At 72.5% G+C, this 88002-nt stretch carries 72 protein-coding genes, 3 rRNA genes and 1 pseudogene; 8 read left to right on the top strand and 68 right to left on the bottom strand.

The window, feature by feature from the left end; all coding sequences use genetic code 11:
* Positions 1 to 133: 133 nt before the first annotated feature.
* The 8 genes from rrf to argH all read right to left on the bottom strand — a co-directional run bounded on the left by rrf (position 134) and on the right by argH (position 10976).
* Positions 134 to 250, bottom strand: a 5S ribosomal RNA gene (gene rrf, locus ACSJJR_RS07320).
* Between the two features lie 215 nt (positions 251 to 465).
* A 23S ribosomal RNA gene (locus tag ACSJJR_RS07315) occupies positions 466 to 3631 on the bottom strand.
* Between the two features lie 368 nt (positions 3632 to 3999).
* Positions 4000 to 5537, bottom strand: a 16S ribosomal RNA gene (locus tag ACSJJR_RS07310).
* The 16S, 23S and 5S rRNA genes sit together here, the layout of an rRNA operon.
* Before the next feature lie 492 nt (positions 5538 to 6029).
* Entirely contained in the window at positions 6030 to 7295 is a 1266-nt protein-coding gene (gene tyrS / locus ACSJJR_RS07305) for a tyrosine--tRNA ligase (protein WP_435942912.1), read from the bottom strand.
* 27 nt (positions 7296 to 7322) lie between these two features.
* Entirely contained in the window at positions 7323 to 8066 is a 744-nt protein-coding gene (locus ACSJJR_RS07300) for an endonuclease III domain-containing protein (protein WP_435942911.1), read from the bottom strand.
* Positions 8063 to 8686: a class I SAM-dependent methyltransferase gene (locus ACSJJR_RS07295; protein ID WP_435942910.1), complete on the bottom strand. Its 624-nt coding sequence runs from the start codon at positions 8684 to 8686 to the stop codon at positions 8063 to 8065. Before ACSJJR_RS07295 ends, ACSJJR_RS07300 begins: the two co-directional genes overlap by 4 nt.
* A 24-nt stretch (positions 8687 to 8710) precedes the next feature.
* Positions 8711 to 9382, bottom strand: a complete 672-nt coding sequence (locus ACSJJR_RS07290; RefSeq protein WP_435942909.1) for a DNA-3-methyladenine glycosylase — start codon at positions 9380 to 9382, stop codon at positions 8711 to 8713.
* A 13-nt stretch (positions 9383 to 9395) separates the two neighbouring features.
* Positions 9396 to 10976: an argininosuccinate lyase gene (argH, locus tag ACSJJR_RS07285; RefSeq protein ID WP_435942908.1), complete on the bottom strand. Its 1581-nt coding sequence runs from the start codon at positions 10974 to 10976 to the stop codon at positions 9396 to 9398.
* Between the two features lie 224 nt (positions 10977 to 11200).
* On the opposite strand from argH, the gene ACSJJR_RS07280 reads away from it, so the two are divergent.
* Positions 11201 to 12091 (top strand): formate/nitrite transporter family protein, encoded by an 891-nt coding sequence (locus tag ACSJJR_RS07280; protein ID WP_435942907.1) that lies wholly within the window; start codon positions 11201 to 11203, stop codon positions 12089 to 12091.
* Between the two features lie 159 nt (positions 12092 to 12250).
* Here ACSJJR_RS07280 and ACSJJR_RS07275 read toward each other — a convergent pair whose 3' ends face one another.
* From ACSJJR_RS07275 to hisD, 27 genes and pseudogenes are all read right to left on the bottom strand, one after another.
* On the bottom strand, positions 12251 to 13474 hold the full coding sequence (locus ACSJJR_RS07275; RefSeq protein WP_435942906.1) for an argininosuccinate synthase: 1224 nt from the start codon (positions 13472 to 13474) through the stop codon (positions 12251 to 12253).
* 70 nt (positions 13475 to 13544) lie between these two features.
* The gene (locus ACSJJR_RS07270) at positions 13545 to 14099 is read right to left on the bottom strand and encodes an arginine repressor (RefSeq protein WP_435942905.1); all 555 of its coding nucleotides are present in this window, start codon (positions 14097 to 14099) and stop codon (positions 13545 to 13547) included.
* A complete protein-coding gene (locus ACSJJR_RS07265) occupies positions 14096 to 15355 on the bottom strand; it encodes an acetylornithine transaminase (protein ID WP_435942904.1) in 1260 nt (419 codons plus the stop codon). Before ACSJJR_RS07265 ends, ACSJJR_RS07270 begins: the two co-directional genes overlap by 4 nt.
* On the bottom strand, positions 15352 to 16275 hold the full coding sequence (gene argB, locus ACSJJR_RS07260; protein WP_435942903.1) for an acetylglutamate kinase: 924 nt from the start codon (positions 16273 to 16275) through the stop codon (positions 15352 to 15354). Before argB ends, ACSJJR_RS07265 begins: the two co-directional genes overlap by 4 nt.
* Before the next feature lie 56 nt (positions 16276 to 16331).
* The gene (argJ, locus tag ACSJJR_RS07255) at positions 16332 to 17516 is read right to left on the bottom strand and encodes a bifunctional glutamate N-acetyltransferase/amino-acid acetyltransferase ArgJ (protein WP_435942902.1); all 1185 of its coding nucleotides are present in this window, start codon (positions 17514 to 17516) and stop codon (positions 16332 to 16334) included.
* A complete protein-coding gene (gene argC, locus ACSJJR_RS07250) occupies positions 17513 to 18622 on the bottom strand; it encodes an N-acetyl-gamma-glutamyl-phosphate reductase (protein WP_435942901.1) in 1110 nt (369 codons plus the stop codon). The genes argJ and argC overlap by 4 nt, the downstream gene beginning before the upstream one ends.
* Positions 18623 to 18800: 178 nt before the next feature.
* Positions 18801 to 19298, bottom strand: a complete 498-nt coding sequence (locus tag ACSJJR_RS07245; protein WP_435942900.1) for a flavodoxin domain-containing protein — start codon at positions 19296 to 19298, stop codon at positions 18801 to 18803.
* Between the two features lie 112 nt (positions 19299 to 19410).
* Entirely contained in the window at positions 19411 to 22062 is a 2652-nt protein-coding gene (gene pheT / locus ACSJJR_RS07240) for a phenylalanine--tRNA ligase subunit beta (RefSeq protein WP_435942899.1), read from the bottom strand.
* A gap of 1 nt (position 22063) precedes the next feature.
* On the bottom strand, positions 22064 to 23149 hold the full coding sequence (gene pheS / locus ACSJJR_RS07235; protein ID WP_435942898.1) for a phenylalanine--tRNA ligase subunit alpha: 1086 nt from the start codon (positions 23147 to 23149) through the stop codon (positions 22064 to 22066).
* A 138-nt stretch (positions 23150 to 23287) separates the two neighbouring features.
* Complete coding sequence (locus tag ACSJJR_RS07230; RefSeq protein ID WP_435942897.1) at positions 23288 to 24367, bottom strand: inositol-3-phosphate synthase; 1080 nt, start codon at positions 24365 to 24367, stop codon at positions 23288 to 23290.
* 113 nt (positions 24368 to 24480) lie between these two features.
* Positions 24481 to 25338 carry an amino acid ABC transporter permease gene (locus tag ACSJJR_RS07225; RefSeq protein WP_435942896.1) on the bottom strand — a complete coding sequence of 286 codons (858 nt, stop codon included), beginning with the start codon at positions 25336 to 25338 and terminating at the stop codon, positions 24481 to 24483.
* Positions 25335 to 25991: an amino acid ABC transporter permease gene (locus ACSJJR_RS07220; protein ID WP_435942895.1), complete on the bottom strand. Its 657-nt coding sequence runs from the start codon at positions 25989 to 25991 to the stop codon at positions 25335 to 25337. Before ACSJJR_RS07220 ends, ACSJJR_RS07225 begins: the two co-directional genes overlap by 4 nt.
* 8 nt (positions 25992 to 25999) lie before the next feature.
* On the bottom strand, positions 26000 to 26962 hold the full coding sequence (locus ACSJJR_RS07215) for a glutamate ABC transporter substrate-binding protein (RefSeq protein ID WP_435942894.1): 963 nt from the start codon (positions 26960 to 26962) through the stop codon (positions 26000 to 26002).
* Between the two features lie 148 nt (positions 26963 to 27110).
* Positions 27111 to 27881, bottom strand: a complete 771-nt coding sequence (locus ACSJJR_RS07210) for an amino acid ABC transporter ATP-binding protein (protein WP_435942893.1) — start codon at positions 27879 to 27881, stop codon at positions 27111 to 27113.
* 179 nt (positions 27882 to 28060) lie between these two features.
* Complete coding sequence (locus tag ACSJJR_RS07205) at positions 28061 to 28948, bottom strand: TrmH family RNA methyltransferase (RefSeq protein ID WP_435942892.1); 888 nt, start codon at positions 28946 to 28948, stop codon at positions 28061 to 28063.
* A 137-nt stretch (positions 28949 to 29085) separates the two neighbouring features.
* Positions 29086 to 29466, bottom strand: a complete 381-nt coding sequence (gene rplT / locus ACSJJR_RS07200) for a 50S ribosomal protein L20 (protein ID WP_435942891.1) — start codon at positions 29464 to 29466, stop codon at positions 29086 to 29088.
* A 30-nt stretch (positions 29467 to 29496) separates the two neighbouring features.
* On the bottom strand, positions 29497 to 29691 hold the full coding sequence (rpmI, locus tag ACSJJR_RS07195; protein WP_249367596.1) for a 50S ribosomal protein L35: 195 nt from the start codon (positions 29689 to 29691) through the stop codon (positions 29497 to 29499).
* A gap of 89 nt (positions 29692 to 29780) precedes the next feature.
* Complete coding sequence (infC, locus tag ACSJJR_RS07190) at positions 29781 to 30386, bottom strand: translation initiation factor IF-3 (protein WP_435942920.1); 606 nt, start codon at positions 30384 to 30386, stop codon at positions 29781 to 29783.
* A 427-nt stretch (positions 30387 to 30813) separates the two neighbouring features.
* Positions 30814 to 31587, bottom strand: coding sequence for an SseB family protein (locus ACSJJR_RS07185; protein WP_435942919.1), 774 nt, complete (start codon positions 31585 to 31587; stop codon positions 30814 to 30816).
* Between the two features lie 53 nt (positions 31588 to 31640).
* Positions 31641 to 32384 carry a bifunctional 1-(5-phosphoribosyl)-5-((5-phosphoribosylamino)methylideneamino)imidazole-4-carboxamide isomerase/phosphoribosylanthranilate isomerase PriA gene (gene priA, locus ACSJJR_RS07180; protein WP_435942890.1) on the bottom strand — a complete coding sequence of 248 codons (744 nt, stop codon included), beginning with the start codon at positions 32382 to 32384 and terminating at the stop codon, positions 31641 to 31643.
* A gap of 29 nt (positions 32385 to 32413) precedes the next feature.
* Positions 32414 to 33091: an imidazole glycerol phosphate synthase subunit HisH gene (gene hisH / locus ACSJJR_RS07175; RefSeq protein WP_435942889.1), complete on the bottom strand. Its 678-nt coding sequence runs from the start codon at positions 33089 to 33091 to the stop codon at positions 32414 to 32416.
* Positions 33092 to 33173: 82 nt separating this feature from the next.
* Positions 33174 to 34067, bottom strand: coding sequence for a hypothetical protein (locus ACSJJR_RS07170; RefSeq protein WP_435942888.1), 894 nt, complete (start codon positions 34065 to 34067; stop codon positions 33174 to 33176).
* Positions 34064 to 34663: an imidazoleglycerol-phosphate dehydratase HisB gene (hisB, locus tag ACSJJR_RS07165; protein ID WP_435942887.1), complete on the bottom strand. Its 600-nt coding sequence runs from the start codon at positions 34661 to 34663 to the stop codon at positions 34064 to 34066. Before hisB ends, ACSJJR_RS07170 begins: the two co-directional genes overlap by 4 nt.
* Before the next feature lie 34 nt (positions 34664 to 34697).
* Positions 34698 to 35819, bottom strand: coding sequence for a histidinol-phosphate transaminase (locus ACSJJR_RS07160; RefSeq protein ID WP_435942886.1), 1122 nt, complete (start codon positions 35817 to 35819; stop codon positions 34698 to 34700).
* Positions 35820 to 35984: 165 nt separating this feature from the next.
* A complete protein-coding gene (locus ACSJJR_RS07155) occupies positions 35985 to 37730 on the bottom strand; it encodes a cation:proton antiporter (RefSeq protein WP_435942885.1) in 1746 nt (581 codons plus the stop codon).
* A gap of 125 nt (positions 37731 to 37855) precedes the next feature.
* Positions 37856 to 39072, bottom strand: a pseudogene (locus tag ACSJJR_RS07150) (cobalamin-independent methionine synthase II family protein).
* Between the two features lie 276 nt (positions 39073 to 39348).
* Positions 39349 to 40704 carry a histidinol dehydrogenase gene (gene hisD / locus ACSJJR_RS07145; RefSeq protein WP_435942918.1) on the bottom strand — a complete coding sequence of 452 codons (1356 nt, stop codon included), beginning with the start codon at positions 40702 to 40704 and terminating at the stop codon, positions 39349 to 39351.
* An 857-nt stretch (positions 40705 to 41561) separates the two neighbouring features.
* Here hisD and ACSJJR_RS07140 point away from each other — a divergent pair.
* Positions 41562 to 43148 (top strand): xylulokinase, encoded by a 1587-nt coding sequence (locus ACSJJR_RS07140; RefSeq protein WP_435942884.1) that lies wholly within the window; start codon positions 41562 to 41564, stop codon positions 43146 to 43148.
* Here ACSJJR_RS07140 and ACSJJR_RS07135 read toward each other — a convergent pair.
* A complete protein-coding gene (locus tag ACSJJR_RS07135; RefSeq protein ID WP_435942883.1) occupies positions 43088 to 43543 on the bottom strand; it encodes a hypothetical protein in 456 nt (151 codons plus the stop codon). The two genes, ACSJJR_RS07140 and ACSJJR_RS07135, sit on opposite strands and share 61 nt — an antisense overlap.
* Before the next feature lie 61 nt (positions 43544 to 43604).
* On the opposite strand from ACSJJR_RS07135, the gene ACSJJR_RS07130 reads away from it, so the two are divergent.
* Positions 43605 to 43850 carry an RNA-binding S4 domain-containing protein gene (locus tag ACSJJR_RS07130; RefSeq protein WP_435942882.1) on the top strand — a complete coding sequence of 82 codons (246 nt, stop codon included), beginning with the start codon at positions 43605 to 43607 and terminating at the stop codon, positions 43848 to 43850.
* Between the two features lie 68 nt (positions 43851 to 43918).
* Here the strand turns inward: ACSJJR_RS07130 and dnaE are convergent, their stop codons facing one another.
* The 22 genes from dnaE to dinB form a co-directional block, all read right to left on the bottom strand.
* Complete coding sequence (dnaE, locus tag ACSJJR_RS07125) at positions 43919 to 47503, bottom strand: DNA polymerase III subunit alpha (RefSeq protein WP_435942881.1); 3585 nt, start codon at positions 47501 to 47503, stop codon at positions 43919 to 43921.
* Between the two features lie 99 nt (positions 47504 to 47602).
* Positions 47603 to 48535, bottom strand: a complete 933-nt coding sequence (locus tag ACSJJR_RS07120) for an RluA family pseudouridine synthase (RefSeq protein WP_435942880.1) — start codon at positions 48533 to 48535, stop codon at positions 47603 to 47605.
* Positions 48532 to 49101, bottom strand: coding sequence for a signal peptidase II (gene lspA / locus ACSJJR_RS07115; protein ID WP_435942879.1), 570 nt, complete (start codon positions 49099 to 49101; stop codon positions 48532 to 48534). The genes ACSJJR_RS07120 and lspA overlap by 4 nt, the downstream gene beginning before the upstream one ends.
* Before the next feature lie 119 nt (positions 49102 to 49220).
* Positions 49221 to 49802: a DivIVA domain-containing protein gene (locus ACSJJR_RS07110; protein ID WP_435942917.1), complete on the bottom strand. Its 582-nt coding sequence runs from the start codon at positions 49800 to 49802 to the stop codon at positions 49221 to 49223.
* A gap of 221 nt (positions 49803 to 50023) precedes the next feature.
* The gene (locus tag ACSJJR_RS07105) at positions 50024 to 50329 is read right to left on the bottom strand and encodes a YggT family protein (RefSeq protein ID WP_435942878.1); all 306 of its coding nucleotides are present in this window, start codon (positions 50327 to 50329) and stop codon (positions 50024 to 50026) included.
* A gap of 5 nt (positions 50330 to 50334) precedes the next feature.
* Positions 50335 to 50796, bottom strand: a complete 462-nt coding sequence (locus ACSJJR_RS07100) for a cell division protein SepF (protein ID WP_435942877.1) — start codon at positions 50794 to 50796, stop codon at positions 50335 to 50337.
* A gap of 124 nt (positions 50797 to 50920) precedes the next feature.
* On the bottom strand, positions 50921 to 51715 hold the full coding sequence (locus tag ACSJJR_RS07095) for a polyphenol oxidase family protein (protein ID WP_435942876.1): 795 nt from the start codon (positions 51713 to 51715) through the stop codon (positions 50921 to 50923).
* A 13-nt stretch (positions 51716 to 51728) separates the two neighbouring features.
* Positions 51729 to 52961, bottom strand: a complete 1233-nt coding sequence (gene ftsZ, locus ACSJJR_RS07090) for a cell division protein FtsZ (protein WP_435942875.1) — start codon at positions 52959 to 52961, stop codon at positions 51729 to 51731.
* A 193-nt stretch (positions 52962 to 53154) separates the two neighbouring features.
* Positions 53155 to 54165, bottom strand: a complete 1011-nt coding sequence (locus tag ACSJJR_RS07085) for a cell division protein FtsQ/DivIB (RefSeq protein WP_435942874.1) — start codon at positions 54163 to 54165, stop codon at positions 53155 to 53157.
* Entirely contained in the window at positions 54162 to 55640 is a 1479-nt protein-coding gene (gene murC / locus ACSJJR_RS07080) for a UDP-N-acetylmuramate--L-alanine ligase (RefSeq protein WP_435942873.1), read from the bottom strand. The genes ACSJJR_RS07085 and murC overlap by 4 nt, the downstream gene beginning before the upstream one ends.
* A gap of 12 nt (positions 55641 to 55652) precedes the next feature.
* On the bottom strand, positions 55653 to 56882 hold the full coding sequence (locus ACSJJR_RS07075; protein ID WP_435942872.1) for a UDP-N-acetylglucosamine--N-acetylmuramyl-(pentapeptide) pyrophosphoryl-undecaprenol N-acetylglucosamine transferase: 1230 nt from the start codon (positions 56880 to 56882) through the stop codon (positions 55653 to 55655).
* Entirely contained in the window at positions 56872 to 58074 is a 1203-nt protein-coding gene (locus ACSJJR_RS07070; protein WP_435942916.1) for a peptidoglycan glycosyltransferase FtsW, read from the bottom strand. Before ACSJJR_RS07070 ends, ACSJJR_RS07075 begins: the two co-directional genes overlap by 11 nt.
* 134 nt (positions 58075 to 58208) lie before the next feature.
* On the bottom strand, positions 58209 to 59717 hold the full coding sequence (murD, locus tag ACSJJR_RS07065; RefSeq protein ID WP_435942871.1) for a UDP-N-acetylmuramoyl-L-alanine--D-glutamate ligase: 1509 nt from the start codon (positions 59715 to 59717) through the stop codon (positions 58209 to 58211).
* A gap of 112 nt (positions 59718 to 59829) precedes the next feature.
* Positions 59830 to 60918, bottom strand: a complete 1089-nt coding sequence (gene mraY, locus ACSJJR_RS07060) for a phospho-N-acetylmuramoyl-pentapeptide-transferase (protein ID WP_435942870.1) — start codon at positions 60916 to 60918, stop codon at positions 59830 to 59832.
* On the bottom strand, positions 60915 to 62435 hold the full coding sequence (locus ACSJJR_RS07055) for a UDP-N-acetylmuramoyl-tripeptide--D-alanyl-D-alanine ligase (protein ID WP_435942869.1): 1521 nt from the start codon (positions 62433 to 62435) through the stop codon (positions 60915 to 60917). Before ACSJJR_RS07055 ends, mraY begins: the two co-directional genes overlap by 4 nt.
* Positions 62432 to 64042 carry a UDP-N-acetylmuramoyl-L-alanyl-D-glutamate--2,6-diaminopimelate ligase gene (locus ACSJJR_RS07050; RefSeq protein WP_435942868.1) on the bottom strand — a complete coding sequence of 537 codons (1611 nt, stop codon included), beginning with the start codon at positions 64040 to 64042 and terminating at the stop codon, positions 62432 to 62434. Before ACSJJR_RS07050 ends, ACSJJR_RS07055 begins: the two co-directional genes overlap by 4 nt.
* Before the next feature lie 75 nt (positions 64043 to 64117).
* Positions 64118 to 65932: a peptidoglycan D,D-transpeptidase FtsI family protein gene (locus ACSJJR_RS07045; protein WP_435942867.1), complete on the bottom strand. Its 1815-nt coding sequence runs from the start codon at positions 65930 to 65932 to the stop codon at positions 64118 to 64120.
* 6 nt (positions 65933 to 65938) lie between these two features.
* Positions 65939 to 66346 (bottom strand): hypothetical protein, encoded by a 408-nt coding sequence (locus tag ACSJJR_RS07040; RefSeq protein ID WP_435942866.1) that lies wholly within the window; start codon positions 66344 to 66346, stop codon positions 65939 to 65941.
* A complete protein-coding gene (gene rsmH / locus ACSJJR_RS07035) occupies positions 66343 to 67494 on the bottom strand; it encodes a 16S rRNA (cytosine(1402)-N(4))-methyltransferase RsmH (RefSeq protein WP_435942865.1) in 1152 nt (383 codons plus the stop codon). Before rsmH ends, ACSJJR_RS07040 begins: the two co-directional genes overlap by 4 nt.
* Before the next feature lie 204 nt (positions 67495 to 67698).
* Positions 67699 to 68130, bottom strand: a complete 432-nt coding sequence (gene mraZ / locus ACSJJR_RS07030; RefSeq protein ID WP_435942864.1) for a division/cell wall cluster transcriptional repressor MraZ — start codon at positions 68128 to 68130, stop codon at positions 67699 to 67701.
* 473 nt (positions 68131 to 68603) lie between these two features.
* Positions 68604 to 68969: a DUF3040 domain-containing protein gene (locus tag ACSJJR_RS07025; protein WP_435942863.1), complete on the bottom strand. Its 366-nt coding sequence runs from the start codon at positions 68967 to 68969 to the stop codon at positions 68604 to 68606.
* A gap of 190 nt (positions 68970 to 69159) precedes the next feature.
* Positions 69160 to 70389, bottom strand: coding sequence for a DNA polymerase IV (gene dinB / locus ACSJJR_RS07020; RefSeq protein ID WP_435942862.1), 1230 nt, complete (start codon positions 70387 to 70389; stop codon positions 69160 to 69162).
* A gap of 110 nt (positions 70390 to 70499) precedes the next feature.
* Here dinB and ACSJJR_RS07015 point away from each other — a divergent pair, with 110 nt between their 5' ends.
* Complete coding sequence (locus ACSJJR_RS07015; protein ID WP_435942861.1) at positions 70500 to 71243, top strand: spermidine synthase; 744 nt, start codon at positions 70500 to 70502, stop codon at positions 71241 to 71243.
* A 61-nt stretch (positions 71244 to 71304) separates the two neighbouring features.
* On the opposite strand, the gene ACSJJR_RS07010 is transcribed toward ACSJJR_RS07015, so the two are convergent.
* Entirely contained in the window at positions 71305 to 72219 is a 915-nt protein-coding gene (locus tag ACSJJR_RS07010) for a proteasome assembly chaperone family protein (protein ID WP_435942860.1), read from the bottom strand.
* Positions 72220 to 72496: 277 nt separating this feature from the next.
* Between ACSJJR_RS07010 and ACSJJR_RS07005 the strand changes: the two genes are divergently transcribed.
* Entirely contained in the window at positions 72497 to 74995 is a 2499-nt protein-coding gene (locus ACSJJR_RS07005; RefSeq protein ID WP_435942859.1) for a HelD family protein, read from the top strand.
* 113 nt (positions 74996 to 75108) lie between these two features.
* A complete protein-coding gene (locus ACSJJR_RS07000; protein WP_435942858.1) occupies positions 75109 to 76953 on the top strand; it encodes an AMP-binding protein in 1845 nt (614 codons plus the stop codon).
* 37 nt (positions 76954 to 76990) lie between these two features.
* Here ACSJJR_RS07000 and dapA read toward each other — a convergent pair whose 3' ends face one another.
* A complete protein-coding gene (gene dapA / locus ACSJJR_RS06995) occupies positions 76991 to 77887 on the bottom strand; it encodes a 4-hydroxy-tetrahydrodipicolinate synthase (protein ID WP_435942857.1) in 897 nt (298 codons plus the stop codon).
* 89 nt (positions 77888 to 77976) lie between these two features.
* Here dapA and ACSJJR_RS06990 point away from each other — a divergent pair, with 89 nt between their 5' ends.
* Positions 77977 to 78600 carry an N-acetyltransferase family protein gene (locus ACSJJR_RS06990; protein ID WP_435942856.1) on the top strand — a complete coding sequence of 208 codons (624 nt, stop codon included), beginning with the start codon at positions 77977 to 77979 and terminating at the stop codon, positions 78598 to 78600.
* 47 nt (positions 78601 to 78647) lie between these two features.
* Here ACSJJR_RS06990 and dapB read toward each other — a convergent pair whose 3' ends face one another.
* The 8 genes from dapB to rbfA form a co-directional block, all read right to left on the bottom strand.
* Positions 78648 to 79400 (bottom strand): 4-hydroxy-tetrahydrodipicolinate reductase, encoded by a 753-nt coding sequence (gene dapB / locus ACSJJR_RS06985; protein ID WP_435942855.1) that lies wholly within the window; start codon positions 79398 to 79400, stop codon positions 78648 to 78650.
* Positions 79401 to 79440: 40 nt separating this feature from the next.
* Positions 79441 to 80817: a M16 family metallopeptidase gene (locus ACSJJR_RS06980; protein ID WP_435942854.1), complete on the bottom strand. Its 1377-nt coding sequence runs from the start codon at positions 80815 to 80817 to the stop codon at positions 79441 to 79443.
* A 147-nt stretch (positions 80818 to 80964) separates the two neighbouring features.
* Complete coding sequence (locus ACSJJR_RS06975) at positions 80965 to 83334, bottom strand: polyribonucleotide nucleotidyltransferase (protein WP_435942853.1); 2370 nt, start codon at positions 83332 to 83334, stop codon at positions 80965 to 80967.
* Between the two features lie 188 nt (positions 83335 to 83522).
* On the bottom strand, positions 83523 to 83792 hold the full coding sequence (gene rpsO / locus ACSJJR_RS06970; RefSeq protein ID WP_435942852.1) for a 30S ribosomal protein S15: 270 nt from the start codon (positions 83790 to 83792) through the stop codon (positions 83523 to 83525).
* A 174-nt stretch (positions 83793 to 83966) separates the two neighbouring features.
* The gene (locus ACSJJR_RS06965; RefSeq protein WP_435942851.1) at positions 83967 to 85010 is read right to left on the bottom strand and encodes a bifunctional riboflavin kinase/FAD synthetase; all 1044 of its coding nucleotides are present in this window, start codon (positions 85008 to 85010) and stop codon (positions 83967 to 83969) included.
* 5 nt (positions 85011 to 85015) lie between these two features.
* Complete coding sequence (locus tag ACSJJR_RS06960; RefSeq protein WP_435942850.1) at positions 85016 to 85285, bottom strand: hypothetical protein; 270 nt, start codon at positions 85283 to 85285, stop codon at positions 85016 to 85018.
* Entirely contained in the window at positions 85282 to 86364 is a 1083-nt protein-coding gene (gene truB / locus ACSJJR_RS06955) for a tRNA pseudouridine(55) synthase TruB (RefSeq protein ID WP_435942849.1), read from the bottom strand. The genes ACSJJR_RS06960 and truB overlap by 4 nt, the downstream gene beginning before the upstream one ends.
* 35 nt (positions 86365 to 86399) lie before the next feature.
* Complete coding sequence (gene rbfA, locus ACSJJR_RS06950; protein WP_435942848.1) at positions 86400 to 86882, bottom strand: 30S ribosome-binding factor RbfA; 483 nt, start codon at positions 86880 to 86882, stop codon at positions 86400 to 86402.
* Positions 86883 to 87012: 130 nt separating this feature from the next.
* Between rbfA and rarD the strand changes: the two genes are divergently transcribed.
* Positions 87013 to 87945, top strand: a complete 933-nt coding sequence (gene rarD / locus ACSJJR_RS06945) for an EamA family transporter RarD (protein WP_435942847.1) — start codon at positions 87013 to 87015, stop codon at positions 87943 to 87945.
* Positions 87946 to 88002: the final 57 nt, after the last annotated feature.

Genomic DNA, 88002 nt, shown 5'->3' with positions numbered 1-88002 from the left:
GCGGCCGTGCTGGCTGGTGGCCTGTGGTGTGTGTGGTGGTTGGGTGTCGTGGGTGTGGTGCGGCCGCCCTGCCTTCCGTTGCCCCCGGGGGTTGTGGTGGGGGTTGTGGTGGCAGGGCGGCCGTGTGGTTGGTGCTCGGCGGTGTCCTACTCTCCCACACCCTGGCGGGTGCAGTACCATCGGCGCTGGGGGTCTTAGCTTCCGGGTTCGGTATGGGGCCGGGCGTGGCTCCCCCGCTGTGACCACCGAGACGTCTTGATTGGGCTTGTCCCCTCACCCTCCCGGCGCCCGTTGTGTGGGGTGGGGTTGGGTGGGGTGTGCTGTTGTGTGGCTGTCCGGCCCCCCACTTTTGTGCCTTGTCGTGTGGCTGGGTGTGGGGGGTGGGGTGTGGGTTGGTCCTGATGACCGTACAGTGGACGCGAGCGTGAGGGTTGTGTGTGCCACGCTGCTGGGCGTGGGCGTGTGTGTTGTTTGTGTCGGCCAATTAGTACCGGTCGGCTTGCAGGCCCTTGCGGGTCTTCCACGTCCGGCCTATCAACCCAGTGGTCTGCTGGGGGCCTTCCACCACCCGGGGGTGGTGCGGATACCTTATCTTGAGGCTGGTTTCCCGCTTAGATGCTTTCAGCGGTTACCCTTGCCGAACGTAGCCAACCAGCCGTGCCCCGGGCGGGACAACTGGCACACCAGAGGTTCGTCCGTCCCGGTCCTCTCGTACTAGGGACAGGTCCTCTCAAGTATCCTGCGCGCGCAGAGGATAGGGACCGAACTGTCTCACGACGTTCTGAACCCAGCTCGCGTACCGCTTTAATGGGCGAACAGCCCAACCCTTGGGACCTGCTCCAGCCCCAGGATGCGACGAGCCGACATCGAGGTGCCAAACCATGCCGTCGATATGGACTCTTGGGCAGGATCAGCCTGTTATCCCCGGGGTACCTTTTATCCGTTGAGCGACGACCCACCCACTCGGGATCGCCGGATCACTAGTTCCTACTTTCGTACCTGCTCGACCTGTCGGTCTCGCAGTCAAGCCCCCTTGTGCACTTGCACTCGACACCTGGTTGCCGACCAGGCTGAGGGGACCTTTGAGCGCCTCCGTTACATTTTAGGAGGCAACCGCCCCAGTTAAACTACCCACCAGGCACTGTCCCTGGCCCGGGTCACGGGCCGAGGTTCAGGCGCACGCCATAGCCAGAGTGGTATTTCAACGACGACTCCACGACCACTGGCGTGGCCGTCTCACAGTCTCCCACCTATCCTGCACAAGCCATGGCGGGCGCCAATACCAAGCTGTAGTAAAGGTCCCGGGGTCTTTCCGTCCTTCTGCGCGTAACGAGCATCTTTACTCGTAGTGCAATTTCGCCGAGCTCATGGTGGAGACAGCGGGGAAGTCGTTACGCCATTCGTGCAGGTCGGAACTTACCCGACAAGGAATTTCGCTACCTTAGGATGGTTATAGTTACCACCGCCGTTTACTGGGGCTTGAATTCGCCGCTTCACCCCACGGGTGGGGCTGACGGCTCCTCTTAACCTTCCAGCACCGGGCAGGCGTCAGTCCGTATACATCGCCTTGCGGCTTCGCACGGACCTGTGTTTTTGGTAAACAGTCGCTTCCCCCTGGTCTCTGCGGCCCTTCCCCCTAGCCCGCACGGGGCCTCAAGGTCCGGGCCCCCCTTCTCCCGAAGTTACGGGGGCATTTTGCCGAGTTCCTTCACCATGATTATCTCGTGCGCCTAGGCATACTCTGCCCGACCACCTGTGTCGGTTTAGGGTACGGGCGGCTGGCACCATCGCGTCGAGGCTTTTCTCGGCACCCCAGGATCACCCTGCTTCCCGGCGCGATGCGCCGGTCACCGTCACGTCTCACCCTCGCCCCCGAAAATAGGGGGCAGCCACCCGGATTTGCCTGGGCGGCGGGCTGCTCGTTTGGACGGGCCAAGCCATTAGGCCCGCGGAGGCTACCACTGTGCGTCACCCCTGTTAACACGCTTGCCTACCTGCACGGGGGGTCCCCAGACCCGCGCCCACCACCACACGCCACCGACCGAGGCCGGCAGCGGCGGCGAGTGTGGGCGCCGGCGTGGGTTAGCACCCGCGCGTCAGCATGGGCGGTGCTTCGCCGGTACGGGAATATCAACCCGTCGTCCATCGACTACGCCTGTCGGCCTCGCCTTAGGTCCCGACTCACCCAGGGCGGACTAGCCTGGCCCTGGAACCCTTGGTCATTCGGCGCTAGGGCTTCTCACCCTAGTATCGCTACTCATGCCTGCATTCTCACTCCCGCACCGTCCACCCCTGGGTCACCCCGGGGCTTCAGCCGGTGCAGGACGCTCCCCTACCACCCGCCACCCCTGACCAGGCGCCAAACACGCCGGTGGGGAACACGTGACGGGTCCGCGGCTTCGGCGGTGTGCTTGAGCCCCGCTACATTGTCGGCGCACGATCACTTGACCAGTGAGCTATTACGCACTCTTTCAAGGGTGGCTGCTTCTAAGCCAACCTCCTGGTTGTCTGCGCGACCGCACATCCTTTCCCACTTAGCACACGCTTAGGGGCCTTAGCCGGCGATCTGGGCTGTTTCCCTCTCGACCACGGAGCTTATCCCCCGCGGTCTCACTGCCCCGCTACGACCCGACGGCATTCGGAGTTTGGCTGACGTCAGTAACCCTGTGGGGCCCATCAGCCACCCAGTAGCTCTACCTCCGCCGGGCAACACGGGACGCTGCACCTAAATGCATTTCGGGGAGAACCAGCTATCACGGAGTTTGATTGGCCTTTCACCCCTACCCACAGCTCATCCCCTCAGTTTTCAACCTAAGTGGGTTCGGTCCTCCACACGCTCTTACACGTGCTTCAACCTGGCCATGGGTAGATCACCCCGCTTCGGGTCTAGACCGTGCCACTCACAGGCGCCCTTTCGGACTCGCTCTCGCTACGGCTCCCCCACACGGGTTAACCTCGCGACACGGCGCTAACTCGCAGGCTCATTCTTCAATAGGCACGCCATCACCCACAGGGGCTCTGACGGCTTGTGAGCGCCCGGTTTCAGGTACTGTTTCACTCCCCTCCCGGGGTACTTTTCACCATTCCCTCACGGTACTCGTCCGCTATCGGTCACCAGGAAGTATTCAGGCAGCCAAGTGGTCTTGGCAGATTCACACAGGATTCCACGGGCCCCGTGCTACTCGGGAGCGCGCCCACACAGCCGGCACGGTTTCACCTACGGGGCTCTCACCCACTACGGCCCCCCTTCCCAGAGGGTTCGGCTACCGCACCAGTTTCTCACTGCGCCCAGCACCGGCAGGCACTGGAAAAGCACGTCCCACAACCCCGCGGCGGCAACCCCTGCCGGGTGCCACACCACCACGGTTTAACCATCCTCCGCTTTCGCTCGCCACTACTCACGGAATATCTTCTCCTACGGGTACTGAGATGTTTCACTTCCCCGCGTAACCCCCCACGCCCTATGAATTCAGGCGAGGGTGACCGGGCACAACCCCGGCCGGGTCCCCCCATTCGGACACCCTCGGATCACAGCCCGTCAGCCGGCTCCCCGAGGCTTATCGCAGGCCACCACGTCCTTCATCGGCCCCTGATGCCAAGGCATCCACCGAACGCTCATAAAAACAAACAAGACACGCACGGACCCGCACAACACGGGCCCGCACGGCACAAAGATCAAAGATGCTCGCGTCCACTATACAGTTCACAACCAACCCACCCACGACCCGGAGCCAGCCACCAGCAGGCGACCAGACCAGGCCGGGGCCACCAGGGCGCACTGCCCCAGACCCCGACAGCGTGCCACCCCCACACCACCAGCCCCCCACACAAGGAAGGCCCACGCGGCGCGGGGCGGCCGCCCCCACCACCCCACGAAGGAGGCAGCCAGGACGACCGGTCTTCTTACGCCTATAGCGTCCCAGCCCCAGGCGGCGCGCCCGGCGGACCCCCAACAGGCCCACCCCGACAACGCGCCCACCAGGACACGAGGCTCCTTAGAAAGGAGGTGATCCAGCCGCACCTTCCGGTACGGCTACCTTGTTACGACTTCGTCCCAATCACCAGCCCCACCTTCGACCGCTCCCCGTAGGGCCACGGGCTTCGGGTGTTGCCGACTTTCATGACGTGACGGGCGGTGTGTACAAGGCCCGAGAACGTATTCACCGCAGCGTTGCTGATCTGCGATTACTAGCGACTCCAACTTCACGGTGTCGAGTTGCAGACACCGATCCGAACTGAGACCGGCTTTAAGGGATTCGCCCCGCCTCACGGCATCGCAACCCTCTGTACCGGCCATTGTAGCATGCGTGAAGCCCAAGACATAAGGGGCATGATGATTTGACGTCATCCCCACCTTCCTCCGAGTTGACCCCGGCAGTCTCCCGCGAGTCCCCACCACGACGTGCTGGCAACACGGGACAAGGGTTGCGCTCGTTGCGGGACTTAACCCAACATCTCACGACACGAGCTGACGACAACCATGCACCACCTGTGAGGGCGCCCAAAAAGGGAGGGCACGTCTCCGCGCCCGCCGCCCACATGTCAAGCCTTGGTAAGGTTCTTCGCGTTGCATCGAATTAATCCGCATGCTCCGCCGCTTGTGCGGGCCCCCGTCAATTCCTTTGAGTTTTAGCCTTGCGGCCGTACTCCCCAGGCGGGGCACTTAATGCGTTAGCTACGGCGCGGGGACCCCGGAAAGAGCCCCCACACCTAGTGCCCAACGTTTACGGCGTGGACTACCAGGGTATCTAATCCTGTTCGCTCCCCACGCTTTCGCTCCTCAGCGTCAGTAACGGCCCAGAGACCCGCCTTCGCCACCGGTGTTCCTCCTGATATCTGCGCATTCCACCGCTACACCAGGAATTCCAGTCTCCCCTACCGCACTCAAGCCGGCCCGTACCCACCGCAAGCCCCCGGTTAAGCCGAGGGATTTCACGACAGACGCGACCAGCCGCCTACGAGCCCTTTACGCCCAATAATTCCGGACAACGCTCGCGCCCTACGTATTACCGCGGCTGCTGGCACGTAGTTAGCCGGCGCTTCTTATCCAGCTACCGTCACCACCCCCAAGAAGAAGGCGGCTGCTTCACTGGCGAAAGAGGTTTACAACCCGAAGGCCGTCATCCCTCACGCGGCGTCGCTGCATCAGGCTTGCGCCCATTGTGCAATATTCCCCACTGCTGCCTCCCGTAGGAGTCTGGGCCGTGTCTCAGTCCCAGTGTGGCCGTCCACCCTCTCAGGCCGGCTACCCGTCAAAGCCTTGGTAGGCCATCACCCCACCAACAAGCTGATAGGCCGCGAGCCCATCCCCCACCAGAAAAAACCTTTCCCAGCCCACCCATGCAGGCAGACCAGAGTACCCCGTATTAGCCCCACTTTCATGAGGTTATCCAGGAGAAGGGGGCAGGTTACTCACGTGTTACTCACCCGTTCGCCACTCACCACCCACAACAAAAGCCGCAGGCAGTCCGTTCGACTTGCATGTGTTAAGCACGCCGCCAGCGTTCGTCCTGAGCCAGGATCAAACTCTCCAAACAATGACAACCACCCAGCAGCACAAACACCACCAGGCAACAACCATAAACAGAGAAAAATCTCACCAGGCCCAACCCGCACCCACCCACACAACACCCCAAAACAAGGCACCACACAGGCAGGCACAAGCAAAACCAAAAACAAAACAAGCGCACCCACCAACCCCCAGAACAAACCAGGACCCAGCAGGCACACCCACTATGGCATAAAAAACATGACACACTATCGAGTTCTCAAACAACACACCCACCGGAGAAACAGATCGCTATCACGATCGAAGTCCGCCCCGGAAGCGCCAGATGAACTTTAGTGAGCCGATTTCCTCCGGTCAAATCAGGATCGCGTGATCCCAGTCTCTCCGAGGTGGCTCTCTTCAGTTCTGACCCGCGGCTCCACCGGATTGCTCCGGGGCACTCAGGCCGGGGGACAGCCTATGCGCCCACGGTGAGCGGGGTCAAGCCGGATCATGGTGACCCCGCCCACCGTGTCAGGCCTCAGCGCACCGCCCGCGCGGCGGCGAGGGTGCGACGCCCCCTGCGCACGAGGACCACGCCCCCGGCGAGCAGCTGGTCCGCCGTGATGACGGCGTCCTCGTCCTCCACCTTGACGTTGTTGAGGTAGGCCCCGCCTCCGGCCACGGTCTTGCGCGCGGCGCTGCGTCCCTTGTCCAGTCCCGAGGCCACGAGCAGGTCGATGATGGTGGACTGTCCCACCACCAGCTCCGCCGTCGGAAGGTCAGCTGTGGCAGCCAGGATGGTGGCCTCGTCCAGCTCGGACAGGTCCCCACGTCCCCACAGCGCCTGGGTCGCGGCCTGGGCGGCCTGGACCGCCTGCGCGCCGTGGACCCAGGTCGTCACCTCGCGGGCGAGGACCTTCTGGGCCTCGCGGGCCTTCGGGTTCTCCCTCGTCACCGCCTCGAGGTGCTCGATCTCCTCCCGGTCGAGGAAGGTGAAGACCTTGAGGAAGCGCACGACGTCGGCGTCGTCCACCTGGAGCCAGAACTGGTAGAAGGCGTAGGGCGAGAGCATCTCGGGGTTGAGCCAGATGGCACCACCCTCCGACTTGCCGAACTTCGTGCCATCGGCCTTGGTGATGAGCGGGTTGGTCATCACGTGCACGCTGGCGCCCTCGACCTTGCGGATGAGGTCCATCCCTCCGACGATGTTGCCCCACTGGTCGTTGCCGCCCAGCTCGAGGGTGCAGCCGTAGCGCCGGTAGAGCTCGAGGTAGTCGTTGGCCTGAAGGATCTGGTAGCTGAACTCGGTGAAGGAGATGCCCTCCTCCGAGGCCAGGCGGCGCGCGACGACGTCCTTGGAGAGCATCGTGCCCAGGCGGAAGTGCTTGCCGAGGTCGCGCAGCAGGTCGATGGCGCTGATCTGGGCGGTCCAGTCGAGGTTGTTGACGATGCGGGCGGGGTTGTCCCCCTCGAAGTCCAGCAGGTGCTCGAGCTGGGCCTGCAGCGACCTCGCCCAGCCGGCGACGACGTCCTTGGTGTTGAGGGAGCGCTCCCCTTTGGCGCGCGGGTCGCCGATGAGGCCCGTCGCCCCGCCCACCAGCGCCAGCGGGTGGTGCCCGGCCAGCTGCAGGTGGCGCATGACCTTGACCGCGACCAGGTGCCCGTGGTGCAGGGAGGCGGCGGTCGGGTCGAAGCCGATATAGAAGGTGAGCGGCCCGTCGTCGAGAGCCTTGCGCAGCTCGTCGATGTCGGAGTGCTGGGCGATGAGGCCCCGCCACTGCAACTCGTCCAGGATATCGGTCACGATCGGCTCGCTTCCCGTGGTTGACGCTCAGAGTCCCGCTGAGCCGGGTCCGGCACCCTGTGCTCCGGCGCCGCAAGTCTGCCACGTCCGGGCAGCGCCGTCGGGCACCGATGGTGCGGGCCCCACCCCGATGCGCGGGCCGTAGACCTCCCACCCGCCGACGGCGCGGGCGCGCTTGCCGGCCTCGAGGATGAGCCCGTGGATGTCGACGAGCTCGCCGTGGCTCAACGCCTCGGCGTCGATGCGTGCCTGAAGGGCCCGCCGGGTGCTCTCGTAGTCACGGCCGACGGCGTAACCAGCCTGCGCCAGCAGCCTGCGCCCGTAGGTGTCGAAGATGAAACGGCGCCGGGAGAAGACCATGAGGGCGAGGACGTCGGCGGTCTCCGGGCCGATCCCGGGCAGGGCGAGCAGCGCCCCGCGCAGAGCCTCGTCATCGAGCCCGGTCGCGCTGCGGCCCGCCTCCGACAGGGACCAGGCGGCGTAGGCGCGCAGCGTCCGGGACTTGGCGCGCATGAAACCCGCCGGGCGGATGAGGTCGCTCAGCTCGGCGTCGGCCAGCGCCAGCAACCGCTCGGCGTCGAAGCCGGTGACCTCACGCAGCGTCTGAAGGGCGCGCTCGACACTCGTCCACGCGGTGTTCTGCACGAGGACGGCGCCGCACACGTACTCGAAAGGCGTCTGCGCGCTCCACACCGGTGCCGGCCCCAGCGCTGCGCGCAGGACGCCCAGCAGCTCACGCACCGGCACGGGCGGACGACGGGCCGCCGTCATGCCGCCCCCGCCGGCCGGTCCCACACGAGCGGGTACCGGTAGCAGAACCGGCGCCGCGCCCGGCAGCCGGGCAGCACGCGTGCGGCCGCGGCGCGGATCTGCCGCAGCGACTGCTGCGGCGCAGCGGTGCGCACCCCGATATCGCGCGTCTCGCGGTGCAGGCAGGAGGCGGCGCGCACAGGAACCACGCTCAGCCCACTGAGCAGCCAGTCCGTCGCGCCGCGGTTGGTGGCCAGGCCGATGACGAGGAGCCTGCCGCCGGGGGCGGCCAGGGCGGCCAGGGCGGCCAGGCGATCCAGCCCCCGCTCCAGCGGCAGGTGGTGCAGCACCGCCACGCACGTGACGGTGTCGAAGACCCCGAGTGGCGCGCAACCGGCATCCAGCACGTCTGCCTGTCGCACCGTTGCGGTGTCGAGCCCGGCCAGGCGGGCACGGGCCCGGGCAAGCGCGACGACGTCCGTGTCAATCCCGGTGACCTCCTCGCACACCCGCGCCAGGCGCGCCACCAGCAGGCCGTCACCACAGCCCACGTCCAGTGCCCGCCTTCCACGACGGGCGGCGTCGGCGACGAGCTCGCCGTGGAAGGCCGTGTTGTGGTTCCAGTAGGTCTCAGCGCTCACCGGGCTCCCCCTGCCCACCCGGGCTCACCGGTTGTCCTTCCGGCCTCGGGGCGCGGCCGCCCTGTAGGGCGAGACGGTGGGATCACCGTCGATCCAGAAGCGCCACGGGAAGCGCTCGCCATCGCCACCGGGCCCGGAGACCCCCGTGCGGGGGCCGCAGCGGATCCTCGTCGGCTCGGGGCCGCACCCCGGGGACGGCGGTGCCACGGCCAGGCGCGCGCCCGCCCCACCCAGCCGGGCCCCGTCGTCGGCCCGTGTCAGCCCGAGCGCCTGGCACAGGCGGGCCGGGCCCTGGGCGAGCTGGCGGTCCGTGCGGGCGGTGGGCCGACGGCGACGCGCCAGCTCGAGGCCCTCGACGACCTCGCCGGCACGCAGCAGCACCGCCCGGCTCAGGCCCTCGGGCCCGCACACGAGGTTGACGCAGTGGTGCATCCCGTAGGTGAGGTAGACGTAGATGGTCCCGGCCGACGCGAACATGGAGGCGTTGCGGGCCGTGCGACCACGGAAGGCGTGGGAGCCCGGGTCCTCCTCTCCCCGGTAGGCCTCGACCTCCGTCAGCCTCACGGTGACGGCGCCCTCGGGTCCCGTGGCCGTCAGGCGGGCGCCCAGCAGGCGCGGCCCGACCTCGACCGGGTCACCGCTGAGCAGCGCCAGGACCTCCGGCGGGGCAGGGGCACGCGAGGGGCGCTGCGCCACGGTGGCGGCCCGTTCAGGCCTCGCCGCCAGGCGCCGCGCCCTCGGCGCCCCACTCGCCGGAGCCCAACGGCCCTGACGGCCCGTCCAGGAGGGAGCCCTCCCAGGCGAAGACCCGCAGCTGCGCCGAGCGCTCGATGGCCCGGGCCAGCTGCTCGACCACCCGCACCGGGGCGGTGCCGCCGTGGCCGCGGCGCGCCGCCACCGAGCCCTCGGCGGACAGCACCGCACGCACGCCGGGCGTCAGACGCGCGTCGATGCGGGAGAAGTCCGCGTCGCTCAGCTCCCACAGCTCGATGCCCCGGGCCTCGCACTCGCGCACGCAGGCGCCGGAGATCTCGTGGGCCTGACGGAAGGGCACGCCCTTGGTGACGAGCCACTCGGCCACGTCCGTGGCCAGGGAGAAGCCCTGAGGAGCGAGCTCGGCCATGCGCTCGTGGTGCAGGGTCATGGTCTCGACCATGCCGGCGACTGCGGGCAGGAGGATGTCCAGGGTGTCCACCGCGTCGAAGACGGGCTCCTTGTCCTCCTGCAGGTCCCGGTCATAGGCCAGCGGCAGGGCCTTGAGGGTGGCGAGCAGTCCCGTGAGGTCGCCGATGAGACGTCCCGCCTTGCCGCGGGCGAGCTCGGCAACATCCGGGTTCTTCTTCTGGGGCATGATGGAGGAGCCTGTGGAGTAGGAGTCGTCGAGGGTGACGAAGCCGAACTCCTTGGTGTTCCAGATGATGATCTCCTCGCTCAGGCGCGAGACGTCCACCGCGGTCATCGCCAGGACGAAGGACAGCTCGGCCACGACGTCGCGGGAGGCGGTGCCGTCGATGGAGTTGTCCACCGCGGCGTCGAAGCCGAGGTCGGCGGCGACGGCGTCGGGATCCAGCCCGAGCGTGTTGCCCGCCAGTGCCCCTGAGCCGTAGGGGGACACGGCGGCGCGGGCGTCCCAGTCCTCCAGGCGCTCGACGTCGCGCATCAGGGGCCAGGCGTGGGCGAGCAGCTGGTGGGCGACGAGGACGGGCTGGGCGTGCTGCATGTGGGTGCGCCCGGGCATGATCGCCTCGTCGGCACGCGCGGCCTGGTTGATGAGGGCGTCCACGACGTCGAGCACGAGTCCGGCGACGTGGCGCGCCTGGTCGCGCAGGTACATGCGGATGAGCGTGGCGATCTGGTCGTTGCGCGAGCGCCCGGCGCGCAGGCGTCCGCCCAGGTCCTCGCCCGCCCGCTCGATGAGTCCGCGCTCAAGCGCCGTGTGCACGTCCTCGTCGGCAGGGGTGGGGGCGAAGGCGCCGGAGATGACGTCCTCCTCCAGGCGGTCCAGGGCTGCGGTCATGGCGGTGAGCTGGGCGTCGTCAAGCAGGCCGACGGCGGCCAGTGCGCGGGCGTGTGCGCGTGATCCGGCGATGTCGTAGCGCGCCAGGCGCCAGTCGAAGTGCGTGGACACGCTCAGGGCCGCCAGGGCGTCGGCCGGGCCGCCGGTGAATCGGCCGCCCCACAGGCTGACGCCCGCGGGCTGCGGGGCCTGCTGCGATGGGCGGGAGGCGGTCTGGGCAACGAGGGCGCGAGGCTGGTCGCAGGACTGGCTCATGACCTCATCATGGCCCATGCGCCCGGCCGACCGCCTCAACGGTCCGCACCCCGCCGCGGGTCCGAGCCCCGCCGTGACCTGTCAGATCCGTGGCAGGAGGAGCGCTCCCGCCCTGGGCAGGGCCAGAGCACCACGCCAACCGGGCACGCCGACCGACGGGTGAGGCAGACGGGAGTGAGGCAGACGGAGGTGAGACAGACAGGGCCTGCTATGTGACCCGGCTCTCATGTCATGATAGGTCGGTGCCCGCGCAACAAGATGCCCTCTTCCCAGGCAAGCAGTTCATCTCCACCGTGCTCGAGGCGCTGGAGACCAAGACCCGGATGACCGGGACCATCGCTCACCGCTACCTCATGCGTGCGGCCATGGCCGGCATGATCGTGGCGGTCTTCTACGTCGTCAACTACGCCATCGTCGGTGTCCTCGACGGCATCCGCGTCGGGGACACCTCACTGGCGGGGGTCGGCAGGCTGTTCGGGGCCCTGGCCTTCGGCCCCGCCCTCGTCTTCATCTACTACACGAAGTCCGAGCTGCTCACGAGCAACATGATGGTGGTGGTCATCGGCTACTACTACAAGCGCATCTCGGCGTGGAGGGCGCTGCGGGTGCTCACCATGTGCCTGGCCGGCAACTTCCTGGGCGGGCTCGTCTTCGCCGGCATGTACCGCTTGTCCACCCTCGTGGACGGCCCCACCGGTGAGCATGCCCTGCACTCGGTGGCGACCAAGCTCGGCTACCTGTCATCGGCCTCGGGCACCGCCGACCTCTTCGTGCGGGCGGTCCTGTGCAACTTCATGATCAACCTGGCCATGCTCCTCATCTACAACGGCTTCATCCGCGAGGACTGGTCCAAGATCTTCTCGATGATCGTCGCCGTCTTCGTCTTCGCCTTCCTCGGATTCGAGCACTCGGTGGCCAACACGGTGCTGTTCACCGTCGTCGGCCTGACGCACGGGATCGAGGTCCTGCCGGCCCTGGGCAACGTCGGGGTGGCGCTGCTGGGCAACTTCGTGGGCGGTGGCCTGCTCATCGGCGGCTACTACGCCTACGCCAACGACGACTCACGCTGGCTGCGCCGCCACCCCGGTGAGGCGAGCGAGGGCGGCGCCCAGGTGCCCCATCCGGTCCAGTGAGCCGCGACCGACGGCCGGCCTAGAGCCCCTGGTCACCACCGCCCACAGTGCACGGCGAGCCGGTTGCCTGCGCTGGAGCCTTGGGGGTCCAGCGCAGGCAACCGGCTCGTCACGCCCGTCCCGCCCACCGGGGTGTGCAGGCCGGGATGGGCCGCGGTCTCAGTAGCCGGTGCCCAGGCCCAGGCGCACGTCGCGGGCGGCCGCAAGCTTGGACTGCATGCCGTAGATCTCGATGAAACCGCGCGAGGAGGACTGGTCGAAGGTGTCTCCCGTCTCGTAGGTCGCGAGGTTGAAGTCGTACAGCCCGGTCTGCGTCCGGCGGCCGTTGACGACGGCGCGCCCGCCGTGCAGGACCATGCGGATGTCACCGGTCACGTGGCGCTGGGTGTCCTCGATGAAGGCGTCCATCGACCTCTTGAGCGGCGAGTACCACTGGGCCTCGTAGACCAGCTCGGCCCAGGTCTGCTCCATCTGGCGCTTGTACCGGCGCTGCATGCGCTCGAGCGTGACGGACTCCAGGGCCTGGTGCGCCTCGATGAGCGCCACGGCACCGGGCGCCTCGTAGATCTCACGGGACTTGATGCCGACCAGACGGTCCTCGACCATGTCGATCCGGCCCACACCCTGGGCCCCGGCGCGGCGGTTGAGCTCCTGGACGGCCTGGAGAGGCGTGACCGGCGTGCCGTCGATGGCGGTGGGCACGCCCTGCTCGAAGTGGATGACGACCTCGTCCGGCAGCGGCGGGTAGGTCGGGTCGTCCGTGTAGGTGTAGACGTCCTTCGTCGGGGCGTTCCACAGGTCCTCGAGGAAACCGGTCTCAATGGCGCGGCCCCAGACGTTCTGGTCGATGGAGAAGGGGTTGTGCTTGGTCGTCTCGATGGGCAGGCCGTGCCTCTCGGCGTAGTCGATGGCGACGTCACGGGTGAGGGCGAGGTCGCGCACCGGGGAGAGGCAGTCCATGTCCGGGGCCATGGAGGTGATGGCGACCTCGAAGCGGACCTGGTCGTTGCCCTTGCCCGTGCAGCCGTGGGCGACGGTCGAGGCGCCGAACTCACGGGCCGCCCGTACCAGGTGCTTGGCGATGACGGGGCGTGAGAGGGCGGACACGAGCGGGTAGCGGCCCTCGTAGAGCGCGTTGGCCTTGAGCGCGGGCATGCAGTACTCGTTGGCGAACTCGTCGCGGGCGTCGGCCACGTAGGCCTCGACGGCGCCGCAGTCCAGGGCACGCTGGCGGATGACCTCGAGGTCCTCACCGCCCTGGCCGACGTCCACAGCCACCGTGATGACCTCACGGCCGGTCTGCTCGCCGATCCAGCCGATCGCGACGGAGGTGTCCAGGCCTCCGGAGTAGGCCAGGACGACGCGGTCCTTGTGAGCGCTCATGTCTCTCTTCCTTCGTGGTGGGTCAGGACGGGCGGGGGCCCGCCTGGGGGTGGGGTGCGGGCGGGGCGGATCAGGGACGCTCCGCGTGGCGCTGGGCGGGGTCCGCCAGGCTCAGCAGGCGCGCGGCCAGGTCGGCGGCGGTCTGCTGGGACCGGGTGATGACCAGGACGGTGTCGTCGCCGGCGATGCAGCCGAGCACGCCGGGGACCATCGCGTCATCGACCGCGCTGGCCAGCAGCTGGGCACCGCCCGCGGGGGTGCGCAGCACGAGCTGGGGGCCGGCCCACTCGGCGGTGACGAGCAGGTCCGCGCACCAGCGGGCGAGCCGGGCGGAGGTGTGGGCTGCCGCGTCGTCGCCACTGCTGAGCACGGCGCCGTGGACCTGGCCGGGTGCGCCGGCCTCGGGGATCGCGTAGACCTGGGTGCCGCCGGCGGAGCGGACCTTGGTGGCGCGCAGCTCGACGAGGTCGCGTGAGAGCGTCGCCTGGGTGGTGCTCACCCCGCGCTCGACGAGCGCGGCACGCAGCTCGGCCTGGGAGCGGATGCGCTCCTTGCCGAGGATCTGGACGATGAGCGCGTGGCGCGCGGCCTTCGTCTGGGGCGCGGAGGGGGTGGTCTCGCTCATGCCTGCTCCTGACGGCTCGCGCGGGAGGCGAGGACCTCGCCCAGCACCCGGGTGAAGGAGTCGGCGTCGGCGTCGCTCAGGACCAGCGGCGGAGCCAGGCGCAACGTGTCAGGGCACGGCGCGTTGACGATGAAGCCTCGGTCCATGAGCTCGGCCTGGACCTCTGCGGCGGGTCCGGCACCCTCCTCGAGGACGACGCCGAGCAGCAGGCCGGCACCGCGCACGCCCCTGACCCCGGGCAGGGCCGCGATCTGCCCCGACCAGCGCCGTCCCAGGGCGGCGGCGCGCTCGGGCAGGTGCTCGTCACGCAGGGTGCGGATGACGGCGAGCGCGGCGGCGGCGCACACGGGGTTGCCGCCGAAGGTCGTGCCGTGCTGGCCGGGCCCGAGCAGCTGCGCCGCCGGCCCGGTGGCGACGACGGCGCCGATGGGCAGTCCTCCGCCCAGCCCCTTAGCGAGGGTGACGACGTCGGGGGTGGTGCCGGGGGCGAGCAGGTGGTGGGCCATCCAGGTGCCGCAGCGCCCCATGCCCGTCTGGACCTCGTCGACGATGAGCAGGGCGCCGGCCTCACGGGTGAGCCGGCGGGCCGCGGTGAGCAGGCCCTCGGGCAGGGGGCGGACCCCCGCCTCGCCCTGGATGGGCTCGACGATGAGCGCGCAGACGTCCTCGCCCATGGCGGCCTGCAACGCGCCGAGGTCGGCGGGCACGAACTCGACCCCGCCGGGCAGCGGCTCGAAGGGCTCACGGTAGGCGGCCTTGTGGGTGAGCGCGAGCGCGCCCATGGTGCGCCCGTGGAAGGCGTTCTCGAGGGCGAGCACGCGTGGCCGTGCTCCGCCGCCGTGGCGGCGGGCGATCTTGAGGGCCGCCTCGTTGGCCTCGGCGCCCGAGCTGGCGAGGAAGACCCTGCTGTCGCTGGCATCCAGGCCCGGGTGGACGAGCCGGATGAGGGCCTCGGCGAGCTCGACCTGGGCCGTGGTGGTGAAGAAGTTGGAGACGTGGCCCAGGGTGGACAGCTGCTGGGTGACGGCGCTGACGACGGCGGGGTGGGCGTGGCCCAGGCAGTTGACGGCGATGCCGGCCAGCAGGTCGGTGTACTGACGGCCCTCGGCGTCCCAGACATGGGCACCACGGCCGCGCACGAGGACCCGCTGGGGGGTGCCGAAGGTGTTCATGACGGCGGCGGCGTAGCGCTCGGTCCAGGAGGGCCCCGTGCCGGGCGCCGGGGCGGGGGGCACGGGCTGGGGTGTGGTGCTCACAGGTCGTGCCCCTTCGTGTGGAGGGCGCTCGTGGAGCGCTCGGGGTAGACGACGGTGCCCACGCCGTCGTCGGTGACGATCTCCAGCAGCATGGAGTGCGGCTGGCGGCCGTCAACGACGTGGGCCTGCCCCACTCCCCCGCGCACGGCCCTGAGGCAGGCCTCCATCTTGGGGACCATGCCGGACTCGAGATCGGGCAGCAGTGCCTCCAGGGCGTCGGCGCCGATCCTCGACACGAGGGAGGACCTGTCCGGCCAGCTGGAGTACAGGCCCTCGACGTCGGTGAGCATGATGAGCTTCTGCGCCCTCAGGGCGATGGCGAGGGCGGCGGCAGCCGTGTCCGCGTTGACGTTGAGGACGCTCGTCGTGTCCGACACGACGGGTGCGACCGAGGAGATGACGGGGATGCGTCCCTGGTCGAGCAGGTCGATGACGGCACGGGGGTTGACCTCGACGACGTCCCCGACGAGCCCGACGTCCACGCTCTCACCGTCCACGGTGGCCAGGCGCTGGCGGGCGCGCAGCAGGCCGCCGTCCTCCCCGGAGATGCCGACGGCGGCCGAGCCCTCGGCGTTGAGCAGGGAGACGAGCTCGCGCTGGACGGAGCCGGTGAGCACCATGCGCACGACGTCCATGACCTCGGGTGTGGTCACGCGCAGGCCTGCACGGAACTCCGACTCAATGCCCAGGCGGTGGAGCATGGAGTTGATCTGGGGCCCGCCTCCGTGGACGACGACGGGGCGCAGCCCCACCTGGTGCAGGAAGAGGACGTCCGCGGCGAAGGCGCGTTTGAGCCCGTCGTCGATCATGGCGTTGCCGCCGTACTTGATGACGATGGTGGCCCCGGTGTAGGCGCGCAGCCAGGGCATGGCCTCCAGCAGGACGGCCGCCTTCTGGGTGGGGGTGATCGTGGTGCTCATGGCTGTTCCCGTGGCAGTGGTCTGGGTGGTGTGGCGGGCGTGGCGGTGCGCGCTGCTCAGGTGTGGTAGTCGGCGTTGATGGTGACGTACCCGTGGGTGAGGTCATTGGTCCACACGGTCGCCTCGGCGTCCCCCTCGGCCAGGGTGATGTCGATGCGGGTCTCACGCGGGGTCATGTCCACGGTGGCAGGGTCCTGGCCGAGCCCGCCGTGGCGGAAGACCGTCACGCCGTTGATGGCGACGTCCACCTCGTCCGGGTCGAAGGGACAGACCTCAGCGGGCACGGTGCCCAGCTGGGACAGCACTCGCCCCCAGTTGGGGTCCTCGCCCGCCACGGCGCACTTGAGGAGGTTGGAGGAGGACACCGTGCGGGCGGCGGCCTCGGCGGCGGCCTCGCTCACGGCCCCACGCACGGTGATGGCGATGTCGTGGGTGGCGCCCTCGGCGTCGGCGACGAGGCGGCGTGCGAGCCTGCCCAGGACCTCGGTGACGGCCTCCTCGAGCTCGCCCGGGCCGGGGGCAGCGCCGCTGGCCCCGGAGGCCAGCAGCACGACGGTGTCGTTGGTGGACATGCACCCGTCGGAGCTGATGCGGTTGAGGGTGCGCGAGGCGGCGCGGGTGAGGGCGGCCCAGGCGCGGTCGGCGTCGGTGACGGCGTCCGTGGTCAGGACGCACAACATGGTGGCCAGGCCCGGGGCGAGCATCCCCACCCCCTTGACCATCCCGCCGACGTGCCAGGTGACGCCGTCGGCCGTTGTGAGGGTGAGGGCGTCCTCCTTGGGCACCGTGTCCGTGGTCATGATGGCGGTGGCGGCCTCGTGCCCGGCCCGGGGTGTGGGGGCCAGGGCCTGCACGGCCGCGGTGGCGCCCGCGAGGAGGCGGGGCATGTCGAGGTGGTGGCCGATGACCCCGGTGGAGCACACGAGGACGTCCGCGGGGGCGGGCAGGCCGAGGGCCGTGGCGGTGTGTGCCGCGGTGGCGGCGGCGTCAGCGCTGCCCCGGGCACCGGTGCAGGCGTTGGCGCAGCCGGAGTTGAGGATGACGGCGCGGGCGCGCCCGTCGGCGACCGCGGCGCGGGAGTAGGTCACGGGGGCGGCCGCCACGCGGTTGGTCGTGAAGACGCCTGCGGCGACGTCGAGGGGGCCGTCGTTGACGACGAGGGCGAGGTCCGGCCTTCCCGAGGCCTTGAGACCGGCGCGCACGCCGGCGGCGCGGAAGCCCTGTGCTGCGGTGACACTCATGGCGCGACCCCTTGCGTGATGACGCCCGTGGTCTCGGGCAGGCCGAGGGCGAGGTTGAGGGACTGGACGGCGCCGCTGGCGGTGCCCTTGCCGAGGTTGTCGATGGCGCACACCATGACAGCGACGCCGGCCGCATGGTCATAGGCGACCTGGACGGTGGCCAGGCCGGAGCCTGTGACCGCGCCGGTCACGGGCCAGGTGCCCTCGGGCAGGAGGTGCACCAGGGGCTCCGTCTGCCCGGGGGCGCCATAGGCCTGCTGCCAGGCCGAGCGCAGCAGCGCGTCGGGGTGCCCGCTGTCGAGCACACGGCCGGTGACGGGGGCGGTGACGGTGGCGAGGATGCCGCGGCTCATGGGTACGAGCACGGGGGTGAGGGACAGCCGGGGGGCGCCTGCCTGGCCGCCCGCGACCTCGAGGTTCTGGATGATCTCGGGGATGTGGCGGTGGGTGCCGCCGACGGCGTAGGGCTGGGCGCAGCCGAGGGCCGCGGAGGCGGCCAGGTGCGGCTTGAGCGTCTTGCCCGCACCGGAGTATCCGACGGCGAGGACGGCGGTGAGCCGGCTCTGGTCGATGAGCCCGGCTGCGGCGCCCGGCTGGGCGGCGAGGGTGACGGCGGTGACGTTGCACCCAGGGACGGCGACGCGCCGGGTCGAGCCGAGCGCGGCGCGCTGGGCTCGTGCGGTGGTCTCGCCGGCGTGGAGGAGCTCGGGCAGGCCGTAGGTCCAGGGCTCGGCGTGCTCCCCGCCGTAGAAGGCTCGCCAGGCCTCGGCGCTGGTCAGGCGGTGGTCAGCGCCGCAGTCGATGAGCAGGGGGCCGCGTCCCGTGGAGGCGGCACGCGCCTCGAGGGCGGCCGTCAGCTCGCCGGAGGCGCCGTGGGGCAGGGCGAGGACGACGACGTCGTGCTGCGCCAGGCGCTCGACGTCGGTGCGCTCGACGGGGCGCCGGGCGAGGGGCAGCAGGTGGGGATGGTGCTCACCGAGGGTGGTGCCGGCTGAGGAGGCGGCGGTCAGCGCGCCGAGCTCGACGCCGGGGTGGGCGCTGAGAAGGCGCAGGACCTCCCCGCCTGCGTAACCGGTCGCGCCGGCGACCGCCACTGTCCACGTCATGCAGAAATCATACATCCAACTGCATAGACATACGACTCTGGGGCGCTCCCTCCCGCGTCGGATTCGTCACAGCCCGCGTGCGCGCCCCCTGCTCACCGGGACCACTGTTAGGCACGGGGCCGCGGGCGCAGGTCAGGCGGCGCCGGCGCCCAGCGCTGCTGCCAAGACCCCGGCGCGCTCAGGCGCTCGCGGGGGCCAGCTCCGCGCAGATCGTGTCCGCCCAGGCCCGCACGGCCTGCGCGTCCACGTAGTCACCCTCACTGGCGCCGCCGAGGCGGGCGATCGTGCGCTCACGCAGGCTCAGGCGCGTCGGGTCGAAGCGGCCGGGGAAGGTCACGTGGTTCTCGACGTCGAGGGACAGCAGGACCGGGCCGATGCGGTGCGGGTCCGAGACCTTGCCCTGGGGCAGGCCCGACAGGCCCACGGAGAAGGCCCACACGGGCTTGGTGGACAGCTGTGCCACGAAGCGCTGGGTGAAGTCCGTCATCTCCTGGGTCCAGTGCGTCATGTAGATGGCGCTGCCCAGGACGAAGGCGTCGTAGCCCTCGACGCCGTCAACGAGCTCGGGCCTTGTGACGTCAACCTCCAGGCCGGCGGCGCGCAGGCGCTCGGCGACGAGGCTGGCGACCTCGTCGGTCGAGCCGTGACGGGACGAGGATGTCAGGAGGATCTTCATGACCCCAGTATCACGGCAGTGGCCTGCGTCGCACAGGCGTTGTGAGGCGCCTACGAAGGTGAGGCCGCTCACGGCCACGGCCTCCCGGCGGGCGCAGGCCGTGGCCGTGAGGTCAGCCGCGCAGCTCGGCACCCAGGCGCTTGGAGGCCTGCTTGACGATCCGCTTGCGCACTCCGGCGGTCTCCTCCGCGGTCAGCGTGCGCCCGGCACGCAGGCGCAGGGAGAAGGTCAGGGACTTGCGCCCCTCACCGATCTGCTCGCCCCTGAAGACGTCGAACAGCCGCACCTCCTCCACGAGGTCGCCCGCCGCCTGGCGCACGACCGCCTCCACCTGGCAGGCCGGCACCGCCTCGTCGACGACGAGGGCGACGTCCTCCTTGGCGGGTGGGAAGGTGAGCACCGGGCTGACCTGGAGCACCCCCGCCTCCTCGACAGCGGCCAGCAGGGGCTCAAGGTCGATCTCGGCGGCGCAGGCACGCGCCGGCAGGCCCAGCCCACGAGCCACCCGCGGGTGCAGCTCGCCGGCGTGGGCGACGACCTCCCCGGCAACGAGCTCCTTGCCCCGGCGCACGGCCTTGAGGCGGATCTCGGCTGTGCGCCCCGGGTGCCAGGGCGCACAGGGCTGCTCGGGGGAGCGCACCTCGACGGCGACGCCGAGGGCAGCGGCCACCGTCCGCACGATCTCGACGGCGTCGGCCCAGTCCCAGGCGCGCCCCGTACCGAGCACCCCGGGACGCTCACGCGCACCCACGAGGACGACGCCCACATGCGCCGGCTGGTAGGGGATGCCCGCCTCGAGGCCCCGGACCTCCTCCTCGGTGGGGCGCCGCAGCGTACCCGGCACCGGCGCGGGGACGGTGCCCTCGGGCAGCGTGACCGCACCGACCTCGTAGACGGCCACGTCCTCCAGGCCGCGCGAGACGTTGCGGCGGGCGGTGTCCACGAGCGAGTCGATGACGCTGGTGCGCATGAGCGGCGCCTCGTCCTGCAGCGGGTTGGCCAGGCGCAAGGCACGGCGTCGAGGGTCGGATGCCGGGATCTCCAGGCGCTCGTGCACGTCACCGACGAAGGGGTAGGACAGCACCTGTGTCAGGCCCGCGCCGGTCAGGGCTCGCACGACCTCGCGACGCGCTCGCTGGCGCACGCTCAGGCCCGTGCCGGCCGGCGCCGTCGGGACGGTGACGGGGATGCGGTCGTAGCCGTCGAGGCGGGCGACCTCCTCGGCGAGGTGGGCCGCCCCCACGAGGTCAGGACGCCAGGTCGGGGCCGTGACCCGCAGCAGCTCGTGGCCCTCCTCGTCCTGGCCCGCGCCGACGACGGTGCAGCCGATGGTGCGCAGGAGCTCGGTGACGCGCTCGGTGCCGTAGGCGACGCCGGTGAGGCGCTCGGCGGCGTCGGCGCGCACCACCATGGGGCCCACGGCCTCGGTGCGGTCGATGTCCGTGGCGGCCTCGTCCGCGGTGCCCCCGCCGTACTCGACCAGAAGGTCCACCGCGCGCTGGGCGGCCACCGGGGCCAGGGCCGTGTCCACCCCGCGCTCGTTGCGCTTGGAGGACTCCGTGGGCAGGCGGTGGCGGCGTGCGGAGCGGGCGACGCTGACGGCGTCGAAGTGCGCGGCCTCGATGAGCACGTCGGTGGTGGTGTCACTGACCTCGGTGTCGGCGCCTCCGAAGACGCCGGCGAGCACGAGGGCGCGCGAGCCCTCGCCGTCGGGCGAGTCACTGATGACGAGGTCCTCGGCGTCGAGCGTGCGGGTGACCTCGTCGAGGAAGGTGAGGGTCTCCCCCGGCCGCGCGCGGCGCACGACGACCGGTGCGCTCAGGCGGCCCAGGTCGAAGGCGTGCAGCGGCTGGCCCAGGTCGAGCATGACGTAGTTCGTCACGTCCACGGCCAGGCTGATGGGGCGCATGCCGGCCGCGGTCAGGCGCTCGCGCATCCACTGGGGGGACTGTGCGGAGGGGTCGATGCCGCGCACGACGCGGGCGACGTAGCGGTCGCAGCCCGGGCGGCCGTGGACGGGACGGGGGTCCTCGGCGACGACGACGGGGAATCCGTCCTCGCTGGCCCCGGCCACGCCGTTGGGGAACAGGCCCGTGTCGGTGCCGTTGGCGGGGTCGCGGAAGCGCGCACCGGTGGCGTGGGAGTACTCGCGCGCCACGCCCCTCATGGAGAAGCAGTAGCCACGGTCGGGGGTGATGTTGATCTCCAGGACCTCGTCACCCAGACCCAGCAGACCCAGCGCGTTGGTTCCGGGCGCGGGCAGCTCCTCGCCGTCGTGCCCGTGCTCGGCCAGCCAACGGTCCAGGACGATGATGCCGGAGTGGTCCTCTCCGATGCCCAGCTCACGGGCCGAGCAGATCATGCCGTCCGAGACGTGCCCGTAGGTCTTGCGGGCCGCGATGGCGAAGTCGCCGGGCAGGACCGCCCCGGGAAGGCTGACGACCACCGAGTCGCCGACGTCGAAGTTGTGCGCGCCGCAGACGATGCCGCGGCTGGGCAGGTCGCTGGGCTCCTTGCCGGTGCCGGGGGCGTCGTTGTGCTCACCGACATCGACCCGGCAGTAGTTGATGACCTTGCCGTTGGACTGGGGTGTGGCCTCGCGGGTGAGGACCTTGCCGACCACGAGCGGGCCCGTGACGGCGGGCGGCACAACACGCTCCTCCTCCAGGCCCACGCGCACGAGGTCGGCGGCGAGCTGCTCCGCGGTGGTGCCGGCAGGGACGTCGACGTGCTCACGCAGCCACTCGATCGGGACGTAGGGCATGTCAGTTCCCCTTTCCGGTGGTGCCGAACTGCTGGGAGAAGCGGATGTCGCCCTCGACGATGTCGTGCATGTCGGCGATGCCGTGGCGCAGCATGAGGGTGCGCTCCAGGCCCATGCCGAAGGCGAAACCGGTGTAGACCTCGGGGTCGATGCCGCAGGCGATGAGCACGTTGGGGTTGACCATGCCGCAGCCGCCCCACTCGATCCAGCCGGGCCCCCCCTTCTTCTGGGGGAACCACAGGTCCATCTCGGCACTGGGCTCGGTGAAGGGGAAGAAGGAGGGACGCAGGCGCGTGCGGGCCTCGGGGCCGAACATCGCGCGGGCGAAGTGGTCGAGGGTGCCCTTGAGGTGGGCCATCGTCAGGCCCTTGTCCACCGCCAGGCCCTCGACCTGGTGGAAGACGGGGGTGTGGGTGGCGTCGAGCTCGTCGGAGCGGAAGACCTTGCCGGGGCAGGCCACGTACACGGGCGGCTCCTGGGCGAGCATGACGTGGGCCTGGACCGGGGAGGTGTGGGTGCGCAGCACGAGGTTGGCGCTGGCGCCGTCGGCGGCGCCGACGCTGGCGCCATCGACGTAGAAGGTGTCCTGCATCTGGCGGGCCGGGTGGTCGGCGTCGAAGTTGAGGGCGTCGAAGTCGAACCACTCGTGCTCGGTCTCCGGGCCCTCGGCGATGGACCAGCCCATGGAGACGAAGAAGTCGGAGACCTCGTCGATGAGCACGTCGAGGGGGTGCCGTGCGCCGACGGGGCCACGGTCGGTGGGGACGGTGACGTCAACGGCCTCGGTGGCGAGCATCGTCGCCTCGGCCTCAGCCTCCAGGACCTCCTGGCGCTGTGCCAGCGCCGCGTTGAGACGGGCGCGGGCACGGCCCAGCAGTCGTCCCGCCGTGGGCTTGTCCGCCGGGTCGAGGGCGCCGATGCCCCTGTTGGCCAGGGCCAGGACGGAGGTGTCACCGGTGTAGGCGAGGCGTACCTCCTTGAGGGAGGGCAGGTCGCCGGCGTCGGCCACGGCCGCCAGGGCCTCATCGACGAGGGAGTCGATCCCCGCCCCGTCCAGCGGCGACAGCGCGCCCTGTGCGTCAGTCATCTCTCACCTTCCCTGGGTGTTAGACGGTAGTCGTCTGCCCGCTCAGGGTAGTCCCGGCCGCGGTGGGGCCCGAAATCGTCCCGCTCCTGGGTCCGCGACGGGCCGGCGCCGCGGACCCAGGAGCGGGACGGATGGGGCTCAGCGCTCGACCTCGCCGCGGATGAAGGCCTCGGTGGAGTCCATGGCCTGCTCGTCAGGGCGCTGCTCGGGCGGGGACTTCATGAAGAAGGAGGAGGGGGACAGCAGCGGTCCGCCGATGCCACGGTCCAGACCAATCTTGGCCGCCCGGATGGCGTCGATGACGACGCCGGCGGAGTTGGGCGAGTCCCAGACCTCGAGCTTGTACTCGAGGCTGACGGGGGCTCCGCCGAAGTTGCGCCCCTCCAGGCGCACGAAGGCGAGCTTGCGGTCGTCGAGCCAGCCGACGTAGTCGGAGGGGCCGACGTGGATGTCCTTGTCGGCCAAGCGCGTCGAGACGTTGGAGGTGACCGCCTGGGTCTTGGAGATCTTCTTGGACATCAGCCGCTCGCGCTCGAGCATGTTCTTGAAGTCCATGTTGCCGCCCACGTTGAGCTGGTAGGTGCGGTCGATGGTGATGCCGCGCTCCTCGAAGAGCCGGGCCAGGACCCGGTGGGTGATGGTGGCACCGATCTGGGACTTGATGTCGTCGCCGATGATCGGCAGGCCCGCGTCGGTGAACTTCTGGGCCCACACCGGGTCCGAGGCGATGAAGACCGGCAGGCAGTTGACGAAGGCGCAGCCGGCGTCGATGGCGCACTGGGCGTAGTAGCGGTCGGCCTCCTCCGAGCCCACGGGAAGGTAGGACACGACGACGTCGGCACGGGCGTCCTTGAGGGCCTGGACGACGTCGACCGCGGGCTGTGCGCACTCCTCGACGGTCTCGCGGTAGTACTTGCCCAGGCCGTCGAGGGTCACCCCGCGCTGGACCGTCACACCGGTGGGGGCGACGTCGGCGATCGCGATGGTGTTGTTCTGCGAGGCGTGGATGGCCTCGGCGAGGTCGAGCCCGACCTTGGCGGCATCGACGTCGAAGGCGGCCACGAACTCGATGTCCGAGACGTGGTAGTCGCCGAGCTGGACGTGCATGAGGCCGCCGACGCGCTCGCCCGGCGTGGCGTCGGCGTAGTGGGTGACGCCCTGGACGAGTGACGAGGCGCAGTTTCCCACCCCGACAACAGCAACACGGACCTTGCTCATACATCCTCCTTATCGGCCCATGTGGGCCGGACACGGACCTGACATACGTGACCTTAGTCAGTTATGAGACTGTCCGCGTGTGACGCACGCGACCTTCGCCGGAGCCGGGCGGGTCAGCGCGTGCGAGCCTCGACCCGGCGCGCCGCCGCGCCCAGCAGCCAGTTGATGGTGACGAAGAGCAGCGCGACGATGAGGTAGGCCGGCAGGTAGACGTCCAGGCGGTGCAGGGCCTGGGCCGAGCTCGACAGCAGGCGCGCGCTGTGCATGAGCTCGCCGTAGGCCACGACGTAGCCCAGGGACGTGTTCTTGAGGATCGTCACGAGCTGGGTGATGAGCGTCGGCAGCATGAGACGCAGCGCCTGCGGGGCCAGGACGAGACGCATCGTCAGTGCCTCCCCCATGCCCAGTGCCAGCGCCGCCTCCCGCTGGCCACGGTCCAGGGCGCGCACGCCGGAGCGGAAGACCTCCGCCGTCGTGGCGGACACGCACATGACGATGGGCAGGGTGAGCATCCACAAGGGCGGCAGCGTCAGTCCCCAGCGGGGCACGGCCAGCAGGAAGAAGTAGATGAGCAGCAGCATCGGCACCGCGCGCATGGCGTCGATCCACGCGCCGACGCACACCCGCACCGCCCGGTGGCGCGAGAGCCGCAGCCAGCCGAGGGCGACCCCCAGCGGGAAGGACAGCAGGGCCCCGACGGCCGTGACGAGCAGCGTGTCGCCCAGCGCCCGGGCGAGGTAGGAGACGATGGACTGGCCCAGGAAGTAGCGCCAGCTCGGGTACTCCAGCTGGCCGGCGCGCCACAGCTGCCACGTGCCGGCGGCCGCCAGCCCCAGCAGGGCGGCGCCCACGACGACGGAGACGAGCCGGATGCGGCGGCGTCCGCGCGGACCGGGCGCGTCGAACAGGGACGAGGCCTGCGCCGAGGCCGGGCACGGGCCCGGCCGACGGGCGGTGGTGGCGGTGCTCACGCGCGCACCCCCGTGACCGGCTCCAGCCGCCGCTCGAGCAGGGCGCCGAGCCTGGTGGCGCCCAAGGCGATGAGCAGGTAGGTCAGGCCCGAGGTGAGGAAGGTGACCACCGCCTCGGCGTAGCGGAGGTTGAGCCGCTGGGTGACGCTCGTCAGCTCGGGCACCCCGATGGCGGCCGCGAGGGAGGAGCCGATGAGACAGGAGATGAGGATGTTGACCAGCGGCTGGACCGTGCGGGACAGCGCCTGGGGCAGCACCACCTGGGTGACGATGAGGCCGAAGGGCAGGCCGAGGGCGCGAGCGGCCTCGACCTGCCCCCGGGGCACCGAGCCGATGCCGGACCTCACCGTCTCGCACACGAAGCCGGAGGCCGAGAAGACCAGGGCCGCCACGGCCGCCCCGAACAGGGAGAAGGGCACGCCCGCGCGCGGCAGGCCGAAGGCGCACAGGATCATGAGGCACAGCACCGGGACGTTGCAGGCCACGTTGACCCACACGGCCCCCAAGGCGCGCAGGGGCGGAACCGGGCTCACCCGGCACACTGCGATGAGGGTGCCCAGCAGCAGGGCGCCGGCGTAGGCGCTCAGTGCGAGGACGAGGGTGATCCCCAGGCCCTGGGCAAGCGCACCGATGTTGTCGGTGATGACATCCACGGGGGCGCTCAGGCCGTCTCGGAGCCGGGCACGGAGCCGATCACCGGCGGCGTGGGCACCTGGTCCTGGCCCAGCACCGCGCCGATGGTGGCCCGCCAGATCGCGTCCCACGTGCCATCGGCCTCGATGGCCTCGAGGAAGGTGTTGACGAAGGCCTGCGCGTCGGAGCCCTTGGGCAGGCCGATGCCGTAGGGGTCCTGTGTGAAGGGCTCGCCCACGATCACCAGGCCGTCATGGCCCAGCACGGTGCTCAGCAGCAGCGAGTGGTCCACGACGTAGGCCTCGACCTGCCCGGCCTCCAGGGCGGCCACGCAGTCCGTGTGCGCCTCGAACTGGACCTGGCGCGCCTCAGGTGCGGCCACGTCCAGGGCGGGGCCGGAGGAGGATCCGGACTGCACGGCGACCGTGTGTCCCGCGAGCGTGTCCACACCCGTGATCTCGGTGTTGCCGGCGCGCACGAGCACCGCCTGGCCGGAGGAGTAGTAGGGGCCGGCGAAGGCGATCTTCTGCGCCCGCTCCGGCGTGATGGTGTAGGTCGCGAAAACGGCGTCAACGGACCCGTTCTCCAGCAGCGTCTCGCGGGTGTCGGAGGTGACGACCGTCAGCTCGGTGAGGGCGTGGGGGTCGTCGCCGCCGAGAATGTAGCGGGCCAGCACCTGGGACAGTGCCGCGTCGAAACCGGTGACCCTGCCGGTGGCCGGGTCCTCCAGGGAGAAGACCTGGGAGGTCTTGACCCCTCCGACGCGCAGGACCCCGGCCCTCTTGACGGCGCTCGCCCAGGCCGAGGCGGCGACGACCTCCTGTGGGGCGACGGGGCCCGAGGTGATGGCCGAGTCGTAGTCGGAGCCGACGGTGGTGGCCTCGGACAGGGCCTGGCCGTCCGCGCCGGTGTCCGCGCAGGCCGCCAGGACGGCGGCGAGGGACAGCGTGCCGGAGGCGGTGATGAGGGTGCGGCGGTTGAGGATCGCCATGGGGGTTCCTTTCGTGGTGACGGGCCGGGACTCGTCTCGGCACTGGCTGGCCGGTGGCGGCCCCTGCCCGGTGGGGACGGCGGCACGGGAGCGACGGCTGGGGTCGGGGTGCCCGTGGACGCGGACCCGAGGCACCGTGTGGTCGGTGTCAGTGGTTGAGGACCTTGGACAGGAAGTCACGTGCGCGCTGGGTGGCGGGGGCGGTGAAGAGCTGCTCGGGCGCGGCCTGCTCGACCACCTGCCCCTGGTCCATGAGGACGACGCGGTCCGCGACCGAGCGGGCGAAGCCCATCTCGTGGGTGACGACGAGCATCGTCATGCCGCTGGCGGCCAGGTCCTGGATGACGTCGAGGACCTCGGTGACCATCTCGGGGTCGAGCGCGCTCGTGGGCTCGTCGAAGAGCATGACCTTGGGGTCCATGGCCAGGGCACGGGCGATGGCGACGCGCTGCTGCTGCCCTCCGGACAGCTCGGTGGGACGCTTGGCGGCCTGGTCCGCCAGGCCCACGCGCTCAAGCAGCTCGCGGGCACGGGCCTCAGCCTGCGCCCGGGCGAGACGGCGCACCCGCACGGGGGCCAGCGTGATGTTGTCCAGGACCGTCAGGTGCGGGAAGAGGTTGAAGGACTGGAAGACCATCCCGACCTCGGCGCGAAGGCGGGCGAGCTCCTTGCCCTCCTCGGGCAGGCGCTCGCCGTCGATCTCTATGGTGCCCGAGTCGATGGTCTCGAGCCGGTTGACCGTGCGGCACAAGGTGGACTTGCCCGAGCCGGAGGCTCCGATGACGACGACGACCTCACCGGCGTTGACGTCCAGGCTCACGTCCTCCAGGGCCGTGAAGCCGCCGAAGCGCTTGGTCACGTGGCTCAGGCGCACGATCGGGCGCCCGGCTGGGACGGACGAGGGTGTGGTCACAGCCACCTCTTCCTGAGGTCGTGGGGGTGCAGTTGCTGTCACTGTCGGCGACAGCAACTGCAACACCGTCGTGCGCGCGGTGGTTCCCACCCTGAGGCCCCGGTGCGGTGAGGCTGCGCACACGCCTGATCCTGCGGTCCTGACGCTAGCAGCCGTGCGGGCGGCCGAGTCACGCTGGTGGTGGCTCAGTGGGCGTGCTGGGCGCGCGCGGAGGCGTACAGGCACACGGCCGCGGCGGCGGAGACGTTGAGGGACTCTGCGGCCCCGAAGACGGGGATGGCGACGACGGCGTCCGCCTGGGACAGGGCCTGGGCGTCCAGGCCCCTGGCCTCGTTGCCCAGGAGCCAGGCGCCCGGGCGCGCGAGCAGGGCGTCGGCCTCGAACAGGCTGTGGTCCCCGCGCGCGTCGGCGGCCAGGACCGTCATCCCGGCGGCGTGCAGGGCCTCGACGACCTCGGCGAGGTCCAGGCCTGCGAGGACGGGCAGGTGGAAGAGACTGCCGGCGGTGGCGCGCACGACCTTGGGGTTGGTGACCTCGACGCTGCCACGGGCCAGGACGACGGCGTCGGCCCCGGCGGCGTCGGCGGCCCGGATGATGGTCCCGGCGTTGCCGGGGTCCTGGGCCTCGGTGAGGACGGCGACGAGCCGGGCCCCGGCCAGCACCTCATCCAGCCCGGCGGCGGGGGCCACCGCCTCGGTGGAGACGACGGCGAGGACACCCTGGGCGTCGGTGCTCATGACGGCCATCACCTGGTCCGTGACGCGGTGGACGTACAGGTGCGCGGCGCGGGCGGCGGCGAGGAGCTCCGCGTGGCGCTCGGCGGCCGCCTGGGTGACGTAGAGGTCGCGGACGTGACCGGGCACGTGGGTGACGGCCTCGCGCACACCCTGGGGACCCTCGACGAGGAAGCGGCCGTGGCGGCTGCGCATGCCCCGGCGGGCAAGGGCGGCGACGCGGGTGACGCGCTGGGAGCCGGGGTTGTCGATGACGTCAGGTCGAGGGGCGAGGGAGCCCTCGGGGCGGGGCATCGCGGTACCGGGTATCCAGGTGCTGCCGTCGGCGCGCTTGCTCATGACAGCGAGGGTACGGGACCGGCAGCCCTGGTGCGGCGCTGGGCCCTGGTGCGGTGCGGGGCCGTCAGGGGCCGGGGACAACGACGGCGCCGCCACCTCGGGGGTGGCGGCGCCGTGACGGTGCGTCGCAGCCGGTGTCAGGCCTTGGGGGCGTTGACGTCGGCCGGCAGGGCCTTCTTGGCGACCTCGACGAGGGCGGTGAAGGCGGCGGGCTCGTTGACGGCGAGCTCGGCGAGCATGCGGCGGTCAACCTCGATGCCCGCGAGGCCGAGCCCCTGGATGAACCGGTTGTAGGTCAGGCCCTCGGCGCGGGCCGCAGCGTTGATGCGCTGGATCCACAGGCGGCGGAAGTCGCCCTTCCTCGCGCGGCGGTCGCGGAAGGCGTAGACGCCGGAGTGGGTGACCTGCTCCTTGGCCTTGCGGTACAGGCGCGAGCGCTGGCCACGGTAGCCGGAGGCCTGCTCGAGGACGGAACGACGCTTCTTCTGGGCGTTGACTGCCCGCTTCACACGTGCCATGTGATGACTCCTTATACGTGACGGGGCCGGTCAGAGACCGAGCAGCCTCTTGACCTCGCGCAGGTTCGTGGGGTCCACGACCTGGTCCTTGGACAGCTTGCGCTTGCGGCGCGAGGACTTGACCTCGAGCAGGTGGCGCTTGTTGGCCTGCTCACGCATGAGCTTGCCGCTGCCGGTGACCCGGAAGCGCTTCTTGGCACCGGAGTGCGTCTTGTTCTTCGGCATTCTTGGATTCCTCTTGTTGGCCGTCAGGCTCGCGCCTGGGCTGTGGACCCCACGCGGGGTGCCGGTGGGGTGGGTGGTGGACTGTGGGGTCAGGCCTGCGCGGCGGGGGCACCGCCCTCGCCCTTGCCCGCGTGCTTCTCGGCACGGCGGTTGGCGCGGGCCTCCTCGCGGCGACGGCGCTGGTCCGACTTGAGCTCGGCCTTCTTGCGGGTCGGGGCCAGGACCATGACCATCTGGCGGCCGTCCTGGCGGGGGTGGGACTCGATGGTGGCCAGCTCGCCGACCTGCTCGGCGACCTTCTGGAGCAGGCGGATGCCCAGCTCGGGGCGGGACTGCTCACGGCCGCGGAAGCGGACGATGCACTTGACCTTGTCCCCGCCCTTGAGGAAGCGCTCGACGTGCCCCATCTTCGTGGCGTAGTCGTGGTCGTCGATCTTGGGGCGGAACTGAATCTCCTTGAGCTGCGTGTTCGCCTGGTTGCGTCGGGCGTCACGCGCCTTCATGGCCGACTCGTACTTGAACTTGCCGTAGTCCATGAGCTTGCACACCGGGGGGCGTGCGTCGGGGGCCACCTCGACGAGGTCGAGATCAGCCTCCTCGGCAAGACGCAGGGCGTCCTCGACGCGGACGACACCGACCTGCTCACCGCTGGGACCGACGAGGCGAACCTCGGGGACGCGGATCCGTTCGTTGATACGGGGCTCGCTGATGGGAGTTCCTCACTTCTGGGAGACGAGTGGCCACGGCGACGGCAAGGGCCTCCGCCGCTTGACGCGCACGGAGGCCCTACATGTACTCCTGGGGAGTACGGTCGCGCCGACGCCGGTGGCGTGGGCGACCGCGAGGATCGCTCCTCGCACGACCCGGTCCCTGTGAGAGGACCCAGGTGGGATTGCTCCGCTTGCGCTCCGGGGACGGGCCCCGGCCGGTCGGTAGGCAACATTACCAGACGACTCCCGGCACACGGCCGCGTCCAGGCCACCCCAGGCCGTGGCGCTGGCCACCTGCGCATGGCCCCAGGTGCAGGTGGCTGGGACAGCGCAGCGCCTGAGGCTCCAGCGGCCAGGGACCCTCAGCCTCCCGGGCTCCTGGCGGCGGGCTGTCAGCAGGGCAGGACGGGGCTCAGGCCGGCAGGGGGCACAGCTCGACGGTGTCGATGAGGTCCCCCCAGGCGGGGTTGACCATGACCATCTGGCAGACCTCCAGGGTGGCTGCGACCCCCGCCATGCCGCCGCAGGCGTCGATGCGCACGAAGACGCGCAGCTCGGCCCCCTCCCCCGGTGCGAAGGCCACGCCGGTGACCCCCTCGACGGCACCGAGCTGGGCGACCACCTCGGCCTGGACGGGCCCGTTGCGCCAGGAGGGCACCCAGTCCTCGCCACCGGCCAGGGCGACGACCGCCGGCCGCGGCAGGCGCAGGTCGCGGGTGCCGGGGTCCAGGACCCACAGCTGGTCGGTCTTGGCGACGGCCACCTGGGCGGCGCGCAGGGGCTCGATGGGCACGGGGCGCACGTCCTGCCTCCAGGCGCGCATGGCCTCGGCGCTGGTGAACACGGGCAGCGCGATGTGCCCGTCCGGCAGGCCGACGGCGAGGGCCGCCGCGTCCTGTGCGGCGTCCTGGGTGTGGGGCTCGTGCCCGGGGGCCCGTGTGAGCACCGGGCCTGGCACATGGGCGGTGTTGGAGGCCCCGGTCAGGGCGTGGGCGGCCACGGGCACGATGACGCGGCTGGCGGTCAGCGCCGCCCACAGGTTGTCGAGGTACTCGTGGCGGGGGGTCCCAGTGGACTCCAGGGCCGCGGTGACAAAGGGGTCGGCGGAGCCGTCGTCACCGCTGAACGGGGTGGGGGACGCCAGCAGGCGCTCGATCCTGGCCCGTGCCGCCAGCGCCGCCGCCACCTGGGCGTCGGGCCCGGGGGCCTGGGCCGTCTGGGAGCTGGCCTCCTGGCCGCTCACGCGCGCACCTGCTCGACACTGGCACCGCCCGCCACCCTCAGCGCCTGCGGGAGCGTGAAGCTGCCGTTGTACAGGGCCTTGCCGATGATGGCGGAGTCGATCCCCTCGCCCACGAGTGAGGCCAGGGCCGCGATGTCCTCCAGGCGGGCGATGCCGCCGGAGGCGACCACCGGCGCGCTTGTGCGGGCCGCGACCTCGCGCAGCAGGCTGATGTTGGGCCCCTGGAGGGTGCCGTCCTTGGTGACGTCGGTGACGACGTAGCGCGAGCAGCCGGCGGCGTCGAGCCGCGCCAGGGTCTCCCACAGGTCCCCGCCGTCCTGGGTCCAGCCGCGGGCGGTCAGGGTGGTTCCCCGCACGTCCAGCCCGACGGCGACCCGCTCCCCGTGCTCGGCGATGACCCTCTCGGTCCAGCCGGGGTCCTCCAGGGCGGCGGTGCCGAGGTTGACACGGGCGGCGCCGGCACCCAGGGCGCGGGCCAGGGAGGCGTCGTCGCGGATGCCGCCGGAGAGCTCGACCTTGATCCCGACCTCGCCGACGATGCGGGCCAGCAGCTCGGCGTTGGAGCCGCGTCCGAAGGCGGCGTCGAGGTCAACGAGGTGGATCCACTCGGCGCCGGCCTCGACCCAGTCGCGGGCGGCGTCCACAGGGCTGCCGTAGTCGGTCTCGGATCCGGCCTCGCCCCGCAGGAGGCGCACGGCCTTGCCGTCGGCGACGTCAACGGCGGGCAGCAGGGTGAGCATGGGGGTCCTCTCGGTGGTGGGCTGGAGGGTCACAGGGTGGTGAGCCAGTTGCGCAGGAGCTCGGCGCCCACGTCGCCGGACTTCTCCGGGTGGAACTGGGTGGCGCTGAGTGCCCCGTTGTCCACGGCGGCGAGGAAGTCCTCCCCGTGTGTGGCCCAGGCGGCCAGGGGCAGGCGGGTAGGGCCCTCGTCGAGCAGGTCCGCGGGGCTGGTCTTGGCGGCGTAGGAGTGGACGAAGTAGAAGCGCTCGCCGTCGAGCCCGTCGAGCAGGACGCTGCCCTCGGGGGCACGGACCTCGGACCACCCCATGTGGGGCACGACCTCCGCCTCGAGGCGTGAGACGGTCCCGGGCCACTGGCCGAGGCCGGGGGTGAGAGCGCCGGCGCGGTCCCCGGCGGCTGGGGGCGCGTCCTCGGCGGCGAACTCGGTGGAGGCCTCGAACATCACCTGCATGCCGACGCAGATGCCCAGCACGGGGCGCCCCCCGGCGAGGCGGCGGTCGATGAGCCGGGGCGCGTCGACGGCGCGCAGCTGGTCCATGACGGAGGCGAAGGCGCCCACACCCGGGACGAGCAGGCCGTCGGCGGCCTCGACGGCCGCGGCGTCGTGGGTGAGCTCGACGTCGGCTCCGACGCGCTCAAGGGCGCGCACGGCGGAGCGGACGTTCCCGCTGCCGTAGGACAGGACGACGACCTTGGGCTGGCTCATGGGGCCACCCTAGCGGCGCTGGGACGAGGGCAGCCCGCCTCCCGCGCACGTGGGGCCAGCGCGGCCCTCGCTGCGGGCACGCTCAGTCCTGCGGGCGTCCTCGCAGGCCGCGGCCGAACCAGCGCGCGGCCCTGCCGGGACGCACCTCGCTGCTGCGCAGCGCCCCGGGGACGTCCTGGGCACGTGTCATACCGATGAGGATGTCCTCGACGACCGGGTCCACGGCGGCGAGCACGAGGCCCGCGCTCGTCTCCTCACCCGCCTCACCGCCCGCGTAGCGCCGGGCCGTGATGGTGCCCGACAGGCCGGACTCGATGCCGATGTCGGTGGCCAGGTCCGCGGTGAGCAGCACGACCCCGGACCTCGACAGCCGCGAGAGCGTGCCTGCCAGCCGGGCCGCCTCGACCGGCTCGCTGTGGGCCCCGGCCAGCAGCTCGCTGACGTCCCACTCGCAGTGGGAGGAGACGAGCTCCTTGACGGCCAGGGCACCCGAGGCCGAGGGCACGACCGTGCAGTCCAGCTCGCTGGCGGCGCACAGCGTCGCCAGCGCCGGGGCGCTGACCACCGGGGTGAGGACGACGGCGACCTTGACGGCGCGTGGCAGCCCCTCCGGCTGGGTGACGGGCGCGGGCACCGCCTCCCCCGCAGGGCCGAGCGGGGCCAGGCCCGCGAGGGCGGACGGGTCGTCGGGGACCACAACGTCCGGCACGATGACCGCGTCGGGGGCGCGGTAGGTGTTGTGGGGCACGTCCTCGAGGCGCACCGCCGCAGGGGCCTCATCGTCCCGGTCCGCGTCCTCGTGCGCCCCGGCGCCCTCGCCCCCCTCCTCCAGGTCCAGGTGCGCCACGAGGGCGGCGAACTCGGTGTCGAGGTCTGAGCCGCCCGGGGCCTGGGGGGCGGCGGCCTCGTCGTCACGGGCCTGCCTGTCGCCCTGGGCGCCCGGGAGCTCCTCGGGCAGCTCCTCGCGCCCGCTCACAGCGCGCCCTTGGTCGAGGGGATGCCGTCCACGCGCGGGTCCAGGGACACGGCAGCGCGCAGCGCCCGGGCCAGCGCCTTGAACTCCGCCTCGGCGATGTGGTGGGGGTCGCGTCCGGCCAGGACGTTGACGTGCAGGCAGATGCCGGCGTGGTAGGCGATGGCCTCGAGCACGTGGCGGACCATGGAGCCGGTGAAGTGCCCTCCGATGAGGTGGTGGACGAAGGCCTCGGACTCACCGGTGTGCACGAGGTACGGGCGCCCGGAGACATCGACGACCGCCTGGGCGAGGGCCTCGTCGAGCGGGACCAGGGCGTCACCGAAGCGGCCGATGCCGCGCTTGTCCCCCAGCGCCTGCCTCAGGGCCTCACCGATGCAGATGGCCGTGTCCTCCACCGTGTGGTGGACGTCGATGTCGGTGTCACCCCGGGCGGTCACGGACAGGTCGATGAGGGAGTGCTTGCCCAGCGCCGTGAGCATGTGGTCGTAGAACGGCACCGTCGTGTCGATGTCCGTCCTGCCGGTGCCGTCGAGGTCGATCTTGACGACGACGGTGGACTCACTGGTCGTGCGCGCGATGTGGGCGGTGCGGGGCATGCGGGTCTCCTGGTCTCGTGGGGCGCGGGTGGTGTCAGGGTCGGGTGACGGCGGTCAGGGCGCAGCGGAAGGCCTCCATCTGCGACGGCGTGCCCATGCACACCCGAAGGTACCCGTCAGGGCCGACGACACGGACGAGGACCCCGCGCTCGAGAAGGGACTCGAAGATGGCCTGCCGGTCCTCGAAGGGGCCGAAGAGGACGAAGTTGGCGTCGGACTCGACCGCCGTGTGCCCCTGCTCGCGCAGCCAGGCGACGGTGGCGTCACGCTCGTCGCGCAGCCGGGCGACCTGGCTCATGAGCTCGTCCCGGTGCGCGAGGGCGGCCAGGGCCGCGGCCTGGCTGACGGCGGACAGGTGGTAGGGCAGGCGCACGACCCGCAGGGCGTCGATGAGCTGCCTGGAGGCGGCGAGGTAGCCCAGACGCAGGCCGGCCATGCCGAAGGCCTTGCTCATGGTACGGCTGACCGCCAGGTGCGGGTGCCCGGCCAGCAGCTCGAGCGCGCTGGGCACGCCGGGGCGCCGGAACTCGCCGTAGGCCTCGTCCACGACGACGACGGCGTCCGTGGGGGCGCCGTCGTGGCCGGTCGGGCCGCAGCCGCGGGCGGCGTCGAGGACGGCGTGCAGCTCCTCCGGCCCCAGGGCGGTGCCGGTCGGGTTGTTGGGGCTGGCCAGGAGGATGACCGCCGGGTGGTGGGTGGCGATGGCGGCGCGCACGGCCTCGACGTCGAGGGTGAAGTCCTGCCTGCGCTCCAGGGCCACGTACTCGGTGAGGGTGTCTCGCGCGTACTCGGGGTACATGGAGTAGGTGGGCGTGAAGGACAGGCACACGCGGCCGGGCCCGCCGAAGGCCTGCAGGATGTGGAGCATCACCTCGTTGGAGCCGTTGGCGGCCCAGAGCTGTTGCCAGGGCAGCCGCACCCCGGACTCGACGGCGAGGTAGTCGGCCAGGGCCTCGCGCAGGGCGGGGAACTCACGATCCGGGTAGCGGTTGAGCCGCGCGGCGGCGGCGCGCACGGCCTCGGCGATGTCGTCGATGACCGCCTGCGAGGGAGGGTAGGGGTTCTCGTTGACGTTGAGCCGGGCCGGCACGTCCAGCTCAGGGGCGCCGTAGGGGGTCTCGCCCGCCAGGCCCGGGCGCAGGGGGAGGGTGCTCACGCCCGCAGTGTAGGAGGAGCGGCGGGGGGCACGTGGGGGGGGGCCCCCAAAAGAACGTCCCCCCGGACCAAGACCCCGGGGGGGTCGCCCACGCCGGCGGTGGGGGGGGAGGGGCGCGGCCTGTGCGGGGGCGTCCACGCACGGGCCTCGCCCACGGACCCAGGCTCAGTGGTGGGCAGTGAGCATGATCTCCTCGTCGTCCAGGCGCGCCAGCGCAGCCTCCAGGGTGGCCGAGGTGAACAAGCCCTCGTCGCGGGCGTCGAGCAGGGCCGCGCGCTGGGCGTGGATCGCCTCGACGGCCAGGTCCCTGGCCTTGGCCGGCGGCACCGGCAGGGAGCCGCCCAGGGCGAGGGCGCTGGTGGCGGGCGCCTCACCAACGGGCTCCTCCCCCTGCATCACACGGGCCAGAGCGGTGTCCTTGACGACGTTGCCCAGCAGGCGCAGCAGGCGCCGTCGTTCCTGGGAGTCATCGACGTCGGCCGCCATCCGCGGGCCCACGAGGCTGATGAGCGGGCCCAGGGTCAGGCCCTGGATGATGAGGGAGCCGGCCGCCACCACCAGGGCCACCAGCAGCAGGAAGGGCCGTGCCGGGGCGCTCAGCGGCAGTGTCTGGGCCGCGGCCAGGGTGACGGCGCCGCGCATCCCGGCCCACACGATGACGGCCGCCTCGCGCGGCCCCAGGCTGGAGGCGGTGAAGTAGGCCAGGTCGTTGGCCGTGCGGCGGTTGCGGCGCCGACCCTTGTCGAGGCGCCGGCGCCACAGGCCCAGGGCCCGCTGCCAGTCAGCCTGGGTGAGGTTGCGGGCCGCCAGCACCTCCTCGTCGATGTCGCAGGCGTGGGCCAGGCGGTCCTCGAACTGACGGGCCCTGTCGGTGCGCTGGTCAAGACGGCGCGCCGTGCGGCGGCGCGCCGAGCGCAACCACACCAGCAGGGGCGCGACGAAGGCCGCCCGCAGAAGCACCGTGAGGGCGCCGCACACCGCCGCCACGGCGAGGGCGAGCAGGGGGCCGCCCGAGGGGCCCGAGACCGTGACCTCGTGCACGATGCCGTAGGCCTGAAGCCCCATGACGAGGAAGATCGCCCCCTCCAGGACGAGCTCGATGGTGTGCCAGTTGAGCTGGGCGGCACGCCGGTGCGCCGGGGACAGCAGCCGCGGGCCCCGGAAGGAGACGACCAGCCCGGCCACGACCGCGGCGACCAGCCCGCTGCCGCCCAGGTGCTCGGCCGGGACGGAGGCCACGAAGGGCACCGTGAAGGAGATGACCGTGTCCGCGGTCGCCTCCGTGACCCGCGCGCGCAGGCGGATGGTGATCTCCCCCACCACCCAGCCCACGAGGAGGGCCACCGCGAGCGCCAGAGCGAGCTCGCCGGCCAGGACGGCCGGGCGCAGCGCGTCGGCGTCGGTGGCCAGGGCGGCCGAGACAGCGGAGGACAGCAGCACCAGGGCGGTGGCGTCGTTGAACAGCCCCTCACCCTCCAGGACGGTGATGATGCGTTGGCCCACGCCCGAGCTCCGGGTGATGGCCACGGCGACGGCGTCGGTGGGGCTGAGCACGGCGCCCAGCGCGATGGCCCAGGGCAGGGACAGGGCGGGGACCAGGGCGTGGACCACCAGTCCCAGGGCCACCGCGCTGATGACGACGAGCCCGACGGCGAGCCCCGCCACCGAGCGCAGCTCGCGGCGGAAGTCCATCACCGGCATGGACACGGCCGCGGCGAACAGCAGCGGTGGCAGCACCACCTGGAGGATGAGCTCGGGATCGACCTCGATGGCGTCCACCCACGGCAGGAAGCCGATGCCGATGCCCAGGGCGAGCAGGATGAGCGGGGAGGCGACCCCGACCCTGGGGGCGAGCTGGTTGCAGGCGGCGATGACGAGCAGGCCGATGACCGTGAGGAGCACAGGTGTCACAGGGCCACCCTACGGCCCCGGTGCCGGCGCCATGACGCCGCGGACGGCGCGTGGCTCCGGGGCACCACGGTCCCGGGGCCACGCTCCAGGTCCTCACCGGGCCCAGGTCGTGGCCCGCTCGCCGCTCAGGCGCGTGAGAGCCTCTCACAGGCCAGGCGGGCACCGGCGACCAGGGCCTCGAGCTTGGCCCAGGCGATGTGCGGGTGCACCCTGCCACCCAGGCCGCAGTCGGTGGAGGCGACCACGCGCTCGGGGCCCACGACGTCGGCGAAGCGCTCGATGCGGTCGGCCACGAGCTCGGGGTGCTCGATGACGTTCGTCGCGTGGCCGACGACGCCGGGGATGAGGTAGGTGCCCTCCGGCAGGGCGCCGTCGGCGACGATGTCCCTCCAGATCCTCCACTCGTGCTCGTGGCGGGCGTTAGCGGCCTCGAAGGACAGGCCGTGGGCGTGGACCTTGAGCGCGAGGTCCACGATCTTGTCGAAGCCGAGGTCGGTCGAGTGGGGGCCGTGCCACGAGCCCCAGCACACGTGGTAGCGCACGAGGCCCGGGTCGATGCCCTCCAGGGCGTGGTTGAGGGCCTCGACGCGCACCTCGGAGAAGCGCCGGTAGTCCTCCAGGGAGAGCTCGACGATGAACTGGTCCCAGGACTCGGCCAGGTCCGGGGCGTCGATCTGCACGGTCAGGCCCGCGTCGGTGATCACGCGGTACTCCTCGCGCAGTGCCTCGGCCCAGGCCCAGACGGCGGCCTCGTCGTCCTCGTAGTAGTAGTTGCCGATCCTGGCGGCTGAGGCCGGGGAGATGGAGGCGATGAAGCCGTCGGACACGGGCCTGCCGGCCCTGGCCAGGGCGGCCAGGGTGGCCTCGACGTCGCGCTTGACCACGTCGTGGCCGGTGAAGCGGATCTCGCCGGTGACGGTGGGCCACACGGGGACCTCCATGGTGGCCAGGTGGATGCCGGAGGTCGGGTCGCTGTAGGCGTCCGCGAAGGTGGTCCAGTCGCGCCGCGCGCCCATGGGGGCGAGCTCGAGCTTGCCGGCGGGGGTGGCCTGCGCTCGGGCAGCTCGGAGACGATCTCGAGGCCGCAGAAGCGGTCAAAGGTCTACTGCCACCAGCCGCCGTAATCAACCTTCTCGGCCATGAAGTGGCCGTACTCTCCGTCATTGACGATGTCGATGCCGGTGGCGACCTGACGGGCGACGACGGCCTCGGTCTCGGCCGTGACGACGGCGGCGAGACCCTCGTCGTCCAGGGTGCCGGCCGCGTGCGCGGCGTTGGCCTCGAGCAGGGCGTCCGTGCGCGGCAGGGAGCCGACGTGGGTGGTGCGGATGCGGGTGGTCATGGGGGTCCTGCTCCCATCATCGCTGGCAGGAGCAGCGTCGGTCGCCGGGGCCTTTGGCGCGGCATCGGGCACCCGGGCCTGTCGGCCGCTCGGGACGGGTGCGGAGGGAGGCTACACGACCAGGGCGCGTGGGCACTGTGCCCGCCCGGCATCCGGGAGGCAGGTCCCCGCCTGGAAGCCAGTCCCCGCCTGCCGCTGGCGTGCGGACGCCGGCCTGCGCGAGGCGGGGCAGCCAGCGCGCCTCCCCCTCGTCCTGCCCCGGCGCTCTAACGGGTCCTAGCGCAGCCGGGCCCGGGCGGCCTCGCCGTGAGCGGGCAGGTCCTCGGACTCGGCCAGGGCCGTGAGCGGGCCTGTGAGCGAGGCGAGGGCGGCGGCGTCGTACTCGATGACCTGGACCGGCTTGAGGTAGGCCATGACGCTCAGGCCGGCGGCGAAGCGGGCGGTGCCGCCGGTGGGCAGCACGTGGTTGGATCCGGCGAGGTAGTCGCCCAGCGGCACCGGTGAGTAGGGGCCGACGAAGACCGCCCCGGCGTTGCGCACGCGGCCGGCCACCTCACGGGCGTGGGCCGTGTGGACCTCCAGGTGCTCGGCCGCGTAGGCGTTGGTGACGGCCAGGCCCTGCTCGAGGTCGCGCACGAGCACGATGGCGGACTGGGGGCCGGTCAGGGCCGTCCTCGCCCGCTCGGCGTGCCGGGTCACGGCCGTGCGCCGTTCCAGGGCGGCGTCGGCGGCCTGCGCGAGATCCAGGGAGTCGGTGATGAGGACGCTGCCGGCGTGCGGGTCGTGCTCGGCCTGGGACAGCAGGTCCGCGGCCACCAGCTCGGGGTCCGCGGTGGCGTCGGCGAGAATGGCGATCTCGGTCGGGCCCGCCTCGGCGTCGATGCCGACGACGCCGCGCACCGCGCGCTTGGCGGCAGCGACGAAGATGTTGCCGGGCCCGGTGACGACATCGACGGGCTCGCACAGCTGCTCACCGCTGCCGCCCGCCGCCCGGATGTCGGCCCGGTCGGCACTGGTCTCGGCGACCGCGCCGTAGGCGAGCATGGCCACCGCCTGGGCGCCGCCGACGGCGTAGACCTCCTCGACGCCCAGCAGGGCGCAGGCGGCGAGGATCGTCGGGTGGGGCAGGCCGCCGTGGTCCTTCTGCGGCGGGGAGGCCAGGGCGACCTGCTCGACGCCGGCGACCTGCGCGGCGACGACGTTCATGACCACCGAGCTGGGGTAGACGGCCAGCCCGCCGGGCACGTACAGGCCGACGCGGCGCACGGGGACCCATCGCTGGGTGACGGTGCCACCGGGGACGATCTCGGTGACGCGCTCGGTGGGCAGCTGGGCGCTGTGCCCGGCACGGTTGTGGGTGATGGACAGCTCCAGGGCCTCGCGCACCGCCGGGTCGAGGGCCTCGAGGGCCTCGGACAGGGCGCTGGCGGGAACGCGCAGGTGCTCGGGGCGCACGTGGTCGAAGCGCTCGGCCGCGTCGCGCAGGGCGGCCGCGCCGCGCACGCGCACGTCCTCGATGGTGGGGGTGACGGCCTCGAGGGCGGCGGCGACGTCGAGGGTGGCCCGGGGCAGGGCCTCGGCGAGCTCGCGTGCGGTGAGGTCGGTGTCGCGCAGGTCGATGCGGGTGAGCATGGCGCCAGGGTAGCGGTGCGGCCGCACCGGGGAGCGCGGAGCCCGGGCAGCGGGCCGAGGGGCTCGAAGCGCCCGCGCAGCAGCTCCCACACGTGCTCCTGGCGCACGCCCGGGTCCACGACGGCCGCGTCCGCCATCGGCTCGATCTCCGCCAGGACGGTCGGGTTGTGCATGCGCAGCACGACGACGACCGGATTTGTCCCCCACCGCCCGGCGGGCGGCGCGCACCGCCTCGCGGTCCTCGGTGCTGTAGGGCTCGCTGAGAGGGGACTCGATGAAGACGTCGGCGGCGCTCGTGGCGAGCTCGGCGCCGCTGGCCTCGGCGGCGCCGAGACGCGGGTCGGAGGAGGTGTTGACGCACACCCCGAGCGGGCAGGACCCGGCCAGGGCCTGCATGGCGCTGCTCCAGCGGGCGGCCGTGTCCGCAAGCTCCAGGGTAATGGCCAGGATGTGGCGCAGGTGGTCCTTGGTGAGCATGTCAACCTGCTGGTCGGTGAGGGACCAGGCGAGCAGGCCGGCCTCGGCGAGGACGACGTCGACAGCGTCGAGCGAGGTCCTGGTCTCCTCCACGGTCAGGGCCCCAGCCGGCTGCGGCTTGAGCCTGTCGGCTCCGGCCTTGAGCAGGGTACGGACAGGCACATTCGGTCTCGTGGGGCAGTGTCTGACCTCGCCGCCGTGCCGACGACGAGCCCGGGTCGGACCGGGCAGCTCGCCCCACCCGTTCGTGAACGTTCACATTTGCGTCGTCGGTCATTACACTCGTCCGCAACAGCAGGACCGGGCACCGCCGCCCAGGCACCGACCGCCGTCGGCCCCACCGGCATTCGGGCACCACGACCACCAACGGAGCACCTCGCATGAGCACCCCCACCGTCGACCTGAGCCGCACCGCCCTCGGCATCGAGCTGGGCTCCACCCGCATCAAGGCAGTCCTCACCGACGAGCTCGGCACCGTGCTGGCCACCGGCGGCCACGACTGGGAGAACTCCCTCGTCGACGGCGTGTGGACCTACTCCCTCGACGAGATCCTCAGTGGCCTCCAGTCCGCCTACGCGGCCCTCGCCGCTGACCTGCGCGCCACGCACGGCGTCGAGCTGACCACCACCGGTGCCATCGGCGTGTCCGCGATGATGCACGGCTACATCCCCCTCGACGCCGACGGTCGGATGCTTACCCGCTTCCGCGCCTGGCGAAACACCATCACCGCCGTTTCCTCACGTGCGCTCTCCCAGTGCTTCGGTCTCAACATCCCCCAGCGCTGGACCATCTCCCACCTCCACCACGCCGTGACCGGGCACGAGGAGCACGTCAGCCGCATCAGCCACGTGACCACGCTCGCCGGCTACGTCCACTTCCGGCTCACGGGCCGCCACGTCCTGGGCGTCGGCGAGGCCTCCGGTGTCTTCCCCATCGGCCCCGGCAACCGCTCCTTCGACGCCACCATGCTCCAGGCCTTCGACGCCCTGGTCGCCGACGAGGACGCGGTCACCTGGTCGCTCACGGACATCCTGCCCGACGTCGTCCTGGCCGGGCAGGACGCCGGCATGCTGACGGCCGACGGCGCCGCCCTCCTCGACCCCACCGGCGCCCTGCGTCCCGGCATCCCCCTGTGCCCGCCTGAGGGTGACGCCGGCACCGGCATGGTCGCCACCAACGCCGTGCGCCCGCGCACCGGCAACGTCTCGGCCGGCACGAGCGCCTTCGCCATGATCGTCCTCGAGGAGCCGCTGCGCACCCTCATCGAGGAGATCGATCTCGTCGCGACGCCCTCCGGTGCCCCCGTCGCCATGGCGCACGCCAACACCTGCACCTCCGACCTCAACGCCTGGGTCGAGGTCTTCTCCCAGTTCGCCCAGGCCATCGGCGCCCCCGTCGAGCGCGGCCCGCTCTTCGACGTGCTGCTCGGTGCTGCCGCCACGGCCTCGATGGACGAGGCCGGGGTCCTGAGCTACAACTTCCTGTCCGGCGACGCGCTCGTGGGGCTCAGCGAGGGGCGGCCGCTCACCGTGCGCCGTCCCGAGGCGCGCCTGAGCCTCGCTGGCCTCATGCGCTCGCACCTGTTCGCCCTCTTCGCGGCCATGGCGCACGGTCTGCGCATCCTGCGCGAGGCCACCGACGTGCGCATCGACTCGATGCGCGCCCACGGCGGCATCTTCAAGACCCCCGAGATCCCCCAGCGTGCGCTGGCCGCCGCCTTCGACACGCCCGTGTCCGTCGCCGCGACCGCCTCCGAGGGCGGCGCCTGGGGCATGGCCCTGCTCGCCGGCTACCGTCTGTGGGGTGAGGGCCGCAGCCTCGAGGACTACCTGGAGGAGGTCGTCTTCGCCCAGACCCAGGAGGTCACCATCGAGGCGACGCCCGAGGAGGTCGCCGAGTACGCCCGCTACCTCGACCGCTTCGTCGCCGGCCTGGAGCTGGAGCGCACGGCCGTCGAGGTGTGCTGAGGCCCGCCCCAGTGCGCCCAGGCGGCGCGGCGCTCCGAGGGCGCCCACCCGGTGTCCGCGGTGGCGACCTCGCCGGTGACGGCGCTGACGACGAGCGCCGCCAGCCCGGGCTCGCCACGCTCGTGGCAGTCGTGGTCCAGCATGTGCAGCAGCGGTCCCATGTGACGCGGCAGGACGATCCCTCCGATGGCCTGCGACAGCTCGCCGTAGGTGATGACCTGTTGCGCGCACGCCGCCTCCATGAGCACGCTGCGGGCACGCGCCGTGGCCAGCGCGAGCCTGGGCGTGAGCGTGTGCTGGCGCCGGCCCACGGGGTACCTGGCGCCGACGGCGAGGACAAGGTCCTCAGGCCCCTCCTGCGCCGCCCCTGCCGGCTGCGCGTCCCGCCCTGTCATGCGCGCAGCCTACGCGGGGTGCACAGGCAGGGGGCGCGGCGGCACCTGGCACACTGGGCCCATGAGCCTTCACCCCCACCCCGTCATCGACGTGCGCGGCGAGATCAAGCTCGGCCAGTTCCTCAAGCTCGCGGGGCTCGTGGAGGACGGCGCTGAGGCGCGCGTGGCCGTCCAGTCAGGCGACGTCCTCGTCAACGGGGAGCCCGAGACCCGCCGCGGTCACCGCCTGGCCGATGGCGACGTCGTCGTCGTGGACCTTCCGGCCGGCGAGGCCGGCGCCGTCGTCCGCCTCGTCGCAGGGCGCTGAGGCCGGGCTACCGCCACGGCCCGCCGGGACCGTGCTCCGCCGCTGCCCGACGGGCGCCGGGCAGGCGCTCAGCGCGACAGGCAGGCCGGGCCCAGCAGCGCCTTGATATCCGAGTAGAAGGCCTGGCTGGCCTCCACCCGCAGCGACGCGTCGAGCTGGGTGCGCACCTCACGCCCCGGGCTCGTGAGCGTCAACCTCACCGGGCTGTCCCCCGGGTGCTTCTCCAGCACCGTGCGGAACCTCTCCACCAGCGGCCCCGTGCAGCGGTTGGTCGGCAGCGTGATCGTCACGGCCGCGTGCGAGGCGCTAGAGACGTCCGGGATCGTCAGCTCCTGCGCGTACAGGGACACCTGGCCGTCTCGCCGGTTGAGCTTGCCGCGGACCGTCACCACGGTGTCCGGCGCCAGCATCGTCGAGACGGTCTGGTAGGTCGCCGGGAAGAACAAGCACTCGACGCTGCCACCCAGGTCCTCGACCTGGACGATGGCCCACAGGTTGCCCTGCTTGGTCGTCTTGCGCTGCAGGGAGGTGATGAGTCCCGCGACCGTCACCATGGCGCCGTCGGGCCGGTCCTCGTTGGCGATGAGGTCGGCGATCTCCGTGTCCGCCAGCTTGCCCAGCAGCCCCTCCAGGCCCAGCAGCGGGTGGTCGGAGACGTACAGGCCCAGCATGTCGCGCTCGTAGGCGAGCTTGTCCTTCTTGTCCCACTCGGGCAGGTCGGGCACCTCGGAGGAGAAGACCGGCCCCGAGGAGAAGGGGTCCTGCCCGGCGTCGTCACCACCCATGAGGGAGGCGAAGAGGTCGAACTGCCCGGCCGCCTCGTTGCGCTTGACCCCGATGACCTCGTCGACGAAGTCCTCGTGGCAGGCCTGCAGCGCCCGGCGGGACCTGCCCAGCGAGTCGAAGGCGCCGGCTTTGATAAGGGAGTCGATCGTGCGCTTGTTGCACACCACGGCAGGGACCTTGTCGAGGAAGTCCTCGAAGGACGTGTAGGCGCCCTTGTCCGTGCGCGCCTCGACGATGCCGGCCACGACGTTCGCGCCGACGTTGCGCACCGCCCCCATGCCGAAGCGGATGTCGTCACCGACGGCGGAGAACTGGGCCCGGGAGGCGTTGACGTCCGGGGCCAGGACACGGATGCCCATGTGCCGGCACTCGCCCAGGTACACGGCGAGCTTGTCCTTGTTGTCCTTGGCGCTTGTGAGCAGGGCCGCCATGTACTCGGTCGGGTAGTGGGCCTTGAGGTAGGCGGTCCAGTAGGTGACGACGCCGTAGGCCGCCGAGTGCGCCTTGTTGAAGGCGTACTTGGCGAAGGGGACCACGACGTCCCACAGGGCCTTGACCGACTCCTTGGAGAACCCGTTGGAGACCATGCCGGCCTCGAACTCGACGTACATCTTCTCCAGGATGTCCATCTTCTTCTTGCCCATGGCCTTGCGCAGCGCATCGGCCTTGCCCATCGTGAAGCCCGCCAGGTCCGTGGCGATCTTCATCACCTGCTCCTGGTAGACGATGAGGCCGTAGGTGTTGCCCAGGATCGGCTCGAGGGCCTCCTTGAGCTCGGGGTGGATCGGGACGATCTCCTGCACCCCGTTCTTGCGCAGGGCGTAGTTCGTGTGCGACTCGGCCCCCATGGGGCCGGGGCGGTACAGGGCGCCGACGGCGGAGATGTCCTCGAAGTTGTCGGGCTTCATCAGGCGCAGCAGGGTGCGCATGCCGCCGCCGTCGAGCTGGAAAACGCCGAGCGTCTCGCCACGTGCCAGCAGCTGGTAGGTCAGGGCGTCGTCGAGGGGGACGTGGTCGATGTCCAACGGTTCCTTGCCGTTGGCGACGATGTTGTCCAGGGCGTCGGAGATGACCGTGAGGTTGCGCAGCCCCAGGAAGTCCATCTTGAGCAGGCCCAGGTGCTCGCAGGTGGGGTAGTCGAACTGGGTGATGTAGGCGCCGTCCTGAAGGCGCTGCATCATGGGGATGACCTCGGTGAGCGTCGTGGAGGACATGATGACGGCGCAGGCGTGCACACCCCACTGGCGGGTGACGCCCTCCAGGCCCCGGGCGAGCTCGACGATCTTCTGGGCGTCCGGGTCTGACGCGTGCAGGTCCCGGAACTCCTGGGCCTCGCCGTAGCGCTCGTCCTCGGGGTTGAACATGCCCCCGATGGTGATGTCCTTGCCCATGATGGTGGGAGGCATCGCCTTGGTGAGCTTGTCCCCGACGGCGTAGGGGTAGCCCATGACGCGGCTGGCGTCCTTGAGGGACTGCTTGGCCTTGATGACGCCGTAGGTGACGACCTGGCTGACCTTGTCCGAGCCGTACTTGCCCTTGACGTAGTCGATGACCTCCTCACGCCTGCGCTCGTCGAAGTCGACGTCGATGTCCGGCATGGAGATGCGCTCGGGGTTGAGGAAGCGCTCGAAGATGAGGCCGTGCTCGATGGGGTCGAGCTCAGTGATGCCCATGGCGTAGGCGACGATCGAGCCGGCACCCGAGCCTCGGCCGGGCCCGACGCGGATGCCGTGGTCCTTGGCCCAGTTGATGTAGTCGGCCACGACGAGGAAGTAGCCGGGAAAACCCATCTGGACGATGACGCCGATCTCGTACTCGGCCTGGCGGCGCCGGTCCTCGGGGATGTCACCATGGTAACGGCGCTCCATGCCGCGCCAGCACTCCTTGACGAACCAGGAGTCCATGGTCTCGCCCTCGGGCACGGGGAAGACGGGCATGAAGGAGGCGCCCTCATCGACGGTGCGGAAGGTGACGTCGCACTGCTCGGCGACCAGGAGCGTGTTGTCGCAGGCCTCGGGCACCTGCGAGAAGAGCTCGCGCATCTCCCGGCCGGGGCGCAGGTAGTAGGTGGGGCCGCCGTCGAACCTGAAGCGGTCCGGGTCTGACAGCACGGAGCCGGAGTTGATGCACAGCATCGCGTCCTGGATGGTGGCGTCCTCGGGGCGCACGTAGTGTGAGTCGTTGGTGGCGATGAGCGGGGCGCCGAGCTCCGCCGACAGCCGCAGGAGGTCCTTGGTCACCCGCGTCTCGATGTCGAGACCGTGGTCCATGAGCTCGACGTAGAAGAAGTCCTTGCCGAAGATGTCCTGCAGCTCGCCCGCGCAGCGGCGGGCCTCGTCCCACTGCCCCAGGCGCAGACGGGTCTGGACCTCGCTGGAGGGGCAGCCGGTGGAGCCGATGAGGCCGCTCGCGTAGCGCGAGAGGATCTCGCGGTCCATGCGGGGGGCCTTGCCCCACTGGCCCTCGAGGGAGGCGTAGGAGTCCAGGCGCATGAGGTTGTGCAGGCCCTCGTCGTTGCGGGCGAGCAGCGTCAGGTGGGTGTAGGAGCCGCGGGCGGAGACGTCGTCGGAGCGCTGTGACTCCTCGCCCCAGAAGACGCGGGTCTTGTCGAAGCGGCTCGTGCCGGGGGTCATGTAGGCCTCGACGCCGATGATCGGCTTGATGCCGGCCTTCCTGGCCTCTGCGTAGAACTCGTAGGCGCCGAACATGTAGCCGTGGTCGGTGATGGCCAGGGCGCGCTGGCCCAGGCGCTTGGCCTCGGCGATGTAGTCCTTGATCTTGCCGGCGCCGTCGAGCATCGAGTAGTCCGTGTGGACGTGCAGGTGGACGAAGTCGTCCGTGGGGGCCCCGGTGCGCGTGTGCGTCATGGGGCCATCCTAGGTGCGGGCGCCGAGGTGCTCGAGGGCGCGGGCCCGGGGGCGGCGCCCGCCGGGCCGCCACGGCCAGCAACCCGGGCGCCGGGTGGCTCAGCGCAGGACGGAGGTGTCGCGCAGCACGTCGAGGGCGTGGACGAGGTCCGCGGGGTAGTTGCTGCGCCAGGTCATCCACTGCCCTGTCACCGGGTGGGCGAGGCCGAGCTCGTGGGCGTGCAGCCACTGGCGCACGAGCCCGGTGCGCCGGCTCAGGCACTGCGAGGCGCCGTAGGTCTCGTCGCCCACGCAGGGGTGGCCGAGCGCGGCCATGTGGACCCGGATCTGGTGCGTGCGCCCGGTCTCCAGGTGCACCTCGGCCAGGTCCGCCGTCGGCATGGACTCGATGACGTCGTAGTGGGTGACGGACTCGCGCCCGCCGTCGATCACCGCCATCCTCCACTCGCGGCTGGGGTGGCGCCCGATGGGTGCGTCGATCGTGCCGCTGGTGGGGTCGAGGTGCCCCTGGACCAGGGCGTGGTAGACCTTGTTGACCGTGTGCTCGCGGAAGGCCCGTTTGAGCACGCAGTAGGCGATCTCGCTCTTGGCGACGACCATGACGCCTGAGGTGCCCACGTCCAGCCGCGAGACGATGCCCTGGCGCTCGGCGGCGCCCGAGGTCGCCACGCGCACGTGCATGGCCGTCAGGGCACCCAGGACGTCGGGGCCGTCCCAGCCCATCGAGGGGTGCGCGGCCACGCCGGCGGGCTTGTCGATGACGATGACGTCCTCGTCCTCGTAGAGCACCCCCAGGCCCTCCACGGGCGTGGCCACGGGCCCGACGGGGCGGGGTGCGGGCATGTCAACCTCGAGGAGGGCGTCGGCGGGCAGGCGGTCGGACTTGCTCAGCGCCGCGCCGTCGAGGCGCACACCGCCCCCGGCGCAGATCTCCCCGGCCTTGGTGCGCGACAGCCCCGTCATGCGGGCCAGGGCGGCATCGACGCGCTCGCCGACGAGCCCGTCAGGCACGGGCATGAGGCGAAGGCTCATGACACCGCCCCGGTCTCCTGGCGGCCCTCAGCGCCGCTGGCGCGGCTGCCGTCGATCCCGAGCCCGTACAGGCTCAGCACCATGATGGCGCCCGCCGCGACGACGATGGCGATGTCAGCGACGTTGCCGACGACGACGCCGCCGTAGTCGATGAAGTCCACGACGTGCCCGCGCAGCGCCCCGGGGGACCTCAGGAGCCGGTCGATGAGGTTGCCGACGGCGCCGCCGAGCACGAGGCCGAGCGCGACGGCCCACCACGCCGAGCCCAGGCGGCGCGAGGCCCGCAGGACCACGAGGGCGGCCAGGGCGGCGACGAGGGTGAGGACCCAGGTCTGCCCGGTCGCGAAGGAGAATGCGGCGCCGGGGTTGCGCAGGAGGACGAGACCGAGCAGGTCGCCCAGCAGCGGCACGCGGTGCCCGTCGGACAGGGCACTGACGGCCCACGCCTTGGTGGCCTGGTCGGCGAGGACGACCGCTGCGGCGAGCCCCCACAGCAGGCGGACGTGCTCCGGGCGACAGGGGCTGCGGTGGCCGCTGGGGGCTGCGTGCGGTGCTGACGGTGTCATGGGTCCTCTCGGGTCTGTCACACCGCGAGGGCGGCGTCCCCATGGTGGGGTCGCCGCCCTCGCGGGTTCGTCATGGTAGCCGCCCAGGCGGCGTGGAGGGTCTCAGCGCAGCCCCGGGGTCACAGCGACCCGTTGCCGTCCTCGGATCCGCCCTCGACGTTGGTGAGCAGGCTCTGGAGGTAGCTCTTGAGGCGGGTGCGGTAGTCGGACTCGAAGCGGCGCAGCTCGTCGATCTTGTGCTCGAGGCCGGAGCGCTCCTTCTCGAGCTGAGCGAGGGTGCGGTTGCGCTGGTCCTCGGCCTCGCGGACGATCGACTCGCCGGTGGCGCGGGCCTCGGAGACGATGCGCTCGCCCTCGGCCTTGCCGTTGGAGACGTGCTCGTCGTGCAGGCGCTGGGCCAGCTCGAGCATGCCAGAGACGGCGACGGGCTCCTGCTGGGCGCCCTCCGTGGCGGCCTGCGCGTGGGCCTGCTCCACCACGGGGGCCGCGGTGGCGACGGGCTCGCCCTGGCCGAGCTCGGTGATGCGCGCGTTGGCGGCCTCGAGGCGGGCCTTGAGGTCGGCGTTCTCCGCCTCGAGCTGACGCATCGCCTCCACGACCTCGTCGAGGAACTCGTCAACCTCGTCCTGCTCGTAACCCTCGCGGAACTTGGTCGCCTGGAACTTCTTGTTGAGGACGTCGTCTGCGGACAGAAGCGTCATTGTCGTCACCTCGGTGTCGTTACGGAACGTGTCACGAGCACCGGTGGACCAGGTACTCATGCGGACAGATTACCTGAACTCGAGGTTCAGGCGTATTGACGACATCATCCTAGTGCGCCTTCTCACCCGCGTCCCAGCACGCGACGTCGCAAACGGGCACGCCGTGGCGCGCTTGAGGGCCGTGTGAGGGGCCTGGAGGGCACGGCCCGGAGCACGAGGGGCTATCCCAGACGCAAGAGCACGCCGAGCAGGCTCTGGAGGACGGCGATTGCGACGTACAGGGCCAGGAAGCTCATGTCAATGCCCACCGAGCCGACCCGCAGGGCGGGCACCACCCGTCGCAGTGCCCTCAGGGGCGGGTCCGTCAGCGCGTAGACGAGGTTCGCCAGGACCAGGACGGGGCCGGTGGGGCGCCACTGGCGGGCAAGCATCTGCACCCAGTCGAGGACGACCCGGCCGAGCAGCACCAGGACGTAGAGGCTCAGGAGGCTGCGCAGGATGAGGACGACGGCGGCAAGAGCGCTCACTGGGCTCAGTTCTGGTTGAAGAGGTGGCCGCCCTCCCGGGAGGGCTCACCACTGTCGATCTCGACGGTGGCCGGCGTCAGGAGGTAGACGCGGGGGGTGATGCGCTCGATGGCGCCGTTGAGCCCGTGGACGAGGCCGGAGCAGAAGTCGATTGTGCGGCGCGCCTCGGCCTGGTCCATCTGGGTGAGGTTGACGACGACGGGCACGCCCTCGCGGAAGGGCTCACCAATCATCGAGGAGTGGTTGTACACGCGGGGGGTCGCGGTGACGATGCGGCGCAGGTCGGGCACGGCGACGGGCGCGAGCGAGTCCTCCTCGCCGGAGGCGTGGACGGGCTCGGTCTCGTAGGCCTCCGGGGCGTAGGGCTCGGCGAGCGGGTCGTAGTCCTGCCCGTAGTCCTGCCCGTACTCGTCCTCGGCGGGCTGGGACAAGCCGAGCATGTCGGTCATCTTGTGCAGCGCACTCATGTCATGGGCTCCTGTGTGCTTGCCGGTCCCCTCGTGGCCCGGACGTGCTGACGGTATCGGGCGGGCGGGGACGCGGCGGCCATTGCCTGCGGCGTGTCACCCGACGGTCTGGGTCCGCAGCGCGTCAGGGGCACTGTCCGACGACGACGCCGGCCAGGCGCCCCGTCGTGCCGTCACGGCGGTAGGAGTAGAAGCGCTCGTCCTCGAGGGTGCACCACCCGGGCCTGTCGACACGGTGCACGCCGAGTCGCACGAGCTGGGCGACGACGCCGGCGGCGACGTCGAGGCCGGGGGTGCCCCAGCGGGTGGTGGTGGCACAGGCGGGCTCGGCGGCGGCGCCGGCGCGGCGCATGTGCTCGGGCACCTCGTAGCAGGAGCCGCACACGCAGGGGCCGATGGCGGCCCACAGGTCCGCTGGGTCGGCCCCGCGGCGTGCGAGGGCGCTCACCGCCGCCGGCACGACGCCGTCGAGCATGCCGCGCCTGCCGGCGTGGACGGCGGCGGTGAGCGCGCCGTCGCTCGTGGCCAGCAGGAGCGGCACGCAGTCGGCGACCAAGACGGCCGCGGCACGGGCGGCGGGCGGGTTGGTCGCGCTGTCGCGCAGGTCGAGGACGAGGGCGTCGGCGGTGGGCGCCTGGCGGCCCCCGGAGGCCAGGGCGACGGTCGCGGAGTGGACCTGGTTCATCCAGGCGATGACGGGCGGCTCCTGGCCGGTGGCCCGCGCGAGGGCGGCGGCGAGCGCGTCCCGGTGGGCCATGACCCTGCCCTCGTCGTCGCTGACGTGCAGGGCGAGGTTGGTGCCGGCGTAGGGGTCGGCCCCGCTCACGGGCGCGGCCCCCGCCCCGCGGGTGGTGAAGAACCCGCGGGCACGGGGGCCCAGAGCGACCTCGAGCAGCTCGATGGCGGCAGCGTCGCTCACCGGCGCGGCCTGCTCAGCGCAGGAAGTCCGGCAGGTCGATGTCGTCGGCCTCGGCGTCCACGCCCATGACGCGGGGGACCTCGAGCTCGGCAGCGGCCTCGGGCAGGGACTCGTCAACGTAGGCGGGGACCTCGCTCGTGACCGGGACAGCGGGCTCGGCGGAGACGGGCACGGGCGCGACCTGCGGCACCGGCCGGGTCACCGGGTGCTCGGCGGCGTGGGCGCCTGAGCGGGCGCCTGAGCGGGCGGCCGGGCGGGCGGGCGCGGGCGTCGGGGCCGCGGCGGGGCTGGCGGCGTCGGGCTCGCTGTCGAAGCCGGCGGCGATGACGGTCACGCGGACCTCGTCACCGAGGGTGCCGTCGACGACGTTGCCGAAGATGATGTTGGCCTCGGGGTGGACGGACTCGCGCACGAGGTTGGCGGCCTCGGAGATCTCGAAGAGGCCGAGGTCGCTGCCGCCCTGGAAGAAGAGCAGCACGCCGTGGGCGCCGTCGATGGAGGACTCAAGCAGCGGGGAGGAGATGGCCTGCTCGGTGGCGGCGAGGGCCCGGCCCTCCCCGGTGGCGGAGCCGATGCCCATGAGGGCGCTGCCGGCGTCCTGCATGACGGACTTGACGTCGTTGAAGTCCACGTTGATGAGCCCGGGGGTGGTGATGAGCTCGGTGATGCCCTGGACGCCCTGGAGCAGGACCTTGTCGGCCTGCTTGAAGGCCTCGACGACGCTGATGTTGCGGTCGGCGATCTGCAGGAGGCGGTCGTTGGGGATGACGATGAGGGTGTCCACCTCGGAGCGCAGGTTGGCGACCCCGTCCTCAGCCTGGGTGGCGCGGCGACGTCCCTCGAAGGCGAAGGGGCGGGTGACGACGCCGATGGTCAGGGCCCCGATGGTGCGCGCGACCTGGGCGACGACGGGGGCGGCGCCGGTGCCGGTGCCACCGCCCTCGCCGGCGGTGACGAAGACCATGTCGGCGCCCTCGAGGGCCATCCGGATGTCCTCCTCGTGGTCCTCGGCGGCCTTCCTGCCGATGGAGGGGTCGGCTCCGGCGCCCAGGCCGCGGGTCAGGTCACGGCCGACGTCGAGCTTGGTGTCGGCGTCGGACATGAGCAGCGCCTGGGCGTCGGTGTTGACGGCGATGAACTCGACGCCGCGCAGACCCGCCTCGATCATGCGGTTGACGGCGTTGACTCCGCCTCCGCCGACTCCGACGACCTTGATGACTGCCTGGTAGTGCTGGGTCTCCGCCACTGCTGCCTCCGCGTCCGCGAGCCCGGTGGGCTCCCCTCAACCCTCAACCTCAGGTGAAGGTTTATACTTATGTCATTCTTCCGATGACGTGCCCAACGCTAGGGGGCCAGACCCCGGTGCCCGCGCATTTTCCTCGGCGTGTTCGCGAGCCCGTCCACCCACCAGGCCTCGGCGCACGGCCCTGCCGACGGGCTCAGGACGTCACCGGGCTGTGCGGGCTCGAGACGTCATAGGTGCCAGCCGTGAGCGTGAGCAGTGAGCGCAGCACCTGCGCCTTGAGCGCCGACTGGGACGTGTCGCCCCACACGACCCTCGCCCCGCTCGTGAGCACGAGCGTCACCTGCCCCGTGCCCGAGGCCGAGGCGCTGGCCACCTGGGCCCGTGTCGCCCCGTCCAGGCAGCCAACGGCGAGTGCCACCGCCGTCACCTGGTCCTCGCCCAAGGGCTCCTGCCCCTCGCGGGTGATGAGCGCGACCCCCTCGGGCGGCGCCTCAACCACCTCGAGGACCACTGCCTCGCCGTCGAGCACCTCGTAGCCGGCCTGCGTCTGGAGCACGGCCACCGGCACGCGCATCGTCAGCGCGACCTCCACCCCGTGGGGCCACAGCCGCGTGACCCGGGCCGAGCGCACCCTCACGAGCGCGTCCGCCACCTGCCGGCCCATGCCGGACAGGTCCAGGCGCACGAGCGAGGTCCCCACGTGCCCGGCCAGCGCCTGCTGCACCTGGGCAGCGTCCACCGTCCCGTCCGAGCCGGTGACACGCACCTGCTCGCTGCGCAGGGCCAGCAACGGGGAGAAGCCGATCCCCCACACGAGCACGGCGGCCGCCACCAGCACGGCCAGCACGCTCCCCACCCGGTGCAGCCGCAGCCTCAGCGCGGCACGCTCGCGCTCCCGACGGCGCGCCTCCATCCCCGTGGACACCACGCGCTCCGAGCCCGTGCGCCAGACGGCGCCCCCCGGGCCGGGCGCGTCCTCGGCCAGGTCGCGGCTCCGGCGCCCGAAGACGCTCAGGGCCACCTCCGGCGAGCCGTCCCCGCTCCCCTGCCCCGCCCCGGCGAGCAGGCCCGTCCCGCTCCCGTCGGGCCGGGCGCCGTGGGGGCGTGGGCCGCCACCGGTGTCCTCGGGCCAGGCCTCCTCGGGCCCGGCCTCCTCATCGGGGCGAACCGGGAGCTCCGGGCGCGGCGCCCCCGGCCTTCTCACGGCGTGCTCCTGCCCGCCAGACGGTCCAGGACGACACCGGCCATCTGCGTGACGTCACCCGCCCCCACGGTGAGCAGGAGGTCACCGCTACGGGCCTCGTCCGCCAGCGCCTCCGCCGCCTCAACACGGTCCGCCACGTAGCGGGCCCCGCCGGGCACGCGCGAGGAGACCAGCTGCCCGGTCACCTGCGGGAACTGCTCCTGGGTCTCACGTGCCGGGTACACCGCGGTGACGACGACCTCGTCGGCCAGTGCCAGGGCCTGGCCGAACCGGTCGGCGAAGCTGAGGGTGCGGGAGAACAGGTGCGGCTGGAAGAGCACGAGCAGCCGGCCACCACGCTCCTGGGCCACCGCGCGCGCCGCGGTGAGCAGCGCGGCGACCTCAGTGGGGTGGTGGGCGTAGTCGTCCACCACCCGCACCCCGGCGACCTCGCCGCGGTCCTCGAAGCGCCGCCCCGTGCCCCCGAAGGCCGCCAGCCCAGCGGCCATGACGTCGGCGTCCACGCCGAGCTCGAGTCCCGCCGTCCAGGCCCCGGCCGCGTCCAGGGCCACGTGGTCGCCCGGGACCGCCAGGCGCACCTCGACGCTCTCACCGGCCACGGCCTGGCCATCGGGCCCGGTGACCCACCGGGTCAGGCGCGAGCGGGTCGAGCCCCCGCTGCGCCCGAGGACGGCCAGCTGGGTGTGCCCCTCGCCCACGAGGCGCCCACCGGGCAGGGCGTCGGGGGCGCCGGCGCCGAAGGTCACGACGCGCAGCCCCTCCCCAGCACTGCTCACGGCCAGGCGCAGGGCACCGGGGTCGTCCGAGCAGGCGATGAGCAGCCCGCCGGGCACGAGCCTGTGGGCGAAGTCGACGAAGGCCTGCTCGAAGGCCTGCGTCGTGCCGTACCGGTCGAGATGGTCCGGCTCGACATTCGTCACGAGCTCGATCGCGGGCGTGTAGCTGAGGAAGGAGGCGTCGGACTCGTCCGCCTCCGCCACGAAGGCATCGCCCGAGCCCAGGTGCGCACCGCTGCCGAGCGCGCTCACCACTCCCCCGACCGCGAAGGACGGGTCCTCGCCCGCCTGGGTCAGGGCCTCAGCCAGCATGCCGGAGGTGGTCGTCTTGCCGTGGGCGCCCGCGACCGCGACGAAGCGACGGCCGGTGGCCGCCAGGGCGAGGGCCTGGGAGCGGTGCAGCACCTCCTGGCCCCGCTCACGGGCGGTGACCAGCTCCGGGTTCGTGTCCCGGATGGCGGTGGAGACGACGACGACGGCGTCCTCGGGCACGTTGGCTCCCGCGTGGCCGAGGACCACCCCCAGGCCACGCTCGGCCAGCCTCTCGAAGGCCGTGCCGCCGTTGGCGTCCGAGCCGGTGACGCGGGCCCCATGCTCGGCCAGGAGCTCGGCGACGACGCTCATGCCCGCGCCCCCCACCCCGATGAGGTGGAAGGCGCGTCCGGCGAGTGGAAGGTCCTTAGGGTGGGCTGCGCTCATGCTGGGTCTCCTTCAGCCGCGGTGGGCGGCGACGGTTCGGATGAGGTCGGCCAGGCGCGCGGCGCCGTCGCGCACACCGGTGGAGGCGGCGGCCTCGGACATGGCGCGGCGCCGGGCCGGGTCCGCCAGCAGCGCCGTGAAGCCCGTGACGTCACTGTCGCAAAGATCTGCGTCGGCGACGAGGAGCCCGCCCCCCGCGGCCACGCAGTCAGCGGCGTTGAGGCGCTGCTCCCCGTTGCCCACGGGCAGGGGCACGTACAGGGCGGGCAGGCCCAGGGCAGTGAGCTCGGCGACGGTGCCCGCACCGGAGCGGCAGATGACGCCGTCGGCACAGGCGTAGGCCTGCTCCATGGCGGTGAGGTAGTCCATGACGTGGTAGCGCCCGGGAAGGTCCGCGGCCGCCCGGCCTGAGGCGACGGCACGCTCGAGGGCGGCGCGCACGGGCGCGTCCTTGCCCTTGCCCGTCAGGTGCAGGACCTGCAGGTCCTTGGGCAGGCCCTCCATGGCCCGGGCCATGACCTCGTTGAGGCGCAGGGCCCCGAGCGAGCCTCCGGTGACCAGGAGCGTGGGCAGCGCCGGGTCCAGGCCGAGGGCGGCCGCGCCCTCGGCCCGTGCGGCGCGCGCCCCCTCCTGGGTGGCACGGCGGGCGACGAGCCCGGCGACGGCCGGGCGCAGCGGCAGGCCGGTGGTCACCGTGCGCCCGCCCCGGCGGGCCGGGGCGGCCAGAGGGGTGGAGGCGAAGGTGAGGGCAACGGCTGCCGCCCAACGGGCCCCCAGGCGGTTGGCCAGGCCGGGACGCGCGTTCTGCTCGTGGATGACGACGGGCACGCCGGCACGGCGGGCGGCCAGGTAGGCGGGGGTGGAGACGTAGCCCCCGAAGCCGACGACGACGTCCGCCCCCACCTGCTCGACAGCGGTCGAGGCGGCGCGCACGGCGCCGGCCAGCCGCCCGGGCAGGCGCAGCAGCTCGAGACCGGGCCGGCGGGGCATGGGCACGCGGGGCACGAGGGCCAGCTCGTGGCCGGCCTGGGGGACCAGCTGCGCCTCCAGCCCCACCGCGGTTCCCAGGACCAGCACGGCGGTGCGCGGGTCACCGCCTGTGGCGGGGTCCCTCAGGGCGGCGGCGGTGGCGAGCAACGGGTTGACGTGGCCGGCCGTGCCTCCCCCAGCGAGCAGGACCCGCAGAGGGGCCGGTCCCTCGGCCGCGCTCAGCGGGCCGGTGGCAGTGGTGTCATGAGGCACGGTTCCTCCTACGCGGTGAGATGACCGCCAGGGTACGGCGCACCGCCCCCGGTCTGGCGGCAAAGGCCTCGGCGGCCCCCGGCTCGCTCCGGGCGAAGGCGAGCAGCACCCCGATGGCGAGCAGGACGAGGACGAGGGAGGAGCCGCCGGCGCTGATGAGTGGCAGCGGCACCCCGAGGACGGGTAGCAGCCCGACGACGACGCTCATGTTGACCAGCGCCTGACCGACGATCCACGTCATGATGCCGCCGGTGACCACCATGACGTAGATCTCGCTCGTGCGGCGCATGAGCCGCAGACAGCACCAGCCGATGAGCATGTACAGGCAGATCGTCAGCAGGGTGCCGATGAACCCGATCTCCTCGCCGAGCACCGCGAAGATGTAGTCGGAGTCCGCTTGGGTGAGGTAGCCCAGCTTCTGGCGTGAGGCTCCCGGTCCCACGCCGGTGAGGCCTCCCGTGCCCAGGGCGTAGCGGCCGTGGGTCGGCTGGTAGCCGATGTCGAGGGGGTCCGCGCCGTCGGGGTCGAGCCAGGCCCGGATACGCTCGCGGCGGTTGGGCGAGAGCATCGTGGCCGCGGTCAGACCGAGGGCACCCAGGGCGCCGAGGCTGAGGAACCAGCCCCGTCCCAGCCCGGCCATCCACAGGCTGGCGGCCGTGACGAGGGTGAGCACGACGACGGTGCCGAGGTCACCGCCGCCCATGACGAGGCCGACCGCGAGCCCCACGGGAGCCAGCACGTGCAGGAGCACTGACCGCGTCCTCTCGAGCCACTGCGGTCTCCTGGCCGCGACCCAGCCGATGTACAGGGCGATCCCGAGCTTGACGAGCTCTGAGGGCTGGACGGTGCCGATTCCGGGAAGCCTCACCCAGTTGCAGTTGCCTCCGCCGCAGTAGCGCAGGCCAGGCACGAAGACGAAGACCTGGGCGATGACCGAGATCGCCAGCATGACGATGGACATGCGCCTGATCCAGAGCACCGGGGCCCTCGAGACCAGGCCCATGGCGACGACGCCGGCGCCCATGATGAGCAGGTTGCGCGTGAAGAAGCCCAGGGGGAGGCTGCCGTCCGAGATCTCCTGGTCATGCGCCTGGGCATACTCGACGGCCTTGGCGGCCTCGGCGACGGACTGCACGGAGAACACCATGACGCCCCCCACGATGAGCAGGACGATCGTGGCGGCGAGCAGCATGTAGTAGGAGAGCACCGCGTGCTCGCCCTCGACGGGGCCGTCGGCGCTCAGGCGACGAGCGAGCCGGGCCCACAGGCGCTGAACGGGACGGCCGCGCCGTGAGCCGCCGGGGGTGCCCGGGGCGGCCGGCGTGCTCACTGCCCCGTCCCGTCGCCTGCCAGGCGCCGCGCTGCGGTGGCGAAGAGCTCACCGCGCTCGGCGTAGGAGCTGAACTGGTCCCACGAGGCGGCTGCGGGAGCGAGGATGACGGTGTCGCCGGAGCGGGCCAGGGCCCGGGCGGCACGCACGGCCGCGTCCATGACGGCCCCGCCCTCGCCGTCGGGCACCTGCACCAGGGGCAGGCCGGGGGCCCCGTCCCGCAGGGCGGTGACGACGGCCTCCTGCTCGCGTCCCAGGACGACGGCCGCACGCAGGCGCGAGCGCACGTCCACGACGAGATCGTGCAGGTCAGCGCCCTTCGTGTCGCCTCCCACGAGCCACACGGCACTGCCCTCAGGCACAGCGGTGAGGGCAGCCTGGGCGGAGTGGGTGTTGGTGGCCTTGGAGTCGTCCACCCAGGTGACGCCGTCGGCCTGGGCGACGGTGACGAGGCGGTGGGCACCGGGCGCGAAGGCGCGCAGCCCCCGGGCGACCGCGCCCGGGTCCGCCTGGACGGCGTCGTGGCTCATCGCCAGGGCCGCGGCCGCCAGGGCGTCGGCGACGACGTGGGCGGGCAGCCGGCCGACGTCGCCGCCGGGAGCGAGGTGGGCGAGGTCGGCCAGGGTGGCGAGCTCGAGCCCGGCGCTGCGGCGGTCGCCGTGCCAGCCGCGGTCGATGAGGACGTCCTCGACGAGGCCGACCTGGCCCACGCCCGGCACCGCCAGGCCGAAGCCGATGGCGCGGCAGCCCTCGACGACGTCGGCCTGCTCGACCATGTCCACAGTGGCGGCGTCGGCCAGGTTGTAGACGGCGCCGCGGCGGGCGCGGGCGTAGACGCGTGCCTTGTCAGCCGTGTAGGCCGCCAGGCTGCCGTGCCAGTCGAGGTGGTCGGCCGCGACGTTGAGGCAGGCGGCGGCCAGCGGGCTGAGCGTGTGGGTGGTGTGCAGCTGGAAGCTGGACAGCTCGACCGCGAGGGCGTCACTGCGGCCCTCGGCGACGGTGCTGACCACCGGGACACCGATGTTGCCCACCGCCGGCGCCTCGAGTCCCGCGGCGCCCAGGACCGAGGCGAGCATGCCGACGGTCGTCGTCTTGCCGTCGGTGCCGGTGACGGTGATCCAGGGAACCTGCGGACGGGTGGCCTGCTGCAGGCGCCAGGCGAGCTCGACCTCGCTCCACACCGGTGTGCCCGCCGCGGCCGCGGCCCCCATGACGGGTCCGGTGGCGGCCACTCCCGGGGAGACGATGAGCAGGTCCAGGTCCGCCTGGGCCACAGCGTGCGCGACCTGGGCGTCGTCGCCCGCGCTGGTCTCGACGACCGGCCCGGTGGCGCGCGCGCCCAGGGCCTCGAGGGCCTCGGCACGCGCGTCGAAGGCGCTGACCCGGGCACCGAGCGTGGCGAGGACGTCGATGACGGCCAGGCCCGTGCGCCCGAGGCCGACGACGCCGACCCGTGCGTGCCTCAGGTCACCCAGGAGGCCGGTGCCTACGGCGGTGCTGCTCACGTTTCCTCGCTCATGGTCGTGGTGGGTGGTGGACGCCGGGCCCGCCGTCCCCGACCGTAGGCCAGGTCGGCGCGCGGGCGCCCCCGACGCGCCCGGGACCGGCTGCGACGGCTCAGGACACGAGGTACTCGGCGTAGAACAGGCCCAGGCCCGCCACGACGCACACCCCGCAGATGATCCAGAAGCGGATGACGACGTTGACCTCGGTCCAGCCGCCCAGCTCGAAGTGGTGGTGGAAGGGGGCCATGCGGAAGACCCGCCTGCCGGTGGTCTTGAAGGAGATCACCTGGATGACGTCAGACAGGACCTCGGCGAGGAAGAGACCGCCGATGACGACGGCCAGGAACTCGGTGCGCGTGAGGATCGACAGCCCGGCGAAGGCGCCGCCCAGCGCGAGGGAGCCGGTGTCGCCCATGAAGATCTTCGCCGGGGAGGCGTTCCACCACAGGAAGCCGAAGCAGGCCCCCATGAGGCCGGCGGCGATCATCGCCAGGTCTCGCGGGTCGCGGGTCTCGTAGCACATGGTCGCCACGACGTCGGGGTGGGCGTGCAGGCAGGACTGGTTGGACTGCCACACGCCGATCAGCGTGTAGGCGGCGAAGACCATGGCGGAGCAGCCGGCGGCGAGGCCGTCGAGGCCGTCGGCGAGGTTGACCGCGTTCGACCAGGCGGTGATGAGGAAGTTCGCCCAGATGACGAAGAGGACGACCCCGACAACCACTCCCCCGGCGGCCAGGTCGAGGTGGGAGTCACGGGCGAAGGAGATGGCGGTCGAGGCCGGGGTCAGGCCGTTGCGGTCGGCGAAGCCCAGCCCGGCGACGGCGAAGACGATGCCGATGACGGCCTGCCCGAGGACCTTCTGCCAGGCCCTCAGGCCCAGGGAGCGCTGCCTGGCGATCTTGGCGAAGTCGTCCATGAAGCCGATGAGGCCCAGCCCGACGACGAGGAAGAGCAGGAGCACGCCGGAGGCCCGGGGCACACGCGTCTCGATGAGGTTGGCGGCCGCGTAGCCGAGCACGGTGGAGATGATGATGATGAGGCCGCCCATCGTGGGCGTGCCGCGCTTGGTGATGTGCCCCTCGGGCCCGTCCTGCCGGATGAACTGGCCGTAGTGGCGGCGCTGGAGGAAGCGGATGAGCAGGGGTGTGCCCAGCAGGGTGCCGACGAGGCCGACGAGGGCTGACACGAGGATCGCGGTCATCGGGGGGACTTCTCCTTCGCACAGGCGCTCAGGTGGTCGGCCAGGCGCCAGGCGCCTGAGCCGTTCGACCCCTTGACGAGGACGGCGTCGCCGTCGCGCAGGGGTGTGTGGGCCGAGCTGACCAGCGCGATGGCGGCGTCGGCGTCGGGCACCTCGATGGTCTCGACCCCGCGGGCCCGGGCGGCTGCCGCGGCGGGGGCGGCGGCCGGGCCGATGGTCAGCAGCAGGGCGGCGCCGGCCTGGGCCACGAGCTCACCGGTGCGGGTGTGGTCCGCGTCGCAGGACTCGCCCAGCTCGCGCATCTCGGAGACGGCGACGACGCGACGACGCCCGCCGGCCAGGGCCGGCAGCGCGGCGAGCGAGGCCGTCATGGAGTCGATGTTGGCGTTGTAGGAGTCGTCGATGACGAGCAGGTCCATGGCGGGGGCGCCCTCAGCGCCAGGTTCGAGGTGGACCTCGTGGACGTCCATGCGGTGAGGGCTCTCGAGGCGGGCTGAGCCCAGGGCCGTGGCGACGGCCTCGGCCTGCACCCCGGCCGCCAGCGCGAGGCCGGCGGCGGCCAGGGCGTTGGCGACGTTGTGGGCGCCGGGCACGGCCAGACGCAGCCGGCGGGGCCCGGCGAGGCCCGGCAGGTGCAGGTCGAGCACGGCGTGGGCCTGGGCGTCGAGCTCGACGTCGGTGGCGCGTATGTGCGCCGCCTCGTTCCCGCTGGCGGAGAAGGTGAGGACCGTGGCCGGGGCGAGGGGGGCCATGGCGGCGGTGCGCGGGTCGTCGAGGTTGAGCACGGCGGTGCCCGTGGGCACCAGCCCGTGGAGAATCTCCGCCTTGGCGGCGGCGACACCGTCAACGGAGCCGAAGCCGGCCATATGGGCGTGCCCGACCATGAGGACGGCGGCCGCGTCGAGGGGGGCCAGGCCGGTGAGGTAGTCGATGTGGCCCGGCCCGGAGGCACCCATCTCGAGGACGAGGTAGCGGGTGGACTCGTCGGCGGCCAGCACGGTCACGGGCAGGCCGATCTCGTTGTTGAAGGAGGCGACCGGCGCCACGGTGGGCCCCTGGGCGGCGAGGAGCCGGCGGGTGAGGTCCTTGGTCGTCGTCTTGCCGACGCTGCCGGTCACGCCGAGGACGGTCAGGGCCTGGCCACGCGCCGCGGCGCGCTCGCGCAGGTCCGCCAGGTGGGCGCGGGCGAGGGCGCCCAGGGCCTCGACGGTGTCCGCGACGAGCACGAGGGGCAGCGCCTCGGGCGCGGTGCCTGCCGCCGCCAGTGCCCCACGGGCGGCGCCGAGGTCGGACACGAGCGCGGCGGCACCACCCTGGGCGGCGACCTCGCCCACGTGGGCGTGCCCGTCGGTGCGTTCGCCGGAGATGGCGACGAACAGGCTGGAGGGGCCTGCCCGGCGCGAGTCGGTGACGACCTCGCTGACCGCGCGCCCGGCCACCTCCTCCAGGGCCTCGGGGGGAGCGATGAGGGTGCCGCCGGCCATGGCGGCGAGCTCGCGCAGGGTGCGGGTCATCATGCCAACGGCCCCCACTTGGCCTCGACGGCCTCACGCATGACGGGGGCGTCGTTGTAGCGGATGAACTCGTCGGCCACCTCGAGGAAGGGCTCGTGGCCCTTGCCGGTGACGATGACGGTGTCCTCGGCTCCGCACAGCTCGACACCGCGGCGCACGGCGTCACCGCGCCAGGTGGTGACCTCCTCCACGCCCTCGAGGTCGGGGCGCACGCGGCGCACGCCCTCCAGGACGGCGTCGCGGATGAGCTGGGGGTCCTCACTGCGGGGGTTCTCGTCGGTGACAACGAGCAGGTCGGCCAGGCGTGCGGTGACCTCCCCGAGCATGGGCCGCTTGCCCTGGTCGCGGTCGCCGTCGGAGCCGAAGACGACGATGAGGCGTCCCGGCGTGATCTGGCGCACGGCCTGGAGGGTGAGCTCCATGGCGTCGGGCGTGTGGGCGAAGTCCACGATGCACGTGCCGCGCACGCCGTCGCGCTGGCAGATGCGCTGCATGCGGCCGGGGATGTTGTGGGCGTGGGCGAGGGCCGCCACGGCGGTGGCCACCGGGACCCCGGCCCTGAGGGCCATGACGAGTGCGAGGGCGGCGTTCTGCACGTTGACGAGGCCGGGCAGCGGGCAGGAGGCCTCGATGCGCTCGCCGTCGGGACCGTGCAGGACGAAGGTGGTGGCCGCCTCGGTCATGGAGACGGTGGCGTCGGTGACCCACCAGTCGGTGCCCTGGGCGGGGTCGCCCTCAACCGGGTAGGCACGCACGCGATCCACCCCGATGAGTCCCGCCTGGCGGGTGCGGCGGGCAAGCTGGGCCCCCCACTCGTCATCGACGCAGATGACGGCGTGGCGGGTGTGCTCAGGGGTGAAGAGCTGGGCCTTGGCGTCAAGGTAACCCTGCATCGTCTTGTGGAAGTCGAGGTGGTCGCGCTGGAGGTTGGTGAAACCGACGACGTCCAGGGCGGTGCCGTCCAGGCGGTGCAGGACGATGGCGTGGCTGGAGGCCTCAAGGCTGGCGGCGCCGACGCCCTCCTCGACGGCCAGGGCCATCATGCGCTGCAGGACGGGCGCCTCGACGGTGGTGCGGGGGGACTCCACGGAGGTGGGGCCCACGCGCAGCTCGACAGTGCCGGCGACCATGCAGCCGCCCAGGTGGGCGGCCAGGACCGCGTCCAGGAAGTAGGAGGTCGTGGTCTTGCCGTTGGTCCCGGTGACTGCGGTGGTGACCAGGCGCCGGGAGGGGTGGTGGTAGACCTCGGCGGACAGGGGGCCGACGACGGCGCGCGGGTCGGGGTGGATGAGCACCGGGGTGCCGGGGGCCTCGCGGCGGACGGTACCCAGCCCGGCGGCGTCGGTGAGCACGGCCAGGGCCCCCCGGGCGACGGCCTCGGCGGTGAACTCCGCGCCGTGGCGCCGGAAGCCGGGCAGGGCGACGAAGAGCTCACCGGGGGCGGTGTCGGCTGAGTCCACACTCACGCCGCCGACGCTCAGTGCCGCCAGGACCTGCTCGTCCCCGGGGGCGGGGGTGAACGAGAAACGCTCGGCGAGGTCGGCGAGCGCCGTGGGGACGCAGCGGTGCGGTCGCAGCGCAGCGGCTGACTCGTAGGCGTGGTTGCTCATGGCTCCTCAATCTAGCGTGGCTGGAGGCGGGATGGCTCTGAGGCGTGCGGGCACCGCGGCGCGGGCCTCACGGGCTCAGCCTGCGTCGGCCTGGGCTGTGGCCTGGGCTGTAGCCTGGGCGTCGGCCTCGGCGGCGGCCTGGGCGGCGATGACAAGAGGATCGGGGGCGATGCCGAGCGAGTGCATGGCGGCCAGGGCGATCTTTCGGAAGACCGGTGCGGCGACGGTACCGCCGTAGGTGCCACTGGGGCGGTTGACGACGACGGCGACGGCGATAGCCGGGTCGCGCGCGGGGACGAAGCCGACGAAGGAGGCGACCGTGCCCGAGCCCGTGAGGATCTCGGTGGTGCCCGTCTTCCCCGCCACGAGGTAGCCGTCGAGGGAGGCGGCCTCGGCGGTGCCCCCCTCCTGGGTGACGCCGATGAGCATCTCGGTGAGCGCGGCAGCGGTCTGCTCGGAGATGACGCGCACGCCCTGTGCCCGGGGCTGGAGGGTCTCGGTGCCGTCGGGGGCGATGAAGGCGTCGATGACGCGCGGGGCCACGCGCACGCCCTTGTTGGCGACGGTGGCGAGCACCTGGGCGGACTGCAGGGCCGTGCCGGCGACTCCCTGGCCGAACATCGTCGTGTAGCGGGTGCGGTCGTCCCACTCGGTCCAGTCGGACAGCAGCCCGGAGGACTCACCGGGCAGCTCGATGCCGGAGAGCTGGTTGTAGCCGAAGGCCTCGATGTAGTGGTGGCGCCGCTCGTCGGAGACGCGCTCGCCGATCTGGACGGTGCCGACGTTGGAGGACTCGGCCAGGACCTGTGCCGCCGTGAGGCGCTGGACCTCGTGCTCGTGGGAGTCCTCGAAGACCTGGCCGTTGGCGGCGGTCCAGGTGTCAGGCACGGTGAAGGTGTCCCCGGCAGTGACGACGCCCTCCTCGAGGGCCGCCGCGAAGGTCATGACCTTGCCGACGCTGCCGGGCTCGAAGACCGCCTCGACGCAGCGCGAGCCCCGGTCCTGCGGGGCCGAGGCGAGGGGGTCGGAGGGGTCCATCGCGTTGGAGTCCGCCATGACGAGCACCTTGCCGGTGGACGGCTCCATGACGACGACGCAGCCCCACTCGGCGCCCTGGGCCGTGACGACCTCATCGATGGCCTGCTGCGCGACGGTCTGGAGGTCGGCGTCCAGGGTGGTGCGCACGTCGGTGCCCGCCACGGCCTCGACCTCCTCGTGGTGCCCGGTGGGGATGTTGACGTCACCCGGGGTGCGCTCGACACTGCCGCGGCCGTCGATGCCGGTGAGCACCTCGTTCTGGGAGTACTCGAGCCCGTTGGCACCGACGAGCACGCGCGGCGGGTCCTCGTAGCTGAACCCGACGATGTTGCCGGCTACCTTACCCGCCGGGTACGAGCGGTGGGGGTGCTGGTCGGGCTCGATGCCGTGGATGTCGAGGGCTTTGATCTGCCGCCAGATCTCGGGGTTGACGGCATCGGCGATGACGACGTAGGTGCTGTTGCCGACCATGAGGGCGCCGAGCTCCTGGGCGTCCACGCCCAGCAGCGGGGCGATCTGCGCAGCGACCTCGGCGGCGCCGTGCCCGACGAGCTCGGCGGTCCTCTCCCCGGTCTCAGGGTCGTCGTGGAAGACGTAGTGCTCGTACTGGGAGATGAGACCCTGGTTGACGCCGATGTCGTAGGAGACGGAGGAGGCGGCCAGGACGGTGCCGTCCGCCGCGAGGATCCTCCCGCGGAGGGCGCGGTTGACCCAGGTCTCGGTGCGCTCGGCCAGGGCCTGCTCGGCCAGGTCGCGGCCCTTGACGAGCTGCAGCCAGGCCGTGCGCCCGGTGACCGTGGCGAAGGCCGCCACGCCCGCGGCCTGCAGGACCCGACGTCGGCTGGGGTACACGCTCTCCTACCCCCGCTTGGCCGCTGAGCCGCCGGAGGCGGTGCCGGTGGTGAGGTCAACGACCCCAGGGGCGCCGGCGGGGACCATGCCGAGCTCGGTGGCGCGCTGGGCCAGGGAGTCGGGGGCGGAGGCCTCCCGCAGCAGACCGTTGACGGTGTCGATGTGCTCGTTGACGGCGGCGAGCCGCTGCTGGGCGTCGTGCATCTTGAAGGCGGTGTCCGCCATGGCTGCGTTGAGGTAGGTCGAGGCGAACAAGGGGGTGAGGAGGATGACGAGGACCAGGAGCAGCACCGGCAGGCGCCCGCGCGCGGGCGCGACGCCGCGCACGACGTGGAGCACGGGGCGCGGGGCGTGCTCGGCGCGCGGCAGGGAGCGGCCGGACGGCCCGGGCGCGTAGGCGTGGGCGGCGCTCATCTGCGTGTCCTTCCTTGGGTGGTCCTCCTCGTGCGGTCAGCCCTGGCCGGACGCGGCCGGCTGCGGCGTGGGCCGGGTCCTGCCCCGCCGCCACCCTGCGGCTCGGGGGCCGGCGCGTCGCAGGCGGGGCGCACGCGGGTGGCGGCGCGCAGCCGCACAGGGGCAGAGCGGGGGTTGCGGGACAGCTCGTCGTCGTCGGCCCTCTCGGCGCCGTGGGTGACGGCGGCGAGGTAGGGCGCGGCGCAGCCGGGGACGAAGGGCAGGCCCTCCGGGGCGCGGGTCGTGGTGCCCGCGGTGATCGCCTGCTTGACGATGCGGTCCTCGAGGCTCTGGTAGGACTCGACGACCAGGCGTCCGCCGACCCGGATGGAGTTGAGGGCACGTGGCACGGCCCGCTCGAGGACCTCGAGCTCGGCGTTGACGGCGACGCGCAGGGCCTGGAAGGTCCGCTTGGCGGGGTGCCCGCCGGCGCGCCGGGCGGCGGCGGGGACGCTGTCACGCACCAGCTCGGCGAGGTCGGCGGTGTCGCGCACGGGCCTGCCCGCCTCGCGGCGGCGCACGAGGGCGGCGGCGATGCGTGAGGCGAAGCGCTCCTCGCCGTAGGTGCGCAGGATCCGGGTGATCTCGTGCTCGTCGGCGGTGTCGAGCAGCTGCTGCGCGGTGGTGCCGGTGGTCTGGTCCATGCGCATGTCCAGCGGGGCGGGCCGGGAGTAGGAGAAGCCGCGCCCGGCGTCGTCGAGCTGGAGGGAGGAGACACCCAGGTCCATGAGGACGGCGTCCACGGTGCCGTCACCGTAGGGGGAGGCGGTGCGAGCCACCTCGTGGACGTGGTCGTAGGTGGCGCGCACGGCCCGAAAGCGCTCACCGAAGGGGGCCAGGCGGGCGCTGGCCAGCGCGATGGCCTCGGGGTCGCGGTCGATGCCGATGACGGTGAGGGCGGCGAAGCGGCTCAGGGCGCCCTCGCTGTGCCCGCCCATGCCGAGCGTGCAGTCGATGAGGACGGGGTGGGCGGGTGCGTCGGCACCCTCGAGGGCCGGCGCGAGCAGGTCGAGGCAGCGCTGGAGGAGGACGGGGGTGTGCCGCTGGGCGGCCTCGGTGGCGAGCGGCGCCCGGGGGGCGTCAGCCTCGTGCTCACTGGTGCGGGGCACGTCCTCCTCCTTCCTGTGCGGGTGCCGTCGGGTGCGGTGGGCCCAGGCGGGCTCGTCGGGCCAGGACTCCTCCCGCAGGTTCCGGCGCCGGGGAAGGGACGTCGGACGCGTGGCGGGAGGGGACCTCGCTCGGCGAGAGCCGTCTGGCGGTCCCGGTGTGCAGTTGTGTGCTGGCGGGTCGCGGCGGCGGCCCGCCGGGTGGGCTCAGAAGAAGCCGGGGATGATCTCCTCGGCGGTGTCGGCGAAGACCTGCTCCTGGGCGGCGAGGTAGCGCTCCCAGGCGCCGGCGTCCCAGATCTCGACGCGGGCACCGGCGCCGATGACGGCGAGGTCGCGGCCGAGGCCCGCGTAGGCGCGCAGCGGGGCGGGCAGGGTGATGCGGCCCTGCTTGTCCGGGATCTGGGAGTCCGCGCCGGAGAGCATGACGCGCACGTAGTCGCGTGCCTGCTTCTGCGCGAGGGGAGCCTCACGCAGCTGGGCGTACATGCGCTCGAACTCCGCGGTGGAGAAGGCGTAGACGCAGTGCTCCTGCCCGCGGGTGAGGACGACGCCCCCGGCCAGCTCCTCACGGAACTTGGCCGGGAGGATGAGACGTCCCTTGTCGTCCAGGCGCGGGGCGTGCGTACCCAGGAACATGAGGTCCGCTCCTTCCCCCTCGACGACCCAGTGCGCCCCACAGTACCCCACTCCCCCCCACTTTCACCCACCCAGGGAGCGACGGGCGGTCACATCTGGGTCACGGACCGCACCATCGCGCCGATTACTCAGGTGGAGGGAAGTGGAGGACGCGGCGCGCCCGGGACCCCGGTGCGGCGCCGGGGCGCGGGGGCCTGCCACCCACCGCGCACCTGCGCCGCCGATGGCCGGGCACGGCCCTGACAGGGCTCCACACGGCGGCGTCCCCGCCATCGTGAGGATGGCGGGGACGCTGGGCGGGTGTTGCGGAGCGGGTCTCGTGCGGGCACCGGCACGAGGAGGTGGGAGCAAGGTGGAGGAAGGTGGGGGGGGACGTGCGAGGGCCCCTTGGACGGCGAGCGACGCGGCCGCACGACGGCCCTCAGCGCTGGGTGACCAGCAGGGCGGTCAGCGCGGCCGCAGGGGACGAGGTCTCAGCGGTTGTCCTCGCGGCGGCGCTCCCACCGCTCGGACTGGCGCTCCATGAAGCCCCGGCCCCGCCTGGCCCCGGCAGAGGGGGCCTGGGGGCGGGTGAGCACAAGCGTGACACCCCACACCGCCAGGGAGAACCCGACGACGCCGATGACCATGGACACGATGCCGTGGCCCACGCTGACCCCGCCGATGACGACGGCGAGCCCGGTGAGCACGAGCGCCACTCCGTAGCCCACGTGGCGCGGCGACAGCCGCCCCGGCGTGCGGCCCGCCTGCTCGATCGAGCTGGCGAGACCGGGGTCGTCCTCGTGGAGCTGGCGCTCGAGGTCGCGCAGCACCTGCTGCTCACGCTCCGACAGTGCCATGGCTTCCCTCCTGGCGCGGGCTCCCCCACGCTCGGCGCTCCTGAGGGACCTGCGACCAGCCCGCCGCCGCCACCAGGACGGCGCACGGGCCCAGGCGGTCCCGCTCGTGCGGACAGGATATGCGCAGGCGTGCGGCAGAGGAAAACGTGTCCACGCCCCGCCGAGCGCGCACGCCCCGCCGCGCGGCGTCTCAGCCCTGCGCCGGGTGAGAGGGGCGCAGCAGGCTGGCCGGGGAGACCGCTGCCCTGCCCCACCGCTGCCGCACGGCGTCGGCCGCCCGCTCCGGGGCGCCCCGCCGCCCGTCGTCGTCCAGGAGGAGCTGGACGCCGTCGTCGGCCCGCGACAGGCCCTCGACCCGCACCCCCAGCAGGCGGAAGCCGCCCACGGGGTCCCCCAGCGCCTCGAAGAGCTCCTCCACCACCGCGAAGACGTCACGGGCCAGGTCCGTCGGGACGCTCAGGGTCCGCGAGCGCGTCACCGTCACGAAGTCAGCGCCGCGGGCCTTGAGGACCACGGTGCGTCCCCGGGCGCCGGCCCGGCGCAGGCGCCCGGCGCACTGGTGGCACTGGTCCAGCAGCACGCGGCGGGCGTCCTCGCGGTTGGTGATCGTGTCGAAGAAGGTGGACTCGGTGCCCACGCTCTTGTCCTCCCGGCTGACGACGACCGGGCGCGGGTCGATGCCGTGGGACAGGTCGTGCAGGTGGCGCGCGGTGGCGGGCCCGAGGACCCGCTCCAGCCGGCGCACCTCCGTGGCGGCCAGGGTGCGCACATCGGTGATGCCCCAGCGGGCCAGGGCCTGGGCGCTCTTGTCCCCCACGCCCCACAGGGCACCCACCGGCAGCACGTCGAGGAAGTCCTGGGTGGCGTCGGCGGGCACGAGCAGCAGCCCGTCCGGCTTGGCGTGGGCGGAGGCGAGCTTGGCGACGAGCTTGGTGGAGGCGATGCCGACGCTGGCGGGCAGGCCCAGGCGCCGGCGCAGCTCGGCACGCACCCAGTGGCCGATGCGGACCGGTCCTCCCATGCGCCGTCGCGAGCCGGAGACGTCGAGGAAGGCCTCATCGACGCTCACCTGCTCAAGCACGGGCGTGACCTCGCCCAGGACCTCCATCACCTGGGCGGAGACACGGCTGTAGACGCCGTGGCGCACGGGCAGGACGACGGCCTGGGGACAGCGGCGCAGCGCCTCGGCCATGCTCATGGCCGAGCTCACGCCCTGGGCGCGGGCCTCGTAGGTGGCGGCGCTGACGACCCCACGGCCGTGCGTCCCTCCGACGATGACGGGGCGCCCGCACAGCTCGGGGTGCTCAAGGAGCTCGACGGAGGCGAAGAACGCGTCCATGTCCACGTGCAGGATGTTCGTGGCACTGTCGTCTTCGCCCCAGGAGCGGCGCGCGGCCTCGTTCCTGGGTGCCCGGCTCATGCGTCCAGGCTAACCTGCCTGCCGTGGCAGGTCGGAGCAGCAGGCGCGCACGCGGCGCCACGTCGCGCCCCGGCGCCACGCCGTGCCTGGCGGCGCTGCCGGTGGGAGACGTGGCGACATCCACGGGCGTGGCGCGCCTGGAGCGGCGCGAGAAGGGGGTCCTCCTTCTGCTGGACGGGACCGAGTCGTCCTGGATCGACCTGGTGGACCCCACGCACCTGGACTTCGAGTACCAGCAGCAGATGAACGCCGTCCTGGACGTGCTGCTGCCCGGGGTGCCCGTGCGCGCGGCGCACCTGGGCGGGGCGGGCTGCGCGCTGGCCCGCGCCTGGGAGGCGCTGCGGCCGGGCTCGACCCAGCTGGCGGTGGAGATCGACGCCGTGCTCGCCCAGCGCGTGCGCGAGTGGTTCGACCTGCCACGCGCGCCCCGGCTGCGCATCCGGGTGGGCGACGCCGCTGAGGTGGCCCCGTCGCTGCGCGAGGGCGAGTGGGACGTGGTGGTGCGCGACGTCTTCACGGCAGGTCGGGTGCCGGCCTCCTGCCGGACCGAGGAGCTCATGCGGGCGTGCCGCAGGGCGCTGGCGCCGGACGGGGTGTACCTGGCCAACACGGTCTCGGCGCCCCGTCAGGAGGCGGGGGCCGAGCTGGCGGCGGTGCGCCGGGTCTTCGGCGGGGGGATCGTCGTGGCGGACGCCGCCTGCGTCAGGGGCAGGAGGCGCGGCAACCTCGTCGTCGTGGCCGGCCGCAGCCCCCTGACGCCCGGGCAGGTGCAGGAGGTCGATCGCGCGGTCAGGCGGCTGCCGCTGCCGGTGCGTGCCTGGTCCCTGGACGACCCCGCCCTGCCGCGCGCCTGAGCCGCCCCGGCCGGCGGCGCTCCAAGGGCAGCGTCCCGGGGCGCTGCGGCCGGCCGCGCTCCTACCTCCCCTGGGGGCCCTCCTCGGCGGCGTCGTTGGCCTCGAGGAAGGCCTCCAGACGGGCGCCGATCTCCTCAGCGGTGGGCACGTCGAGCAGGCGCGAGATCTCGTCGGCGTCGGCTCTCGGGGGCGCGTAGGTGTCGTACTGGGCCTCGAGGGCGGCGACGACGGCGGCGACCTCCGGCTGGGAGGCGGCCTCGGCGTCGATCTCAGCACGGTTGACGGCGGCCGCGGCCTCGAGGTCCCCCAGGGGCAGCGCCAGGCCGGTGGTCTCGGCCACGGCCGACAGGAGCGCGGCGGCGCCGGCCGGGTAGTCGTCACGGGCCACGTAGTGCGGGATCGAGACCGTCAGCCCACGCGAGTCCAGGCCCGACTCGCCCAGGCGCAGCTCCAGCAGGCCGCTCATCGAGCCCGGGAACTCGACGCGGCCGAAGAAGTCGGGCTGCTCGGGCAGGAGCTCGGGGCGGTTGCCGTGGTGGTGGACGTAGGTGGGGCGCGTGTGGGGCACCGCCATGGGCATGCCGGCCATGGAGACCGCCTGCGTCACCCCCATCGTCAGGGCCAGGTGGGTGACGGCGCCGGCGAGCTCCTCCCAGCGGTAGTCGGGCTCGGCGCCGTACAGGAGCAGCAGGTCACGGCCCTCGTCGTCCTGGAGGAGGTCCAGGACGAGCTCGGGCATCTCGACCCCCGTGTAGGAGTGGGTGTCGAAGACCATCATCGGGCGGCGGGCCCGGTAGTCGATGAGGGAGTCGGTGTCGAAGGTGGCCATCCGCTCGGAGGGCAGGGTCATGAGCAGCTGCTCGACGGCGAGCCGGCCCGCGTGGCCCGCGTCCATCGCTCCGGCCAGCTGGTAGAGCAGGACGCGCGGCGCGACCGGCTCGTCCCAGGGGTGCTCCACGCTGTACAGGGGTCTCATCCTGTCCTCCTTCCGGGCGGTTGTCGGTCCACGGGCGTCGTCGGTCCACAGGCGCCCGTCGTGGTGTCCCTGACGTGCAACACGGCCGGGCTGCCTCCTGTTCCCGCGGGCCGTGGCCGGCGCGGGTGCCCATGAGCACAGGCCCGGTGTTCGCCGTCGGCGTCGGCGTCGGCACGGGTGCCCACGCTGGGACAATAATGGACGGCCCCGCGCGCCTGCGCGCACCGACCCCCGAGCACCCCGGGCACCTCCGCAAGGGCCCAGTCTGCGAGATCACGTGACCCAGCCCCCCCAGACCTGCTCCGTGCCCGACGGCGTGCGCACCAGCGCCGAGTCGGAACGTGTGAGGCAGGTGCAGGCCGAGCAGGTGTTCCTGGACACGGCCTACGGCGAGCTCGACCGCCAGCTCGAGGCCGCCCGCCAGGCGCTGGCGCGCACGGAGGCGGCAGGAGCGAGCGGCACCCACCAGTCGCGGGGCGAGCGCGACGCCTACGCCGCCCACTACGCGGGACTCGTCGCCTCCCTGGAGGGGGTCGAGGACCGGCTCGTCTTCGGCCGCATGGACCTGTCCCCTGAGGCCGTCGAGGCCGGCGCCACAAGCGCTGGGGTGACCGACGGCGGCCGACGCCACTACGTCGGGCGGACGGGGCTGCAGGACGGGCGCCGCCGCGAGGTCGTCCTCGACTGGCGCGCGCCCCTGGCCCGGGCCTTCTACCAGGCCACGGCCCGCGACCCGATGGGCCTGGTGCGCCGGCGCCACATCGACACCCGTCAGCGCCGCGTCGTCGGGCTGGAGGACGAGGTCATCGACGTCAGCGCCCTGGGCGACGACGCCTGGTCCGGCTCCCGTGCGGCGGTGGAGGGGCTGCAGGGCGAGGGCGCGCTCATCGCGGCCATGAGCGCCGCCCGCGACGGGCGCATGGGCGACATCGTCGCCACGATCCAGGCGGAGCAGGACCGCATTGTCACCAGTGACGGCAAGGGCGTGCTCGTCGTCCAGGGCGGCCCGGGCACAGGCAAGACGGCGGTGGCCCTGCACCGCGTCGCCTACCTGTTCTACTCCGAGCGCGCACGCCTGGAGCGCTCGGGGGTGCTGCTCGTGGGCCCGTCGAGGACCTTCCTGCGCTACGTCGAGCAGGTGCTGCCCTCCCTCGGTGAGACGGGGGTAGTGGCGACGACGGTCGGCGACCTCGTGCCCGGCCTGCGGGCACGAGGCACTGAGGCACCGGCGGTCCACGAGCTCAAGGGCCGGGCCCTGTGGGCCGAGGTCCTGCGGCGCGCCGTGCGCGACCTGCAACGGGTGCCCGCCGAGCCGCGCGAGATCGTCGTCGAGGGGGTGCGCCTGACCCTGCGGCCCGCGGACGTGGCCGAGGCGGTGAGCCGGGCGCGCCGGTCCGGGAGGCCCCACAACCTCGCCCGCGAGACCTTCGTGCTGTGGCTGCTCGAGCGCCTGACGGACCAGTACGCGCGCGCCACCCGCCAGGACGCCTCGGACGCGGACACGCGCGCGTGGATCCGTGAGGACATCCGCACCGCACGCGACGCCCGCCGGGAGATCAACCTGTGCTGGATGCCGACGACGCCGGTGGGCCTCCTCGAGCGCCTGTGGGCCAGGCCAGCGCTCCTGGAGCGCCTGGCGCCCGAGCTCACGGCCGCCGAGCGGGCCCTGCTCGCGCGCCCGGCGGGCTCGGAGCTGAGCCAGGCGGACGTGCCGCTCATCGACGAGCTGTGCGAGCTGCTGGGCCCCAGCGAGGACGCCCAGGCGCAGCGGGCGCGTGTGGAGGCGCGGCGCCGTGAGGAGCTGGTCTCCTACGCCGCCCAGGCCATCGCCTCCCAGGACCTGGGCGACGGCATGGTGACCGCCGAGATGCTGGCGGACCGCATGGCGGACACGGGTCCCTCGCTCACGCTGGCCGAGCGGGCGCGGGCGGACCGGACGTGGACCTACGGGCACGTCGTCGTCGACGAGGCCCAGGAGCTGGGGGCGATGGCGTGGCGGGCGCTGGCCCGGCGCTGCCCGGTGCGCTCCTTCACCGTGGTCGGGGACCTGGCCCAGTACTCGGGGCCGCACGCGCCCTCCTCCTGGGCACAGGCGCTCTCCGCCCTGGGCGCCGGTGCAGCCACCGGCAGCGGGCAGGCTCCCCGCCCCGGCCGGCGGCGCCGGGGGCACGGCGCCAGGACGGGCGGCTCGACGCCGCTGCGCGAGGAGGTCCTCACCGTCTGCTACCGCACGCCGGCGACGATCATGGCGGCCGCGGAGTCCGTGGCGCAGATGCTGGGACACCCGCCGGTGTACCCGGTGAGCTCGGCGCGCGACCTCGATGGCTGCCTGGCGGCGACGTGCCCGTCAGGGCAGGACACCGACGACGAGCAGTGGGAGCGGCTGCTGCGCGCGGTGGTGCTGGCTGAGTCGCAGGCCCTGGACGCAAGCGTCGGCGCGGGGGGCGGGCGGATGGCCGTCATCGCGCCAGACCCGGCCGCGGTGGCCCGTGTGCTGGCCCAGGAGCCGGTGCTGGAGGCCGCCATGGAGGCGCCCGGCGGGGACGTGCTGCGCGCCCGCCTGGCGGTGATGTCCCCGGTGACGAGCAAGGGGCTGGAGTTCGACACGGTGGTGCTCGTGGAGGCCGCTGAGGTGGGCCAGCGCAGCCCGGGCGACCTCTACGTGGCGATGACCAGGCCAACGCGCCGACTGCACCTGGTCTCACGCCACCGGCTGCCCGAGGGCCTGCCCGACGGCCTGACCGACGGCGTGACCGGCCGGGAGCGGACGGCCTGACCGTCCCGGCCACCAAGGGCGGCCGGGACGGCGGGGGCGCGTGGTTACGCAACCGTAGGTTACGGTTGCGTGGGGCCGCACCGCCCCAGACCGCCTCCCGGGAAGGAAGCCTCATGAGCGAGCACGTCGGCGACACCTCCGAGCGCTACCTGCGCCCCCACTACGCCCCCGGGGTCCCCGGAGTTATCGCCCCCGTCACCGAGCCCCTGTCCCGGATGCTCGACGACGCCACCCGCCGCCACCCCGACGGCCTCGCCCTCGACTTCCTGGGCGCCTCCACCACCTACGCCCAGCTGTCGCGTCAGGTCGCCCAGGCGGCTGAGGCGCTGCGTGCCCTGGGGGTGGGCCCCGGCGACGTCGTCGGCGTCATCCTGCCCAACTGCCCCCAGCACGTCGTCATCGCCTACGCCGTGTGGCGCCTGGGCGCCATCCTGGCCGAGCACAACCCGCTCGCCCCCGCCGCCCAGCTGCGCGAGCAGATCGAGATCCACCGGGGCCAGGTCATCATCGCCTGGGAGAAGACCCTCGCCCGCCTCGTGCAGGCCTCTGGCTCCCTCAGCGCGGCGGGGCTCACCGGCCGGCGCGTGCTGTCGGTGGACCTCTCGCGCCACCTGCCCTGGACCAGCCGCCTGGCCCTGAGCCTGCCCGTGGCCGCCGCCCGGGCCCAGCGCTCGGAGCTGCGCGGCCCGGTCCCCTCCGGCGTGCGCTCCTGGGACGACCTCGTGGCCGCCTGCACCCCCCTGCCCGCTGGCCACCGGCTGCCCGATGTTGACGACGTCGCCGTCCTGCTCTACACCGGCGGCACCACCGGCACCCCCAAGGCCGTCAAGCTCACCCACCGCAACCTGCGCTCCAACGCCGAGATGAGCCTGGCCTGGGCCTCCCAGACCTGCGAGCACGGACAGGAAACCTTCTACTCGGTGCTTCCGTTCTTCCACGCCTTCGGCCTGAGCCTGTCGCTGCTGTGCGCCGTCGGACTGGCGGCCACCCAGGTCATCCTGCCCAAGTTCAGCGCCGACATGGTCCTGTCGGCGTGGAAGCGCCACCCGGCCACCTTCTTCCCGGGCGTGCCGGTGATGTTCGACCGGATCGTCTCGCGCGCCAACGCCACCGGCGCGGACCTGAGCTCGTGCAAGATCGCCGTGTGCGGCGCGGCGGCGAACCCGCGGGCGGTGGCCGAGGCCTGGGAGGAGGCCACGGGGGGCGTCATCATCGAGGGCTACGGCATGACCGAGTCCTCCCCCATCACCCTGGGCAACCCCATCTCCCCCGAGCGGCGCCCCGGAGCCCTGGGCGTGCCCTTCCCCTCCACGGACGTGCGGATCGTTGACCCGGAGGACCCCGGCACCGAGGTCGCCCCCGGCGAGGTCGGCGAGCTGCTCGTGCGAGGCCCGCAGGTCTTTGTGGGCTACTGGGAGAACCCGGAGGAGACCGACGCGGTGCTCCTGCCCGGGGGCTGGCTGCGCACCGGCGACCTCGTGCGTCAGGAGGCCGACGGCTTCTACGTCATCGCCGACCGGCGCAAGGAGCTCATCATCTCGGGCGGCTTCAACATCTACCCCACCGAGGTCGAGGCGGCGGTGCGCTCGATGCCCCAGGTCGAGGACGTCGCCGTCGTCGGCCTGCCCGGGGAGGCCGGCAACGAGCGCGTCGTGGCCGCCATCGTGCCCAAGGAGGGCCAGACGGTGAGCCTGGAGCAGGTGCGCGCCTGGGCCGAGCGGACCCTGTCCCACTACGCCCTGCCCAGGCAGGTGGAGATCCTCACGGAGATGCCGCGCTCCCAGATCGGCAAGATCCTGCGCCGGGTGGTGCGTGAGGAGCTGCTCGCCGCCCGGGAGGCGGCCTCCGCGGCCTCCGACGCCGTCGCCTCCAGCATCGTCGAGAGGCTGGGCGAGGGCGGGCGGGAGCGCAGGGGCGGCCCGGGCGACGGGGAGGGCAGGTCCCGCACGCACCGGTGACCGGGGCGTCGCCCCGGTCACCTCAGAGCGGGTGCGCTCAGAGCAGGCCCTGGGCCTGGAGCACCTCACGCAGGGCGGCGACCTCCGCGGCCTCGGCGCGCACCAGCGGCAGGCGCACGGTGGCCTCGGGCAGACGCCCCTGGAGCGCCAGCGCCTCCTTGGCCATGACCGCGCCCTGGCCGCCGCCCATGATGGCGCGCACGAGCGGGCGGATGCGCTGGGCGACCTTGCGGGCGCCGTCGAGGTCACCGGCGTCGACCTCGGTGATCATCTCACGCCAGGAGTGGGCGTCGGCGTGGGCGACGACGGACACGACGCCGGAGGCGCCGTGGGCGAGCCAGGCGAAGTTGAGGCCGTCGTCACCGGAGTAGTACTCCAGACCGGTGGCCTCCATGCGCTCGAAGCCCTGCTCGACGTCCCCGGTGGCGTCCTTGACGGCCTTGACGCGGGGGTGCTCGGCCAGGCGCGCGAGAGTCTCGTCGAGGATCCTCACCCCGGTGCGCCCGGGGATGTCGTAGAGCATGACCGGCAGGTCCGTGGCCTCAACGACGGCCATGATGTGCTGGTGGACGCCCTCCTGGCTGGGCCGGTTGTAGTAGGGGGCGTTGATGAGCAGCGCCTCGGCCCCGGCCTCCTGGGAGCCGACGCCGATACGCACCGCGTGGGCGGTGTCGTTGGAGCCGGCGCCCGCCATGAGCATGGCGCGCCCGGCGAGGGCGTCCTTGACCTCGCGCAGCAGCGTCTGCTTCTCCGGCAGGTGGGTGGTGGGGGCCTCCCCGGTGGTGCCGGCCAGGAGGATGAGGTCGGCGCCGTCGTCAACGAGGCTGACGGCCAGTGCCTGGGCGGCCTCGACGTCAATGGAGCCGTCGGCGTGGAAGGGCGTGACCATGGCGACGCCGACGGAGCCGAAGGACCGGGGGGGAAGAGCACTCATGGGCTCAGCGTACCGTCCGGCCCGCGAGCCGAAGGAGGTGGGGTCACGGCCGTCACAGCCGGCGCCGGCGGTGCGCATAGGCTGCGGGTATGACCTTGCCCCGCTCCGCCAGCGACCGCCTGCCCTCCCCCGCCGTGGGTGCACCGCCCTCCGTGCGCCCGGCGTCTGGGGCGGACCTCGAAGCCATCGGGCGGGTACAGGCCTCCACGATGACCTCCTCCCTGCGGGCGGCCCACGGCGCCGAGCACGACGGCGCACCGCTGCCGGCGGGCGTCGAGGCGATGGTGGCGCCGCCGGTGCTGGCCGCCGGCTGGGAACGAGCCGTGCTCGAGCCGCCCTCGGCCCGGCACCACGTGCTGGTGGCCACGCTCGGCGAGCAGGTCGTCGGCCTGGTGGGCCTGGCCCCCACCGAGGGGCTCGCCGTCGACGAGGAGGGGGCCCCGGCCGCGGGTGCGCCCCAGCGGGCGGCGGAGGTCACGGCGCTGGGTGTGTCTGCGGCCCACCAGCGCCAGGGCCACGGCTCGCGGCTGCTGGCGGCGGCGAGCGACCTGGCCCGCGAGGACGGTGCGAACGTCCTGCTGGCCTGGGTGCTGCGCGGGGACTCCTCCCTGGCCTCCTTCCTCACGGGCACGGGGATGCAGCGCACCGAGTCCCACCGGCTTCTGCCGGTGGGTGAGGGCGTCGTCGAGGAGCTGTGGGTCGCAGACCTGTGACAGAGGCGTGCCGGGGTGGAGGGGCTGTGGCACCGGGGCTCAGGGCCTCACAGGTCCATGACGGCGTCCAGGCCGATGGTCAGGCCCTGGCGGGAGCCGACCTCGCGCACGGCCAGGACGACACCGGGCATGAAGGAGGAGCGGTCGAAGGAGTCGGTGCGCACGGTCAGCTGCTCGCCGGGGTTGCCGAGCACGACCTCCTCGTGGGCGGTCAGGCCCCGCAGGCGCACCGCGTGGACGCGCACGCCGTCCACCAGACCGCCCCGGGTGCCCAGGGGGTCGGACTCGGTGGCGTCGGGTGAGGGTCCCACGCCGGCGGCCGCGCGGGCGGCTGCGACGGCGCGGGCGGTGGCGACGGCGGTGCCGGAGGGGGCGTCGACCTTGTTCGGGTGGTGCAGCTCGATGACCTCGACGGACTCGAAGTAGGGCGCGGCCATAGCGGCGAAGCGCATGGCCAGGACGGCGGAGAGGGCGAAGTTGGGGGCGATGAGCACGCTGCGCCCGGCGGCCTCGGGACGCGCCAGGTGCTCGCGCACCCGGGCGTAGGACTCCTCGTCCCAGCCGGTGGTGCCCACGACGACATCGACGCCGGCGTCGATGAGGGCGTGGACATTGGCCTCGGTGACGGCCGGGACGGTGAAGTCCACGGCGACGTCGGCGCCGCACAGGGCCTGGGCACTGATGGTGTCGCCGGCATCGAGGCGGGCGACGAGCTCAAGGCCCTCCGCCTCCTCAACGGCACGGCAGACGGTCGATCCCATGCGCCCAGCGGCGCCTGTCACTGCAACACGGATGGTCATGGCACCAGCCTATCGGGGCGGCGAGCGCAGCAGGTGTCGCTCAGGACCGGGGGCCGACGAGGACGCGGGTGCGGGCCTGCCCCGCGAGCCAGACCGCCAGCTCACGCACCTGATCTGCCGTGACCGCCTCGAGCTGGCGCAGGTTCTCATCCATGGAGCGCAGACGTCCCGTGACGACCTCTGCTCGCCCAAGGCGCCCCATGCGCGCCAAGGAGTCCTCACCCCCGAGCACCATCGCCCCGCCGATCTGGCCGCGAGCCCGGGCCATCTCGCGCTGCGTCGGCCCGTCCGCCGCCAGGGCCTCGAACTCACCGACCATGACGGCACAGACCTCCTCGACGTCGCCCGGCGCGCACCCGGCGTACAGGCCGAAGGCTCCCGCACCGGCGTAGGAGGCGTCGAAGGCGTAGGTCGTGTACGCCAGGCCGCGCTTCTCACGCACCTCCTGGAACAGGCGCGAGGACATGCCCCCGCCGAGGATCGTCGTGAGCACGCTCATGGTCCAGCGCCGCTCATCGCGCACGGCGATGCCCTGGCAGGCCAGGTACACGTGCGACTGCTCCGAGTCGCGCTCAATGGTGACGTCCCGGACCTCCAGCGCGGTGAAGGGCTCCACCTCGAAACGGCGCTCGCGCGGCGCAGCGCCGGCGCTGGCGTCCCAGCCGGCCACGGCGAGGTCGGCGGCGACGCGCTCGCACACCTGCTCATGGTCAACGGCGCCGGCCACCGCCACGACGAGCGTGTCCGAGGCGTAGGTGCGCCGGTAGTGCTCCCACACGGCGTCACGCGGCACGGCGGTGACCGTCTCCGGCGTGCCGCCGATGGGGCGGCCCAGGGGGGTCCCCTCACCGAAGGCGGCGCGGGCGAAGGCCTCGTGGGCGACGTCCTGGGGGTCGTCGGCGGCGTCAGCGAGCTCGGAGACGATGACGCTGCGCTCGGTCTCCACCTCCTTGGGATCCAGCAGCGAGGAGGTCACCATGTCGGTGATGACGTCGAGGGCCTCCATGGAGTCCTGCCCCTGGACACGCGCGTAGTAGGAGGTGTGCTCCTTGGCCGTGGCGGCGTTGGACTCGCCGCCGATCATGTCGAAGGCCTCAGCGATGGCGCGGGCGTCGCGCGTGGCCGTTCCCTTGAACAGCAGGTGCTCGAGGAAGTGGGTCGAGCCCTCCTGGCCGGCCACCTCGTCGCGGGAGCCGACGCCGAACCACATGCCCATGCTCGTCGAGCGCAGCCCCGGCACGGACTCCGTGATGACCCGCACCCCTCCGGGCAGGACGGAGCGGCGCAGCAGGGCACCGTCGTCAACCAGGGCCAGCTCGGTGGCCGGGTCGCCGGCGACGCCGCGCTCAAGAGCGACCTCGGCGTAGGAGGCGCCGGTGGGGCGCGGGGACGGGGCAGGGGCGGAGGATGCGGTCACCGGGCGAGCCTAACGGTGCCGCCCGCCCGGGCAAGAACCCGGCTGCGCACGCGGTGGGGCCGGGTGGGTCTGTCCCCACCCGGCCCCACCGGATCAGCTGCTCACCGCCTGGCGGCGGCCGGTGCCGGCGTCAGCACCGCGCGAGCCTCAGTCCTCGTCCGCGCAGTCCTCCACGGTGCGAGTGCGACGGCGGCGCGGGCGGCGCTCACGGCGCTCGCCGTCGGCCTCGCTGCGCTCACGGCGCGGGCGGCGCTCACGGCGCTCAGAGCCCTCGCCATCCTCACGCGAGCCACGGGCCTCCTCCTCGGCCGCCAGCTGCTCCTCCGTGAGGACCGCGTGCAGGCTGAGCTTGCCGCGCTGGTCGATCTCGGCGAGCTCGACCTGGACCTTGTCACCGACGGTGAGGACGTCGTCAACGTTCTCCACGCGCTTGCCGCCCACGAGACGACGGATCTGCGAGATGTGCAGCAGGCCGTCCTTGCCCGGCGACAGGGACACGAAGGCGCCGAAGGTCGTGGTCTTGACGACCGTGCCGATGAAGCGCTCGCCGATCTCCGGCATCTGAGGGTTGGCGATGGCGTTGACCGCGTCGCGGGCCGCCTCGGCGGAGGGGCCGTCGGAGGCGCCGATGTAGACGGTGCCGTCGTCCTCGACCGTCAGGTCCGCGCCGGTGTCCTCCTGGATCTGGTTGATCATCTTGCCCTTGGGGCCGATGACCTCGCCGATCTTGTCCACCGGGATGTGAACCGTGAGCACGCGCGGGGCCGTGGGGGCCATCTCGTCCGGTCCGTCGATGGCCTGCTCCATGACGTCGAGGATGTAGAAGCGGGCGTCGCGGGCCTGGCCGAGCGCGCCGGCCAGGACCTCGGAGGGCAGGCCGTCGAGCTTGGTGTCGAGCTGGAGGGCGGTGATGAACTCGCGGGTGCCGGCCACCTTGAAGTCCATGTCGCCGAAGGCGTCCTCGCTGCCGAGGATGTCGGTGAGGGTGGCCCACTTCGTCTCACCGTCGATGACCTCGTGCATGAGTCCCATGGCGATGCCCGCGACGGGGGCCTTGAGCGGCACACCGGCGTTGAGCAGGGACATGGTGGAGGCGCACACCGAGCCCATCGACGTCGAGCCGTTGGAGCCCAGGGCCTCGGAGACCTGGCGGATCGCGTAGGGGAAGTCGTCGCGGTTGGGGATGACGGGGGCCAGGGCACGCTCCGCCAGGGCGCCGTGGCCCACCTCGCGGCGCTTGGGGGCGCCGACGCGGCCGGTCTCACCGGTAGAGAAGGGCGGGAAGACGTACTGGTGCATGTAGCGCTTGTGCGTCACCGGCGACAGGTCGTCGATCTGCTGCTCCATGCGCAGCATGTTGAGGGTGGTGACACCCAGGATCTGGGTCTCGCCGCGCTCGAAGATGGCCGAGCCGTGCACGCGGGGCAGGACCTCGACCTCCGCACCCAGGGTGCGGATGTCCTTCAGGCCACGCCCGTCCATGCGGATGCCCTCGGTGAGGGTGCGGTGGCGCACGTGCTTCTTGGTCACGGAGCGGAAGGCCGCCTTGAGGGCCTTGGTGTCCTCCTCGGCGGGGAAGTCCGCAGCGAGGTCCGCCAGGACGGCGTCGCGCACGGCGTCGGTGGCAGCGTCGCGGGCCTGCTTGCCCTCGGTGGCGATGGCGGAGGCGAGGTCGTGGGCCTCAGCGGCCTTCTCGACGGCGGCGTACTGCTCGTCGGAGTAGTCCAGGTAGAGCGGGAACTCGGCCGTGGGCTTGGAGGCGCGGGCGGCGACCTCCATCTGGGCCTCGCACAGGGCCTTGATGTGGGGCTTGGCGGCCTCGAGGGCGGAGGCGACCACCGGCTCAGTCGGGGCGGTGGCGCCCTGGGCGATGAGGTCGAAGGCGTTCTCGGTGGCGCCGGCCTCGACCATCATGATGGCGACGTCGCCGTCCTCGAGGACGCGGCCGGCGACGACCATGTTGAAGGTGGCGCGCTCGAGCTCGCTGTAGCGGGGGAAGGCGACCCACTGTCCGTCGATGAGGGCCAGGCGGGTGCCGGCCACGGGACCGGCGAAGGGCAGGCCCGCGATCTGGGTGGACATGGAGGCCGCGTTGATGGCCAGCACGTCGTAGGCGTCGTCAGGGTGGATGGCCAGGACGGTCTCAACGACCTGGACCTCGTTGCGCAGGCCCTTGACGAAGGACGGGCGCAGCGGGCGGTCGATGAGGCGGCAGGCGAGGATGGCGGAGGTGCCGGCGCGGCCCTCGCGGCGGAAGAAGGAGCCGGGGATGCGGCCGGCGGCGTACTGGCGCTCCTCCACGTCAACGGTGAGCGGGAAGAAGTCGAACTGGTCCTTGGGGTGCTTGCCCACGGTGGTGGCCGACAGGATCGCGGTCTCGCCGTCGAGGTAGGCCATGGCGGAGCCGGCGGCCTGCTTGGCGAGGCGGCCGGTCTCGAAGCGGACCACGCGCGTGCCGAAGGCGCCGTTGTCGATCACGGCCTCAGCAGCGGTGACCTCGGGGTCGTCAATGAACATCTGTGACGTGTCTCTTTCTCAGTCAATGCGAACGCCTCGATCCTAGCCTCCCGGCCCCCACGATGGCTGGGCGGCGGATGGCCGGGGTGCGTGAGATGGGCCGCGCCCCGTGGACAGGGCGAGGGCCCCGCCAGCTCGTGGCAGGGCCCTCGGCGGGTCGGTGCGGGCGCTGTGCCCGCGGCGCTCGCTCAGCGACGGATGCCGAGGCGGGCAATGAGGGAGCGGTAGCGCTCGATGTCCTCCTTCATGAGGTAGTCGAGCAGACGACGACGCTTACCGATGAGGAGGTACAGGCCACGACGCGAGTGGTGGTCGTGGGTGTGGGTCTTGAAGTGCTCGGTGAGGTTCTTGATGCGCTCGCTCAGGACGGCGACCTGGACCTCCGGGGAGCCCGTGTCACCCTCGTGGGTGGCGTACTCGGCGATGAGCTCGGTCTTGCGCTCGGCGGAAATCGACATGCGGACTCCTTGTTCTCGTTGCACGGAGCGCCGGGGCTTGTCCTCCCGGGCATGACACGTCCGTGGCCGATCGACGGCCCGCTCACGATACCAGCGCCCGCGCCGGGAGGCGCCGCCCCAGGGCCGTGCGGGCCTGTGGGACCGGGCACAGGCACCCGCGGGAGCGGCCGGGGCTCAGGCCGTGACGTCCTCGGGCCGCAGGGGGCCGGGGGCCGGCACCCCCAGGACGGCGGCGCAGCTGACGACGTCGCGGCGCATCTGCGCCAGCAGGGGCTCGAGCCCGTCGAAGGCCAGCATGGGGCGCAGGCGCTCGACGAGCTCGACCCCCACGACCTCACCGTACAGGTCCAGGTCCGTGCGTCCCAGCACGTGCGCCTCGACAACCCGCTCGGGCACGTCGTCGAAGGTGGGGTTGGTACCGATCGAGACGGCGGCCGCCAGCCGCTCCTCCCCCGCAGCCTGGTCCTCACCGGAGCCCGGCGAGCGCACGAGCCAGCCCGCGTAGACCCCGTCGGGCGGCACGACGCCGGCGGTCGCGGCCTCAAGGTTCGCCGTCGGGAAGCCGATCTCCCGGCCGCGCTTGTGACCGTGCACGACGGTGCCGCGCAGGCGGTGGGCCCGCCCGAGGACCTCGGCGGCCCCGGCGACGTCGCCCTCCTCGAGCAGCTGGCGCACCCAGGTCGAGGACCAGCGCCGCCCGCAGGGGGCGAGCACGTCGCGGACGATCTCCACCTCGAGGCCGTCCGCGGCCCCGATCTGCTCCAGGGTGCGGGCGTCGCCCTCGTTGCCCCGGCCGAAGCGCACGTCGTCGCCGACGACGACGGCCCGTGCCCCGAGCAGGCCCTCGAGCCACGTGCGCACGAAGTCCTCGGCGCCCTGGTCGGCGAAGTCGAGGGTGTAGTGCACGACGAGGACCGCGTCCAGGCCCGTGGAGGCCAGCAGGGTGAGGCGGTCGGCCAGCGAGGCGACCATCGGCAGGTGCTGGCCCGGCCGGTGGACCTGGGCCGGGTGCGGGTCGAAGGTGACGGCGACCGTGCGGGGGCGAGCGGTGCCGGGACGACGGGAGGCGAGGTCCGCGGCGCGCGCGGCCAGGCGTGCGAGCACCGCCCGGTGCCCTCGGTGGACGCCGTCGAAGACCCCGATGGTGACGACCGAGCCGGGCCCCGAGGGGTCCCGCAGCTCCTCAGGCACCTGCTCGGCGCCGTACCAGACCTCCACGGGGCTCAGTGGGAGCCGCAGCCGCAGCGGCCGTGTGCGTGCCGGCCGCCGTGCCCGTGGCCCCCGCAGCCGCAGCCTCCACCCTGGGAGGGAGCGGGCGCGGAGACGTCGCGCAGGCCCAGGAGGTTGCCGGCCTTGCGCCCGGGGACGACGCCCGCCGGGGCGGGTGCCTCACCGGGCCGTTCCTGCTGCCGCGCGGTTCGGTGGTGCCCGCCGCACCCGCCGGGCGCGGCGCCCGTGCCGGCCCGGTCCGTCTGCTCGTCCTGCTCGCTCATGGCTCTCCTAGGTCGCCGGGCTCACCGGCGGTCGGCTGCGTGTCAGCGTGTCCCGGCCCCATGGCGGGGGCGAGGACGAGCACGGGCCGCGTGCGGCCCTTGCCGGTGGTCAACAGTGCCACGACCTCACCGTCGGGAGCGAAACCCGCGAGGACGGGGCGCGCCCTGAGGGCGCCGTCCGGGCGCCGCTCCTTGGGGACCACGGCACGCTCGGGGGTGACGGCACGGGCGGCGACGTCCTCACCGAGGACCTGGCCGTAGGCGAGGGCGCGGGCCTCGTCCTCGTCCAGCGCCACGGCCGGGAAGCAGCGCCGGGCGACCGCGCTCAGGCTCATCGTGCGCAGTCCCGACGGCGGCTCGGCGTCGGCCCCGGCCTCCACCTGCCGGGCAGCGGCCTTGAGCGTGAGGGCCTCACCGACGTCGAAGGGGCCGACGGCCGTGCGCCGCAGGACCGTCAGGTGCGCCCCGCAGCCCAGCGCCCGCCCGAGGTCGCGGGCCAGGGCGCGCACGTAGGTGCCTGAGGAGCAGCAGACGCACAGGTCGATGTCGACGACGTCGGTGCCGTCGGGCGCCGTCGAGGGGCGCGGGCCGCCGGCCCGGGTCAGGGCGTGGACCGTGACCGGGCGGGCTGCGAGGGCGACGTCCTGGCCCCCACGCACGCGCGCGTAGGCGCGCACGCCGTCAACCTTGACGGCACTGACGGCGCTGGGCACCTGCATGAGGTCCCCGGTGAGGCGGGCCAGGGCGGCGTCGAGGCGCGCGGGCAGGTCCTCCTGCGGCGTGCAGCCGTGGCGGGCGGTGACCTCGCCCTCAGCGTCGTCGGTGACGGTCTCCTGCCCCAGCCTCAGGGTGGCGGTGTAGGTCTTGTCCGCGCCCACGAGGTAGGTCAGCAGCCGGGTCGCCCTGCCCAGGCCGATGATGAGAAGGCCCGTGGCCATGGGGTCGAGGGTCCCGGCGTGGCCGACCTTGCGCGTGGCCGCGAGCCTGCGGGTCATGGCGACGACGTCGTGGCTCGTCAGGCCGCTGGGCTTGTCGATGAGCAGCAGGCCGTCTGGGGCGGTGACGGTGCCGCGGGGCACCGCAGGACGGTTCCGGGCGGCGCCGGTGCGGCCGTTCACGCCCGGGTGCCCGGCTCGCCGGTGGGGGCGTCCTCGTCGTCGGCGCCGCCCTCGCCGTCCTCGTCGTCGTGACGGTAGGGGTCCGCCTCGCCCGCGTAGGAGGCCCCCGCACAGGTGCGGGCGATCTGCTCATCCTTGGCGCGCGCCTGGGCGAGGGCGTCCTCGAAGGTGCGGGCCTGGGTGGGCAGCGCGTCGAGCTGGAAGGTGATCGACGGGGTCAGGCGGATGCCGAGCGCCCTGCCGACCTCTGAGCGGATGAGGCCCGTCGCCGAGCGCAGGGCGGCGGCCGTCTCGCGGCGCTCTCGCTCAGAGCCGTAGACCGTGTAGAAGACCGTGGCCTGCTGCAGGTCACCGGTGACCCGCACGTCGGTGACGGTGACGAAGCCGAGACGCGAGTCCTTGATCCGTCCCTGGAGCATACGGGCGACGGTCTCGTGGATACGGTCGGCGACCTTGCGGGCGCGGGCGGCGTCAGCCATGGAAGCTCCTAGGGTCAGCGGGGCACGTCGGCGGGAGTGCCGGCGGGCGATTGTCTCAGATACCTGCCAGGTGCGCAGCCTCACGCCTCACACCGTTAGCATCTGCCCACTGTCCCAGGAACGAGCCCGTATGCCCTCGCCCACCTCACCGTCCACCGCCTCCCAGCAGCGCGGCACCGCCCTCGTGCTGGGCACCTACGCCCTGTGGGGACTCTTCCCGCTCTACTTCCGGCTCCTGGACGCCGCGGGAGCCCTTGAGATCCTCAGCTACCGGATCACCTTCACCGCGCTCACCTGCCTCCTGCTCGTGACCGTGACCCGCGCCTGGGCGCGGGTGCGCGCCGTGCTCGCAGCCCCGCGCCAGCTGCTGGCCCTCGCCGCCGCCGGCGTGCTCATCACCCTCAACTGGCTCACCTACGTCTACGGCGTCAACACGGGCCGCACGGCCGACGCCGCCCTGGGCTACTTCATCAACCCGCTCGTGACAGTGGCCCTGGCGGCGCTGGTCCTCAGAGAGCGCCTGCGCCGTGCCCAGAAGGTGGCCATCGTGCTGGCGGTGGTCTCCGTCGCCGTGACCGCCCAGGGCAGCCTGCCCTGGATCTCCCTGGCGCTGGCGGCCACCTTTGGCCTGTACGGGCTGGTGAAGAACCAGGTGCGGGTGGACGCGCTGACGGGACTGACCTTAGAGACCTGCCTGGTGCTGCCGCTGGGCCTGGGCCACCTCACCCACCTCGCCCTCACCGGGACCTCCACGCTCCAGGGGCCTGAGGGCTCAGCCGGCCTGGCCGCCCTGCTCGTGCTCGCCGGGCCGGTGACGGCGGCGCCGCTGCTGCTCTTCGCCGCAGGAGCCCGACGCGTGCCACTGTCCACAGTCGGCATCGTGCAGTTCTTCTCCCCACTCATGCAGTTCCTCCTGGCCTGGCTCGTGCTCGGCGAGACGATCTCCCCGGCCCGCTGGGCGGCCATGTCGCTCATCGTGGTGGCGACGGTCATCTTCTCCGTGGACCTGGCGACGCAGATGCGTGTGCTGGGCGGCTCGCCGTCGGCAACCTCGAAGCGGTGACGGGGCAGGCCGGGGGCCGCCCACCGTGTGGTGGGCGGCCCCCGGCCCAACCCCGCG

The sequence above is a fragment of the Actinomyces sp. W5033 genome, from assembly GCF_051303165.1.
This window is presented reverse-complemented; position numbering and strand designations above follow the sequence as displayed.

Excerpts from the sequence above, each read along its gene's own strand:
- ACSJJR_RS07300 (WP_435942911.1), bottom strand. The coding sequence starts at position 8,066 with ATGACGGCGGCCCGTCGTCCGCCCGTGCCGGTGCGTGAGCTGCTGGGC.
- argH (WP_435942908.1), bottom strand. The coding sequence starts at position 10,976 with ATGGGCCATGATGAGGTCATGAGCCAGTCCTGCGACCAGCCTCGCGCC.
- ACSJJR_RS07275 (WP_435942906.1), bottom strand. The coding sequence starts at position 13,474 with ATGAGCGCTCACAAGGACCGCGTCGTCCTGGCCTACTCCGGAGGCCTG.
- ACSJJR_RS07270 (WP_435942905.1), bottom strand. The coding sequence starts at position 14,099 with ATGAGCGAGACCACCCCCTCCGCGCCCCAGACGAAGGCCGCGCGCCAC.
- argB (WP_435942903.1), bottom strand. The coding sequence starts at position 16,275 with ATGAGCACCACGATCACCCCCACCCAGAAGGCGGCCGTCCTGCTGGAG.
- argJ (WP_435942902.1), bottom strand. The coding sequence starts at position 17,516 with ATGAGTGTCACCGCAGCACAGGGCTTCCGCGCCGCCGGCGTGCGCGCC.
- argC (WP_435942901.1), bottom strand. The coding sequence starts at position 18,622 with ATGACGTGGACAGTGGCGGTCGCCGGCGCGACCGGTTACGCAGGCGGG.
- ACSJJR_RS07245 (WP_435942900.1), bottom strand. The coding sequence starts at position 19,298 with ATGAAGATCCTCCTGACATCCTCGTCCCGTCACGGCTCGACCGACGAG.
- pheT (WP_435942899.1), bottom strand. The coding sequence starts at position 22,062 with ATGCCCTACGTCCCGATCGAGTGGCTGCGTGAGCACGTCGACGTCCCT.
- pheS (WP_435942898.1), bottom strand. The coding sequence starts at position 23,149 with ATGACTGACGCACAGGGCGCGCTGTCGCCGCTGGACGGGGCGGGGATC.
- ACSJJR_RS07230 (WP_435942897.1), bottom strand. The coding sequence starts at position 24,367 with ATGAGCAAGGTCCGTGTTGCTGTTGTCGGGGTGGGAAACTGCGCCTCG.
- ACSJJR_RS07215 (WP_435942894.1), bottom strand. The coding sequence starts at position 26,962 with ATGGCGATCCTCAACCGCCGCACCCTCATCACCGCCTCCGGCACGCTG.
- ACSJJR_RS07205 (WP_435942892.1), bottom strand. The coding sequence starts at position 28,948 with ATGAGCAAGCGCGCCGACGGCAGCACCTGGATACCCGGTACCGCGATG.
- rplT (WP_435942891.1), bottom strand. The coding sequence starts at position 29,466 with ATGGCACGTGTGAAGCGGGCAGTCAACGCCCAGAAGAAGCGTCGTTCC.
- rpmI (WP_249367596.1), bottom strand. The coding sequence starts at position 29,691 with ATGCCGAAGAACAAGACGCACTCCGGTGCCAAGAAGCGCTTCCGGGTC.
- priA (WP_435942890.1), bottom strand. The coding sequence starts at position 32,384 with ATGCTCACCCTGCTGCCCGCCGTTGACGTCGCCGACGGCAAGGCCGTG.
- hisH (WP_435942889.1), bottom strand. The coding sequence starts at position 33,091 with ATGAGCCAGCCCAAGGTCGTCGTCCTGTCCTACGGCAGCGGGAACGTC.
- hisB (WP_435942887.1), bottom strand. The coding sequence starts at position 34,663 with ATGCCCCGCACCGCCCACATCGCGCGCACGACCAGTGAGTCCACCGTC.
- hisD (WP_435942918.1), bottom strand. The coding sequence starts at position 40,704 with ATGCTCACCCGCATCGACCTGCGCGACACCGACCTCACCGCACGCGAG.
- ACSJJR_RS07140 (WP_435942884.1), top strand. The coding sequence starts at position 41,562 with ATGAGCACCCCCACCGTCGACCTGAGCCGCACCGCCCTCGGCATCGAG.
- ACSJJR_RS07135 (WP_435942883.1), bottom strand. The coding sequence starts at position 43,543 with ATGACAGGGCGGGACGCGCAGCCGGCAGGGGCGGCGCAGGAGGGGCCT.
- ACSJJR_RS07130 (WP_435942882.1), top strand. The coding sequence starts at position 43,605 with ATGAGCCTTCACCCCCACCCCGTCATCGACGTGCGCGGCGAGATCAAG.
- dnaE (WP_435942881.1), bottom strand. The coding sequence starts at position 47,503 with ATGACGCACACGCGCACCGGGGCCCCCACGGACGACTTCGTCCACCTG.
- ACSJJR_RS07120 (WP_435942880.1), bottom strand. The coding sequence starts at position 48,535 with ATGAGCCTTCGCCTCATGCCCGTGCCTGACGGGCTCGTCGGCGAGCGC.
- lspA (WP_435942879.1), bottom strand. The coding sequence starts at position 49,101 with ATGACACCGTCAGCACCGCACGCAGCCCCCAGCGGCCACCGCAGCCCC.
- ACSJJR_RS07110 (WP_435942917.1), bottom strand. The coding sequence starts at position 49,802 with ATGACGCTTCTGTCCGCAGACGACGTCCTCAACAAGAAGTTCCAGGCG.
- ACSJJR_RS07100 (WP_435942877.1), bottom strand. The coding sequence starts at position 50,796 with ATGAGTGCGCTGCACAAGATGACCGACATGCTCGGCTTGTCCCAGCCC.
- murC (WP_435942873.1), bottom strand. The coding sequence starts at position 55,640 with ATGAGCGCAGCCCACCCTAAGGACCTTCCACTCGCCGGACGCGCCTTC.
- ACSJJR_RS07070 (WP_435942916.1), bottom strand. The coding sequence starts at position 58,074 with ATGCTGCTCGCCGCCACGATCGTCCTGCTCATCGTGGGGGGCGTCATG.
- mraY (WP_435942870.1), bottom strand. The coding sequence starts at position 60,918 with ATGACCGCGATCCTCGTGTCAGCCCTCGTCGGCCTCGTCGGCACCCTG.
- ACSJJR_RS07055 (WP_435942869.1), bottom strand. The coding sequence starts at position 62,435 with ATGATGACCCGCACCCTGCGCGAGCTCGCCGCCATGGCCGGCGGCACC.
- ACSJJR_RS07050 (WP_435942868.1), bottom strand. The coding sequence starts at position 64,042 with ATGAGCAACCACGCCTACGAGTCAGCCGCTGCGCTGCGACCGCACCGC.
- ACSJJR_RS07040 (WP_435942866.1), bottom strand. The coding sequence starts at position 66,346 with ATGAGCGCCGCCCACGCCTACGCGCCCGGGCCGTCCGGCCGCTCCCTG.
- mraZ (WP_435942864.1), bottom strand. The coding sequence starts at position 68,130 with ATGTTCCTGGGTACGCACGCCCCGCGCCTGGACGACAAGGGACGTCTC.
- ACSJJR_RS07025 (WP_435942863.1), bottom strand. The coding sequence starts at position 68,969 with ATGGCACTGTCGGAGCGTGAGCAGCAGGTGCTGCGCGACCTCGAGCGC.
- dinB (WP_435942862.1), bottom strand. The coding sequence starts at position 70,389 with ATGAGCCGGGCACCCAGGAACGAGGCCGCGCGCCGCTCCTGGGGCGAA.
- ACSJJR_RS07010 (WP_435942860.1), bottom strand. The coding sequence starts at position 72,219 with ATGAGACCCCTGTACAGCGTGGAGCACCCCTGGGACGAGCCGGTCGCG.
- ACSJJR_RS07000 (WP_435942858.1), top strand. The coding sequence starts at position 75,109 with ATGAGCGAGCACGTCGGCGACACCTCCGAGCGCTACCTGCGCCCCCAC.
- dapA (WP_435942857.1), bottom strand. The coding sequence starts at position 77,887 with ATGAGTGCTCTTCCCCCCCGGTCCTTCGGCTCCGTCGGCGTCGCCATG.
- ACSJJR_RS06990 (WP_435942856.1), top strand. The coding sequence starts at position 77,977 with ATGACCTTGCCCCGCTCCGCCAGCGACCGCCTGCCCTCCCCCGCCGTG.
- dapB (WP_435942855.1), bottom strand. The coding sequence starts at position 79,400 with ATGACCATCCGTGTTGCAGTGACAGGCGCCGCTGGGCGCATGGGATCG.
- ACSJJR_RS06975 (WP_435942853.1), bottom strand. The coding sequence starts at position 83,334 with ATGTTCATTGACGACCCCGAGGTCACCGCTGCTGAGGCCGTGATCGAC.
- rpsO (WP_435942852.1), bottom strand. The coding sequence starts at position 83,792 with ATGTCGATTTCCGCCGAGCGCAAGACCGAGCTCATCGCCGAGTACGCC.
- ACSJJR_RS06960 (WP_435942850.1), bottom strand. The coding sequence starts at position 85,285 with ATGAGCGAGCAGGACGAGCAGACGGACCGGGCCGGCACGGGCGCCGCG.
- rbfA (WP_435942848.1), bottom strand. The coding sequence starts at position 86,882 with ATGGCTGACGCCGCCCGCGCCCGCAAGGTCGCCGACCGTATCCACGAG.
- rarD (WP_435942847.1), top strand. The coding sequence starts at position 87,013 with ATGCCCTCGCCCACCTCACCGTCCACCGCCTCCCAGCAGCGCGGCACC.